General features: G+C 67.2%; 53 protein-coding genes, 1 tRNA gene and 1 pseudogene. 28 read left to right on the top strand and 27 right to left on the bottom strand.

Annotation, left to right across the window (positions count from 1 at the left end):
* A partial coding sequence (locus FJ386_02420) for a transcriptional regulator (protein MBM3875557.1) occupies window positions 1-253 on the bottom strand: 253 nt, incomplete at its 3' end.
* 85 nt (window positions 254-338) lie between these two features.
* On the opposite strand from FJ386_02420, the gene FJ386_02415 reads away from it, so the two are divergent.
* A complete protein-coding gene (locus FJ386_02415) occupies window positions 339-1,205 on the top strand; it encodes a DeoR/GlpR transcriptional regulator (protein ID MBM3875556.1) in 867 nt (288 codons plus the stop codon).
* Between the two features lie 65 nt (window positions 1,206-1,270).
* On the opposite strand, the gene FJ386_02410 is transcribed toward FJ386_02415, so the two are convergent.
* The 4 genes from FJ386_02410 to FJ386_02395 form a co-directional block, all read right to left on the bottom strand.
* Window positions 1,271-2,962 (bottom strand): hypothetical protein, encoded by a 1,692-nt coding sequence (locus tag FJ386_02410; GenBank protein MBM3875555.1) that lies wholly within the window; start codon window positions 2,960-2,962, stop codon window positions 1,271-1,273.
* Window positions 2,959-3,594, bottom strand: coding sequence for an RNA polymerase sigma factor (locus tag FJ386_02405; protein MBM3875554.1), 636 nt, complete (start codon window positions 3,592-3,594; stop codon window positions 2,959-2,961). Before FJ386_02405 ends, FJ386_02410 begins: the two co-directional genes overlap by 4 nt.
* A gap of 168 nt (window positions 3,595-3,762) precedes the next feature.
* Window positions 3,763-4,512: an SMC-Scp complex subunit ScpB gene (gene scpB / locus FJ386_02400; protein MBM3875553.1), complete on the bottom strand. Its 750-nt coding sequence runs from the start codon at window positions 4,510-4,512 to the stop codon at window positions 3,763-3,765.
* Between the two features lies 1 nt (window position 4,513).
* Window positions 4,514-5,341, bottom strand: a complete 828-nt coding sequence (locus tag FJ386_02395) for a chromosome segregation protein ScpA (GenBank protein ID MBM3875552.1) — start codon at window positions 5,339-5,341, stop codon at window positions 4,514-4,516.
* On the opposite strand from FJ386_02395, the gene FJ386_02390 reads away from it, so the two are divergent.
* Genes FJ386_02390 through FJ386_02380 form a run of 3 tightly spaced genes read left to right on the top strand, consistent with a single transcriptional unit; the run spans window position 5,340 to window position 9,253 of the window.
* Entirely contained in the window at window positions 5,340-5,879 is a 540-nt protein-coding gene (locus FJ386_02390) for a VOC family protein (GenBank protein ID MBM3875551.1), read from the top strand. The genes FJ386_02395 and FJ386_02390 overlap by 2 nt on opposite strands.
* On the top strand, window positions 5,876-6,643 hold the full coding sequence (locus FJ386_02385) for an HAD family phosphatase (protein ID MBM3875550.1): 768 nt from the start codon (window positions 5,876-5,878) through the stop codon (window positions 6,641-6,643). Before FJ386_02390 ends, FJ386_02385 begins: the two co-directional genes overlap by 4 nt.
* 57 nt (window positions 6,644-6,700) lie before the next feature.
* Window positions 6,701-9,253, top strand: a complete 2,553-nt coding sequence (locus tag FJ386_02380) for an insulinase family protein (GenBank protein ID MBM3875549.1) — start codon at window positions 6,701-6,703, stop codon at window positions 9,251-9,253.
* 142 nt (window positions 9,254-9,395) lie between these two features.
* Here the strand turns inward: FJ386_02380 and FJ386_02375 are convergent, their stop codons facing one another.
* Window positions 9,396-10,475, bottom strand: a complete 1,080-nt coding sequence (locus tag FJ386_02375; protein MBM3875548.1) for a 3-deoxy-7-phosphoheptulonate synthase — start codon at window positions 10,473-10,475, stop codon at window positions 9,396-9,398.
* A gap of 917 nt (window positions 10,476-11,392) precedes the next feature.
* Between FJ386_02375 and FJ386_02370 the strand changes: the two are divergent.
* The 6 genes and pseudogenes from FJ386_02370 (at window position 11,393) to FJ386_02345 (ending at window position 26,281) form a co-directional block, all read left to right on the top strand.
* Window positions 11,393-11,575 (top strand): annotated as a pseudogene (locus tag FJ386_02370) (hypothetical protein).
* A 46-nt stretch (window positions 11,576-11,621) separates the two neighbouring features.
* Window positions 11,622-16,109, top strand: coding sequence for a hypothetical protein (locus FJ386_02365; protein ID MBM3875547.1), 4,488 nt, complete (start codon window positions 11,622-11,624; stop codon window positions 16,107-16,109).
* Between the two features lie 115 nt (window positions 16,110-16,224).
* Window positions 16,225-16,301: transfer RNA gene (locus FJ386_02360), tRNA-Gly, on the top strand.
* Window positions 16,302-16,551: 250 nt separating this feature from the next.
* Window positions 16,552-19,191, top strand: a complete 2,640-nt coding sequence (locus FJ386_02355) for an azurin (protein MBM3875546.1) — start codon at window positions 16,552-16,554, stop codon at window positions 19,189-19,191.
* Between the two features lie 413 nt (window positions 19,192-19,604).
* Window positions 19,605-24,188, top strand: coding sequence for a hypothetical protein (locus FJ386_02350; GenBank protein MBM3875545.1), 4,584 nt, complete (start codon window positions 19,605-19,607; stop codon window positions 24,186-24,188).
* Between the two features lie 62 nt (window positions 24,189-24,250).
* A complete protein-coding gene (locus tag FJ386_02345; GenBank protein MBM3875544.1) occupies window positions 24,251-26,281 on the top strand; it encodes a hypothetical protein in 2,031 nt (676 codons plus the stop codon).
* Between the two features lie 30 nt (window positions 26,282-26,311).
* Here the strand turns inward: FJ386_02345 and miaA are convergent, their stop codons facing one another.
* The 3 genes from miaA to FJ386_02330 form a co-directional block, all read right to left on the bottom strand.
* Window positions 26,312-27,253, bottom strand: a complete 942-nt coding sequence (gene miaA / locus FJ386_02340) for a tRNA (adenosine(37)-N6)-dimethylallyltransferase MiaA (GenBank protein ID MBM3875543.1) — start codon at window positions 27,251-27,253, stop codon at window positions 26,312-26,314.
* A gap of 32 nt (window positions 27,254-27,285) precedes the next feature.
* Entirely contained in the window at window positions 27,286-27,816 is a 531-nt protein-coding gene (gene lspA / locus FJ386_02335; protein MBM3875542.1) for a signal peptidase II, read from the bottom strand.
* A 75-nt stretch (window positions 27,817-27,891) separates the two neighbouring features.
* Window positions 27,892-29,028 carry a mandelate racemase/muconate lactonizing enzyme family protein gene (locus FJ386_02330; protein MBM3875541.1) on the bottom strand — a complete coding sequence of 379 codons (1,137 nt, stop codon included), beginning with the start codon at window positions 29,026-29,028 and terminating at the stop codon, window positions 27,892-27,894.
* A gap of 122 nt (window positions 29,029-29,150) precedes the next feature.
* On the opposite strand from FJ386_02330, the gene FJ386_02325 reads away from it, so the two are divergent.
* The 11 genes from FJ386_02325 to FJ386_02275 all read left to right on the top strand — a co-directional run bounded on the left by FJ386_02325 (window position 29,151) and on the right by FJ386_02275 (window position 51,109).
* Complete coding sequence (locus FJ386_02325; GenBank protein ID MBM3875540.1) at window positions 29,151-30,818, top strand: type II/IV secretion system protein; 1,668 nt, start codon at window positions 29,151-29,153, stop codon at window positions 30,816-30,818.
* Window positions 30,819-30,822: 4 nt separating this feature from the next.
* Entirely contained in the window at window positions 30,823-32,028 is a 1,206-nt protein-coding gene (locus FJ386_02320; GenBank protein MBM3875539.1) for a type II secretion system F family protein, read from the top strand.
* Between the two features lie 161 nt (window positions 32,029-32,189).
* Window positions 32,190-32,693: a type II secretion system protein GspG gene (gspG, locus tag FJ386_02315; protein ID MBM3875538.1), complete on the top strand. Its 504-nt coding sequence runs from the start codon at window positions 32,190-32,192 to the stop codon at window positions 32,691-32,693.
* A 9-nt stretch (window positions 32,694-32,702) separates the two neighbouring features.
* Window positions 32,703-33,350: a hypothetical protein gene (locus FJ386_02310; GenBank protein ID MBM3875537.1), complete on the top strand. Its 648-nt coding sequence runs from the start codon at window positions 32,703-32,705 to the stop codon at window positions 33,348-33,350.
* Window positions 33,351-33,458: 108 nt separating this feature from the next.
* Complete coding sequence (locus FJ386_02305; GenBank protein MBM3875536.1) at window positions 33,459-33,872, top strand: hypothetical protein; 414 nt, start codon at window positions 33,459-33,461, stop codon at window positions 33,870-33,872.
* Window positions 33,869-34,642 carry a type II secretion system protein gene (locus FJ386_02300; GenBank protein MBM3875535.1) on the top strand — a complete coding sequence of 258 codons (774 nt, stop codon included), beginning with the start codon at window positions 33,869-33,871 and terminating at the stop codon, window positions 34,640-34,642. The genes FJ386_02305 and FJ386_02300 overlap by 4 nt, the downstream gene beginning before the upstream one ends.
* Window positions 34,639-36,051, top strand: a complete 1,413-nt coding sequence (locus FJ386_02295) for a hypothetical protein (GenBank protein MBM3875534.1) — start codon at window positions 34,639-34,641, stop codon at window positions 36,049-36,051. The genes FJ386_02300 and FJ386_02295 overlap by 4 nt, the downstream gene beginning before the upstream one ends.
* Window positions 36,052-36,078: 27 nt before the next feature.
* Complete coding sequence (locus FJ386_02290) at window positions 36,079-37,680, top strand: hypothetical protein (protein MBM3875533.1); 1,602 nt, start codon at window positions 36,079-36,081, stop codon at window positions 37,678-37,680.
* Window positions 37,677-38,678: a hypothetical protein gene (locus tag FJ386_02285; GenBank protein MBM3875532.1), complete on the top strand. Its 1,002-nt coding sequence runs from the start codon at window positions 37,677-37,679 to the stop codon at window positions 38,676-38,678. Before FJ386_02290 ends, FJ386_02285 begins: the two co-directional genes overlap by 4 nt.
* 28 nt (window positions 38,679-38,706) lie before the next feature.
* Window positions 38,707-50,559, top strand: coding sequence for a hypothetical protein (locus FJ386_02280; protein MBM3875531.1), 11,853 nt, complete (start codon window positions 38,707-38,709; stop codon window positions 50,557-50,559).
* 22 nt (window positions 50,560-50,581) lie between these two features.
* A complete protein-coding gene (locus tag FJ386_02275) occupies window positions 50,582-51,109 on the top strand; it encodes a hypothetical protein (protein ID MBM3875530.1) in 528 nt (175 codons plus the stop codon).
* A gap of 12 nt (window positions 51,110-51,121) precedes the next feature.
* On the opposite strand, the gene FJ386_02270 is transcribed toward FJ386_02275, so the two are convergent.
* From FJ386_02270 to FJ386_02255, 4 genes are all read right to left on the bottom strand, one after another.
* The gene (locus FJ386_02270; protein ID MBM3875529.1) at window positions 51,122-52,090 is read right to left on the bottom strand and encodes an AAA family ATPase; all 969 of its coding nucleotides are present in this window, start codon (window positions 52,088-52,090) and stop codon (window positions 51,122-51,124) included.
* A 185-nt stretch (window positions 52,091-52,275) separates the two neighbouring features.
* Complete coding sequence (locus FJ386_02265; protein ID MBM3875528.1) at window positions 52,276-53,247, bottom strand: DUF4159 domain-containing protein; 972 nt, start codon at window positions 53,245-53,247, stop codon at window positions 52,276-52,278.
* Window positions 53,248-53,268: 21 nt separating this feature from the next.
* On the bottom strand, window positions 53,269-54,150 hold the full coding sequence (locus FJ386_02260) for a DUF4159 domain-containing protein (GenBank protein MBM3875527.1): 882 nt from the start codon (window positions 54,148-54,150) through the stop codon (window positions 53,269-53,271).
* Window positions 54,147-57,038, bottom strand: coding sequence for a tetratricopeptide repeat protein (locus FJ386_02255; GenBank protein MBM3875526.1), 2,892 nt, complete (start codon window positions 57,036-57,038; stop codon window positions 54,147-54,149). The genes FJ386_02260 and FJ386_02255 overlap by 4 nt, the downstream gene beginning before the upstream one ends.
* 5 nt (window positions 57,039-57,043) lie before the next feature.
* Between FJ386_02255 and FJ386_02250 the strand changes: the two genes are divergently transcribed.
* Window positions 57,044-58,201 carry an MFS transporter gene (locus tag FJ386_02250; GenBank protein ID MBM3875525.1) on the top strand — a complete coding sequence of 386 codons (1,158 nt, stop codon included), beginning with the start codon at window positions 57,044-57,046 and terminating at the stop codon, window positions 58,199-58,201.
* Between the two features lie 14 nt (window positions 58,202-58,215).
* Here FJ386_02250 and FJ386_02245 read toward each other — a convergent pair whose 3' ends face one another.
* Both FJ386_02245 and FJ386_02240 read right to left on the bottom strand, forming a co-directional pair.
* Complete coding sequence (locus FJ386_02245; protein MBM3875524.1) at window positions 58,216-59,259, bottom strand: Mrp/NBP35 family ATP-binding protein; 1,044 nt, start codon at window positions 59,257-59,259, stop codon at window positions 58,216-58,218.
* 110 nt (window positions 59,260-59,369) lie between these two features.
* Entirely contained in the window at window positions 59,370-60,347 is a 978-nt protein-coding gene (locus tag FJ386_02240) for a ParB/RepB/Spo0J family partition protein (protein MBM3875523.1), read from the bottom strand.
* Between the two features lie 123 nt (window positions 60,348-60,470).
* On the opposite strand from FJ386_02240, the gene FJ386_02235 reads away from it, so the two are divergent.
* On the top strand, window positions 60,471-61,871 hold the full coding sequence (locus tag FJ386_02235; protein MBM3875522.1) for a peptidase: 1,401 nt from the start codon (window positions 60,471-60,473) through the stop codon (window positions 61,869-61,871).
* Between the two features lie 133 nt (window positions 61,872-62,004).
* Entirely contained in the window at window positions 62,005-63,399 is a 1,395-nt protein-coding gene (locus tag FJ386_02230; protein ID MBM3875521.1) for a hypothetical protein, read from the top strand.
* Between the two features lie 147 nt (window positions 63,400-63,546).
* Here the strand turns inward: FJ386_02230 and FJ386_02225 are convergent, their stop codons facing one another.
* Genes FJ386_02225 through FJ386_02215 form a run of 3 tightly spaced genes read right to left on the bottom strand, consistent with a single transcriptional unit; the run spans window position 63,547 to window position 67,672 of the window.
* Window positions 63,547-65,088 (bottom strand): sialate O-acetylesterase, encoded by a 1,542-nt coding sequence (locus FJ386_02225; GenBank protein ID MBM3875520.1) that lies wholly within the window; start codon window positions 65,086-65,088, stop codon window positions 63,547-63,549.
* A 34-nt stretch (window positions 65,089-65,122) separates the two neighbouring features.
* Complete coding sequence (locus FJ386_02220) at window positions 65,123-66,613, bottom strand: sulfatase (protein ID MBM3875519.1); 1,491 nt, start codon at window positions 66,611-66,613, stop codon at window positions 65,123-65,125.
* A 9-nt stretch (window positions 66,614-66,622) separates the two neighbouring features.
* On the bottom strand, window positions 66,623-67,672 hold the full coding sequence (locus FJ386_02215) for a hypothetical protein (protein MBM3875518.1): 1,050 nt from the start codon (window positions 67,670-67,672) through the stop codon (window positions 66,623-66,625).
* A gap of 318 nt (window positions 67,673-67,990) precedes the next feature.
* Here FJ386_02215 and FJ386_02210 point away from each other — a divergent pair, with 318 nt between their 5' ends.
* The 3 genes from FJ386_02210 (at window position 67,991) to FJ386_02200 (ending at window position 70,544) form a co-directional block, all read left to right on the top strand.
* Window positions 67,991-69,421 carry a hypothetical protein gene (locus tag FJ386_02210; protein ID MBM3875517.1) on the top strand — a complete coding sequence of 477 codons (1,431 nt, stop codon included), beginning with the start codon at window positions 67,991-67,993 and terminating at the stop codon, window positions 69,419-69,421.
* Window positions 69,418-69,837 (top strand): DUF1425 domain-containing protein, encoded by a 420-nt coding sequence (locus FJ386_02205; protein ID MBM3875516.1) that lies wholly within the window; start codon window positions 69,418-69,420, stop codon window positions 69,835-69,837. Before FJ386_02210 ends, FJ386_02205 begins: the two co-directional genes overlap by 4 nt.
* A 119-nt stretch (window positions 69,838-69,956) precedes the next feature.
* Complete coding sequence (locus FJ386_02200; protein ID MBM3875515.1) at window positions 69,957-70,544, top strand: penicillin-binding protein activator LpoB; 588 nt, start codon at window positions 69,957-69,959, stop codon at window positions 70,542-70,544.
* A 29-nt stretch (window positions 70,545-70,573) separates the two neighbouring features.
* Here the strand turns inward: FJ386_02200 and FJ386_02195 are convergent, their stop codons facing one another.
* The 7 genes from FJ386_02195 to pheA form a co-directional block, all read right to left on the bottom strand.
* Window positions 70,574-71,026 carry a DUF2203 family protein gene (locus FJ386_02195; protein MBM3875514.1) on the bottom strand — a complete coding sequence of 151 codons (453 nt, stop codon included), beginning with the start codon at window positions 71,024-71,026 and terminating at the stop codon, window positions 70,574-70,576.
* 27 nt (window positions 71,027-71,053) lie between these two features.
* Complete coding sequence (locus FJ386_02190; GenBank protein ID MBM3875513.1) at window positions 71,054-72,793, bottom strand: tetratricopeptide repeat protein; 1,740 nt, start codon at window positions 72,791-72,793, stop codon at window positions 71,054-71,056.
* A 63-nt stretch (window positions 72,794-72,856) separates the two neighbouring features.
* Window positions 72,857-72,958 (bottom strand): AURKAIP1/COX24 domain-containing protein, encoded by a 102-nt coding sequence (locus FJ386_02185; protein MBM3875512.1) that lies wholly within the window; start codon window positions 72,956-72,958, stop codon window positions 72,857-72,859.
* A gap of 19 nt (window positions 72,959-72,977) precedes the next feature.
* Window positions 72,978-73,862, bottom strand: a complete 885-nt coding sequence (locus tag FJ386_02180) for an ATP phosphoribosyltransferase (GenBank protein MBM3875511.1) — start codon at window positions 73,860-73,862, stop codon at window positions 72,978-72,980.
* A gap of 222 nt (window positions 73,863-74,084) precedes the next feature.
* A complete protein-coding gene (locus tag FJ386_02175; protein ID MBM3875510.1) occupies window positions 74,085-77,786 on the bottom strand; it encodes a hypothetical protein in 3,702 nt (1,233 codons plus the stop codon).
* Window positions 77,783-81,175, bottom strand: a complete 3,393-nt coding sequence (locus FJ386_02170) for a hypothetical protein (GenBank protein ID MBM3875509.1) — start codon at window positions 81,173-81,175, stop codon at window positions 77,783-77,785. The genes FJ386_02175 and FJ386_02170 overlap by 4 nt, the downstream gene beginning before the upstream one ends.
* 114 nt (window positions 81,176-81,289) lie before the next feature.
* The gene (pheA, locus tag FJ386_02165) at window positions 81,290-82,351 is read right to left on the bottom strand and encodes a prephenate dehydratase (GenBank protein MBM3875508.1); all 1,062 of its coding nucleotides are present in this window, start codon (window positions 82,349-82,351) and stop codon (window positions 81,290-81,292) included.
* Window positions 82,352-82,458: 107 nt separating this feature from the next.
* On the opposite strand from pheA, the gene FJ386_02160 reads away from it, so the two are divergent.
* The gene (locus FJ386_02160) at window positions 82,459-85,467 is read left to right on the top strand and encodes a hypothetical protein (protein MBM3875507.1); all 3,009 of its coding nucleotides are present in this window, start codon (window positions 82,459-82,461) and stop codon (window positions 85,465-85,467) included.
* Between the two features lie 41 nt (window positions 85,468-85,508).
* Here FJ386_02160 and FJ386_02155 read toward each other — a convergent pair whose 3' ends face one another.
* Together FJ386_02155 and FJ386_02150 are read right to left on the bottom strand one after the other, a co-directional pair.
* A complete protein-coding gene (locus FJ386_02155) occupies window positions 85,509-86,960 on the bottom strand; it encodes an L-lysine 6-transaminase (GenBank protein MBM3875506.1) in 1,452 nt (483 codons plus the stop codon).
* 77 nt (window positions 86,961-87,037) lie between these two features.
* Window positions 87,038-87,424: a hypothetical protein gene (locus tag FJ386_02150; protein MBM3875505.1), complete on the bottom strand. Its 387-nt coding sequence runs from the start codon at window positions 87,422-87,424 to the stop codon at window positions 87,038-87,040.
* Window positions 87,425-87,562 lie beyond the last annotated feature (138 nt).

Raw genomic sequence — 87,562 nt, 5'->3', positions numbered from 1 at the left:
TGACGGTCTCTTTTGCCGCGAACTGGCCGTCCTGATAAAGCCACTTGTGGACTTGGAGTTGGTGGCCCTTGCCAAAAAGGGCTTCCACCGCCTCGGGCGTGAGGTGGCAGTGACGAGCGCTGACATTCACGACGAGGGGGTTAGGAGCGGAAGCCTTGCGCGGGAGCGGCTTACCCAGCCTGCCATAAACGGACTGCCTGACGAGATGCTCGATGACAGCCCGAGGCGGCAACGGTTGAGTGACGACAGCCATTACGAAACCGAGTCTGTCAGTTTTTGAAAAATAGTCAAATGATTTCTTGCAAAATCTTTCAACTTCTATCACTGTGCTTCCATACATGACGGCAGAAGAGCGACAAACTCGTATCGCAGAACACCTTGTGAAGGTGGAGTTCGCCTCGCTTGAGGAGCTTTCCGAGCTCGTGGATGCGTCCGTTTCGACTGTCCGGCGTGATGTGACCTTCCTTGAATCCAAGGGCTCAGTGTGCCGAACTCACGGGGGCGCCCGATTGGTGAACCCGAAGTCGGACGAATACACGTTTAGTGCGCGGGACACGCATCAACTCGCGGAGAAGGAGTCCATCGGAGCAGCTTGCGCCGCCCTGATTTCACCGAACCAAACGGTCATAATTGACGCAGGCACGACATGCTACCATGTGGCTAGACACTTGGAGGCGAAGCGGCCGCAGGTCTTCACCAATTCCCTGCCCGTGGCGAATCTGTTTTCCACGGCGCACAAACTGGAGGTGGTCGTTTCTGGCGGCGTGATCTATCCACGACTCGGCGTCCTGGTCGGCCCGCTGGCGGTGGAGGCGTTTTCGAAGATCCGCGCCGACGTGGCGATCATGAGTTGCGGCGGCGTCACGGCGGCGGGCATCACGAACTCGCACGGGTTGCTCATCGACATCCAGCGCGCCATGATCAACGCCGCCCGACGCGTGATCTTCTGCGTGGACTCCACCAAATTCGGCCGGCAATCCATTTCCAAGCTCTGCGACCTGGATATCATCGACGTCGTCGTCACCGACCCCGCCGCGCCGGAGCCCTTCCTCGAATTGCTGAGGAGCCGCAAAGTCCACGTCGTGGTCGCGCGCGGAGAATCGGTGGAACCAATGCCGGAATTGCCCGCCCCGTCGGCCAAGGAACTGAAAGCGATGCTTGAGGCGCAGGATGATTCAGACGAATTGCCCGTCCACGTTCTGTAATCGGCACGGCTCGCGGGGGGCGTTGAACAGCGTTTTGACTCGGTTGGGCCGGGCGAAACGCGTTTCTACTTTCTGGGTGTCGCGTTGATTTCGATGCGGTCTTTGCCGATGACGGCAGTGCCTTGCACTCGCGTTGCAGCGGGGGTGATGCCCTGCGGGAGGTCCACGACGGTGTTGGTCGGCGAGACGTTGAGGCCGAGCGCCTGAGGCGACGGCCCGCTCGCAGGTGTGAGCGGGGCGAGGCCGCGCGATCCCGGTTGTTGCGCCGGCAAAGCGACGGAACGCGCAGCCGGCGCGGGGTCCGTCAACCGCTGGCGCTGACGTTTGTCGATCGATTCGTTCATATGACTGCCGGGGCTCGTTTGGAGGTTTCGCTCGGCATCGGAGTCCCGGGGTTGCGGAACAAAGACACCCGTGAACACCACCGGCTGATTCAAGGTGCGATTCGTCCCCGCCGCCCGGAAGTAAAACGTCGCGCCGGGCGCGGCTTCCGATGCCTTGAGCTTGGAATCAGCCTCGTTCAGGCGACCGGTTGTGACCGCCGGAAGGTCTCGGACCTGTTTCTGAAGTTCGTCAAGGGTGCGCTTCTTGGCCTCGCCGAGTTCCCGGTCGGACCACTGCACGTCGGTTCCCGTCGCCGGGGTGACAACTCCCCAGTAAGTCGAGCCGTCTGCATCGGTAACGACGACTCGGTTGCCGTCGCTTTCGAGTCGGAAGTTGGTAAGCACGTCCGGCATCGGCGGAGAAAGCAGGTTGCGGCGGAACTTCGCCCGCGTCTCGTCCTGCGAGAATTCCTGTCGCAGCGCCTTGTCGGAGGCGAAGAAACCTCCTATTGCGGTCGTGCCGGCTGCAGGCGTGACCGTCGCAGCCAAGGCATCCTTGCGTACCGCGTTCATCGTGGGTTCGGCCTGTGGTCGAACCCCGGCAGTGGCGGGCTTGCCGGCTTCAACCGCTGGTAAGGCCTGCGATGCTGAGGGTGCGGCCGGAGGCGCGAGGTGCAAACCAGGCTCGGGTGCCGCGCCATCCCGGACCGTCGCAGTCTCAGCCTTCGCCTTCTCCAGCTTCGGCAACTCGGCGGAAGGGGCGCGGTTCAATCGATCCGTCGCCACGGCCACGCCGTTGTCGTTCTTGTCCTTTGCCGGAGCGATGAGTTTCTCGCGGTCGACGCGCCTTGGAGCGCCTTCGCGATAAGCATTGACCACTTCCCTCCCGGCGTTGTCGCGGAGCGGCGCGACTGCAGGCACTGGCTGCGGGGTGCTCCCGCCGGCGGAGAAACGGACTGGTTCGCCTCCCGCGCGCCCCGCGAGTGCGCTGCCCTCGCCGGCACCGGCGCGCTCGGCCGGGCGGTCGCCGAGGAAGTCCGGCGCGGGTCGCGCGGTCGGAGACGTTGCTGTGCTTACCGGCCCGCCGCGCCCGCCCTGGTCATCGCTGTCGGTGGTTGTGGTGCGCCGGTTGTCCTGCTGGATGAAAGTGAGCACGAGCGCGAAGGCCGCGAGCGCGGTGGCGCCGAACGCGAGCCGAGGCCAGAATCGCGGGAGCCAGTTGGGCGGGTGCGGCGTGGTGGCGAAGGGTCTCGCGAAGTTGCGGGTCGCCTCCTCGCTCGAGGCCGCGAGCGGCTGGGCGATGGCGCGCTGCACTTCGGCCTGCAGCATGGCGCGCGTGGCCGGATGCAGTTCCGCGGGCGCGGCTTGGTGCGCCCGGCTTTGGCCGTAGTCGCGCAAGGCCTTTTCGATCGGACGGTCGGGTTCGCGGTTCATTTAAACTGTGGGTTGGACGGGGAAACGGCGGATTTCTCCCGCTTTTGTTTGGCCCGGAGGACGGCTTCCAGTTTGTCGAGGCACTTGCTCAGGCGCGAGCTGACGGTCTTCTCGTTGAGTTGGAGCGACTGGCTGATCTCCTCGTAGCTCAAGTCGGCGAAGTAGCGCAGTTCAATGATTTCCTGGCACGGGCCACCGAGCTCGTCGAGCGCGACGCCGACCAGCGCGATCCACTCGGCCTTGAGCAGCGACGTGTCCGGCGACGGCGCGGGACTCGGCGGATCGAGCGTGAGCCCCGTCTCTGCGTCCTCGGCGTTGAGTGAAAGCGTGAGCTGTCCGCCGCCGCGTTTGGCGGCGCGGATTTTCTCGCGGTAATCCCGCGCCTTGTTCGCGGCGATCCGGAAAATCCACGTCTGCACCGCGCTGCCGCCGTGGAACGTGGCGATGTGCTTGATGACCGAGAGGAACGCCTCCTGGCAGATTTCCTCGACGTCCTCGCGCGAAAAGTCCGGCGCCAACTGCGCGACGAACCGGCCGGCCGCCGCGTAGTGGAGGTCGAAGAGCTCGTCCCACGCGCGCGCCTCGCCACGCCGGCAACGTGCCAGCAGCTCGGCTTCCGCGGAGGAATTCATGAGGCGGCACTGTAGGCGCGGGATGCGAGCTTGGCCAGCCTGTCGTGTGATCTGGGCAGCGGCCCACAAGATTCGATCCGCACGACGCCGAAACAGCGTGAACCGCGTGAACCCTCGACGGTCATTCCAGCGAGGCGTGGCGCCGAAGGAAACGTGCGCCGGCTTCGGTCAAGCCGCCGGGCTTTCGCCGGGACGCGATGCGGTGCCGGCGGGGGCGGGCGGTTCGGAGGGAGCGGTGGGATCGACGCGCGGCGGTTCGGCGGTTTGGCCGGTGACTTCCGCAAGGGAAAGCTGCTCGGGCGGAACGGTCGCGAGTCCGGCATCGGCGGTGAGCAGTTGCCCGGGCTTCTTCACCACGATCTTCCGCAGTTCATCCGCGGCGGGCAGGTCGTCGAGCGCGCGCAATCCAAAATACTGCAGGAACTCCGGCGTGGTGCCGTAGGTGCCGGGACGCCCGGGCACGTCGGCGTGGCCGGTCTGCACGACGAGGTTGCGCTCGATGAGCGTCTGGATGACGCCATCCACGGACACGCCGCGAATCTGCTCCATCTCGGCGCGCGTGAGCGGCTGGCGGTAGGCGATGATGGCGAGCGTCTCGAGCGCGGGCTGCGAAAGGCGCGACGGGCGGTTGCGCGAGCCGAGCAACGCGCGCAGCCACGGCGCGAATTCGGGCTGGCTCACGAACTGCCATGCGCCGGCGACGCACGCGAGCCGGTAGCTGCGTTGCGCGGCCTCGTGGTCGCGCGCGAGTTCCTCGAGCGCCGTCGTGAGCGCCTCTTCCTTCACTTTCTTGAAGGGCCGCGTCTCGGGTTCGTCGGGCAGTTCCGCGGCGCTGGCGAGCAGGTCGCGAAGTTCCTTCGCGCTGAGCGGCTTTTGCGCGGAGAAGAGGATCGCCTCGAGGATGAACTTCAGTTCCATGTCAGTTGGATTGTGGATTGGGGGTGGCGGATTGCAGATCGGCCTCCGCGGCGGGCACGGCCGATGGCGGCGCGGATTCTGCCGTGGAAGCGCCGCCGGATTCCGGTGGCGGCTCGGGCGCGCGTGCGATCTCGATTTCGGTGAAGGGCTCGGGCTGCGAGGCGACGATGTGCCGGAGCCGGATGAGCTCGAGCACGGCGAGGAACGTGACCACAACCTCGGTGCGCGAGGTGGCATCGGCGAAGATCTCGCTGAACTTGACCACGGTCAGTCGGGCGAGGAGCTGGCGCAGCAGCTCGATCTTCTCGCTGACGGTCCACTTGTCCTCGAAGATGTCGCGCACTTCGTGCGCGGCGACGCGCTTGAGGATGACATTGACGGCGTTGAGCAGGTCGAACAGCGACACCTGCGTGCGCGGCGGCGGCACGGCGAGGTCGGGCTTTCCGGGCACGCGCGGATAGATGTCCTCCATCGCGAACTCACGTTCCTGCAGGCGCGTGGCGACGTCCTTGAATTTCTTGTATTCGACGAGCTTGCGGATGAGTTCCCAGCGCGGGTCCTCCTCGTCCTCTTCGCCCTCGGGCGTGACCTGCTGATCCTTGGGCAGCAGCTCGCGGCTTTTGATATACATCAGCGTGGCGGCCATCACGAGGAACTCGCCGGCGATGTCCAGGTCGAGCTCGCGCATCAACTCCACATGTTCAATGAACTGCGTGGCGATGCGCGTGAGGTCCACCTTGTGGATGTCCACCTCCTCCTTCTTGACGAGATAGAGGAGCAGGTCAAGCGGGCCTTCGAACACCTCGAACTGGACTTTGTATTCAGCCATGCGTCGCCCGCGGCGGGGCGCGGAACGCGCGAACCTTGGCCGAGCGTCTGCGCTTTGGCAATGGCGGAGCAGGCGCGCACTTTGCAGTTGCCCCCGCGCGGGGCAGCCCGTTTCATCCCCGCGCATGACCGGACCGGAATTCTCCGCCGAGCACATCGGCCTGCCCGCGCGCGACACCGCGGCCTTGAAGGACTGGTATCTGCGCGTGCTCGGGGCGCGTCTGGTGTTCGACAACGGCCTGTCGCCCGCGGCTTACTTTGTCGAGGTTCCCGGCGGCTTGATCCTCGAAATCTACCCGGCAGCCGCGGCGCTGCCGGACACGTCGAACAACTCGCTCGCAGGCTGGCGGCATCTCGCGCTGCGCGCCGCGAGCATCGAGTCCGCCCGCGCCGCGCTTGAAGCCCGCGGGGTTACGTTCACAGAATCCCCAAAGCCCGCGGGCGGCGGCGGCCGCGTGCTCTTCTTCAAGGACCCGGAGGGAAACCTGCTGCATCTGGTCGAGCGGCCGGCGGGCTCGGTGTTCGACCGACCGCAATGAGCGGGGGGGGCGCGAGACTTTCGATTTCAGTTTTCAATCGGGAATTGGAGCGAGGCTGGCAGCGAATGAACTCCGACAACGGGCAATCGAACATCGGACATTGGAAATCCGATTCCCTGACGGCCGTCATCTTCGACCTGGACGGCGTGATCGTGGACAGCGAGCCCGTGCATGAGCGCGCGTTCCGCGACGTCTTCGCCGCCATTGGCCACGCGGCGACGCACGGCGTGCACTTCCCCGACTACTACGGCAAGTCCGATGTGACCGTGTGGAAGGACTTCGTGGCGCGGCACCGGCCGCCCGAGCCGCTCGATGAATTGGTCGAGCAGAAGCAGCGCCGGTTCTTGGAAATTCTCCGCGAGTCCAAGCCGGTCTTCGACGCGCTGCCCGCGCTCGTCGCATCGCTCGCGGGACGCTTCAAGCTCGCGGTCGCGAGCGGGTCACCGCATGTCGTCATCGACGCGGTGCTCGGGATGGAGGATTTGCGCCGCCGCTTCGGCGCCGTGGTCAGCGCGGACGATGTCGCCCGCGGCAAGCCGGCGCCGGATGTTTTCCTCGAGGCGGCGCGCCGTCTCGGCGTCGCCGCCGCGGCGTGTTGCGTGATCGAGGATTCCGTGGCGGGTGTGCAAGGCGCGCGCGCGGCCGGCATGCAGGTGATCGGCATCACCACGTCGTTTCCCCGGGAAGCGCTCGCCGCCGCGGGCGCGCACCACGTCGTGTCGCGGCACGCGGATGCGGGCGCGCTGCTCGCGCCGGGTGAGTGACAGCCCTTCGTTCTCGCCTCGTTCCGACGCGGCCGCTACGTTCCACCCGCTCCGAACATGAAGCCCGAGTCCATTCCCGCCCTGCCGGCCGGCGTCCACTTTTCGCGCCTCGACAACGGCCTCACCGTGATCATCCGCGAGGACCGCGCGGCGCCGGTCGTCAGCGCGCAGGCGTGGTGCATGACCGGCAGCATCCACGAGGGCCGGTGGCTCGGCGCGGGACTCTCGCACGTGCTCGAGCACATGCTTTTCAAGGGCACCACCACGCGGGGCTCCGGCCGCATTGACCAGGAGGTGCAGGAAGCCGGCGGCTACATGAACGCCTACACGAGCTTCGACCGGACCGTGTATCACATCGAGGCGCCCGCGGCGGGCGCGCGCATCGCCCTGGACATCCTCGCCGACATCATGCAGCACGCCACGCTGCCCGCGGACGAGCTCGCCAAGGAGCAGGATGTCATCCGCCGCGAGATGGACATGAATCAGGACGACCCCGGGCGGCGCGCGGGGCGGCGGCTTTTCGAGACGGCGTATCTCGTGAGCCCGTGCCGGTTCACCGTCATCGGCTACCCGGACATCTTCAACGAACTCAAACGCGACGACATCACCGGCTACTATCACGAGCGTTACGCGCCGAACAATGTGTTCTTCGTCGTCGCTGGCGACATTCGCGCGGACGAGGCGCTCGAACTTCTCCGGCAGGGCTTTGCGAAGACCAAGGCCCGCGCGCTGCCGCCGCTCGCCATCGCGAACGAACCGCCGCAGGCCGCGCCGCGCGAAGTCATCGAGGAAGCGCCCATCGCGCTCGGCCACGTGCATTGCTCGTGGCACATCCCGGAGGCGCGGCACGCGGACGTCCCGGCGCTCGACGTGCTCGCCACGCTGCTCGGCTACGGCCAGAGCTCGCGCCTCTATCAGCAAGTGCGCGAGAAAGCCGGCGTCGTCCATCACGTCGATGCGTGGACGCACAATCCCGGCATGCCCGGCCTCTTCGGGATGAGCGCGATGGTGGATGGCGACAAGTTCGAGCGCGCGCGCGACGCCATCATGGCCGAGCTCGACCGCATGCGGCAGGAACCCGTCCCGCCCGAGGAACTCACGAAGGCCGTGAAGCAGTTCACCGCGGGCAACTTCGCCACGCGCAAGACCGTGCAGGGCCAGGCGCAGGACCTCGGCTCAAACTGGCTCGGCGCGCACGACCTCAACTTCACCGCCCGCCACCTCGCCGCCGTCCGCTGCCTCACACCGTCCGACCTCCAGCGCGTCGCGCGCCGGTATCTCACGCCGGAGTCGCACACGCTTTACGCGCTTCTGCCCAAGGGCGCCGCGCCGCGCACGAGCGTCCTCGTCCAGCCCGCGGCCGCAAAACCCGCGCAGCGCATGGAATTCTCCAGCGGCCTCCGACTGCTGGCGAAGGAGGACCGCCGCCTGCCGTTCGTCGAGTTCCGCCTCGCCTTCAAGGGCGGCGTGCTCGCCGAGTCGGTCCAGACCAACGGCGTGTCGCAACTGCTCTCGCGGCTCCTGCCCAAGGGGACCACGTCGCGCAGCGCCGAGCGCATCGCGCGCGAGGTCGAATCCGTCGGCGGCAGCCTCGACACGTGGAGCAGCCTCAACACCTGCGGCGTGCAGGTGCAGGTGCTGCGCGAGGACTTCGCGCTCGGGCTCGACCTGCTCGCCGACGTCCTGTTGCGGCCGTCGCTTCCCGACGCGGCCATCGAGCGCGAGCGCGACGTGCAGCTCGCGGGCATCCGCGACCAGCGCGACCACATGCTGCAATCCGCCTTCCGCGCGCTGCGCCGCGGCCTGCACGGCGACGCCGGCTACGGGCTCGACCCGCTCGGCACCGAGGCGAGCGTCGCCGCCGTCCAGCGCGACGCCCTCCGCGCCCACCACGCGAAACTCGTCACACCCGACAACACCGTGCTCGCCATCTACGGCGATGCCGACCCCGCGGAGGTTTGCATCGCGGCCGAGAAGACGTTCGCAAGCTGGCTGCGCGGCGAGGCGCGGTTCCATCCGCAGACTTCCTCCGCTGGATTGTCCGGCCCCGGCCGCACCGTGGAGACGCGCGACAAGAAACAGGCCGTGTTCGTCGCGGGCTTTCCGGGCGCGACCGTGAGCGACCCGGACCGCTTCGCGCTCGAACTGGTGCAGGAGGCGTGCAGCGACCTCGGCTCGCGGCTGTTCCTGCGCATCCGCGAGCAACTCGGCCTCGCCTACTACGTCGGCGCGCAAAACCAGCTCGGGCTTGCGCCCGGCACGTTTGCGTTCTACGCCGGCACCGCGCCCGAGCACCTCGCGCGCGTCGAGGAGGAACTGCTCAAGGAAATCGGACAACTCCGCGACGGCGGCCTGACCGCCGACGAACTCAATCGCGCGAAAGCCAAGACCATCGGCCAGCGCGCGCTGTCACGGCAGGATTGCGGCGCGCAGGCGACCGCCGCCGCGCTCGACGAGCTTTACGGGCTGGGCTTCCGCAACTGGGAGACGGAGGACGCGCAGACGGAAGCCGTGACGGTCGAGCAGACACGGGCGGTCGCGCAGAAGTTCTTCGATCCGGCAAAGCGAGTCATCGCGATTGTCGAGCCGGGGCAGACTTCAACCCACTGACCTGCCGGCTTCGACACCTCGCCTCGTCGCCTCAGTCAACCTCGGCGGCTCGACATTCGGAAACGTGGGGCGGCTCGGAAACCCACCGCAGCGCGACCGGAGCCACCGGTTCGAGAACGAGGGTGGCGAAGGAACCGGCGAATCAAGCCACCGCCGGTTCGGGTTGGTCGCGCCGCGCCTTCGCCAGCGCCTCGGCGCCGCCGAGCAGCAGGCGCTCGGTCGTCTCCCAACTGATGCAGGGGTCGGTGATGGAGACGCCATACTTCAGCTCGCGCGCGGGCCGCGGGAAGGGCTGGCTGCCCTCGTGGATGAAGCTTTCGACCATCGCACCGATGAGCGCGGGGCTGCCCTTCAACTTCTGCTCGATGAGGCTTTGCCACACGACTTCCTGGCGCTCGTGCTTCTTGCCGGAGTTCGCGTGGCTGCAATCCACCATCAGCGCGGCGGGAAGTCCCGCGGCCTGGAGCTTGGCCGCGGCGTCGCGGATGGCTTCCTCGTGGAAGTTCGTATGGCCGCGGCCGCCTCGAAGGACGACGTGGCCCCACGGATTGCCGCGCGAGTTGACGATGGCGGTGCAGCCGTCGTTGTCCACGCCGAGGAAGCTGTGCGGGTGCCGGGCGGAGAGCATCGCGTCCATCGCGATTTGCAGCGAGCCGTCGGTGCTGTTTTTGAAACCGACGGGCATCGAAAGGCCGCTCGCCATTTCGCGATGCGTCTGGCTCTCGGTGGTGCGGGCGCCGACCGCGGCCCACGCGACGAAGTCGGCGATGTATTGCGGCACGACCGGGTCGAGGAACTCGGTGGCGGCGGGCATGCCGAGTTCGTTGATCTCGCGCAGAAGCTGGCGCGTGCGTTTGAGGCCGGTGGTCACGTCGCACGAGCCGTCAAGGTGCGGGTCGTTGATGAGCCCCTTCCATCCGATGGTGGTGCGGGGCTTCTCGAAGTAGACGCGCATGAGCACGAACAGCTCGCGCTCGACGTCGCGCTTGAGCCGGAGCAGGCGGCGCGCGTAGTCCAGCGTGGCCGCGGTGTCATGCACGGAGCACGGGCCGACCACGACGAGCAGCCGCGGGTCCTCGCGGGCGAGGATGCGCTTCACACGGTCACGACCCTCCACAACGATGTGATTGGCGGCTTCGGACATCGGGAACAGGTCGCGCACCACCGCGGGCGCGGGCAGCCGCACGATGCTCTCGATGTTCAGGTTGGTCGTCGGCAGCAACATCGTCCGCGCAGCTTAGCGAAGCGCAACAACAGGAAGCAAGCGCGCCGGCGGCGCGCGGCAGGCAGTGTGAAACTGGATTTGCCCGCGGGCGGGCATCCTCTCGGGCGGCGTGCGGTGCGGCGACGCACCGCCGGTGGAACCGGTTCAGGTCCTTCCCCTGAAGAAGGCGGCGAATGCGAATGCCAGTGTCACGAGCGCGCCAACCACAAGCCACGTGGTCGGTGCCGGCTGGCTGTGGGCGGCGGTCGCCTCGTTGCCCGTCAAGATGGTGTCCGCTGAAATCGTCACGGTGACGGGCGCTGACTTTGCAAGTTCGGCGAGTGATGGCAGGTCGGGCAGCGCGTTGGTCTGCGACTTGATGAGCCGGTCCCAGTTCGCCGCGAAGAGCAGGTCGGCGCCGGGATTCTGGTCCTTCACCTGGCACGAGCATTTGCCGATGAGAAACTGCGCGGCCTGGTCAACCGTCTCGCGCCGGATGCCCGCGCCGACGAGCGCATAGAGCGCGCGCCCGCGACCGAACACGGGAAACACGACCGGCTCGCGCACCGCGGCGAGGTCGTGCTCGGTGCCGAGAAGCGACTGGACGAACACGCGCTCGGCGGGGTCGGTGCGCGAGAGGCGCAGCAGCGAAAACTCCAGCCGCAAGCCGTCCGCGGGGAGGGACACGAGGCCGTTGGCGATGTCCTGCGCTTCGAGCTTGGGGAGGTGGAGGTTCGAGCCGAGAAACGCGAGGCGGGATTCGATCAGCCCCGCGGCCGCGGCGTCCTTGTCGCGGTCGCCGCTTTCAAGCAGCAGCCACACGGCGCTCTGGCCGTCGGCGAGGCGGCGGGTGATCTCGCGGCGCGCGGGAGATTCGAGCAGCGGCTTGAGCGTGTCGGCGTCGAGCGGGCCGGAATGCACCGTGGCCGGGACGCGGTTCGCGAGCGGGGCGCGCACGACAAGCCACGGAAGCGCCGTGGCTTCGCGCGAAAGCGAGAGCAGGCCGGGCGTCACGTCGCCGTCGAGGTCCACGGTCTGCACGGAGAGATTGGCGTGGAGTTCGCCGGCGAGTCCGTCCTTGCCGAGGCTGCGTGCGAGGCGGGCGTGCGCCGCGGTGAGCGCGCCGCGGTGGAAGACGATGGCTTGATACGCGTCGGCCTTCCAATGCTCGAGCGCGTAGCGGAACACGGGCACGGAGCAGGCGGCCGCGGGCAGCACGAGGATCAGTGCCATCGCGAGCCCCGCCACCGGGCCGCGGACAGTATGAGCCCCCTGCAATGCCCATCTGGCGCCGGCGTCGTGTCCGGCCTGTGGCCGGACTGTTCGAGGAATCTGACAGGTTCCGCCGAGGCGCCGCCCCGACGCTGCACGTTTTGCAGCGGTCTCAGTATTTGTTTGCCGATTCACGCTTTGGCTGGGACAACGCGGGTTGTAATCCATCGAACCCATCGGTTCAAGCCGCCGTCCAAAACTGCCATGACCACGATCCGCCCCCGCGCGCTGCTGCCCGCCGCGCTCTGCCTCGCCGCCGCCTTCGCGCGGGCCGACTGGCCCACGTATCTGCACGACGGCTCGCGCGTGGGCTACACGGCCGAACCGCTCGCCGCGCCGCTGACGTTGCGCTGGGCGTTCACCTCGCCCACCGCGCCGCAGATGGCGTGGGCGGGCGAGGACGGCAAGCTCTTCGAGGGACTCGAGCTTCGGAACCGCGTCCGTTTCGACGACGCGTTCCACGTTGCCATCGCCGGCGGGCGCGTGTTCTTCGGCTCGTCGGTGGATGGCCGGATGATCTGCCGCAACGTCGCCACGGGCCGCGAAGAATGGGTGTTTTTCACGGACGGCCCGATCCGCCTCGCGCCGATGGTCGCGGACGGGCGCGTGTTCTTCGGCTCGGATGATGGCCACGTGTATTGCCTCGAAGCCGCGACCGGCAAGGTCCTCTGGAAACTTCGCGCCGGCCCGAACGACGAGCGCATCCTCGCGCGCGGCCGGATGATCTCGCGCTGGCCCGTGCGCACGGGCGTGCTTGTGGACGACGGCATCGCCTACTTCGGCGCGGGAGTTTTTCCGCACGAGAATGTCTATCTTTACGCCGTGCAGGCTGCGACGGGGAAGGTCATCTGGAAAAACGACGCGATCAGCCAGGAAGACGCCGGCCGCAACGACCTTTCGCCGCAAGGCTACCTGCTCGCGACGAAGGACACGCTCTTCGTGCCGTCGGGCCGGTCGCTCGCGGCGGCGTTCAAGCGCGCGAACGGCGAGTTCATCAACAAGCCCTCGCCCGGCTGGCGGGCGGACGGACAGATCGGCGGCTCGCAGGCCTTGTTGGTGGACGACCAGATTTACGCCGTCGGCGAACATCAGATCCTCGCGCTCGACCAGGCGAAGGGGAAGTCGGGCTTCGCCTGGTTTCAGGGCCGGCAGATGACGCTCGCCGGCGACATGGGCTACATGGCAAACGGCAAGGAAATCACCGCCGTGGACCGCGTCCGCCACGCCGGGGCCACGCGCGAGCGGCACAAGCTCGAGCTCGCCGCCGCGAAGCTCACGAAGGAACTGCGCACCAACGCCGCCATCGCCGAGCTGAAGGTCGTCGAAAAGGCGCAGGCTGATTTGAAGTCCGCGCAGGACGAAGTAAAGCGCCTCGAAGCCGCGGGCAAGTCGAACTCCGCCGCGCATAAGACAGCCGTCTCCGCCGCGCAGAAGCAGGAGACGTCACTCGCCACGGCCGCGGCGCGTTACGAGGCGAAGCGCGCCGACTATCAGGCCAGGAAGGAACGCTCCGCGACGATGAGCGCGGAAGTCGCGCGCGCGGCGGGCGTCGGCGTCAAATGGCGCTTCCCGTCGCCGCACGAGTCGGCGCTCATCCTCGCCGGCGGCACGCTTGTCGCCGGCGGCACCAACGAAGTCGTCGCGCTCGATGCGGAGTCGGGCCGCGAACTGTGGAAGGCCAGGGTCGAAGGCGATGCGCGCGGGCTCGCGGTGTCCGGCGCGCACCTTGTGGTCAGCACCACGGCGGGCAAAGTGTATTCGTTCGGCGACGCGAGTCTCAAGCTGCCGCCGCAAGTCACAACAAGCCCGCCGGAGCGGGCGCAGCCGTTCAAGCCCGGGGCCGACCCGTTCGCGAAGGACGCGCACACCGCGACTTACGCCGCCGCGGCCGAGGCCATCTTGAAGCAGACAGCCGTCCGGCGGGGCTTCTGCCTCGTGCTCGGCAACGAGCAGGGCCGGCTCGCGCTTGAACTCGCCAGGCGCAGCGATCTGGTCATCTACGCCGTCGAGCCCGACGAGCGCAAGGTGCAGGCGTCGCGCGCGGCGTTGCTCAAGACCGGCCTCTACGGCTCGCGCATCACCGTGGACCGCCTCGACCTCTCGATGATTCCCTACGCGAGCTACTTCGCGAACCTCATCGTCTCAGACAGCCTGCTGCTCACGGGCGAAGTGCCGGGAATTCCCACCGAGGTCGCGCGCAACCTCAAGCCCGTCGGCGGCGCGCTCGTCCTCGGCGTGCCCGACAACGCGCCCGAGGCGGTGAAGGCACAGGCAAAGCAATCCATCCCCGCGTGGCTCGCCGCGACGAAGCTCGCCGACGAAAAGGCCGTGACCGAGACGCAGGGCAACTGGACGCGGCTCGTGCGCGCGGCGCTGCCCGGCGCGGGCGCGTGGTCGCACCAATATGGAAATGCCGCGAACACCTCGAGCAACGACGACGAACGCATCAAGGGCGGCCTGAGCGTGCTGTGGTATGGCGACCCCGGCCCCGGCAAGATGGTCAACCGCCACGCCGGCGCGGTCGGGCCGGTTTCCGTCAACGGCCGGCTCTTCATCCAAGGCGACGAGAGCGTGATGGCTTACGACGCCTACAACGGGCAGTTCCTGTGGGAGACGCAGAACCCCGGCGCGGTGCGCGCCGGGCTCAAGCGCGCTTACGAACCCGGCAACATGGCGGCGACCGACGACAGCCTCTTCATGGTCGTCGAGTCGAGTTGTCTGCATTACGACGCGGCGACGGGAAAGATTCTCCGCACCTACACGATTCCCGGCGCGGACGGCAACACGAACCGCCAGTGGAGCTACATCGCGTGGAAAGACGGCGTGCTCTTCGGCACCGTGACGGACCGCGCCGAACTCGCCGCCGAACGCAAGCGCCGCGGCATCACCGGCTCGGCTGCGACCGACAAGGTCTTCGCCCACGACACCGCGACGGGCAGGCTCCTGTGGACGCACTCGGGCACGAGCGTCTCGCACGTCTCGATGGCGGTCGGCGACGGGAAGATTTTCTTCGTGGACAGCTCGCTCACGCCGGAGCAGCGCGAGGAGTTCCTGCAGCAGGACAAGACCGCGCTCGCGAAGCTCACCGGCGCGGCGCAGAAGCTCGCCGAGGAGCGCCTGAAGAAAGCCGACGTGCGCATGGCTGTCGCCCTCGAGGCGCGCACGGGCAGGCCGCTTTGGGCCAAACCCGTGGATGTGACCGACGCGAGCGAGATCGGCATCGGCGGCGGCAGCCTCTCGATGATTTACCACAACAACCACCTCGTGCTCGGCGGCGCAAACGCCAACGGGCACTACTGGACACAGTTCCTCGCCGGCGAGTTCAAGCGCCGCCGCCTCGTCGTGCTCGATGCGAACAACGGCGAGAAACTCTGGGCCAAGGACGCGAACTACCGGCACCGCCCCGTCGTCATCGAGAACGAAATCGTCGCCGAGCCGTGGGCCTACGACCTCTACACCGGCGCGCCCAAGATGCGCACGCACCCGCTCACCGGCGAGCAGACGCCGTGGATGTTCGCGCGCCCCGGCCACCACTGCGGCGCCATCTCGGCGACGCCCAACATGATGTTTTTCCGCTCCAAGTTCACCGCCTTCTACAACCGCGACAAGGACGAGGGCACCGAGCATTTCGCCGGCCACCGCCTCGGCTGCTGGATCAACACCATCCCCGCCAACGGCCTCGTGATGGTGCCCGAGGCCAGCGCAGGCTGCGTGTGCCTCTTCTCCATCGCGGCGACCATCGTCTTTGAACCGCGCGGCGACCGCTCGCAATGGGGCGTTTACAGCGCGAGCGGCGCGACGCTCCCGGTGCAGCACATGGCGCTGAACCTCGGCGCGCCCGGCGACCGCCGCGACGCCCACGGCAAGCTCTGGCTCGGCTACCCGCGCCCCTCGTCACGCGCGGGCATTGACCTGCCGCTGAACTTGAAGCCGAAGTTCGCGAAGGACGGCGCCTTCTACGCGCTCAATGACAACGCCGTGAAGATCGCGAACACCGGCGCGCCGTGGGTCTTTGCCTCGGGCGCGCGCGGGCTCACACGCGCCGAGGTGCCGCTCATCGCCAAAGACCAGCCCGCCGCCACCTACACCGTGCGGCTCTACTTCGCGGCGCTCGAGGGCGACCAGCCCGGGCAGCGTGTTTGCGACATCAAGCTCCAGGACAAGACCGTGGCGAAGGACTTCGACCTTGTCGCGAAGGCCGGCGGCGCGCAGCGGGCCTTCATGGTGGCGTTCCCGAACATCCCCGTGACGACCGACCTCGTGCTCGAACTCGTCGCGCCCAGGTCCGAAGCCGACCCGGCGCGCCAGCCGCTGTTGAGCGGGCTCGAAGTGCTGCGCACCGACGCGAAGGAAATCACCGGGCGCGTGGCGGCGCGATGAGGCGGCGGCGCTTTCAAGCGACGCGCCGCGATCCCGCGTGGACGCGGCGTTGCGCTCGAAATCGAGGCTTGCATCCACAGGGCATTTGCCTAACTTCACCCGCGCTTCGACGGATGCGAGCGTAGCTCAGCCTGGTAGAGCGTCACGTTGCCAACGTGAATGTCGAGGGTTCAAATCCCTTCGCTCGCTCCAACTTTCCTCGGGCCCATCCCGCTGCTGAAAATCTCCATTGGCATCGCGGCGAAGTCGCTTCAATATCGCCGCCCGTTCCGCGTCCAACAAGCCGCCCGTCGGAAAATCCACCATCATGAATGCCCATCGCCTCCTGCTTGTCGCGTTGCTCGCCGTCACCGGCACGCTGCGCGCCGCGACCCCCGCGCCCTTGATCGAACTCAAGCCCGCCGACCGCATCGCGCTCATCGGCAACGCCACGGCCGACCGCATGCAGCACCACGGCTGGCTCGAGACGCTCATCGCCGCGAAGTTCCCGAAGCACGACCTCGTGTTCCGCAATCTCGCGGCGTCCGGCGACGAGGTTGGCGGCTTCCTCGAGGCCGTCCCCAAGGACGACAAGTCCGCCACGCCCGTCAGCAAGGTCGCGTCCGAGGCCGCCGCCGCGAAGGTCGCCCGGGGCAACAAGGTGCTGCGCAACCGCTCCGACAACTTCGGCTCCAACGACGACTGGCTCAGGCTGGTCAAGGCCGACGTCGTCTTCGCGTTTTTCGGCTTCAACGAATCGTTCGCCGGCGAGGCCGGGCTCGCAAAATTCAAAGCCGAGCTCGACGTGTTCGTGAAGGAGACCAAGGCGAAGAACTACGGCGGCCAAGGCGCCGCCCGGCTCGTGCTGTTCTCCCCGCTCGCGCTGGAAAAGCACCCCGACCCGAACCTCCCCGACCCCGCCGCGCGCAATGCGGTGCTGCAACAATACACCGCGGCCATGGACGAGGTCGCCAAGGCCAACCACGTGCCGATGGTGAACCTCTTCACGATCTCGCAGGCGGCCTACGCGCGCGCCGCGAAGGCGAGGCAGTCGCTGACCTTCAACACCGCTCACCTCACCGAGGCCGGCGACAAGGCCATCGCTCCCGACATCTTTCGCGCGCTGTTCGGACAATCGCCGCCGACCGGCCGGCTCGACAAGCTTCGCGACGCCATCCTCGACAAGAACGCCGAGTGGCACGCGCGCTACCGCACCGTGGACGGCTTCAATGTGTATGGCGGCCGTTCCGCGCTCGCCTTCACGCCGGGCAAGGCGGGCTTCAAGCAAAACGAGCGCAATCCCGAGGCGCCCTACATCTCGAACTACCAGACCATGCAGGACGAGATGAAGCAGCGCGACTTGAAGACCGAGAACCGCGACCGCCGCGTGTGGGCCGTGGCGAAGGGCCTCGACATCAAAGTGGACGATTCAAACCTCCCGCCCGTGCGCATGCTGCCCGCGTCGAACAAGCCCGACATCAAGCCCTTCCTCAGCGGCGAGGACACCATCAAGCACATCACCGTGGCCAAGGGCCTCAAGATCACCCTCGTCGCCGACGAGGTGCGCTTCCCCGACCTCGTGAGCCCGGTGCAGATGGCGTTCGACACCCGGGGCCGCCTCTGGGTCGCGGCATGGCCGAGCTATCCCGAACTTCGCCCCACCGATCGCGTGAAGGACAAGCTGCTCGTGTTCGAACTCGGCGCCGACGGCAAGGCCTCGAAAGTCAGCACCTACCTGGACGGCTTGAATTGCCCGACGGGTTTTCAGTTCCACAAGGACGGCGTCCTCGCCATGCAGGCACCCGACCTGTGGTTCGTGCGCGACACGAACGGCGACGGCAAGGCCGACTGGAAGGAGCGCGTGCTCATGGGCATAGACTCCGCCGACTCGCATCACACCGCCAACTCCATGTGCTACGGCCCCGGCGGCGACACGTTCCTGAGCGACGGCGTCTTCCACCGCACCCAGGTCGAGACGCTCGACGGCCCCGTGCGCAACACCGACGGCGCGATTTTCCGCTACGAGCCGTTCACCCACAAATTCGAGCGCTACGTCCCCTACGGCTTCGCCAACCCGCACGGCCGCGTCTTCGACTATTGGGGCAACGACTTCATCACCGACGCCACTGGCAACGCCAACTACTTCGGCCCCGCGTTCAGCGGCCACATCGATTTCCCCGCGAAGCACGGAAACCTGAAGAAGTTCTGGAACAACCCCTCGCGACCGTGCCCCGGCACGGCCATCCTCTCGTCGCGGCATTTCCCCGACGAGTTCCAGGGAAATTTCCTCAACATCAACGTCATCGGCTTCCAGGGAATCTACCGCGCGAAGTTTTCCGAGGACGGCGCGGGCATCAAGGGCGAATCCCTCGAACACCTCCTCCAAGGTGACAACGCCATGATCCCCAACTTCCGCCCCATCTGCGCCGCCGTCGCGCCCGATGGCTCGCTCTACTTCTGCGACTGGGCCAAGGAACTCATCGGCCACATGCAGCACCACATCCGCGACCCCCACCGCGACAAGACCCACGGCCGCATCTACCGCATCACCGCCGAGGGCCGGCCGCTCCTGCCCGTCGTCAAAATCGACGGCCAGCCCGTCGAGGCGCTGCTCAACGCGCTGAAGACCCCCGAGGACGACGTGCGCACCCGCGCCAAGATCGAACTCAGCAAACACGACACGGCGAAGGTCGTCGCCGCCGTCCGCAAGTGGGCCGACGCCCTCGACAAGTCCGACAAAGAATACGAGCACCACATGATGGAGGCGCTGTGGGTCCACCAATGGCACAACGTGGTGAACGAGCCGCTCCTCAAGCGCATGCTGCGCTCGACCGACCCCCGCGCCCGCGCCGCCGCCACGCGCGTGCTCTGCTACTGGCGCGACCGCGTGACCGACCCGCTCACGCTCCTCGCCGCGCAAGCCGCCGACGCCCACCCGCGCGTCCGCCTCGAGGCCATCCGTGCGTGCAGCTTCTTCAAGACCAGCAAGGCCGCCGAAGTCGCCCTCGGCGCGCTCGAAAAGGAAGCCGACCCCTCCAAGCCCGACTACTACATCAAATACTGCCTCGACGAGACCTTGAAGCAGTTGGAGAAGTTCAAATAAGTCCGCGCCAAGGCGGAATGGCTGTTCGAAGCGCGCCTGACCGGCGCATGCGGGCGCGGGCTTGAAATTGATGCGACGTGTGGCATCGGCGAACCGTTTAGACGCGGTCAGCCCGTGGAACACGGCAAGGATGCCGCATCACCCCTCCCCGGTGTCCGTCAAGCCGAAGCGGGCTCTAGCCCGCGCCCAAGTGTCTACTCAGCCACCCTCTGCCGCCAACGTTGGTTACCTGGTCCGTGCCGTCGTATTGGTAGGTGTCGGTGACGGGGCCGCCGGAGGTGAGCTGTTGGATCCGGTTGGTGCGGCGGTTCATCCCGCGACTGCGGGGTCCAAAATCGGCTTCGACTCGCCGGGGTTTTCGGCATAGTGTCTCGGCGTTGATCGAGTGCCGGAACCCGCACAAACCGTCCGCGATGCGTCGCTTCGCCCCATCTCTCAATTGGACACGGACGCTTGCGGCGCTCGCGGTCGCGATGCTGGCCGCGCGCGCGCCGGCGGAGCAGGTGGTGCTCACGAAGATCATGTATTTCCCGGCGCGCGACCTGCCGGAATACGTGGAGCTGGCGAACATCACGGCGACGCCGATTGACATCTCGAACTGGCGGCTCACCGGGCAGGTGGAGTTCGAGTTTCCGGCGTTCAACCGCACCAACGGGCTCGCCTCGTTCCTCAAGCCCTTCGAGCGAGTGGTGGTGTCGAGCGCGGACCCGGCGGCGGTGCGCGCGGCTTACAAGGTTCCCGCGCACGTGCGCATCTTCGGACCGTGGGTCGGCCGGCTCGGCAAGATCGGCGGCAAGATTACGCTGCGCGACAAGAACGGCCTGTCGCAGTGCTCGGTGAAGTATTCGGACCGCGGCAACTGGCACACGGCCGCCAATGGCACCGGCCACTGCCTGGTGCTTCGCAACTCCGACACCGACATCGACGACTGGCGCAACTGGACCGTCAGCAACCGCCCGAACATCGCGCCGGGAGCGGACCCGTTCGGCTCCACGGAAGTCCCGGTCGCCAATCCGGAGATCGTCTCGCAGCAGTCGGGCACGGTGCTGATGGATTATGAGGACGCGTGGCGTTATTGGGCCGTGAACCGCGCCGTGGACGCGCAGTGGCGCACGACGAACTTCAACGACGCCGCGTGGCCGCAGGGCGTGGGCATGTTCGGCTTCAGCCAGTCGGGCAAGGTGCCGCCGCCCGGCATCCGCACGCGGGTGCAGTTCGGGCTCACCACCTACTACTTCCGGCGCAAGTTTGTCTTCACCAACGACCCGGCGCGGCTGAATTTCGTCATCGACCAGATTGTTGACGACGGCGCGGTGTATTATTTGAACGGGCAGGAGGTCGGGCGGGTGGGATTGCCCGGCGGGAACATCCTGCCCACGACCGCCGCGAACCGCGCCGTGACCGATCCGGCGGAGGAGAAGTCCGTGATCACCATCCCCGGCAGCCGCATCGTGCGCGGCACGAACGTGCTCGCGGTGGAGGTGCACAACCAGGCCGCCAACAGCCCGGACCTGTGCTTCGGCATGCGCATGGTGCTGCCAAACACGACGCAGCTCGCGCAAAGCGCGGTGACGATCAACGAAGTCCACCCCGGCACGTCGGGAAAGGGCTTCGTCGAGTTTTACAACGACGGCAACGTGCCCATCAACCTGCGCGGCCACTATCTCTCGAGCCTCGCGACGCACCTCACCCGCCACCAGATCCCGGGCGACCTCATTGTGCGGCCGAAGGCGTTTGCAACGGTGGACTTCGCGGCGGCGGGACTCGTGCCCGGTCCGCCCGTGACCGTTTACCTCACGGCGCCCGACGGCAAGACCGTGGTGAACGCGGTGCGCGAGTTCATTCCCGAGGGCCGCTCGGTGGGCCGCAAGCCGGCGGGCAGCCCGGCGTGGTTTCAGTTCATGGAGCCCACGCCCGCCGCGCCGAACGTGAGCCAGACCGGTCTCGCGCGGCGGCTGCGGTTGAACGAGATCCAGTTCGACGGCCCGCGCAAGGTGGACTGGATCGAGCTGTTCAACCCGGGCCGCACAAACTTCCCGCTCACGGGGCTGTTCATGTCCTCGAAGCCGGACTTTTCGGACAAAGTGGCCTTGAAGGGCGAGGTGCCGCCGAACGGCGCGCGGGCGTTCGACGCGCCGTTCGCGGTGAAGCAGGAAGAGGTCACCGTGTTCGTGCACGACCGCGAGGGCGTGGTGCTCGATGCGCGCGTGTTCGTCGTCTCCAAGCACGGCGGGAACTGGCAGGTGATGCCCGACGGCGGGCGCGAGTGGTATGTCGGCGAGAAGCCCACAAAGGGCGCGACCAACAATCCCGCGCGCCACACCGACATCGTCATCAACGAGATCATGTTCAAGCCGCCCTCGACGCAGGGGAAGGGCGAGTTCGTGGAACTGTTCAACCGTGGCAAATCCACGGTCAGCCTCTCGGGCTGGTCGCTGCACGGCGGCATCAACTACAAGTTTCCCGAGCGCCAGCGGCTGCGGCCCGGCGAGTTCCTGGTCGTGGCCGCGGACGCCGCGTTCATGCGCGCCGTGCACGGGCCGATCAACGTCATCGGCGACTTCGAGGGCAAGCTCTCGAACGATGGCGACCTGCTCCGGCTCGAGGACGCCGCGGGAAATCTCGCCGACGAGGTGGATTACAAGGCCGGCGGCGAGTGGCCGGAGCTCGCGCGCGGCGGCGGCAGCAGCCTCGAGCTGCGCAATCCGCTCATGGACAACTCGCTCTCGTCCGCATGGGCGCCCAGCAACGAGGCGCAGAAGGCGCAGTTCAAGACCTACACGCACCGCGCGACGTTTCAGGAACTCAACCCGATGGGCGACCCGGCGGACTTTCGCGAGCTCCATCTCTACCTCGCCGCCGCGGGCCACGTGGTGGTGCAGAACGTGCAGCTCCTCAAGAACGGCCAGCCCCCGAATGTGCTGACGAACGCGAACCGGTTCTCGACCAACGGATCGAGCGCCACCGGCTGGCTGTGGCAGGGCAACCACTGGGCGAGCTTCATGACCAACAACGGCCAGCTCCACATCATCTCCGAGGGCCGCGGCGACAATCGCGTCAACCGCGTGGAGATCGACGCGCCGGGGCTGACCAAGGGCGAGCCTTATGAGATTCGGTTCGAGGCCAAGTGGGTCGCCGGGCGCCCGCACCTCATCGCGCACACATGGGATTGGAGCGTGGCGAAGAACTTCCTGATCGAGGTGCCGTCCCAACTCGGCACGCCGGGCAAGCCGAACTCACGCATCCTGCCCACGCCCGCGGCGCAACTCGACGAACTCACGCACTATCCCGCCATCCCGCGCACGAACGAGACGGTCAAGGTGACCGCGCAAGTCCGTTCCGTGCTTCCGCTTCCCAAGGGCGCGGTCACGCTCGCGCACCGGCCGGCCGTGCTCGACGACACCGCGCCATGGCAGTCGAAAGTCATGACCGATGACGGCTCGAACGGGGACGAAGCCGCCGGTGACGGCATTTACACGGCGCTTCTCCCCGAATACAGGGGCGAGGGGCAGATCGTGCAGTTCTACGTCCGTGCCGTCGCGCATGGTGATGCGACGGTCCTCCCGCGGAAGGGCGCCGAGATGCCTGCGATGTTCCTGGTGGACAGCCGTCCGGTGCCGCGCGACCTGCGGGTGCAGCGCTTCGTGATTTCCCCGGCGGACCTCGACCGGCTTTCGCAGGGCAACACGAACAAGCACCTGTTCCGGTTCCCGCGGCTCTCGAACCGCTACCTCAATGCCACGTTCGTCAGCAACGAGCGCGACATCTTTTACAACGCGCGCGTGCATCCGGCCGGGAGTTCCTTCACCCGCGACGTCTCGCTCAACCGCGCGAAGTTCAAACTTCCGATCGACCACACGTTTCGAGGGCGCATGAAGCTCACGTGGGACTCGAACAACCCCAACACACGGCTTGCGAACTACATGCTCTACCTGCTCGGTCATCCCGTCGCGCAGGTCGAGTTTGTCCGGCACGTCATCAACAACGGCAACTTCGAGTTCCGGGAAGACTCCGAGGTGTTCAACAACGATTTCCTGAACCGCATCTTCAAGGACGGCGCGCAGGGCGAGCTCTATCGCACGACCTACATGTTTTACTACAAGGACGACAACACGGGCGGCCCGCAGCGCACCGCGGCGCTGAACACCAATTTCGGCGACGACCCCAACAACTACCGCATCATCTGGAACAAGCGCACCGGCGAGGAGGAGGACAACTTCAACAACCTCCTGCACATGCTCCGCACGGTCGGACAGAACAGGTTCACGGAGGAGGAGATCAACCGCATCTTCGACCTCGAACTCACGCTCAAGAACTGGGCCGTCCGCGGCTACTCGAAGGACAGCGACACGTTCAGCATGGGCACGGCGCACAACTGCTTCTTCTACCGCAAGTCCACCGACGGCCGCTGGATGTGCCTGCTGTGGGACGCGGACTTTGCGTTTGGAGGCTTCGACCCCAAGTCGCAGGAGGGCTTCTGGGGCGGCAACGTGAACAACCTGCTCGACAAGCCCTACATCCGGCGCCTGTTCCACTACTACCTCGTCGAGATTCTCGAGAACTACACGAAGAACTCGCCGCGCATCGAGGCGTGGATGCGCGCGGAGGAGGACTCCAGCTCGGCCTACACCATCGACATGGCCGCCTACCGCCGGTTCTTTGACCTGCGCGAGCAGTTCGCCCTGCAACGCATGGGCGACAACTACAAGGTCAACTTCAAGGTCACTTCCAACAACGGGCAGCCGATGGCCACGGCCTCGGACACCATCACGCTCGAAGGCATCGCGCCCTACGGCATCTTCAAGGTCATCGTGGACGGGCAACCCAAGGCCCGGCTCGAATGGCCCGCCGAGACCCGGTGGCGGCTCTCGAACGTCGCGCTCGCCGCCGGCGAGAACACGCTCGTCGTCCGCGGCGTGGACCAGTGGGGCAGGATCCTTCGCGAGGAACGATTTGTCGTGAAACGCGAGACGCCCGCCGTCACCTCGAACAAGTAGCCGTCCGCGCCGCTGAAATTTGGACTTGGAGCTTCGTCGCATTCCTCTATGAAAGCGGGCGCATGAAACGCCCGCTCCTCCTTTCGCTCCCGCTCGCCGTCGCCGCCGTGCTGCTCGCGGACGGCCCCGCGGACAACCTCGCCGACAAGGTCCGCCCCGTGCCGCCGCCGGGCATCAAGATTCCCGACGCCGCGCGAGCCGAACTCACCGCCGGTGCCGCTGCGCTCGCGAAGGACATCGAGGCGCTCCGCGTCACCCTCAAGTCCAGGCCCGCCCTGCTCGACCTGCTGCCCGACGTGCAGATCTACCACAAGGCCGTCGACTGGGCGCTGCGTTTCGACGAGTTCTACAACTCGAACCAGGTCAACACGGCGCGCAACTTCCTCAAGCAGGGCGGCGAGCGCGCCGCGGCCCTGCGCGACGGCAAGGCGCCGTGGCTCGCGCAGACCGGCCTTGTGGCGCGCGGCTACCAGTCCAGGATCGACGGCTCCGTGCAACCTTACGGGATGGTCGTGCCGCCGGGCTTCGTGCCGGGTGGCGCGCCGCTGCGGATGGACTTTTGGATTCACGGTCGCGGCGAGACACTGAGCGAACTCGCGTTCATGGACGGCGTGCAGAAGAATCCCGGCCAGTTCGTCCCGCCCAACGCCTACGTGCTGCACCTTTACGGCCGCTACTGCTGCGCGAACAAACTCGCCGGCGAAGTGGATCTCTTCGAGGCCCTCGGCCACGCGCGGAAGTATTATCCCGTGGACGACGACCGCATCGTGGTCCGCGGCTTCTCGATGGGCGGCGCCGGATGCTGGCAGTTTGCGGCGCACTTCCCGGGATTCTTCTGCGCGGCGGCGCCCGGCGCGGGCTTCAGCGAGACGCCGGACTTCTTGAAGGTGTTCCAGAACGAGACGCTCCAGCCCGCGTGGTTCGAGAAGAAACTCTGGCACATGTATGACTGCACGGACTACGCGGCCAACTTCTTCAACCTCCCGGTCGTGGCCTACAGCGGCGAGATCGACCTGCAAAAGCAGGCCGCCGACATCATGGAGAAGGCGCTCGCCGCCGAGGGCATCAAGCTCACCCACATCATCGGCCCGAAGACGGCCCACAGCTATCACCCCGCCGCCAAGACGGAAATCAACCGCCGCATCGACGCCATCGCCGCCAAGGGCCGCGACCCGCTGCCGTGGCAGGTGAAGTTCACCACGTGGACGCTCCGCTACAACCAGTCGCATTGGGTCACGATCGACGGCATGGAGGAACACTGGGAACGCGCGCGCGTGGACGCCGACATCGAGCACGACGGATTCAAAGCCGTCACGAAGGGCGTCACCGCGCTCACGCTCACGATTCCGCCGGGCAGGTTTCCGTTCGCCTTGAACAAAAAGGTCACCGTGACGCTCGACGGCGCCAAACTCGCCGCGCCCGCGCCCGAGAGCGACCGTTCTTGGCAGGCAAGCTTCGTGAAGAACGGAAGGAAGTGGGAACAACGCCGCGATTCCGCAGTCCGCAATCCGCCATCCGCCCTTGCAAAGCGCCACGGCCTTCAAGGCCCGGTGGACGACGCGTTCCTCGACAGCTTCCTCATGGTGCTGCCCAGCGGTTCGCCGATGAACGAGACCGTCGGCCGGTGGACCCAGCGCGAGAGCGAGCATGCGATCGACCATTGGCGGAGACAGTATCGCGGCGACGCGCGCGTGAAGCACGATTCTGCAATCACGGACGACGACATCGCACAGCACAACCTCGTGCTGTGGGGCGACCCACAGAGCAACCGGCTCCTCGCGCGCATTGCGGACAAGCTCCCGATCCAGTGGACCGCCGCCGGCGTGCACGCGGGCGCGCAAGTCTTCGACGCCGCACACCACGCGCCCGTGCTCATCCACCCGAACCCGCTCAACCCGAATCGTTACGTCGTGCTCAACAGCGGCTTCACATTCCGCGAATACGATTACCTCAACAACGCGCGGCAGGTGCCCAAGCTTCCGGACTGGGCCGTGGTGGACTTGCGCACGCCGCCGAACTCCCGCTGGCCCGGCGCCATCGCCGCCGCGGATTTCTTCAACGAGAAGTGGGAACTCAAGCCGGCGCGGCGGTGACGCGGCGGCGGCGGCGCCGACGCTCGCGGGTCAGCCGGCGGGACCCGCCGCGGCGAGCACGCGCCCGGCCACCGATTCCGCCGGCTCCGCCTCGCCGACTTCGAGCCACTCGACGTCGAGCTGATTCCGGAACCAGCTCATCTGCCGCCGCGCGAATTGCCACGTCCGCGTTTTCACCATCGCGACGGTCGCCGCGAGGTCTGCGGCGCCGTGCAGATGCTCGACCACTTGCCGGTAGCCGAGCGCCTGCATCGCGGTCCGGTTCTGCGCGAGACCCTTCGCGAGCAGCGACTCGGTTTCAGCCACGAGACCGCGCGCAAACATCGAGTCCACCCGCGCGTGAATCCGGGCGCGAAGGTCCGGCGCCGCGCGCCGCAGGCAAAGCACGGGTATCGGGGACGGATGGGACCAATGCGGCCCGCGCCCGCGACCGATCGCGACGGGCCTGCCTGTCAGCCGGACGACTTCCACCGCGCGCACGACACGGCGCGGATTCTTCCGGTCGATTCGCGCGAACGCCGCGGGGTCGCGCTGCTCCAGTTCGCGCAGGAGTTCCTCGCGTGGGGTCACCTCGAGCTCCGCGCGGAGCGCCGGATCGGGCGCGGGTGCGCCCGCAAGCCCTTCGATCCACGCCTTGAAATACAGCCCGGTCCCGCCGCAGAAGACCGGCACCCGGCCCCGCGAGGTGATTTGAGTTGCGGCTTCGCCCGCAAGCCGGAGGAAGGTCGCGGCGTCGAAGGAGTCCGCCAGGTCCACGACATCCACGAGGTGATGCGGGACCCGCGCCCGCTCGGCCGGCGTGGGCTTGGCCGTGCCGAGGTCGAGCCCGCGATAGACCTGCATGGAGTCCACGGAGATGATTTCGCCGCCGACGCGCTGCGCGATCTCGAGCGCGACGGCGCTCTTGCCCGACGCCGTGGGGCCGGCGATCAGAATCGGCGACGATGAAGGATGGGGGATGGAGGATGGCATCCGGCGCCCGTGGTGCCGCGCGGGTGATTGGCTCAGGACTTCGCCGTGTCTGCGGGTGCCGGGGATTTAGCCGGCGCCGCCGGCTCCGCCTTGCACGAGAGGAGGAAAAGCAGCCCGACGCCGATGCAGATGGCGCTATCCGCGACATTGAACGCGGGGAAGCCGACCTCGCCGCCCCCGCGCCGCTCGACGTAGAAGTAGATGAAGTCCACGACGTGCCGGCGCGATTCCATGAGCCGGTCCGCGAGGTTTCCCACGATGCCACCGAACATGAGTCCGAGGGCGACCTGCCCGAGCGACGTGCGCGTCTCGAAGTGATGGCGAAACAGGAACAGCGCCAGCAGCGCGACGAGCGAAACGATGGCGAGCAGCTCGTTGTTGCCGTGAAAAAGGCTCCACGCCGCGCCGGTGTTGCCCCAGTGGACGAAGCGGAAGAACCCCTCGATGACTTCGCGTTGCTCCGCGTAGCCGAGGTAGCGCAGCACGGCCAGCTTCGTCAACTGGTCGGCCGCGATCACGACTGTGGCGACGAGCGCCATCCGGCGGTCAGGGGTGAGTGTCATCGTGACGGTGCGGTGGTTTAGCGGTCGGCGCGGCGAAGGACAATCACGGAATGAGTGGGGCGCGCGGTCGCACCATCAATCGAGGAGTTTCTCGCCGCGCGTGTAGCGCCTCACGGCGTCGGGGTCGAGCGCGAGCCCGAGCCCGGGCGCGTCGGGAATCGGAAGCATCCCGGACGCGTCGAGTGTCCAGCCACCCGCGGCAATCTCGTCGATGAACGGCGAGCCGGTGAGATATTCCACGAGGTCCGTGCCGGGAAACGCGGAGGCGAGCTGGAGGTCCGCCGCAAGCCCGACCGCCGTGTTCCAACCGTGCGGGATGAATCGAACGCCGTGCTCCTGCGCCATCCACGCGATGCGCCGCTCCTCGCTGATGCCGCCGACTTTTGTGACATCCGGCTGCACGATGTCGAGCGCGCGCCGTTCAAGCCACGGTTGAAAGGACTGCCGCCGCGTGAGCACCTCGCCGCCCGCGATCGGCACGGGGGAATGCTCGCGAAGTGTCGCGTGGTCCTCGATCGCGTCGGGCAGCAGCGCCTCTTCGAACCAGTGCACGTCGTAGTCCCGGAGCATCATGCAAGTCCGCAGCGCCCACTTGTAGCCGTTGGGCCACCAGGCGTCGCTTGCGCCGGCGTCCACCATGAGAAGTGAGTCCGCGCTGACCGCATCGCGCGCGGCGCGCACGATCGCCTCATCGGAAGCAAAACTCCCGCGGCGACCGAAGGGGCCCCATCCAATCTTGAAGGCGCGGAATCCCCGCGCCTTCACTTCGAGCAAGTGGTCGCGGAGCTTCTCCGGCTCATCCATGAGCACGGAGGCGTAGGGCTTGACCCGCTCGCGATGCCGCCCGCCGAGCAACCGCCCGACGGGCTGCCCGGTGGCCTTGCCGAGCAAGTCCCATAACGCGATGTCGATGCCGCTGATCGCGTGTGTGATGGACCCGCCGCGCCCGAGCCAGAAGGTGTTTTGGTGGAGCGTTTCGCTCACGCGCTCGGGTTCGAGCGCGTTCTCGCCGCGCCACAGCGGTTCAACCACCGCGATCGCCGCGCGAACGAGCGCGTCATTCGTGAACACCGAGCCGAGGCCGGTCAAACCTTCGTCCGTGTGCACCGCGACCAGTGTGTGGACGCAGTCCTCGGGCCGAAGCTCGTTGCTCCACCCTCCCTCGGGCGTGGCGCCGCGGAGCCCGGCGCAGCGAATGTCGCGGATCTTCATGCGTGACCGGCGGGAGGGTAGCGCGTGGATGCCCGCCGCGGAAGGCCGAGTTTCTTCGTGACGCCGCGTGGATGATGCGTTGAAGTGCAGCGTCCCATGAATGGCGCGTTGCCCTGGAACCGATGACTCTCGACCGTCTCCTGCTTGACAAAGGCATGCTCTCCGCCGAGCGACTCGCGGAGGCGCAGGCGCTGCAGCAGGCGCAGGGGTTGCGGCTCGACCGCGCCATCGCGCAACTCGGTTGGCTCAGTGAACGGCAACTGCTCGAGGTCATGGCCGAGCAGCTCCGCCTGCCGATGGCCGACCTCGCGGATGTCACCATCGGGCCCGCGACGCTCGCCGCGCTGCCGCTCAAGGTCATCTTCAAGAAGCGCCTGCTCCCGCTCGCGCTCGAGGATGGCCTGCTCCGCGTGGCAACGAGCGACGCGTTCGATTTCCACGCGCTCGACGAGGTGCGGATGATGACCGGGCTGCAAATCCAGCCCGTCCTCGCGCCGCGCGACGACATTGAGAAGCTCATCAAGCTCCACTACGGGCTCGGCGGCGACACGCTCGACGAACTCGCGGGCGGAGACCTGCCCGAGGCCGCCGTCACCGGCGACGCGACCGACGACCTGCTCGAGATGGCGCAGGAGGCGAGCGTCATCAAGCTCGTCAACGAGATCATCCTCGAGGCCGTGAACGAACGGGCGAGCGACATCCACATCGAGCCCTACGAGCACGAGCTGTCCATCCGCTACCGCATTGACGGCGTGCTGCAGGAGGCGTCCGTGCCGCCGCAGATGCACCGCTACCAGGCCGCGATCATCAGCCGCGTGAAGATCATGGCGAACCTGAACATCACCGAGCGCCGCATCCCGCAGGACGGCCGCATCAAGTTCAACGTCGGCCGCCGGCAGGTGGACGTGCGCGTGAGCGTCATCCCGATGCTCTTCGGCGAGGGCGTGGTCATGCGCCTGCTCGACAAGGCCAACGTGCTCTTCACCGTGCAGCAACTCGGCATGGACGACGAGACTTACGCGCGCTTCCGCCTGCTCATCGACCGGCCGCACGGCATCGTGCTCGTCACGGGGCCGACCGGTTCCGGCAAGACCACGACGCTTTACGCCGCGCTCAACGAAATCATCGGGCCCGGCCTCAAGGTGCTCACGATCGAGGACCCGGTGGAATACCACCTGCACGGCGTGAACCAGATCCCCGTGAACGCCGCGGTGGGGATGACCTTCGAGGCTGGCCTGCGCGCGATCCTCCGCCATGACCCGGACGTGGTGATGATCGGGGAAATCCGCGACGTGGAGACGGCCCGCGCGGCCATCCAGGCCTCCCTCACGGGCCATCTCGTGCTCTCGACACTGCACACGAACGACGCGGCCTCCGCCCCAACGCGGCTCATAGACATGGGAGTGGAGCCATATCTCGTCGCGAGCACGTTGACCGGCTCGATGGCGCAGCGGCTGGTGCGGAAGATATGCCCGAAGTGCCGCGCGCCGTATTCGCCGGACGCCGCAACGCTGCCGCGCGACCTGATGCTCGGCGCGGGCGAACAACTCCTGCGCGGCGCGGGCTGCGACCATTGCCGCAAGACGGGCTTCCGCGGGCGCATGGGATTGTTCGAGCTGATGACGGTGAACGAGGAAATCGCCGCGCGCATCCTCGTCCGCGAAACCACGCCGCGCCTCGTGGCGTGCGCGCGGGAATCCGGGCTGCGGCTTCTGCGCGAGGACGGCTGGCAAAAAGTCCGCCGCGGCGAAACCACCGTGGACGAAGTGCTGACCTGCACGGCGCTGTGACGCGATGACCAGGTTCCAATACACGGCAGTCACCGAAGGCGGCGAACGCGTCACGGGCTTTCTCGAGGCCGAGACGGAGGGCGCGGTGCTGCGGCTGCTTGAGGAGAAGCGGTTGTTTCCGGTCACCGTCGCGGGCACCGCGGGCGCGGCGGATGCCTCGACCCGCGCGCGACTGCGCGTCCGCTCGCGCGATGTCGGCATCATGTATGGCCAGCTTGCCGACCTCATCGGTTCAGGCGTGCCGATGCTCCGCGCGCTCGACTCGATGGTGAAATCCACGGTGAATCCCAAGCTCAAGGCCGTGCTCAAGGAAGTCCGCGTGGCCGTCGCGGACGGCAAGACGTTCACCGACGCGCTGCGCCAGTTTCCGGAAGTCTTCCCGCTGCTGCACACCGCGATGGTCCAGGCCGGCGAGCGCGCGGCATTCCTCGAGCAGGTGCTGCGCAGCCTGTCCCACTTCATCGAGCGGCTCGACGAACTGCGCAGCCGCGTGGTCGGCGCGCTGATTTATCCCGCGCTGCTGACGGTGCTCGGCACGGCAGTGATGATCGGCGCGCTGCTGTTCTTCGTGCCCAGGTTCGAGCCTCTGCTCGCCGGCGCGAAGAAGCCGCTGCCCACCGAGATTCTCTTCGGCGCGAGCAAGGTGCTCCGGCATTACTGGTTCGTGCTGCCGCTCGTGCTCGCGGGCGCGGGCGGCGCGCTGTGGTCCGCGATGCAAAACGAGACGAACCGCCTGCGGCTCGAACGGTGGCGGCTGCGGCTGCCCGTCGTCGGCACAGCGCTGCGCATGGTCGCGGTCACGCGCTTCTGCCGCATCCTCGGCACCATGCTCGCGAACGGCGTGCCGATGCTGACCGCGCTCAAGATCAGCAAGGACGCCACCGGCTCGCCGCTGCTCGCCGCGCAAATCGCCGCCGCCGCGGACAGCGTCCGCGATGGCAAGAGCCTCTCCGCGCCGCTCGCGGCCGGCGGACTGATTCCCGAGCAAATTGTCGCGATGATTTCCGTCGCGGAGGAGTCCAACAAACTCGACCAGGTGCTCATCCAGATTGCCGACACCGTCGAGCGGCGCACCGACCGTCAGGTGGATCAAGCCGTCCGCCTGGTCGAGCCGCTCATCCTCTGCGTGGTGGCCGCGGCGATCGGTTTCCTCGCGCTTGGGCTGCTGCTGCCGATCTTCACGCTCGCGAGTTCGCTCGGCCGGAATTGAAGCCGGGCTTCGTATCCACCGCCAGATGCGGGCGCGGACAACGCAAAAATCCCGAATAAGGACTTGGAAAATGTTTGAAGCTGCCCAATGTTTGCACGTCTCACTTATCCAAAAGTGTCACGGAATCCGGCGCCCGGCCGTGTGACAAAATCAACGCGAACATGAAAACCAGTCCGCTTCACTTGCGCGCGACGCGTGCCGCGGGATTCACGTTGCTCGAAATCCTTCTCGTCATCGTCATCATCCTGCTGCTCGCGGGCGCGGTGGTCGTTTTCGTCCTGCCGCAGCAGAAGGGCGCGGAGAAAAACACGACCAAGATTCTCCTCAGTCAGGTCGCCACGGCGCTCGACACCTATCGCCTCAACATCGGCCACTATCCGAGCGAGCAGGAGGGCGGGCTTGAGGCGCTCTCGACCAAGCCCACGTTCGAGAACGAGCGCCTGGGCGAAAAGTGGCAGGGTCCGTATCTCAAGCCCGGCACCACGCTCGACGACCCGTGGGGCAACAAGCTCCGCTATCAACTCGCGGACGCCGCCGCCGGTGACGGCAAGGCCTCCGCACTTCCCTACAAACTTTCCTCGGTTGGTCCCGACGGCCAGCCCGACACCGACGACGACATCGTCCACGGCGCGTCGCCCGCAGGCGCGGCCTCCGCAAATCCATAGCCCGACTGCATGGTTTTCACCCGACACCACACGACACGCGGACACCGGGGCGCGACGCTCCTCGAACTGCTCCTCGCCGCCGCGCTCGTGCTCGGCCTCTCCGGCGCCGTGGTGTTTTGCTTCAACAGCCTCCAGCGCGGCGCGCAACTCGACGAAGGCGCGATGCGCCTGGAGTCGCTGATCCGGTTCGCGCGGGCCCACGCGGCAAACTCGGGCAAGGTGGTTCGTGTGGTTTTTTCACCGGAATCATCCGATGACGGCTCGCCCTCGGGCACGCACGTGAGGGTGCAAGTCCAGTCCGACACCGCGACCTCGGGATCCACGTTCGTCGAAGTCGGCCAGACCCGCGAAGATTCCGAGAGTGTCAACGAACTCGTCAACGTCGTGACCGTCGAGCTTCAAGGTGCTGCGAATCCTGCCGCGGCAGGCCCGCCCGCTGCGCCGTCGCCAGAGGAGTCATCCGACAGCGCGCCCGGCCCGGTTGCGGCACAGATCACATTTTATCCTGACGGCTCCAGCGACTCGGCCGAGATCATCCTCACGTCCCGCGACACGGAGGATTCGCGTCGCGTCTCGCTCAAGCTCACCGGCATCACCGGCGCCACACGGCGCCTGGTGCTGACTGAGGCCGAATCCGCCCAGTCGAAGGCGGAGTAGCCCGGTCGGTAGTCGGCGTTCGGCGGCCGGACCAGGGGAATCACCGGCGGTCCGATGCGAATGCTCACCCGTCATCATTCATGGCGCGCGCGGAATTCCCGCCGTGCTGTGCCCGCGCAGCCGCAGCACCTTCGCGCGGGTGTTCTTCTCGAAGTCGTCCTCGCCCTCGTCCTCTTCGCCGCCGCCGCGGTCATCATCGGCGGCGGGCTCAACGCCTCGGTGAACAGCGCCGCGCGCCTCCGCCTGCAAGCCCACGCGGCCGACCTTGCGGTGACGGTGATGTCCGAATTGCAGATGGGCGTGCGCTTGGTTGAGCAGCCGGGGCCCGAGCCGTTCCCCGCGCCTTTCACCAACTGGACGTGGCAGGTCACATCCACCCGACTCGAGTCCGCGCCCGGCGCGGCGAGCTTCTCCAACGTCGAAGTCGTCATCCGCCACTCGGAATCCGCGCTTGTGCATCGGCTCGCGCAAGTGCTCGATCTCGGCGAAGTGGCGAATCTGCGGGAAGGGCAACCCCGATGAGCGCCCGTAGTGCAATCGCATCGGTTGGAATTGGCGCGCATCGCGCCCGCTTCAGTTCCGCGTTCACGCTACTCGAAATCATCCTCGCTGTCGCCATCGCGACCGGCTTGCTGCTCGTCGTGCTCTACTTCTACCGGCAGTCCGCCGAGCTTCGCGAGCAGGTGATCCGCGAAACCGAGCGCGTTGCGGCCGTGCGGCTCGTGATGGACCGGCTCACGAGCGAGTTGCGCACCGTGCCCGCGAGTTCCTCCGCCACGCTGCCGCTTTATGGCGACCCGGCGATGCTCGAATTTGTCCGCACCGATGTGCCCTCCCGTGCCGCGTGGGCACCTGCTGACCTCGGGCGCGTGTCGAATCCGGAAAGCGACCTGCGCCTCTTGCGTTACTCGGCCGGCGACGGCATTGTCACGTTCGGCCTCAGCCGCGAGGAGGAAGCGCTCGTCGGTCGCCGCGCCGTCACTAATGCGTCGGATGCACTAGGCTTTAATGACGCGACTCCAACGAACGCGCCGGCGGTGCTTACCGAGGATCTCTCCTTCGTGCGCTTCCGCTTTTGGGACGGCCGCGCGTGGCTCGATGTGTGGGCGGAGCCTTCGCCGCCGGTCGCGGTGGAAATCTCGCTTGGCTTCGACCCGCTGCCCGACGACCTCGCGCCCGACGAATATCCGCACGAAGTCTTCCGACGCGTCGTGCACCTGCCCGCGGGCAGCCCGGCCGAAGCCGCCGCAACGCCCTTCGCGACAATTGATCGGAGGGAGCCCGCGCGATGAACTTCGACTGCTCCAACCGCAGGCGCGGATTCGTCCTCATTGCGATTCTTATCGTCGTGATGCTGGCGGCGATGATCGCCATGAGCCTGCTGTTTCGAATGAAGGCCGAAGAAACCGCGACCGCCGCTGGCTCCGGCGCGGAGCAGGCCTGGGCCGCGGCGATGAGCGGCGTGCGCGAGGCGATGCGCGTCGCGGCCACCGGTTCCGAGAATCCCGACGTCTTCGATTCGCCGGACCTGTTTCGCGAACGCCTCGTGTTCGATGACGGTTCCGACCGCTGGCACTTCACGGTCTATTCGCCCGGCGACGACGGCATGACGCTTCGTTACGGGCTCACCGACGAGGCGGGCAAGCTCAACCTCAACCACGCGACAGAGGAAATGCTTGCGCGACTGCCCGGCATGAAGCCGCTGCTCTCGCACGCGCTGCTCGACTTCATTGATGCCGACGACGCACCGCTGCCCGAAGGCGCCGAGCAACCTTACTACGACACGCTCGCGAAGCCCTACGCCGTCCGCAACGGCCCGCTCGACACCGTGGACGAACTGCTGCTCGTGCGCGGCTTCACGCCCGCGCTGCTCTACGGCGAAGCCGCGAATCCGTATCGCAGCGCCGCCACCGACGACGCCCCGCCCGCCGCGGACTTCGGCCCCGCCTCGCCGCTCCGCCCGCTGCTCACCGTCTCATCGTTCGAGCCGAACACCGGAACCGACGGCGCGCCGCGATGGAACTTGAACGACCCCGCCGAGAACTTTCCGACGAACGGCGTGCCGGCCGCGACGCTCGCCTATGTGGCGGCGCTGCGGAGCAACCAGATTCCGGTTGCCTATGCGAGCGACCTGCTCGACGCGAAGCAAGTGGTGCGGACCACCAACGGCGTGGATGTCGAGCTGTCGTCGGGCATCTCAAACGACGGGCTGCCGCTCGCGCTCGACCTGTTCACCACGGTTGCGGACACGGAGCTGGCGGGGCTCATCAACGTGAACACCGCATCCCGCGCCGTGCTCGCGTGCGTGCCCGGCCTCGACGACGCGCTCGCCGACGCCATCGTGTCCGCGCGACAAAGCGTGTCTCCCGACCGGCGGAAGAACCTCGCATGGCTCGTGCAGGAGCATGTGCTCGACGCGGACAAGTTCCGCGCCGTCGCGCCGTATCTTACCTCGCGCGGATTTCAGTTCAGCTTTCGCGTCATCGGCTACGGAGTGCCCTCGGGTCGCCACCGGGTGATCGAGGCGATCGTGGACACCGCCCGCGGCAACCCCACGCTGCTTTACCTGCGCGACGTCACACGCCTCGGCCTGCCGTTCAAGCTGGAACCGGGCGGCGAGCCTTCGGCGGACCTCAAGACCGCGCCGCGAACCCCGCGGAATGCGTCCTTGCACACAACGCCTCCCGGCCCTCAGATATGACCATTCACCGTGGTGACCTCCGGCACGATGCCTGAACCGTCCAGATTCAACGTGATCCCGTTCCCGAAACTCGGCCGGCGCGAGCGCCCGCGCAGGCTTGGCGCGGCCACCGCGCTCGATCTCGACGGCCCGCTCCTTCGCGTCGCGCAGTCCGGCGGCGGCGCCATCACCGACCTCGCGACGAGCCCGCTCGATCTGCCTGCAGGCACCGACCGCTCCGACCCGGCCGCGCTCGGCCGCGCGCTTGCCGCCGCGCTCGACAAGCTCAGGGTCCGTCCCGGCCCAGTCGTTTTCGCTTTGCCGCGGGCGCAAGTGTATCTGCGCACGCTCGCCGTCCCCGTCGTCGCGGACGTCAGCGAACTCGCGTCCATCGTCCACCTCCAACTCGCGCGCGAGCTGCCGTTCCGGATGGACGAAGCGGTGATCGACTTCCAAGTCCTCCGCCAGTTCACGCCCGCGGTGAAACCTTCCGATCCCAAAGCCGCCCTCGAAGCGCCGGCGCCCTCGCCGAAGCTCGAAATCCTCGCGGCTGCGGTGAAGCGCGACGTCGTCGAGTTCCACGAATCGCTGGCAACCGCCGCCGGGCTCAAGCTCGCCGCGCTCGGATGGATCGCTTCCGCCGAGGCGCGATGTCTTGCCGCCTGCTCGGCGGCGGAAGCACCCGCTGCACTCGTCACGCTTCGAGCCGGGGAAGTGGGTGTTGACGTCGTCACCGGCCGCGGCGTGCTGTTCAGCCGCGGGGCGGCCGTGCCGGGGGGCGATTTCGCCGAGGCCGCAACCATCGAAGTCGTGCGAAGCCTGCACAATTTCGGCGGGCTGGCAGGCGGCACCGCGGTTGCGCGCACCGTCGTCGCCGGCGCAACGGGACACGAGACCGCCGTCATCAAGCTGCTCGCGTCGCGGCTCGCCATTCCGTGCGGCGCGCTTGAATTCGCGAAGCTCGGATTGCCCGCGTCCGCGCGCGACTCGGCGGCGGGCGCATCCGCGGCGATCGGCCTCGCGCTCGGCGCGACGGACGACGGCGGATTGGCGTTCGACTTCATCGACCCGAAGCGCCCGGCCGACCGGCGCGACCTGCGGCGCGTGAAGGTTCTCGGCGGCATCGCCGCCGCGGCGGCCCTGTTCATCCTGCTGTTCGCAGTGCGGTCGTCGCTTGTGCAGAAGCGCGAGGCCAACTTGAAGGAAGCGCAGCTCGAACTCGCCGCCGAGGACAAGAAACGCCCCATCTACCGCCGCATGACGCAACAGGCGGCGACCGTGAAGGCGTGGCAGGCCGAGGGTCGCGACTGGCTCGATCACTACGCGTGGCTCAGCGCGGTGCTGCCGCGCAGCGAGGATCTCTACGTGACGTCCCTCGCGGTCGGCGGCGGCGGAAGCATCCGGCTCGCCGTGCAGGCTCGCACCGGCGAGATGCTCGCGCGCCTCGACAAGCAGCTCCGCGCCGCCGGCTACGACGTGAAGCCCCTCGCCATCACGCCCGGCACGGACCGTTTCGGCTACAACTTCCGTTCCACGGTCGAGCTGACCGCACCCGAGAAGCTCAAGCTCGACCTCACGAAGGCGCAACCGGCCGCGCGCCCCGCCGATGACGCGTCGCTCGACGCAGTGAAGAAGGGGGGCTCGAAGTGAACGCGCGCGAACGCACACTCGCCATCGCCGTCGTCGGTCTCGTCGGCGCATTTGCCGTCACCGCCGGCGTGCGCGGGTTTTTCCTCAAACCGCTCCGCGCGCTCGACGGCCGGATCGGCGGCGTGCACGAGAAGCTCGCGAAGCTTCATGCCGAGCGCCGCGATTATTTCACCGCCGAGGATGCGATGAAGCGTGTCGCCGCGCGGTGCTTTTCGGACGACCTCGACCTCGCGAGCGCGCGCTCGGGCGAGATGCTCACGCGCATCATCATCAACAGCGGATTGCGCGAAGCGGACTTCAGCCGCGTTCCCGTCGGCCCGCGCAAGCTTCGGGGCTCCCAGGAAATCGGCTGGAGCATCCGGGGCGAAGGCGGCCTGGCGCAGGTCGTAAACCTCATCTTCCTGGTCCAGAAGTCCACGCCGCTGCACCGGCTCGACAGCCTCGTGGTGTCCGCGGCGGACGTGCCGGGGCGCGTGCGCGTGAGCTTCCGCTATCTCACGCTCGTGCTCGAACCTGCACCCGAGGCGCAGCCGCTGGATCTCGAATCCAAGTTCACCGCCGAAAGCCCCGAACGGCGCGCCTATGCGGCGCTTGTCACGCGCGACATTTTGCGGCCGTATGTGAAGCGGCCGCCGCCGAAGCCCGAGCCCGGGCCGCCGTCGCCGACACCCGCCGGGCCGCCGGGCGCCGAGCCGGGACCGGAGACGTTCCGCGTCGTGTCGCTGTCCGAGTGGATGGGCAAGCCCGAGGTCCACGTGCGCGACCTGTCGAACCAGAAGACGCTGCGCTTCCAGCCCGGCGACCAGCTCGCGGGCGGCCGCATCGTGCTGGTGGATTATCGCCCGTTGCCGATGCCGGGCAACGAGTCGCTCCTCTCAAACAGCCGCGTGATCGTGAAGATCGGCAACGAATTCTGGGCCGTCGAGCGCGGCCAGACGCTTGCCAGCCGATACAAACTCAAGCCCGATCAGATCCCGGGAGAGTTGATGAAGTTGTGACCGAACGAAACCGATTTCGAGAACGCCTATGAAACGCATCCACTGCCTGCTAGTCGCCTTGCTGCTGCCGCTCGCGAGCGCGCCCGCCCAGAACCAGCCCGCGCCAAAGCCCGGCGCCCCACCGGCCAAGTCCGTCACCATCGCGCCGCCGCAGGACGCCTCGCGCAACATCCGCTTTCAGTTCGACGGCATTCCTTACGCCGACGTGCTCGAACGGTTCGCGCAGATGGCCAGCCGCCCGCTCGTCGCGGATGCGATGAAGATCGAGGGCACGCTCACATTCAACGACCCCAAGCCCTACAACTATGCCGAGGCGCTCGACACGCTCAACGTCATCCTTTCGATGAAGTCCATGATGCTCGTCGAGGACGGCAACTACCTGCGGCTCGTCCCGTTCAAGGAACTGCCGCAGCTCCCGCTCCGCATTCTGCGCGGCTCGGAGCGCGCGGCGGACGTGCGTCCCGGCGAGGTCGTCACCGTCGTGCTCGACTTGAAGAGCATGGACGCGAAGGAAATCGCGCAGTCACTCACGAACCTCCTCTCCACCGCGGGCTCAGTCGCGCCGCTCTCACGCGGGCGCGGGCTGATCGTCACGGACCGCATGGCAAACATCCACCGCATCCGCACGCTCATCGCTGCGGTGGATTCGGAGTCCGTGGCGGAACGGCAGATGAAGACCTACACGCTGTTGCACGCGTCAGGCGCGGTCGTCGCCGACCTCATCAACCGCACGTTCGGTGTGGCCACCGCGCCGAAGCGCACCTCCTTCAACACCAACACCAAGGCGCTCGACGTGCTGCCGCCCGACCCGGGCGATTACGTGACCGCGGTGTATGACGACGCGTCGCGCACACTCGTGCTCTTCGGGCCAAACGAACGTCTGCAGCTCGCCGACCAGCTTGTCGCGCGCTTTGAGGACAAGGAAGGCGGCTCCGGCGACGTGCGCATCTACACGCCCCAGTTGATGAAGGCCGAGGAACTCGCCGCGATGATCCGTCAGGCCGTGCCCGGTGTCGCGGGCGAAAAGGAAACCGCGGCCTCCGCCGCCACAAAGGCCCGTGTCATCGCGGACACGGCGACGGGCCGCCTCATTGTCGCGGCGCCGCTCGCGGGGCAGGCGGACCAGATTGAGCAACTCATCAACCGGCTCGACAAACCCGTTCACGGAACCACCCTGCGCCCGCTGCGCGCCGACACCGTGCAGGTCACGAAGGTGTTCCGCACGCGCACCGCCGAGGCGACCAACGTTGCGAACATCTTCCGCGAAGCCTTCACACGCCGCACGCCGTCGGGCGCGGCAGTCCAGACCGCGAACATCACCGTGGAGCCGCGCAGCCAGAGCGTCATCATCACCGGCTCCCCCGCGGACCTCCAGATGGCGACGGACATCCTCACGCAACTCGAGACCGGCAGCAGCACGCCGCGCCCGCAGCAGACGCGCTTCATTGACCTCGGCAGCCCGTCCGAGTCCAAGCGGCTGCTGCCGCTCATCGAGCAGATTTACCGCGGGCAGGCGACCGACGCGCTCACAGGTTCCGTGGCGCACGCGCGCATGCTGCCCGAGCCGGAGACGGGCCGGCTCATCGTCACCGGCAGCGACGAGCACTTGAAGATGATCGAGGGCATCGTGAAGGAGCTGCGCGTGCAGCGCCCCGGCCCGATGCTGCGGCGCCTGCAGATCATCAGCTTCAAGAACGCAAAACTCGACACGGCCTTCACCAGCTTCACCAGCCTCGTCACCGAGCGGATGACGGACAAGCGATTCGAGGAACAGCCCAAGCCGTCGGTGATTCAGGACGCCGCGAACAACCGCGTGCTCGTCACGGCCACGGAGGAACAGTTGCGCGAGATCGAGCAGATCGTCGCCGTGGTGGACGTCGCGCCCGCGCAGCAGCGGCGCGAGATGACCGTCATGCCCGTGCGCTCGAAGTCACCCGCGGAAATCATCACGCTCGCCACGCAGCTCATGGCGCAACTCGGCGAACCCGGCAGCCCGCAGACCGAACCCAAGCTCGTTCCCGACGCGAGCGGCAAGCAGATCATCGTGCTCGCCACCGCGAAGGACATGCCGCGCGTGCGCGAGTTCATCCAGCAGCTCGACGTCGCCACCACGCAGAACATCGCGCGGCAGTTCAAGGCGGTGGACCTGCACAGCCGCACCGCCGCCGAGCTGTCGCCGCTCGTCACACAGCTCTACGCGGAGCAGATCAAGGGATTGAGCGAGCCGCCGGGCGGTGCGGCCACGCTGCTTCCCGACGCGAAAAACAACCGCATCATGGTCAGCGGCGCGGACGCCGAGATCGCGCGCGTCGAGGCGATCATCCGCCAGCTCGACCCGGCCGGCCGCCGGCCCGCGCGCGAGGAGACGCGCGTGGTGCGGCTGAAGGCCGCGCTCGCCGCCGAGCTCGCGACACTCGTCGAGAAGAGCCTCTCCGTGCAGGGCCAGCCGGTGAAGGTGCTCGTGGACGCGCGCAGCAACAGCCTCGTGCTCAGCGGCGACGCCGACGCGGTCGAGGCCGCGTCGAAGATCATCGCGCAGCTCGACACGCCGTCCGACGTGCAACCGCGCGAGATGCGCGTGATGGAACTGAAGCAGGGCGATGCGACCGTCATCGCCGGGCTCGCGATGCCGCTCGTGACCGAGCTGCTCAAGAGCCAGCGCGGCCCCGAGTATTCGCCGTCGGTGAGGATGATCCCCGACGCCGCCGCGAACCGCCTCATCCTCTCCGGCCCGCGCAACGAGCTGCTCGCGCTCAACACCATCATCGAGCAGCTCGACCAGGCGCCCGAGGGCGCGGGCGGCGCGAAGGTCATCAAGCTCAACAACGCCGTCGCGACGAAGATCGTCGGCGTCGTCTCGAACGCGATGCTGCGCTTCGACGCGCGCAACCAGCCCATCCGCCGCGTATCCGTCACCGCCGACGCCGAGTCAAACACGCTCGTCGTCTCCGGGTCGCGCACGGACTTGAAGGACGCCGAGACGATCATCTCGCGCCTCGACAACGAGGGCGTGGACCTGACCGCGTTCGAGAAGCCCCGCCAGTTCAAGCTCATCGAGGTCCGGAGCGCCGACCCCGACGGACTCGCCGCGCTCGCCACGCGCATCTTCACCGCGCAGACGCCCGGCCGCGCCATCACGAACCTCGTCAGCATCAGCGCCGAGCCGAACGGCAAACGGATCATCGTCCTCGCGCCGGACACGCTGCTGCCGCAGATCGAGGCGGTGATCGTCACGCTCGACAGCAAGCCCGACCAGTCGCAGCGCGAGCTCGCCGCGATCGAGTTGAAGAACGCGCGCGCCGCCGACCTGCTTCCCAGCGTCACGCGCATCTACTCCGAGCAGACCGCCGGCCGCGCGGGCAAGGCCGCGAGCCTTTATCCCGACGCGAGCGGCTCGCGCATCATGGTCTTCGGCACGCAGGACCAGGTCGCCGCGGTCCGGCAGATCGTCACATCGCTCGAGGCGCAGCCTCCCGCCGCGCGCGAGGTGAAGGTGTTCGATCTTGGCCGGCTCGCCGAGGCGAACCGCGTGCTGCCGCTGTTGAAGCAGTTGTATCAGGACAAGTTCGCCAGCAACCCGACCGCCGGGGCGGCCGACGCGCAGATGATTTCCGACGGCAAAACCGGCCGCGTCGTCGTGTCCGCGCGGGCGGACCATCTCAAGGTGATCGAGGAACTCATCGCCGGCCTGCAACCCGCCGCGACGACGCCCGCGGCGCGCGAGACGAAGTCCTTCGAGGTCGGCAACGCCGCGGACGTGCAGCGCTTGCAGCCGCTCGTGCAGCAGCTTTACACCGACCAGTGGAAGGAGCGCGGCGAAGGCGACCCGGCCGACGCGCAGATTCTCTCCGACGCCGTGCGCGGCCGGCTCATCGTCACCGGCCGGCCTGAACACTTGAAGCAAATCGAGGCGATCCTCGCGCAACTTGGCGCTGCGAACGCGAAACCGCTTGGCGGCGCGTCGCGCGACACACGCATCTTCGACCTCACCACCGCGAGCGCGGTCGAGCTCGCGGTCACGGTGAAGACGCTTTACACCGAGCAGTCGAAGGCGCGGTTCGGCAACGTCGCGCCCGACACGCTCATCACCGCCGACGCCGGCGGCAACCGGCTCATCGTCGTCGGCGACACGAACGAGCTGGCCGTCATCGAGGGCATCGTCACCAAGCTCGACAAAACCAGCGCGCAGAGCTCGACCGCGCGCGTCTTCCGCATCAAGTCCGCCGACCCCGCGAAGGTCGCGGAGATTCTCACCACCGCGCTCGTGCGTTACGACGCCTTCGGCAAGCCGCAAAAGCGCGCGACCGTCACCGCCGACGCCAAGACGCGCACGCTCGTCGTCACCGGCGACCCAAAGGAACTGCAGGGCATCTCGCTCATCATCGAGCAGCTCGACTCCTCGCTCGCCGAGCAGTCGGAACGCAGGATGAAGGTGCTCACGCTCAAGCAGGGCGCGGTGCGCGACGTGACCGCGAAGCTGCGGCAGCTCTTCGCCGACCGCGTGAAAAGCCAGCCCGACCTCGGCACGAGCGAGCTGCTCCTGCTCGACGACACCGCGAGCAACCAGCTCATCCTCGCCGGCAGCGACGCGCAGTTGAAGGCCGCGGAGCAGATTCTCGCCACGTTGCAGGAGAGCGCGGCCGCTGCGCCCGCGCGCGAGTTGCGCGTGTTCGAGCTCGGACAGCCCGCGGAATTGCGCCGGGTCCTGTCGCTCGCGCAGAACCTCTATCAGGAACGCTGGAAAGACCGCGACGCCTCCGACCCGGCCGACGCGCAGTTCCTCACCGACACGAACAACGCGCGCCTGCTCATCTCCGGACGCCCGGCGCATTTGAAGGAAATCGAGTCCATCATCGCCATGGTGCGGCGGCCCGCGCCGGACCTCGCGACGCTTGAGACGCGCGTGTTCGATCTCGTCGCCGCGCAGGCCGCCGAGCTCACGGTCACCGCGAAGTCGCTATACGACGAACAGCTCAAGTCGCGCCCCGCACCGCCCGTGTCGCCGGCGATGATCCTCGCGGACGTCGCCGCGAACCGGATCGTGCTCTCCGGCGCGAGCAACGAGTTGAACGCCGTCGAGACCATCATCCGGAAACTCGACAAGGCCAACGCCGTCTCGGGCGGCACGCGCATCTTCAAGCTCACCAACGCCGAACCCGAGCAGGTCGCCAGCGTGCTGTCCGCCGCGCTCGCGACAGTCACGCCCGTGGGCCGCACCATCCCGCGCGTCACCGTCGGCGCCGACAACCGCACGCGGCTTCTCACCGTGGTCGGCGAGCCGAGGGACATCGCCGCCGCCGCGAAGATCATCGAGGAGTTTGAGGCGAATTCCACCCATGAGCCGCGGCAGATGCGCGTCTTCGGCCTGTCCGCGGGCCTCGCGGAGAACACGACGCGCAACATCCGCGCGATCGTGCTCGACCAGTTGAAATCACGCGGCTTCGCGACGGACGCCAACGTGATCGTGCTCACCGACGACCGCAACCCGCGGCTGCTCGTCACCGCGACCGACGCGCAGTTGAAGGCCGTCGAGGAGGCGCTCAAGCAGGTGAAGGACGTGCCCGAGATGGGACCACGACAGCTCACCATCATCCCGCTCACGAACATCATCGCCGCGCCCATCCTGCAGGTCGTCACGCAGCTCTTCGCGACGCAGATCACCAACCGCGATTCCGGGCAGCGCCTCGTCGTGAGCGCCTCGCCCGACGACCGCACGCTGCTCGTGGACGGCCCCGGCCACACGCTCACGCGCATTTCGCAACTCGTCCGCACGCTTGACCTGCCGCAGACGAACTCGTCCTCCGTCATCCAGACCGTGCACTTGAAGAAGTCCGAGCCCGTCGCGCTCGCCGAGGCGGTGACCAAGACCATCGCCAGCCGCGAGGCGCAGCCGTTGCTCAAGCGCGTCACCGTCACGCCCGTCTCCGGCGCGAACGCGGTGCTGCTCAACGGCCCGACCGATTCCGTGCAGGAGGTGCTGAAGCTCATCCGCGAACTCGACGGCGAATCGGCCGCGGGCGGCGGCGGTGACATCGAAGTGCGCGTTTACAAACTCAAGACGTCCGACGCGAAGGAAGTCGTTCCGGTCCTCGAGCAGATGATCGAGTCCGTGCTCGACCGGCGCGGCGTGCGGCGCGCGACACCAGCGGATGCCGGCACGACCACGACGAGGCGGGGCCGCGTGAGCATCGCGGTGATGCCGCGCGCGAACAGCCTCATCGTTTCCGCCACGCCCGCGCAGTTCAAGCTGATCGAGCAGTTGCTTCCCACGCTTGACGCCGCGCCCGAGCGCGGCGACCGCGACGTCCACATCGCGTGGCTGAGGAAGGCCAAGGCGGTCGATGTCGCCGACCGGCTCACCGCGGTGTATGCCGACCGTCCGGCGGGCGAGAAGCCGGTCATCGAGGCGGATTATCAGGCCAATTCCATCACCGTCATCGCGAAGGCGGCTGACGTGGCGCAAATTCAGGACCTCATCACGCGCCTCGACGACTCGGGCAAGGACGACAGCATGCAGGTCCGTCTGCGCACGCTCGGCCGCGTCCCCGTCGAGCAGATGGCGCGGATGCTGACGAACATCTACCCGCAGATGCACGCGGGCCAGGTCCGCATCGTGGAGAAACTTGCGCCGCTGCCCGTCGCGCCGAAGGCGGCCCGTCCACCGCAGGGAACGAACACCACGTCGGCCGTCACGAACGCGCCGGGCGAGGTCATCATCGCGGTCGACCGCGACGCCAACGCGCTCATCCTCGCCGGGCCGACCGCGGAACTCGACAACATTGACCGCATCCTGAGCGAGTTGCAGTGGTCGGGGCTCGCGGGCGATGCCGAGCTGCACGTCTTCCCGCTGAAGGAGGCGGACCCGGTCATCGTGGCGCGCACGTTGAACGACCTCTTTCGCTCGGAAACACAGGCGCGTCCCGCGGAGCCGCCACGTCCAGGCGAGGCGCCGCGTCCCGCGGTCGTGCTGCCCGCGCCGAAGATGGTGGTCGTGCCCGAGCCGCGCACGCGGAGCATCATCGTGCGCGCGAAGGCGACGGACTTCCTGCTGATGAAGTCGCTCATCGAGCAGCTCGACGCCGCGGGCTTGAGCGCGCAGCTCGACTTCCGGCTCATCGCGCTCACGAACGCGCCCGCCGAGAAGGTCGCGCCGGCCGTGCAGCAGATGGCCCAGCAGTTGAACCTCGTGCGCCCCGGCGAAGCGCTCACGGTCACGGCGTTCCCGCGGCTCAAGAGCCTGCTCGTGTTCGCGCGCGGGCCGATGATTGACCAGCTCGAGAAACTCATCCGCGCGCTCGACCAGCCGACGGAGCACGGCGAGGCCGAGGTGCGCGTGTTCACCTTGCAGAAGGCCAACGCGCCGCAACTCGCCGCCGTTCTGCAAAGCATGCTGCGGCTCGGCGCGACCAACGATCTCACGCCGGAGGCGCGCGAACTGCAGGAGCAGGTGCGCCGGTTGAAGGTCACGAACACGAACGGCGCGGCGGTCTTGCTCGACCTCACGAAGCCCATCCGCATCATGACCGATCCCGCCGCCGCCGGGCAGAACGGCGGCAACCGGCTGCTGATCTCCTCGACGCCGGACAACCTGCTCGCGCTCGCCGCCGTGGTCGAGATGCTCGACAAGGTCGCGCTCACCGACGCCGCGGAGGTCGCGATCATCCCGCTCCAGCACGCGGATGCCGCGAGCGTTTCGCAGACGCTCACGAGCGTGTTCACGCAGGGCGTGCGGCTTGGCTCCGGTCCCGCGGGCACCGCGCAACCCGACGGCGAGCAGGGCAAGGCGCTCGTCAGCCCGCTCAACGTCGCCGTGGACGCTCGACTCAACACGATGATTCTCAGCGGCCGCCGGGAATCCCTCGTCCTCGCGCGCCGCATCATCACCGATCTGGACAAGCCCACCGGCCGGTTTCTCACGGAAGTCAAACTGTTCCGGCTCAAGCACGCCGCCGCGACGAAACTGCTTCCGCTGTTGCAGGCCGTCTTCGCGGAAGGCGCGCCGGTCGCCGGCTCGGAGGGCATCAGCACGTTCGTCACCCGGCTTCGCACCACGATGGAGAACGGCCGGCCCGTCACGACCGACCAGCCGAAGGCCCGCGCCGCGCTCGTCATGCAGGCCGACGACACGATGAACGTGCTCATCGTCGCCGCGCGCACGGACGCCCTGCCGCTCATCGAGGAGGTCATCAAACAGCTCGACATCCCCGACGCCTCGGGCCTTTCGCGCGTGCGCATCTATCCGCTTCAGCACTCGGACGCGGCGACGGTCCAAAAGATCATCAACGACCTGCACACGGGCGCGCGCGCCGGCAGCGTCCGCAACGAGGACCGGCCGAACATCACCGTGGACGAGCGCAGCAACTCGATGGTCGTCTCCGGCAACGACAAGGCGTTCGCGATGATCGAGGGCCTGCTCCTCCAGCTCGACAAGGCCCTCCCGCTCGAACTGCGCGACATCCGCATCCTTCCGCTCACAAGCGCGGACGCGGTCGAACTCGCGGCCACCATTCAGAAGCTCATGGACGCGCGGATCGCCCGGCAGACCACGCTCGGCCGCGGCCAGGCCGAGTCGCTCCGCGTGCTCATCGTGCCCGAGTCGCGCAGCAACAGCCTGCTCATCGGCGGCGGCAAGGACAGTTTCGACCTCGTGCAATCCCTCGTGCGGCAGCTCGACACCGCCGCGCCCGCGCTGAGCGGCCGCATCCGGCTTGTCCCGCTGCAATTCGCGGACGCGCGCGTGATCTCGACGACGCTTAACAACCTGTTCACGCAACGCTACGCCGCCGCGAAGTCGCCCGACACGCAGCGGGCCAGGCCCGTCATCGTGCCCGACGCGCGCGTGAACGCGCTGCTCATCTCCGCCGCCGTCGTGGATAACGAGATGATTGACGACCTCGTGAAGAAGCTCGACCGCGCGCTCGACAACCCGGCGCTCACGCTGTCGGTCCTTCCGCTCAAGCACAACGACGCGGCGAAGGTCGCAACCACGATGGAGAGCATCTTTGCCGCTCGTCTCAAGGCCCGCGCGCTGCCGGGCGCCGAGCCGTCGGCGTCCGAGCAGGTGAAAATCGAGACCGACGGCCTCAACAACTCGCTCATCGTCTCCGCGAACAAGGAAAACCTCGACCTCATCACCGAGCTGCTCACGCGGCTCGACGTCGAGCCCACCGTCGCCGCTGGAGTCATGGAGACCTTCGTGCTCAAGTTCGCCGACGCGCAGCGCGTCGCGACGATGCTGCGCGGGCTCGTGCAGCAGGGATTGTATCGGCCCGGACGGCCGCTTGTCGGCGGCCCGGCGCCCGCGGGCGGCCGCGACGCGCTCGCCATCGCCGTGGACCCGCGCAGCAACACGCTGTTCGTCTCCGCCAGCCCGGAGCATCTCGCGATCGTGAAGGAGGTCATCACCAGGCTCGACACCCGGGACCTCGCAGACGCGGGCAGCATGAAGATCTACCGCCTCGAACGAGCGCGCGCCGCAAACCTCGCGGCCGTGCTCACGCAGTTCTTCACCGCAAAGCGCGCGGGCGACACCGTCGCGCTCAACGCGCAGGACCGGAGCATACCCGTCGCGGTCATCCCCGACCCGCGCCTCAACGCGCTGCTCGTCACCGGCGGCAAGGAGGCGTTCGACATTCTCGACCGCATCGTGCCACAGCTCGACGCCGAGGACGTGCAGGCGCGGCAGAACTTCCGCGTCTTCCAGCTCAAGCAGGCGACGGCGGTGAAGTTGCAGGACACGCTTGCGAAGCTCTTCGCCAACCGCCCGCCGCGCGTGCGTGGCGAGACGCCCGATCCCATCACGGTCATCGCCGATGCGTGGGTCAACGCGCTCATCGTCGGCGCGGTGGTCGAGGACATGGCAATGGTCGAGTCGCTCGTCAACCGCCTCGACGCCGAGCAGGCGCAGTTTGGCATCACCGTGCAGGTCATCCCGCTGCAGAAGGCCGACGCACGCCGCGTCGCGACCACCGTGCAGGGCCTGTATCGCGAAGGCACGCAAACCACCGGCGCGCTGCCCATCGTTGTCAGTGCGGACGAGCGGGTGAACGCGCTGGTCGTCAGCGCCGGCGAGGCCGATGTGCGGCGCATCCGCGCGGTCGTGGAGAAACTCGACACTGACCAGGTCGCGCGTGTCAGTGAAATCCGCGTGATGCCGTTGAAGTATGCGCGGGCCGAGGCGCTGTCCACCGTGCTGAACGCGGCGCTCAATACGAAGCCCACGCCGCTCACCGAGCAAAACCCGAACGCGCAGTCGGTCCTGCAATTCATCACCCGCACTCTGGACGGCCGGGAGCTGGTGACCGCCGCGCTGAAGGAGGCAGTGCTGATCACACCCGACCCGCGGATGAACTCGCTCATCGTGTCCGGTCCCGTGGATTACATGGGATTGCTCGAACAGGTCATCTCGCGCCTCGACAACAGCTCGCCGCGCGAGGCAAAGATCCGCGTCTTCACGCTCAAGCACGCCAACGCCGCGCAAAGCGCGCAGCTTCTCATGAGCATGTTCCGCATGACGCCCGCGGGCGCGACCGCCGGCGGCAACGTGCGGACGATTCAATACACGCTGGTGAAACCCGATGGATCAGGCGCGTCCGAGGGCGCGTCGGCCATCCTCGGCTCCGAGGAGCAGGGCGCGCTCAACGTGAGCGTGGACCCGCGCACAAACAGCCTGCTCGTCGGCGGCACGGACCACTACATCGCGCTCGTCGCGCAGGTGATCGAGACACTCGACACGGGCGAGGCGATTGACCGCAAGACGGAGCTGCACCGGTTGAAGAATTCGCAGGCGCTCGATGTCGCGACTTCGATCCGCGCCTTCCTCGACCAGGAACGCCAGCGCGTGACACAAATCCTCGGGCCCGACGCCGTGGCAAACGCCTCGCGCCTGCTCGACCGCGAGGTCTCGATTGTCGCGGAGACGAACAGCAACACGATCCTGCTGTCCGCGAGCCCGCGGTTCTTCGACCACGTGCGAAACCTCGTGGAGGAGCTCGATCGTTCCCAACCGCAGGTGCTGATCCAGGTGCTGCTCGCCGAGGTCGCGCTCGACAACACGAAAGACCTCGGCATCTCGTGGAATTACAACAAGGGCATCGGCGGCGGCCGCACGATCGGCACCGGCACGGACTTCGCCGGCGTCCCACCCGCGCTGCTGACCACGTTCGGCGGCTACTCGGGTCTGCTCACCGGGCGCGACCTGAACTTCCTCGTGAAGGCGATGGAGGACGACGGGCGCCTCGAAGTCTTGAGCCGCCCGCAAGTGCTCACGGCGGACAACCGGCCCGCAACGATCAACATCGGCCAGCGCGTGCCGCTCATCACGGACAGCCGCGTGACCGAGCGCGGCGACACCATCAACTCCTTCCGTTACGAAAACGTCGGCGTGAATCTGCAGGTCACGCCGCGCATCGCGCCGGACGGCTTCGTGAAGCTCGAGGTCGGCACGACAAACAGCTCGCTCAGCAGCACGTCGGTCGAGATCAACCAGAACGCCACGGTGCCGATCATCAATGAGCGCCGCGCGAGCACCACCGTGAGCGTGCCCGACGGGCAGACCGTCGTCATCGGCGGGCTCATCAGCAGCAGCGACGACATCCGCAGGAAGAAAGTGCCGCTGCTCGGCGACATTCCGTATCTCGGCGCGGTCTTCCGCAGCTCGAAAAAGAAGACCGAACGGCGCGAGTTGCTCATCATGCTCACGCCGCAGGTGCTCGGTGGCGCCGACGACGAGGCGGCGCGCTCCGCGCTCGATGGCTCGATCCGGCGGCAACTCGACCGCTCCACGATCAAGGAAATGAAGAAGCCGGACGCCTTGCAAAAGGGGCTGCTTGATCCGCTCTTCCCTGCGCCGAAGCAGGACAAGCCGGAGACGAAGCCGTGAGCGGTCACCCGGCGCACGGCGAATGAACCTACGTCACGAGATCCTCCTGCGATTGTCACAACTGCTGAGTGTGACGTGCGGCCTGTTCGTTTGCGCGTTTCTGTGCGCGTGGCTGGCGGGTTGCGCGACGGGCGGTGGCGCCCGTTCCGGCGAGAGCCTCGCGCTGCACCTGCTGCACTCGCCCGCGGCGATCAACCTCGACGATGACCCGGGGCCCGATGGGTTTGCGTTGAGGGTCTTCGCGACCACGGCGCGAAGTTCGAAGGGGTCGGTCCTGCCGGCGGGCGATTTGGAAATCCTGATGTTCGACGGCGCAATCCGGGAGGGTGCCCCGCTGCCGTCCAAGCCGCGCAAGCTGTGGACGTTCTCCGCGGCGGACCTCCGGGCGCACCAATCCCAATCCACGCTTGGCACGGCCTACGAGTTCCTCCTGCGTTGGGGCGCGGACAAACCCGCGGGCGGGCGCATCACACTCCTCGCCCGCCACCGCGACCGCCAGAACCGCCTCACGCACTCCACGACCAGCATCCTCGCCGTCGCGCAGCCGTGATCCCGCGGACCTTTAACCACCGGCCGGTGGCTGGACGGTTTCGAGCAGCTTGTGGATCACGGCTTCGACGTTCACGCCTTCCGCTTCCGCCCGGTAGTTGATCAGGACGCGGTGACGAAGCACAGGGTGCGCGAGCGCCCGGATGTCCTCGATGGTCGCGTGGGCGCGGCCCTGCAGGAGCGCGCGGGCCTTCGCTCCGAGCACGAGGAACTGACCCGAGCGAGTGCCGGCGCCCCAGCTGACCCACTCATTCACGAACGCAGGCGAGCCGGCCTGTTTGGGACGCGACGCGGCGGCGAGCTTCACGGCGTAGCGAACGACATCGAGAGCGATCGGGACTTTCCGCACGATGTCGTGGAAGCGCAGCACGTCCGCGCCGTAGAAGAGCGCCTCGATTTTCGGCGTGGCGCGCGAGGTGGTCTCGGCGACGACGGCGACTTCGTCGGCTTCAGGCAGGTAGTCCATCACCACGTTGAACATGAAGCGGTCGAGCTGCGCCTCGGGCAGCGGATAGGTGCCTTCCATCTCGATGGGGTTCTGCGTGGCGAGGACGAAGAACGGCTCCTCGAGCGCGTGCCGCACGCCCGCGGCGGTGACCTGATGTTCCTGCATCGCCTCGAGCAGCGCGGCCTGCGTCTTGGGTGGCGTGCGGTTGATTTCGTCCGCGAGGATCATGTTCGCGAAGATCGGCCCGCGCACGAACACCATCCGCCGCCCCGGTCCATCGGCGCTTTCCTCGAGAATTTCCGTGCCGGTGATGTCCGCGGGCATGAGGTCGGGCGTGAACTGGATGCGCTGGAAACGCAGGTGAAAAATCTGCGCGATGGATTTGACGAGGAGCGTCTTGGCGAGCCCCGGTGCGCCGGTGATGAGGCAGTGTCCGCCGGAGAGCAGCGCGAGCAGGATCTGCTCGATGACCTCGCGCTGGCCGATGATGACCTTTGCGAGCTCGGCTTCGATTTTCGCCCGGCCGGCGAGCAGTTGCTCGACGGTCTCCCGCTCGGTGGGCGCGGGAAGCGGCGGCGGCGACTGGGTCGCCGGCTGCGTGGCTGCGGTGTCCGCGGGCTGCGCCGCCGGCGTGGCGTTTCCTTGGATGACGGGGGGCGTTTCCACTTCAGTGTCCTTGGGTTGGTGCGGTGATTTGGGGATTGGCGTCGGGTCGGAGTCTAGTGCGTCATCAGGTAGAACACGATGTTCATCCCGAAGGGATACGCGACCTTTTCCGAAAACTTCGTGAAATAGACGGAGTCCTCCCCCTCGCGTTCCCAGCCGTCGCTCACGTCGCTGTTGTGGATGACGAAGACCATGATGCGGCCCTTGTCGTCGTGCCATGCGCGCACGTGCATGGTGTCTGAGCCCTCGCCGCGGTCGCGGAGTTGCAGCGGCGAGTTGGGATTGGCCGGGTCGTGATGCGGGTTCCAAAACTGAATCGTCGGCACCTGAAACCCCTGCATCGGCCCGCGCATCGGGAAGATGAAATGAAACACCGGGTGGTCCGTGCCGAGTTCCGTCCACCGGCGGCCGGGCAGCACGCGCTGCATCTGGGCGGCGAAGCCGTCCCACTCGGGCTGGCTCCAGAAATCGTTCACGAACAGCGCGCCGCCGTTCAGCAGATAATTTCGCAGCGCGAGCACCTCGTCGTCGCGCAGCACCATGTAGCCGGGATGCTCCAGGTAGATCATCGGCTGCGTGCGCAGTTCAGGGTCGGTCAACTTCATGACGCGCGCGTCCGGATCCGTCTTTGCGGATGTCAGCTGCTGCAGTCGATACGAGAGGTTCAAGTCGGCGTCCGGATAATCCACCCACCAGCCGAGGCGGCGGCCGAAGTTCCGCCCGAGGCCGAAGCCGGAACGGTTCGGATCGATCTTGAAAATGATGCGCGTGAAGGTGAACACGTCCTTCGCGAAGGCGGGCTCGTTGGTCCAGTTCGGCGTGCCGGTGCTGTGCGACATGGTCTCGCGCGCCGTGCGGACGGTGTCCTCATTGATCCAGCCGCTGCCCTCGCTCCACACGTAGTTGCCGGGGCGGTCGTCGGTCGGCGGGCCGCGAAAGCCGCCGCGCTGCTGGAACTGCGCGACGCAAACGCCCGTCCCAAGGAGCGCCGCCGCGACGAGCATGGCTTGAATTCGCGCGTTCATGCAGTGACGAATCAACACGGCTCAGTGCGTCATCACGTAAAACAGCAGGTTGATGCCGAGCGGGTAGGCCTTCTTCTCGGAGAACTCCTTGAAGTAATACTCGCTCTCGCCTTCGCGCTCCCACCCGTCGCCGTTGTCCGTGTTGTGGGCGATGAAGGCCATCGGGCGCCCCTTGTCATCGAAGATGGCCTTGAAGTGGACGTTCCGGTTGTCACCGTCGTGGTATTGCTCCCAAGTGATGCCCGTCCACTGGCTTTCGTGGCCGGTGCGAATGTTGGGCACCTGCATCTGGTTCTTCGTGAGTTTCAGGTCGAAGACGGCGTGGAAGATCGGGTGATCCATGTCGAGTTCGACGAACTCGCGCTCGGGAAAGACCCGCTTCATCTCGTTGAGCACGTTCATCAGCGCCGAGTCGCCCCAAAAATCGTCGAACATCGCGAAGCCGCCGTTGAGCAGGTATTTCCGGAATGCGACGACTTCCTCGTCCGTGAAACGCAGCGCGCCCGGCTCGACGAAGTAGAGCCACGGATACTTGTGGAGGTCCGAATCCGACAGTTCCACGATCCGCCCGTCGGGATCCACCTTCATCGAGGTCATCTGCTGCACGCGCCACGAGAGATTCAAATCGCTGTCGGGAATGTCCACCGCCCAGCCGCCGCCGCGACTGAATCGGTAGCCGCCGTAGCCGCTGCCGTAGCGCACGCGCGCGAAGGTCCATGCGTCCTTCTCGAACGCGACGTCGTTCGTCCACATCGGTGTGCCGGTGCTGCCCGACTCCAACTCGCGCGCCGTGCGGATGCCGTCGTAGCCGCTGCGACTGCCGCGGCCCCCGAAGCGCTGCGCGAGCGCGGCTCCCGTGACGAGGGCGACCGCGAGCCCAAGGATGAGTCGACGATGGTTCATGGCTTTGGTTCCGTCTTGGACGCCGACGGCTGCGGGTTTGTTGCAGAGCCTGTGATCTCGAGAAGGAGCTTGTGCGCGTCGCGGAACCGCGGCGCCTCCTCGAGCGCCTGCAACACGTGGCGGCGCGCGAGCGGGTTGCCGGTCTGGTGCATCAGTTTGCCGAGCCGGAAGTGAATCTCTGCCGGGTCGGGCGGGTCGAGCGCGAGCACCTTCTGCCACGCGTCGATCGCATGGACGGGTTTCCCGAGTTCCTCATGGGCGCGCGCAACGTGCCGCCACGGCAGCGGGGTGAGCGGGTTGACGCCGAGGTGCCGTTGCGCGTTCGCCTCGACGGACCGCCAGTCCTTCGCGTCGGCGGCCAGTTCCATCAGCCGCTGGAACGCTTCGAGCGCGTCGGCATCAATCGCCGCGAGTTTCGCGAGCACGTCGCGCTCCTCCTTCGCCTCGCCGAGCGCGCGATGGACGCCGGCGAGCATCGTGTAGGCGTTGTCGGCGCCGCGGTGGCCGGGGTATTCGGCGATGAGCTTTTGCAACGGCGCTTTCGCGTCGGCGAACTTTTTCTCCCCGATGAGGCGGCGGGCGTTGAGCGTGAGCGCATAGAAATTCTTCGGGTTGCGGGCGGCCCATTCGAGCGGATCGAGCCTCTCAACCGCCACGGCCACGGGTTCGGGTATGGGCCGCGGCCGGGGGCCGCCGGCGCGGGGCGGTTCGCCGATGCCTTGCGGGCGCTCGAAATCGAGCCCCGGCGCGAGCCTCTCCGCCGCGTCCTTCGCGAAGGCTGCAAAATCCTTCTCCAACTTTTCCATCGGGAGGGTGTGACGCGCGAGAACGGCGTTGATCTCGTCGCCCTTGGCAAGGTCGGCGAGGACTTTCTTGATCGCACCGAGCCCGAACCGTTGCACGAGGAACTCGACGACGAGCGAGGATTCGTAGTAGGCGAACTGAAGGTGGAGGTCGCTCTTGGGTGCGAGGAATGCGGCGCTCAGGTCACCGATGGGCGTGAGGTCCTTGCCGAGAATCATCTCGCGGTAGCGGGGATTCATGTGCTGGCCCCACGCGGGGCTCGCCTGCCGCTCTTCGTAGACGGAAATGCCCTCGCTCAGCCAGCGCGGCATCTTGTTCTTCGTGAGGCTGAGCGTGACGACGTGACAGAACTCGTGCCACAGCACAGCTTCCCAACTTGTCGGGTGCGCCGCCTGCGACGCCGGGCTGTTGGCGGTGATGACGCAGCCGAAGCATACGCCGAGGAATCCCGCGCCGCCGGGCATGCCAAACGTGCGCACGGCGAAGTCCTTCTGCTCCGGGAAAATCTCGACGATGGTGGGCTTGTCGAGCGTGCATGAATACTTCGCGGTCAGGTTGGAGCGCGCGCGTTCAAGGAGCGCAAGCGCGCGTTGGCCGTAGAGGGGCGCCTCCTTCTCGCCCATTCGCAGAATGAAGTGCGCGTTGGTGAGCGTGGTGAACCTGGCCATCGCGTCCTTGAGCGTGACGAGGTTGTAGGCGGCCACGTCGTAGCCGTCGTCCTTGAAGACTTCATCCGCGAGCTGCCAGCCCTTGTCTTCCTCGCCGAGCCGGAGCAGGTCCGTGGCGAGCTGGCTGCGGGCGGGGAGAAAGCTCCGGTCGAACCGCAACGCGCGCCGCTGCGCCGCCGCGCCCTCGGCGAAGCGGTATTTCTGCGAGAGCTTCGCGCCGAGGATATGGTCCACGGCGGGATTGTTGGTCCAGTGTTTGAGCGCCTCGTCGCGCGATTGCTTCTCGGCGGCAGAGTCGTTGCGGAGGTGCGCAAGGACGGCGCGGTAGGCGTGGGCCTCCGGATGCGCCGGGTTCACCGCGAGCGCGCGTTTGAGGAGCTTCTCGGCCTCCTCGTATTCCTCGGCATCCACGAGATGATCGGTCAGCAGGAGGAGGCTCGGGATGTGATTGGTGTTGGCTTCGAGCGCCTTGTCGATGCCGGCCATCATCCGGGCACGATCCCCGCTGGCGAAGGACTTCGCGTGCCCGCAGAGCATGTCGGCGTCCGCCGGGAATTTCTTCAACCCCTCGGCGAACGACTGGGCGGCGAGCGCGTAGTCGTGCTTTTCCAACGCAAGTTCGCCGCTGGCGAGGTAGGCGTCGCGCTTGTCGGGGTCGCTCTTCTTCGCGGGGTCGAGGAGTCTTTCGAGCACGAGCTTGGGGTCGGCGCCCATGAGCAGCGCGGCGCGGGCAAGCGCGGCCATGTTCGCGGCGTCGCGGAAGGACCATGGCCGCTGGCTGGCCTGCTGGTTGATTTCCGTGAGCATGTCGCGCGCGCGCTCGGGTTGCTGGTTGAAGAGCGCCAGCTCGCGCCCGACGAGCCGGAGCCGGATGCTCGCGGACATCGGCCAGCGGGTCATGACGTTGGTGAGGGTGTTGAAGGCGGCCGCATACTGCCCGACGGCGGCGCGCGATTGGACGAGCAGCAGGTGCCATTCCTCGCTGAGTTCCTCGGCCTTCGCGCCGGCCTCGGCGGCCTGGATGGCCTCCCGATACTGGCCGGTGAGGAAGAGCTTCCGGGCTTCGTCGAGATCGGGCGCGGCGAACGTGCTCGACGCGACGGCGAAGACAAGCGCCAGCCGCCCGAAGCCGTCCCGCCAGAAGCGCCGGGCGAATCCGTGGCAAGTCCGGGGTGGGCTGGGCATGACAGGAGATGGGATGACGCGTGGGCTGATTTGTTTCGAGCGTAGGCACGAAGCGGTGAATTGCAATGCCGGAGCGGCAGTTCCCGGGACTCCGTTGCCCGGACGCGACCGCGCCAAAGCTTTTGCTTCCCTCGCACCCTTCACTTCCGCTACAAGTGCCCCGCTCCCAACGCGCACGCACACCCGGACGAATCGCCGGCACGAACCACCACGCGCCCTTACCGAACGCATCCGCCATGATCGAGGTCAAGGTCATCTGTCCCTGTGGCACGAAGTTCAAGTTCGACACCGAGCCGGTGGACGGCCGGATGGCAGCACCGGTCACTTGTCCACGCTGCAACGAAAACCGAACGGACCTCGCCAACCTGGACATCGCAACGAAGCTCGCCGCGCTCGCCGCAGCGGCACCTCCCCATTCTCCATCCCACGTTGCGCCGAGGGCGCCGCCCGCCGTCACGCCGGTTGCGCCCGTCGCTCCCAAGCCCGGCCCCGTGCGGGTCGGCGCCGTGCCGTCAGGTTCCAAGCCCGTGCTTCCGCCCGCGAAGCCCGCCGCACCGGCGCCACCGCGCCCGCCGGCAGTTCCCGCCGCGGCTTCGAGAGCACCCGCGCCGCCGGCACCGGGACAGCCCGGCCTGCCAGTCGGAAACAAGGCGCCCGTGGCGAAGGCCGACCCGGAAGGCGCGCCTCCCTTGCCTCGGCCCGTGTCGCCGGGCGCGGCGCCGGTTGCGAAGGTCGACGACTCCGGCGAGGGAAAGGCGACGGCTGCGTCCGGCTCGAAGAAGCCGAGCTTCGCGCTCGCGGGTGTCGGGGCGCTCCTCGGCGCGCTCCTCGGCATGGCGATTTGGGTCGCCGTGATCATCTTCACGGGCATCCGTTCGGGCTACGTGGCTTTGCTTGTCGGAGTGACGGCGGGCTTCGGAGCGAAGTTGCTCGGGCGCGGGACGAGCACGGGCTTCGGTGTGGTGGCGGCGCTCTGCGCGCTGCTCGGCATCGTCGGCGGAAGTGCCGTCGCACTCACCGCGGACTTCGCCGCCGCCGTCACCGGGGCGGTGGAGTCAGCCTACGAGGCGCGCGTGGAACTCGCGAAGAATGTCGCCCAGGCGAAGAACGATGACGAGTTGCGAAAAGCCGCCGTGCGCGAACTCGCCGCCGACCGGACGGATCCAAAGACCATCAGCGACGCGGACCTTCAGAAATTCAAGTCCGAGGAGGTGCCGCGGCTCAAGGCGCTGGCAGAAGGGAAATCGTTGAAGTCCGAGGTCGAGGCCCAACTTGCGGCCGAAATTGTGTCCGGCTTCGACTACGGCGAGGTGATCAAACGGTTCTTCAGCATCTTCGCGATCATCTCCTGGATCATCGCTCTCGGCGCGGCGTTTCGCATCGCCTCGGGCTGACGCCCCCAAGCCCCTCACTCCAGTTCCGACTGCAGCGCCTTCGCGATCGCGTGGAACGCCTGTCCCGCCGGTCCCTTCGGAGTGCTGACCACCGCGGGAACGCCGCTGTCGCCGCCCTCGCGGATTTCCACGAAGATCGGCACTTCGCCCAGGAACGTGAAGCCCTGCCGCGCCGACTCCGACTTGCCGCCGCCGTGGCCGAAGATGTCCACGCGCGAGCCGTCGGGCGCGGTGAAGTAGCTCATGTTTTCCACGATGCCGAGAATGGGCACGTTGACCTTCTGAAACATGGCGATGCCCTTTCGCACGACGCCGAGCGAAGCCTCCTGCGGTGTGGTGACGATGACGCCGCCGTCGAGCGGCACAGTCTGGCAGAGCGAGAGCTGCGCGTCCCCCGTGCCGGGCGGAAGATCGACGAGCAGGATGTCGAGGCGGCCCCACTCGACCTGCGTGATGAACTGCTGGATGGTTTTCTGGATCATTGGCCCGCGCCAGATCACCGGCTGGTCGCCATCGAGCAGGAAGCCCATGCTCATGAGTTTCACGCCGTGGTTCATCGGCGGCACGAGTTTTTCATCCTCGCTCACGAACGGCCGCTGCCGCACGCCCATCATCAGCGGGATGCTCGGGCCGTAGATGTCGCAGTCGAGCAAGCCCACTTCGAGGCCGAGTTGCGCGAGCGCGCAGGCGAGGTTCACCGAGCAGGTGGATTTGCCGACGCCGCCCTTGCCGCTCGCGACCGCGACGATGCGACCGATGCCCGGCAGGCGTCGCGCGGGTTGCGGTGCGCCCGCGGCCGGCGCGCCCGGCGCGGGTTGCGGTTGCTTCACCTCCACGAACACGTGCTCGACGCCGGGCAACGCGCGGAGAACCTGCTCGCAGCCGGACTTGAGCGCGCGCCCGGCCTCGACGTTGGGTGAGGTCAGTTCAAGCCGGACGTTCACCGCGCCGGCGCCGGCGGCGACGTGTTTCACGAGCCCGAACGAGACGATGTCGCGCGAGTAGCCGGGATATCTCACGGCTTTGAGCGCTTCGAGGATGGATTCCTGCGTCACCATGCGGCGGGAATGTCGTGAGTCCCTGCGTGGAAGTCGAACGAAATCAGGACGGCCGGGCCTCCCCATGGAATCGTGACCTCAGGCGCCGGCGGTCAAGGTCCGCGGCGCGGTCAATCCACCTTCACACCCGCGACTTCGAGCACGCGCTGCAACTCGTCGTCGCTGTAAAACTTGATCTCCACCGCGCCCTTGCCCTTGCGGTAGCGGAGCCAGACTTTCGTGCCGAAGCGTTGCGCGAGCCGGTGCTCAAGGTCCACCACATGGATGTCGCGCGCGACGGGCTTCGCGCCCTTGTCCGCGCCACGCGTGGTGATGCTCGCGGTGGGTTCGAGCAGCTTGGCCACGAGTTCCTCGGTCTGGCGCACGTTCAAGCCGTCCTTGAGCACACGATCCACGGCGAGCAATTGCTCGGCTGGACTCGGCAGACCGAGGATGACCTTCGCGTGGCCGACCGACAACAGGCCGTTGCGGACGTGCGACTGGACTTCGCCGGGAAGCCGGAGCAGTCGCAACGCGTTCGTGACCGCCACGCGGCTCTTGCCAACCTGCGTCGAGACGCTTTCCTGCGTGAGCTGGAACTGCGAGATGAGCTGCGCGTATCCCTGCGCCTCCTCGATCGGGTTGAGGTTCTCGCGCTGGAGGTTTTCGATGAGCGCCATCTCGAGCACCTTGCGGTCGTCGGCTTCGCGCACGATCGCCGGCACGTCCGCGAGGCCGAGCGATTGCGCCGCCCGCCACCGCCGCTCGCCCGCGATGAGTTCAAACCCGCCGCCGCGCGCGCGGACAATCAGCGGCTGCAGGATGCCCTGCTCGCGGATGGAGTCCGCGAGTTCCTTGATCGAGTCGGGCGCGAAGTCCTTGCGCGGCTGGAGCGGGCACGGCCGGAGATTCGCGAGCGGGATGAGTTCGACGCGCTCGCGGCCGTCCGGCGCGGTCGCGGGCGGAGCGGGAACCGCGGCTTGGGATTCCGCCGCCGCGCGCGGGAGTTCGGGTTGAACCGGCGGCGGCGTCGGGACGACCGGTCGGTTGGAAGGCGCGGCTCCGCCAAGCAGCGCGCCGAGGCCGCGGCCGAGGGCACTTTTCGTCATGGACCGAGAGTGAAGAACACGGTCCGGGAAGTCTAGCGTTGACTGCTCACGGGGATCGAAGCGTGGTCGTTCTTCCCCTTGCCTCGCCGCCGCGCTCACGCGACAGTGTGGGAACGCTCCGCCATGAACCGCATCGTCGGCCTCGAAACGGAATACGGCTGCCTTACCGCAGACCTCGCCGGCCCGCCCGGCGCCATCGGCCGCGTGCGCAACTGGGTCTTCGACAAGCATCGCTACGGACTGGCCGACCTCCATCAGCGCGACTGGGATGAACCCGCGGGCAACGGCGGCTTCCTCTTCAACGGCGGCCGCTGCTACGTGGACATGGGCCACCTCGAATACTGCACTCCCGAATGCCTCTCGCTGCTCGATGTGCTCCGTTACGATGCCGCGGGCGACGCCATCCTCTGCGAGTGCTTGCGCGCGCTGAAACTCGCCGACTCCGTGAGCTTCATCCGCAACAACGTGGACCACTACTCGGGCGCGACCTTCGGGTGCCACGAGAATTATCTCGTCCGCCGCACGGTGCCGCTGACGGAGGTGAACATCCAGTCGCTGCTGTCGTTCCTCACATTGCGCGTGCTCTTCGCGGGCGCGGGCCGTGTCGGCGCGTCGCTCAGCGCCGAGTCGCGCGGCGAAATCGTCCGCACCGGCACCGACAGCCCGTTTCAAATCAGCCAGCGCGCGGACTACATCAACAACGACCTGTTCGAGTGGGTGCAGTTCAACCGCGCCATCATCAACACCCGCGATGAACCGCTCGCCGACGCCCGAAAATACCGCCGGCTCCACCTCCTTCACGGCGACACGAGCATGCTCCCGACCACGCTCCTGCTCAAGGTCGGCACCACCGCGCTCATGCTTGACCTGCTCGAACTCGATCACATGCCGCGCATCGCGCTCGCCGACGCCGTGATGTCCTTCCGCGCGCTCTCGCACCAACCCGACGGCCCGTGGCAGGTGCCGATGGCCGATGGCCGCTGCCAGCACGCGGTCGAGCTGCTCCAGCGATTTCATCAACAGGCCAAGTCCGAGTTCCGCGGTCGCGACGACGAAACCGACACGCTGCTGTTGATCTGGGGCGATGTGCTGAAGGACCTGGAGAACGATCCGATGCGGCTTGTCGGCCGCGTGGACTGGATCACCAAGCGCTTTCTCTTCCAGCAATTCATCGACCGTGAGGGCCTCGACTGGGGCGACCCGTGGTTGCGGTCTCAAGACCTCGAGTTTCACCACACCGACGCGCGTCGCAGCCTCGGGCACGCGCTCGCCGCGACGCCTGCGGCGTGGCAACTGACCGATGCCGACGTGCTCGAGGCGACGCACCAGCCGCCCGCCAACACACGCGCCCACGCCCGCTCGCGCCTCATGCACCTGCTCCGGCACCAGACCTTCCGCTACTTTGTGGACTGGGAGGTGATCGACGCCGAGGGCTTCAACTCGCTCAACCTCCTGAATCCGTTCGACCCGCAGCCTGACGAAGGCGAGCAGTGGGTCCGCCAACTGCGCGGCCTCGTGCCGTGAGCGGACGAACGGAAGTTTCACGTTCGTCGTCCTCGTCCTCGTGTTTCGCAGGTTGAACGGGCATCGAGGACGAGGCCGGCGGACACCAAGAAACCCCTTGCCCGTTCCCGCGCCCCAACACGAAACTCGTCCCATGCTCCCGCGCGCACTGCTCCGCATCGCTGCTCTTCTCGCACTCCTCGTCCCTCCCCTCGGCTTGCTCGCCGCCGAACCTCCGTGGAAGGCCGGCGTCGCCTCCGCGGACATCACGCCCACCCGACCGCAGTGGATGGCCGGCTACGGCGGACGCGACCGTCCGGCGGAGGGCACACAACACCCGCTCTTCATCAAGGTGCTCGCGATCGAGGACGCCTCGGGCCGTCGCGGCATCATCCTGTCGAGCGACCTGCTCGGCGTGCCGCAGAGCATTTACAACAACACCTGCGCCGCGTTGAAGCAGCGCTTCGGGCTCGACCGCGCGCAAGTCATGCTCCACGCGTCGCACTCGCACTGCACGCCCGTCCTCCGCGGCGCCCTCTACGACGCGTATCCGATCCAGGAGGAACACAAGGCCGCCATCAACGCCTACTCCGACCAGCTCGAGGCGAAGATCGTCGAGGCCGCCGGCAAGGCGCTTGCCAGTCTCGCGCCGGCGCGGCTCTCGGCGGGACAGGGCGTCACGCGCTTCGCGGTGAACCGCCGCAACAATCCCGAGGCGCAGGTGCCGAAGCTCATCGAGGAAAACGCGCTCAAGGGCCCGGTGGACCACAGCGTGCCCGTGCTCGCCGTCACCGGCACGAACGGCGCGCTCATGGCCGTCGTGTTCGGCTACGCGTGCCACAACACGACGCTGAGCTTCTACCACTGGTGCGGCGACTACGCGGGCTTCGCGCAACTCGCGCTGGAGCGCAGCCACCCCGGTGCGGCGGCGATGTTCTTCAGCGGATGCGGCGCAGACCAAAACCCGCTGCCGCGCCGCGCGGTCTTCCAGGCCGAACGCTACGGGCAGATGCTCGCCGCCGCCGTCGAGGAGACGCTGCTGCAGCCGATGAAGCCGCTCGCGCCGAAGCTCGCGACGGCGCTCGAACTTGCGACGCTGAATCTCGGCGACGCGCCGACGCTCGACGAACTCGAGAAGCTCACCGGCGGCAAGCCCGCCTCGAACAACCGATGGGCCGCCCGCCTGCTCGCGGACTTGAAAGCCGGCAAGCAGTTCGCGCGCACGTATCCGTATCCGGTGCAGGCGTGGTCCCTCGGCGGGCAACTTTGGATCACGCTCGGCGGCGAGGTGGTGGTGGATTATTCGCTGCGCTTCAAGCGCGAGTTCGGCGCCGACACGTGGGTCGCGGGCTACTGCAACGATGTGATGGCCTACATCCCGTCCGCGCGCGTGCTGGCCGAGGACAAGCCGCCTCGCGCGCCGGGTCGCAGCGGTTACGAGGGCAACACCTCCATGTATGTCTATGGCATGCCCGCGCACCGGTGGGCGGACGACGTGGAGAACCTCATCGCCGCCGCCGCGCAACGCGTCGTGAAGCAGGTGCGCTGAGAGGGCGAATCCACGCCTTTGAACAGGGAGCGCGTGGCGTCCCGCCGAAACCATGCTCGCGCAACCGGACTGACCGGTTGCGGTGCCGTGGTGTTGCCCAAACCTGTCGGCGGGACGCCGACGGGTGCGACCGGGACGGTCGCGCTCCTATTTCCAATCGTCCGTGCGGAAGGGAGAGGCGGGAAGGCCGGCGCCGTTGTAGAGGTTGCACGTCGGCCAGTTCTCCCACGCGTAGCGCACGGCCTGCGGCTGCTTCACGCCGGGAGCCGACACGATCACCTTGTCGCCGACGATCTTCGCGGTGGCGGGCACGAATGTCCTGTCCTCGCCGGCGATTGTGAAGCCCTTCAACTCGCCGCCCTTTGCGACAAGTCCGCCGTTCGTGTGCTTGAAGCTGAGCGTCACATCGCCACCGCGCACTTCGTGTCCCGCCGGCAGCGGGCCGCTCGCGGCGATGTCCTTCTTCCCGTAAACATCCGCGAGCGCCCACATCGCGAGACGCCTGCCGACGTCCTGCTTGTTCTTCGGGTGGATGTCCTTCTCCTCGCCGATGTCGATCGTGATGGCCATGCCGGTCTTCGGCAGCGCGAGCGTCTTGAGCATCGCCTCGCGCACCGCGGGCCAGTCGCGACCGGGCCCGCCGAAATTCGGGAGCTGCACCCACGCGAACGGGAATTCCTGCGCCCATCGCGCGCGCCAGTCGGTCACGAGCAACGAAAGCTGCGCGTGGTAGAACGGCGCCTTCTCCGGCATCGAGTTCGCCTCGCCCTGATACCAAAGCGCGCCGCGGATGGCGAAGGGCACGAGCGGCGCGATCTTGCCGTTGAAAAGTCCGCCCACGTTGCCGCGGCGTTCGGCGACCGCGGCCGGGTCCTGCGGGCGCTTCGGCGCGGGCTTGCCCTCGGCCCTGGCTTTCTTCGCGTCGTCCTGCCACTTGGCGAGGTCTTTCTCAAACTTCGCCTTCGCCTGCGCGGGGTCGGCGGCTTTCTTCGCATTGCGGGCGGACTCGAAGAAGCCCTTCAACTCCGGCGCGGCCGTTTGTGCGCCGGGCGCAATCCACGACTCGATCGGCGTGCCGCCGACGGATGAATTGATGAGGCCGACCGGGACATCGAGCGCGCGGTGCAACTCGCGTCCGAAGAAATAGGCCGTGGCTGAAAACGTGCCGACCGTGTCGGGCGCGCAGACGACCCACTCGCCGCGCGGCGCCGTCTGCTCGGTCGCGGACGCCGCGCTGCGCTCGGTGAACATTCGAATGCGCGGGAAAGTCGCCGCGGCTTGTTCGGAGCCGAAGTCCTTCGCGCGATTCACGGTCATGGCCATGTTCGACTGGCCGGAGCCGAGCCACACTTCGCCCGCCAGCACGTCCTTGACCGTGAGCGTGTTCCTGCCTTTCACGGTGAGCGTGAGCGCGTCGCCGGACGCCAGCGGGTCGAGCTTCACCATCCATTGGCCCTGCGCGTCGGCGGTGGCGGACTTGGTTTGGCCCGCGATCGTGACGGTGATTTGCTCGCCCGGGTCAGCCCAGCCCCACACGGGAGCGGCGACTCCGCGTTGCAGCACCAGGTGATCGGAAAACAGCGCGGGGAGTTTCACATCGGCGCGGACGGGAGTGACGCTGAAAGTCGCGATGGCGGCGAGAATCACGGCGCGAGAGCGCAGGGAGAGCATCGGGGCAGTGCCGTTCATGGGCGATGTGGGTTGGGGTGGGTGGATGGCGAAGTCACTGCGCGGCCTCGAAGCCTTCGCGGACTTTGCCGTCGTGGCCGATGAGGGGTTGTGGATTCTGCACGCGGCCGGAGGGGCGCACGCCGGGACCGGTGCCGTCACGGCCGAGGTCGGAGTCCATCTTCTCGACGAACGTCATCAGTCGTTTCACGACCTCGGGATTCGTGTCGGAGACGTCCGTGGTCTCGCCGATGTCGGCGGTGAGGTTGTAAAGGCGCGGGACTTTGGGCGGCGCGGCTTGTTTGTCGGCGTCCTTCTTTGCGTTGGCTTTCTTCGCGGCGCCCGCGCCCTGACCGGGCACGATGAGTTGGAGCTTCCACGGGCCGGAGCGCACGGCTTGAAGCTGGTTGCCGGCGAAGTAGAAAAAAGCGTCGCGCGAGGATTCCTTCGCGCTGCCGCTGAGCACGGGCCAGAGGTCCACACCGTCGAGCTTGCGGTCGGCGGGAACGGCCCCGCCGGCGAGTTTCACGACGGTCGGCAGCACGTCCATCATGCTGGCGATGGCGTCGCTGCTCGTGCCGGGTGGAATCCGTCCCGGCCACCACGCGATGGTCGGCTCGCGCATGCCGCCTTCCCATGTGCTCGCCTTGAAGCCGCGCAGCGGCGCGTTCGACCCGCGCGCGGTGCCGCCGTTGTCGGAGGTGAAGAGCACGAGCGTTTTCGCGCCGAGTCCGAGTTCGCGGACGGTGTCCACGACCTGCCCGACGCTCCAGTCCACCTCGGCAACCCAGTCGCCGTAGAGTCCGTGGCCTGACTTGCCCTGAAACGCCTTGCCGGGATAAAGCGGGAAGTGCACCGCGGTGTGCGGCAGGTAGAGGAAGAACGGCTTGTCCTTGCTGGCCTTGATGAACTTCACCGCCTCATCCGTGTAACGCGCGACGAGCGTGGTCTGGTCCTCGGCGAGCACGCGCTGGATGACCTTTTCGCCGCGCAACAGCGGCAGCGGGGGCTGGCCGGCGCCTTTCGGATTCGCGGGCAACGGGTCGCCGAGGTTGCTTTTCACGCCATCCGCGGCGGGGCCCATGTCATTCGAGTAGGGCAGGCCGAAGTAATGGTCGAAGCCGTGCCGCGTCGGCAGGAACTCCGGCTGGTCGCCGAGGTGCCACTTGCCCACGATGGCCGTCGTGTAGCCGCGCAACTTGAGCAACTCGGCCACGGTGAGTTCGCTCGCGTTGATGCCCGTCGCGCCCGCGGGGAACAGCACCGCGGGCACGCCGACGCGTTTCGGGTAGCAGCCCGTCATGAGCGACGAGCGCGACGGCGAGCACACGGGCGCGCCGTAGAAGCTCGTGAGCTTCATCCCTTCGGCGGCGAGGCGCTTGAGGTTTGGCGTGGGGTGGAGCTTGGAGCCGAACGGCTCGATGTCCGCGTAGCCGAGGTCGTCGATGTTGATGACGATGACATTGGGTTTCGGGACATCCGCAGCCCGCGTCATCGCGGCCAGCGGGACAGCAAGGAACAGCGCACAAGTGAGGCGGCGGATCATCGCGGGCGGCTATTTCTTGGGCTCGTCCGCCTTTTTCGGGTCTGCCTTCTTGGCGGCCTTCTTCGCGTCCGCCTTGGCCGCCGGTCCACCTTTCTCGGCGGGCAGCACGGTGACTTTGGGCGTGGGCGAAGATGTGCCGGCGAATTCATTGTAGCTCTTGTGGATGTAGTCCGCGCCGGGCATGGAGCCCTCGGCCAGGAGGAAGCGGTAACGGAGCGTGAGCGTGCCGCCGTTCTCGATCTTCGCCACGGGGAACGCGCCGAAGCGGCCGTAGTCGCGATAGGCCGACCAGCGCGTGCCTTTCGGATTCGCCGGGTGGCTCATCTCCACGACGCTGAACGTGCGGCCCGCGAGCTTGAATTGCTCTCCCACCCACGCGTAGTCGGTGTCCTTGTGCGGCGCGGCGTCGGCCTGCGAATAGGTGTAGATGGGCGAGCGCTCGACTTCCTCGGCGGGCCGGAAGTGGATGCCCGCGTGCTCGGGGTCGCCATCGAGCACCACGTCGCCGTTGGGTGCGCGGAGCCTGGACGTGAAATCCAGCACGGCATACGCGGGCGCCTCGGCCCGGCGCAACCGGAACGTGCGCTCCTCGTCGATGGCCAGCTTGCCCGTGTTGTCCTTCCAATGGACGTTGGACGTGAACTCCGCCTCCGCGGGCCCGCCCTTCTGCGACGTGAACTTCTGGTGAACCTGCGCGCCCTTGGGCATGTGCCAGAGGTCATGCACCGCGCCGCCGAACGTGACCTTGTTCCACCCGATGAAGATGCCGCGATGATGCGTGAACGTGCCGCCGGCGCCCTTGGTCAGCATGAGTTCGCCGGAAACGTCGAACACGTGCAGGTAGGGCTTGTAGGTGGCGAGGCGCGTGTCGGGCGAGGTCTCGTCGAAGGCATACATGAACCGCAGCATCGTGCGGTTGCCGTGCAGCACATCGAGATGCTTGCCGGGCGTGTCCCTGAACGAGAATCCGTCGGTCTTCTGCGCGCGGGCGGGCAGGGCGGACAGCGCGAGGACGATGAAGGTTGCGGTGAGTGCGGCCAACGTTCGGTTCGTATTCATGACGCGGGGCGGAGTGTCGCGGTTCAGACGCGCTCTGGCGAGCCTGAGTTACTCGCCGGCAGCCACGGCGGCTCCTGAGATCGAAGGCAGAAACACCGGGACGATCTCCTGCTCGCAGTCGCGGGTTACTCGGGATTGGTGCGCGCGGACGCGACGGTGTTCTGGATGGCGTGGTTGATTCCAGTCGTCCACGTGGCCGTGCTGTCCGGGAACAACATCGAGTGGATGGGCGGCCGCGGTGGCCGGCGGTCTGGCGGCTCCGTTGTTCCGCCAGGTCACTCCTTCTGAACGAAACCCCGCCGCCGCCCGTCCAAGCCCGTGACTGACGTGACCGCATCGCATCCACCTTCCGCCGCGCGGTTGTTCTCCCTGCTCGCACTCACCGTCGCGCTTGCGTCGGGTGCCGGCTGCACGACTTACCGTGATCAGGCGCAATCCGCGACGATGCAGTGGCAGGCGGGGAATTTCCAGGGCGCGGCGCAGGAGTTCACGCGCGGCTCGAACAAGCAGCGCGATGCGATCATCTGGCGGCTCGAACAGGGCGCGGCGTTGCGCGCGTCGTGGCGGTATCTGGAGAGCAACGCCGCATTCGACGCGGCCGAGGCGCGCATCGAGCAGTTCGACGCCGGCCCGCGCGTGCACCTCGGCTCCGAGGCTGCGGCGCTCATCAGCAATCTCGCCAACCTCCCCTATGAGGGCCGCGGTTATGACCGCGTGATGCTCAACACTTACAAGGCGCTCAATCACCTCCAACTCGGCGAACCAGACAAGGCACGCGTCGAGTTCAACCGCGTCCTCAAGCGGCAGGAGGAGTCGCGCGCCTTGAAGGAGCGGCGCATCCAGCGCGCGGAGTCCGAACTCGCATCGCTCCAGCCGCCCGTGCGCGACGCCGTGCGGCAGGCGCGCGAGCATCCGCAACTCCGGACCGCGCTCGGCGGCGAGGGCGCGTTCCCCGGCCGGTTCAAGGCCGAGGGGCTCTATGTGAATCCGTTTGCGACGTGGGCTTACGGGCTGTTTCATCTCGCGCACGCGGGAGACGGCGCGGACCTCGAGCGCGCGCACAAGGCGTTCGAGCAGGCGCTCGCGGCTGCGCCCGAGAAGCGTTTCGTGAAGGCCGACCTCGACCTGGTGAAGTCCCGCATGGCCGGCCAGCCGATGCCCGCGATGACGTGGGTGGTCTTCGAAACGGGCCGCGCGCCGATGCGCGACGAGGTGAAGGTCGAGGTGCCGCTGTTCGTCACGCGACTTTCCTACATCGGCATGGCGTTTCCGAAGCTGGTTTTCCTCGAGAACTTCGCGTCGTCGCTCACCGTCACCGCGGGCGGCGTCACCGAGACCACCGGCGTGGTCGCGGACCTCGACGCCATCGTCGCGCGCGATTTCCAGGACGAACTGCCGGCGATCGTGACCAAGACACTCGTTTCCGCGGCGTTGAAGGCGACCGCGACATACACAATCAACACCGAGGCGGAGCATCGGGGCGACTTCACGGCGTTCATCGCCAAGCTCGGCACGGCGCTCACGCAGATGGCCATCAATGTCGCCGACACGCGGACGTGGACAACACTGCCCAAACAGGTGCAGATTGCCCGCGTGCCGACGCCGCCCGACCGCAAGCTCGCGCTTTACGCGCCGGCATCCGGCCAGCGCGCGGACGTGACGGTCGGCGGAGGCCGCGTCAACATCGTCTTCGTCAAATCCATCACCCCGAACACGCCGATGCTTGTCTCGCACGCGACCCTTCCATGAACGCCACGACTCCCCTGCTCGCCGCATTCGCCGTGCTCGTGCTCGCGGGCTGCCGCAGCACCGGCGTCAACACCGTCGAGCGCGCGCAGACCGTCGGCGAGCGCCACCTCGTCTCCGACAAACGGGTCATCACGGATCGCAGCCTCAACCGCGCGGTGCGGATCATCGGTTTGTCCGAGGGCGCGACACCGGACGGCTTCATCAAGGTGCAGGTCGAGGTGCACAACACCGGCCCGTGGAAGAAGAGCTTCAGCTACAAAGTGGAGTGGTTCGATGCGAACGGGGTGCTCGTGGACACGCCGGCCAGCACGTCGATCACCCGGCAGATTGAGGGCGGCGAAGCGCTCTTCCTGACCGCGGTCGCGCCGAACGCCACCGCGAAGGATTTTCGATTCAAGTTCATGGAAACGCCGTGACCTGGAGCGTGGTGCGCGGGGCGTGAAGAGGCGGACCGCGTTCGGTTCTTCACGCGCCACGCGCCACGCGCCACGCAGAATTACAAACCAGAAACCCGAAACTCGAAACCATCCCAACCATGAAATCTCCCCTCCTGCTCACTACCGCCGTGGCCGTGCTGCTCGTGGCTTGCGCCACCGGCAAAGTCTCGCGCATCGAGCCGACCGGCGAGCGCGCGGTCACCACCGCGGGCGGCATTGACATCAAGGACTGGCTCACGGCGTCCGAGGCGATGATCCAGTCGCTGCTGAGCTCCGGTCGCATCGTGACGCCACCCGACTCGGCGGCGGTCATGGCCATCAGCCGCATCGCGAACAACACGACGCAGCAGGTGGACACCGACCTGCTCGTGAAGAACATCCGCATCGCGCTGAACAAGAGCGGGAAGATCGTCACCACCACGACCGTCGGCCTCGGCGGCACGGCCGAGGACCCGCTCGCGAAGGAGCTGGCCGCCAAGCGCGCCGCCGCCGGCGGGCCGAACCGCGTCCCCGACCCGAGCTACACGCTGTCCGGAAAGATCCTCGAAAACCGGCAGCAACAGGGCAACGCGAAGACGACCTCCTATGTCTTCCAACTGTCGCTCACGGATGTGAACGGCATCGCGGTCTGGGAGGATCAGAAAATCATCTCGAAGTATTCGAAGCGGACGTTCCTCGGACTGTGAGTTGCGCCTGACGGCGCGGCCGCCGGCCGTTACTCCAGCCGCGTGCGGCCGGCGTAGCCCGATTCGAGGTCGTGCCAGAACTCGATGTCTTCCTCGCCTTCCTCCCAGCACAGGAAGACTTCCTTGCCGCCGACGATGCCCGGGAAGTCCACCAGGCCGCGGTCGAGGTCCTTCACCTCGATTTCCCGGGAATGAAACTCGCGCAGGATGTCGCGCAAGTCAGCCAAGGCGCGGACCCAGCGATTGGCCAGGTCACCGCCCACGTCGGCCCCGCCGCGGAGCAATCCCCCGACGCGGTCTTCGAGCCGCAGGTAGTCCTCGCGCGCCTTCCGCGCCTTCACGAGCCACTGGCTGACCTTCGGGAGAAGTTCCCGCGCCTCGGCGATGGTGTAGTGATGCTTGAATCGGAAGGGCACGGAGCGTGAAGGTGTGGAGTGCGTCGTCGGCGGCTGGAAACGGCCCGGTGTGCTCGCTCCACGCAGGAGCGTTCCCGCGTCTCACGGATCACTTCACTGCTTTCCCGGGTCGGCAAGCTTCTTCTTGATGTCGGCGTTGTCGGGTTCGATGGAGAGGGCCTTGGTCCAGTGCTCGCGGGCCTTGGCGGGTTGGTTGAGCGCGAGATACACGTCGCCGATATGGTCGAAGATCGTGGCGTCGGGTTCCTTCAAGTGCTGCGCGGACTTGATCAGCCAGTCGAGGGCTTCCTTGTGCTTGCCGAGCTTGAAGAGCACCCAGCCGAGGCTGTCGAGGAAGGCGGCGTTTTCGGGTTCCTGCTTCACCGCCTGCTCGATCATCACCCTGGCGCGGTCGAGGTTCACGCCGCGTTCGGCCCACATGTAGCCGAGGTAGTTGAGTGCCTCGGCGAAGTCGGGTTGCAGCTTGAGGCTCATCTCGAAGTAGCGCTCGGCTTCGGAGATGTTCTTGTTGCGCTCGTGCGCGGCCCCGAGCTGGAAGTAGAACGCATGCGTGAGGCGCGCCGGTTCGTCTTTCGTTGCGATCGCCTCGGCCTTCGTGAGGTGCGTGGCGGATTTCGCGTAGTCCTTCAGCCGGCTGTGCGCCAGTCCGCTGTAGAATTCGAGGATGAAACTCTCCGGAAACCGCGTCCGCGCGCGCGCGAGCACCTCCAGGACTTCCTTCGTCTTGTCCTGTGCGAAGCGCACGGAAACCAACTCCCAGTAGGCCTGCTCCATCGTCGGGTCGAGCCGGAGCGCCTGCTCGAAGAGTCCCGCCGCCTTGTCGTAGTCTTTCTGCTCGTGCGCGATGGCGCCGAGGAAGAAGTGCGCCTGCGGATTGTTGGGAGCCTGGCGCAGCACACCTTCGAGCTGCTCGGTGGCCGCCTTGTGGTCGTTGCCGCGCAGGTAGAGGTCGATGAGCCGCTCGCGCAATGCGGGCTGGTTGGGGAAGCGCTTCAGCAAGCCGGAGTAGAGGTCCGCCGCCTTGGAGAATTCCCCCGCGAGCCGGTAGTTTTCCGCGAGCCGCTGGATGGTCGCGGGCGACGTGGGCTGAAGCTTCACGGCGTCCTCCACCACCGAGAGAATCCGCGGCTTGACGACGTCGATCTTCGCCGCGTTCGCGCGGAGCCATGTGCCGTAAAGGTCCGCGACGTCGGTGAGCGGCCCGAGGCCGTTCGCGATCTTCGCCGCCTCGTCGATTACCTTCAGCGCATCCTGCGGGCGGTTCGCCTGCAGGTGAACCTGGGCGGCGGTCTGCCAGCCCTGGAAGTGCTTCGGGTCTTTCTTGATCGCGATGCGGCTCGCGGCGAGCGCCTCGTCGAGCTGGCCGGCTTGCGCGAGCGCGACGCCGAGCATCGCGTCAATCGCGGCGCTGGCCGTGGGCTGCCGGGCCGCCCGGCGCAGGAGCGCGAGCACCTTGTCGGATGATGGCTCGTTGCGCTTGCGGATGAGCTGGCGGGCGACGTCGAGCACGAGTTCCTCGTTTGCCGGGTCGCTGATGGCCGCGAGCATGAACTCCTCGAGCGCGGCGTCCGGCTTCTTCTGGAGCTCGAAGCTCACGCCGGCCGCGTAGTGTGCGAGCGCCTGCGCGCGTTGTTCAATCTGCTCCGCGATGGAAGGCCCGGCGGTTGCCGGTGCGGGTGCAGGCTTCGCCTTTGCCGCCTGCCTGGCGGCAGGCATCGCCGCACCGGAAGCCCCGGAAGAATCCGCCGGTCCCGGCGAGGCGCACCCGCACCAAAGCGCGAGCGCGCACGCAAGCGCGGTGCAGGTCGATTGGATGGGCCGCCGCATGGGCATGGGAATCCCGGCCTGGCGCCCTCGCGGGAGCCGGGCCGGCGTGGCGCGGCAGGAGGCTTGCGCCTACTTCTGCCAGGTGCGCTTCTTGTGACGATGCTGGCGGAGCTTCTTCCGCCGCTTGTGTTTGTTGATCTTCGCCTTGCGGCGTTTCTTCAGTGAACCCATAGCGTTTTTTGAACGGCGCTCAATATACTACCTTGTTCAGAGGATACTCAATGATTCCTTCCGCGCCCGCCGCCTTGAGCTGCGGGATGAGTTCGCGCACGACCCGCTCGTCGATGATCGTCTCGACGGCGACCCAGCCGGGCTGGCTCAACTGCGAGATGGTCGGGTTGCGCAGCGCGGGCAGGCTCGCGAGCAGCGCGGCGAGGTTCTTCTGCGCGATGTTCATCTTCAGCCCGACCTTCGACTCGGCCTCGAGCGCGCCGCGCAGCAGCAGCGCGAGCGTCTCGACCTTGCGCCGCTTCCACGCGTCTTTCCACGATTCGTGGTTGGCGATGAGCCGCGGCGTGGAGGTCAGCAGCGTGTCCACGATGCGCAGGTTGTTCGCGCGAAGCGACGACCCGGTCTCCGTGACCTCGACGATGGCGTCCACAAGCTCGTGCGCCTTCACCTCGGTCGCGCCCCACGAGAACTCGACCTCGGCCTTGACCTTGTGCTTGCGCAGATAGCTGCGCGTGAGCCGCACGACCTCGGTGGCGATGCGCTTGCCTTGGAGATCCTTCACGGACTTGACCGGCGAATTCTCCGGGACGCACAGCACCCACTTCGTCGGCTTGCGGCTGACCTTGCTGAAGATGAACTCGCCGACCTCATGGACCTTGGAGCCGTTTTCGACGATCCAGTCGTGCCCGGTGATGCCCGCGTCGAGGTAGCCGTGCTCGACGTATCGGCTGATTTCCTGCGCGCGAATCAGGCGGACTTGCAGCTCCTCGTCGTCCACGTAGGGGATGTAGGAGCGTCCGCTGGCGTGGATGTTGAATCCGGCCTTGGCGAACTTCTCGAGTGTGGCGTCCTGCAGGCTGCCCTTGGGCAGGCCGAGGCGGAGGACGGGCTTCTTGCTGCTCATCGTTGTAGTGCGTGTCGCGCTTCGCGCACGGTCGGGAACACGTCCGGGCGGACGCTTTCACGCGCGTCACCGGGTTGATTTGCCAGCGACGGCGAGGCAACGCCAACTTTTTCTTTCCGATTTCATGCCAGATTCGCCCGGCCGGGCGTGGAATCGGCTCTTGCTCGCGGAAGCCTCGTCTGTCCGGAAGGGAATTGGAACGGCCTGAATCGAGATCACGGCCTACGCGGAAACCGTGTCCCCGCTGTGGAAGAAGTGAAGCCACTTCGCCGTGACCGGCTTGCCAAAGGTGCGTTCCAGCGCCAGCGCGTAGAGGCCGGGTTGCGAGGAGTGCTCGCGGACTTTGGCCATCAACCCGCCTGGATCGAACCGGTCGGTCTTGAAATCCAGCAACCACAACTCGCCCTCGAGCACCACGAGCAAGTCCACCTTGCCCTGCACGACCATGAACTCGTCCGCTGCGAGCGCAGACTTCGGCGCGAGCGCTGGAAACCGCGCGAGGTCAGCGGGCGAGAGCCGGGCCGTGAACTCCAGTTCGCGCCGCACGTGTTTACGATGCACGAGAATCCTGCGGCCCACTTCTGAACTCCAAAAAGCCGCCAGCGCCGCGAAGTCGAGCGCTCCGGCCTGCGCGTCCGTCAGCGCGCCGTCCGCCACCAACCGCGCCGCCTCCGTCCGCAACCCCGCCTCGCTGTCCGTGCGCCCAAGGTCGACGCGCTGCTGGAACAAGTGATGCGCCGTCCCGCGTTCCGCCGCGGACAGCTTGTCAGGTCCCTTTCCCTCCGCATCCGCACTGAACACTGAACGCTGAACACTGAATCCTCCTGCCCCCGGCCATTCCCTCGCCTCTTCGACCTCCATCGCGCGCCTGCGCAGCGCCGACACGCTCGTCTTCGCCGGCTCGCGCGCCGCTCCGTCGAAGTCGTAGGTCCATTCCAGCCTGCCCCGAAGCGCGGCGCACTGCCCGGCATCCGGTTCAATCCCGGCGGTGGATTCACTCGCCGGTCTGCTCGCTGCCACGGCGGCGGTCGCGCCGGCCGACAGGCTCGCGTCGTCATGCCACGCCCACGAGAGCAGCGGGGTCTCGCCGCGCGGATTCCCGAGTCCATCCGCCGCGGTCGCGTGGCGGCGCAGCCAGAGCAGCACCCAGGCGAGCGGATTTCGCGCCTTGAGCAACTCGCGCTCGCCCACGAAGGGCGAGGGTTCGTGTGTGCGCAATCCGGCGAGCTGGTCGGCCCTCAACCGCGGCAGCGTGCCCGTGAGCACGAGCCGGTCGCGCGCGCGAGTGAACGCCACGTAGAGCAGGCGCAATTCTTCGCCGAACCCCTCCCGCTCGGCGCAGGCGTTCGCGAGCCACCACGCCGTGCTTGGGTAGCGGCCCTCGGTGTGCGGCGGCGTCACCTTCGGACACACGCCGAGCGCCGCATCGAGCAGCACGTCGCGCCGCGCGGAGTCCATGTTGAACAGCTTGCCGAGGTCCGCGACCACAACCACCGGGAACTCCAGCCCCTTGCTCTGGTGGATGCTCATCAGCCGCACGGCGTCGGTGGCCGAGGGCGCCGCGGGTTCGCGCTGGATTTCCTCGTCCTCCTGATCGCGCACGAATCGCAGGAAGCGGAACACGCCCTGCCGCTGCCACGGGTCGAACTGCCGCGCGAGATCGAGCAACCGTCTCATGTTCGCGACGCGTTCGGGGCCCCGCTCGCCGGCGAGCGTGAGCGCCTCAAAGTGCGTCTCGGCCAGCGCCGCCTCGAGGCAATCCGTGAGCGACGCGTGGCGGAGCATCTCGCGCCACGCCGTGACGCGCGCTGTGAACCACCGGCACTTGGACTGCGCTGACTGCCGCGTGACGCGTGGTGCGTGGTGCGTGGGCGCCGGAACGCCCGCGGGAGCCGTCGTCCCAACCGAACACTTCTTCACCGCGTCCCACAGCGACTCATGCCGCCGCCCCGCGCGCACCTCGACCAGTTCCTCCAGCGACATCGCGACCAGCGGCGAGCGCAGCACTGCGAGCAGCGGGATGTCCTGATGCGGGTTGTCGAGCACGCGCAGCAGCGACACGAGATCCACGACCTCCTGCGCGTCCCAAAACCCGCCGCGCTCGGCGAGCAGCGGCACGCCCGCGGCGTGGAACTCCTGCGCGAACGTTTCGACCTTGCCGGCCGGCGCGCGCAGCAGCACCGCCATGTCGCGCCATTCCACGTTGCGGAACCCGCCTCCGGATTTGCCCCAGACTTGCAGGCGGCCCTCGTGAAGCTCGCGGAGCCGCCGCGCCACGAGACGCGCCTCGCGTTGCGTCGCCGGCAGGTCCGCAAGCTCCGCGACTGATTCATCCGCATCATCGCCGTCGCCGCTGTCGAGCTGGTTCGGCAACACGTGCAACTCCACGCGCGCTGCGGCGTCGGATTTGATCGAAAGCCCCGCGCGGCTGCCCGGCAGCGCGAACTTCAGCTCCGCATCCGAATCGTAGTCCACGCCGCCGACACTCTTGCGCAGCAGCGGCGAGAAGAACGCGTTGACGAAGTGCAGCAGCGCCTCATGGCTGCGGAAGTTGTCCGAAAGCGGGATGCGCTGGCCGGGCGCGCCGGCGGGTTTCCACGCCTCCCCGTAGTCGGCGAAGATTTTGGGCTCGGCGCGCCGGAACCGGTAAATGCTCTGCTTCACGTCGCCGACGAGAAAGCGGTTCGCGTCCGCGCCGTCGCGGCTGAGCGCGCGGAGGATGGCGTCCTGCGCGGCGTTGATGTCCTGGCACTCGTCCACGAACACGTGATCGAGCCGCTCGCGCCAGCGCCGCGCGGTCGCGGTCGGCTCGCCGCGTTCGTCGAGGAGCAGTTTGAGCGAAAGCTGTTCGAGGTCTGCGAAGTCCACGCCCCCAAGCTCGCGCTTGGCGCGGGTGTAGTTCGCGGTGAACTCTTGCGCCAATCGCACCAGCGTTACCATGTGCGGGCGGGTCCACGACCAGTCCTGGTCGAGGGCGGTTTGCCCGTGGTGCGGTTCGTCTCCCGTCGCGGCGCGACCGGCCGCACTCGCGGTGAGAGGCTCGGCAAGTTCGCGCAGCAGCGCGGCGTCGTCGAAGAACTTGTCGATGGGGCCGCGCACTTTGCCCTTCACCCTGTGCCACCCGTTTTCGTTTGCGTCCACGGCTCCGATCTCGCGCAGACACGACAGCGACTCGTCAGACGTCGGCCCGGCCGGAAGTCGCCGCAGCACCTCCGCCGCGGCTTTCACGTTCGGGTTCTCCGAAAGCGGATCGACCGCATCGCGCCAGCGATTGCGCCACACGGCGACGGCTTTCACGAAACACGCGCGCCAGTCATCCGGCTGTTCCCGGCTGAACGACGCGGCTTGCGCGTCGAGCCACTGCTGCGGGTGAGGGAGCGTCTGCGTGAAGCGATGCAAATCGCGCACGAGCTCGCGGACCGGTTCGTCGGAGCCGCAGCCGAGTCGGCGCACGAGCGCGTGCACGGCTTGCGAGGCGGCTTCGCGGGACGCGTAGTGCCGGTCGAGGAGTTCGTCGAGCGTTTCGTGCGCGAGCGGGCGCGTGTGCTCGTCGTCGAGCACGCGCACGTCGGGGTCGAGTTGCAGTTCGTGAAAGTGCTCGCGGATGAGCCGGAGGCAGAATCCATGCAGCGTCGAGATGTGCGCGGTTTCGAGCAGCGCCAGTTGTCGCGCCGCGCGCTCGCCGTCGGTGGCGGCGCCAGACTTCTTCTCAAGCGCTTCGCGCAATCGCTGCCGCATTTCGGCGGCCGCGGCCTCGGTGAAGGTCGCCATCAGGATGCGGTCGAGCGACGCGTCCTCGTCGAGCACGAGGCGGATGCACCGCTCGACCAGCGTGCTGGTCTTGCCCGTGCCCGCGCCGGCGGAGACGAGCACGTTGCCGCGCGCGGCGATGGCGCGCTGTTGGGATGAGGTGGGTTCGCTCATCGCTTCTTCGTGGGTGGGGCGGCGGGCGGTTGCGGCGGCGCGGCGAGCGCACGATACGGCTGCAGCCACGGGTCGAATCGGCAGGCGGGCTTGAACTTGCACCAGTCGCACGCCGTCTCCGTGACCGTCCGATACGGGCTGACTCGAAATTCTCCGGCGAAGATGCTGTTGCCGAATGAGGCGAGTTTCGCGCGCACGTGGTCGAGTTGCGCGCGAAAGTCCGTCGAAAGGATGGCGTCGTTGCCGCGTCTGCTGAGGCTCCCATCCTTGTTGTAGCTGAAGCGGAACTGCTCGCCCTTCGTTGCGCCGGGCCGCGTGTCGAACTTCCTCACGAGCGTCTCGTCGAAGCGCCCCGTGTGCTGGAAGCCGCCCATCTCCACGCCGATGCCCGCGACGGTCGCCGCCCGTGATGCGGACTTGCCGCGCTCCACGCGCAGCGGCACGTAGAACACACCCGCGGGCCGGACCTGATCCCCGCCGAACGGGTTGGAACCGCCCGATTCCGCGAGCGTCACAAGATACGCGAGGAGCTGGATTTCGAGCCCGTTGAACACTCGCACCGCGTCGAGCTTGCGGGCCGACGACTTGTAATCGAGCACGGCCGCCCATGTGACCTTCGCGTCGCTGTCCACGCAAACGTCCACGCGGTCCACCTTGCCGGTGAGCTTCAAGCACCGCCCGCCGTCGAGCTCGAGTTTGAGTGCCGGCAGGTCTTTCGTGTCGCCAAACTCCACTTCAGCAGCGGCGGGATTGAAATCATTCTGCCGCGCCCACTGGACGAGCACGCGGATGAGGCGCTGAAGTTGCGCGACCTTGAGCTGGCCGATGAACCCGGCGGTGGCGTCCTGCGTGAAGAGCGAGCCCTGAAATTCCGCGAGCAGGGTCGTGGCGATGCGGCCCATCTCGGCGGCGGCATCGTCTGCGGCCCAATCGCGCCACTGCTTCCCGCTCGCGACGGTCGCCCTGTGGAAGCGTTCCATCGCCTCGTGCATGAAGGAGCCGAGCCGCGTCGGGTCGACGACGAGTTCGTCGCGCTCCTTCGCCCGCAAGCCGCGGGACGCGAGAAAGCGGAACGGGCATGCGGCGTAGTCTTCGAGCGCGCTGACGGAGGTGAGCAGTTCGCGGCCGAACAGGCGCTCGATGGCGTCCGAGGAGAGCGACTCGGCGGCGCAGGCGCGCCGTTGCGCGGACTTGGCGAGCGGATCGTGGAAGCAGCCGAGATCGGCGAGCGAGAGCAGCGCGGGAGGCGCTGCGCAGGCTCCGGGCCCGGCATCCAGCGCGGCGACGAGCGGCGCGACGACTTCGCTCGGATGAACCGCGTCCGGCCACGCGGGCTCGGGAGCTTGCTGGACTGTGACCGACGGCAGCACGCGCGAGACGTGCGCCAGCAGTGGGGACGGGTTGAGTTCCTTGCCATTCGCGTCGCGCCGGGCGCAGGTGAGCCGAAGGCGTTCAGCCGGGCGCGTGAACGCGATGTAGCCGAGGTAACGCTCATGGCCGTGGCGCGGGCGCGGGCTGAGCGAGAGGCGGCCGTCCAGCTTGTCGAGTTCATCGCGCTCGGACTCGGTGAGCAGCGGGCTCGCGCCGGGGGGCGAAGGAAACTGCCCTTCGTTGAGGCCGAGCACGACGACGAGCTTGAGGTCGGGATTGCGCGCGCGGTCCACGGCGCCGACGAGCACCTGATCGAGCGTCGGCGGCACGACGCCGATGGTCAGCCCGCCGAGCCCGGCCTCGAGAATAGGCAGCCAGTCACGCAGCGGTCGGGCGCTCGCGGCACCGGCGAAGGCGAGTTCGAGATTTGAGAGCCAGGACTGGAGCTGACGCCAGACGGTCAGGTGAATTGCCGATTGCTGATGGCCGAGTGCCGACCGGGGCGGGGCGGCCTGCCACAGCTCGAGTTTCTCGACGACGTTCAGTTGTTTCCACAAATCTCGCAGCGACGCCGCGACTTGGGAGCCGGTCGGGGAACCGGCGAGCGCGTCGCGCAGTGTGACGAACGGGGGCGTGAGGCGTTGACGGCATTCTTCGCCGAAACTGTGTTGCGGGTCGGTCGCTTCGCCGGGCAGTGGAGACAGCCACTTGTCGCCCTGCCAGCCGCGCGCGAGGGCAAGTGTTTCGAGGCGGTCCACGCCGTTGTCGTCCGCGATGGCGAGGCCGGTCTTGAGCGCCGCAAACCAATCCTCGTGACGCCAGCCGAAGGCGGCGGTGCGCAGCGCGGCGCGCGTGAGTTCGGCGAGCGGGTGGTGCGACGCGGATTCGCGGCGGTCGAGAAAATGCGGGATGCCGTAGCGCGTGAAGACGCGGCTGATCACGGCGTGATGGGAATCGAGCGAGCGCGCCAGCACCGCGCAGTCGCGGTAGCGTCCGCCGCGCTGGACGTGCTGGAGGATTTCGCGCGCGGCGAGCGACGCCTCCGCTTCGGGGTCGGCGCAAGCGACGGCGCGGATGGAATCAGCCGCGTCCGGCGCGCGGCCGGGGGCGGGCCGGAGCCAGTGTTCCTCGAGGTGCGCGAGCGCGGCGCATCGTTTGAAACGGCCGCACGCAGGGTCGCGAGCGAGCACGAGAGTGCGGACCGCGCAGTGCGGTTCAGCCGCGAGCCGTTCGCGGCAGCGGATCACCGTGCGGCCGACGATGGACCACGTGGAAAGCCAGTCGGGGTCGTCGCGCGGGTCGTCCGCGATGCAGAAGGCGAGCGTGGCGCGTTCGCAGAATGGCGCGAGCGCGGCGAGGAGGTCGAGTTCCTGCGGCGCCATCTCGGCGAAGCCGTCGAGCCACAGGCGCGGAATGCGGAATGGCGGTTCTGGGGCGGCTTTTCGGAGGGCGACGGTGGCGAGGTCGAGGAGCGAGTCGGCGTCGTGGAGACGCGCGTGATCGAGCCAGCCGCGATAGGCTCGAAGCAGCGTGGCGAGGTCGGCGAGTTTCGCGCCGAGAGTCGGCGGGCACTTCGCACCGAGTGTGCGGAGGTCTTCGGGCGCGAGCTGGTGCCGCTGGAGTTCGCGAAGCAGCGCGCTGAGCTGCCGCGCGAAGCCGGGCAGTCGCGCGGTGGCGCGGAAGAGATTCAGGTCCCCGTGGCGTTGGGCGAGGATGGCGCGCAGGACCATGAGCCGGCCTTCCTCGTCGATCAGCGGCGGTTGCGGCCGGCCGAGTTGGTCGAGCGCCCACTCGGCGAGTCGCTCGAAGGAAAGGATGTGCAGTCGGGTGAAGCCGGCGGGCGCGCCGGGAGCGGCGGGGTCGAGCACCTGGCGCTCGAGTTGAAATGTGGCCTGCTTGGGGGCGAGGAAAACCAGCGGCGGGCCGTCCGGAGCGGCGTGGAGCGCGGTGCGAACCTCCACGAGGCAGCGGTGCGTCTTGCCGCTGCCGGCGGGGCCGAGGAGGAACGTGGCGTCCACGACCGCATCGTTGCGAAGTGGGGCGGCGTCGTGAAGCGATTTATCGGGAAATAGTCTCCGGGGTGGGACGGCGGTTGGCTGGGAGGGAGTGCGTCGCGCGAATGGGGAGTCCGTTCAGCCGGCGTTTGGATAGGAGCCGAGCACTTTCACGAAGCTGCAGTGTTCGCCGAGCAAGGCGAGCGTCTTGGCGAGCTTGCGGTCGCTGGCATGACCGTCGCAGTCCACGAAGAAGAAATACTCCCACGCCTTCCGCTTGCTCGGGCGGCTTTCGATCTTGGTCATGTTGATTCGGAAGCGGCGGAACGGCGCGAGTGCGCGGTGCAGCGCACCGACCTGGTCGGCAATGCTGAACATCACGCTGGTGCGGTCGCGTCCGGTGGCCGGGCCGCACCTGCGGCCGAGCACGAGGAAGCGCGTGGCGTTGGCGGCATTGTCCTGGATGTCGTGCTCGAGGACGGGAAGGCCGTATTTCTCCGCGGCGAGCAGGCCGGCGATGGCGCCGCTGCGCCGGCCGGCGCGGGCGAGTTCGGCGGATCGGGCGTTCGAGGACGTCTCGATGAGCTCGGCGTGCGGGAAACTCTTGTGCACCCACGAGCGGCACTGCGCGAGCGTCTGCGGATGGACGAAGAGCTTCTTGATGTCGCGGCGCGACGTGCGGCTCACGAGGCAGTGTGAGATGGGCAGGACGATTTGCGCGACGATCTTGAGGTCGCTGTCCACAAACATGTCGAGCGTGTGCGTGACGACGCCCTCGGTGGAATTCTCGACGGGCACCACGCCGTAATCGGCGCGGCCCTTGGCGACTTCGCTGAAGACGTCGGCGATGGTTTTCTGCGCGATGTAACCAAGGCTCGAGCCGAAGCGCTGGATGGCGGCCTGGTGCGTGAACGTCGCCTCCGGGCCGAGGTAGGCGATGTGCATGGATTTCTCGAGCGCGAGCGCGCCGGACATGACTTCGCGATAAATGGCGCGGAGCGAGTCGTTCGTGATCGGCCCCTTGTTCAAGCGGGCGACGCGCTGCAAGACCTGTCGCTCGCGATGCGGCGCGTAGATTTCTTCGCCCGCCCTGCGCTTGGCTTCGCCGATTTCGAGCACGTGCCGGGTGCGGTCATTGAGCAGACCGACAATCTTGAGGTCGAGCGAGTCAATGGCCTTGCGATGCTCCGGAATGGTCATGGGCGCGAGCATGGCAGATCGGGTGTTGGAAGGGTAGCTGAACTGCAGGACGCGGCGGATGCCTACATTCAACTTGTCGGAGCAGGGGCCTTGTGTATGGTCGGCTTGTGCCGACCCTGAGGAAACAGGACCCGAACGTTTCCCCCCAACGCCGCGCCGCCGAGGCCACGATGGCCCGACTCAAGCAGACACTTGAGACGGAAGCCGGCCGCGGCTACGTGACGATCGACCATTTCCTGAACGTCCGCGGCAACCCGTCGGCGCAGGGCGAAGGCGGTGTGGTCATGCCGAGCACCGACCCGGGCACGGGCTTTTACAACGTCGGTGAGATTGTGGCCATGGGGGGCATGGGCGCGATCATCCGCGCCACGGACCGCAATCTTGAGCGGACGGTGGCGATGAAGATCATGCTCAACAGCGCCAACGCGTCCGAGACGAGCATCGTCCACTTCATCGCCGAGGCGAAGATCACCGGCCAGCTTGAGCATCCGAACATCGTGCCGCTGCACGACATGGGTGTGGCGGCCGACGGCACGATCTACTACACGATGAAGCTCATCGAGGGGACGACCCTCCGTGAGATCCTGCAGGAGATTCGCGCGGGCAACCGGGAGATGGCGATGCGCTATCCACTCGACCGGTTGCTGGAGATTTTCCAGAAGGTCTGCGACGGCATGTCTTACGCGCACTCGCGACGCGTGGTGCACCGCGACCTCAAGCCCGACAACATCATGGTCGGCGCGTTCGGCGAGGTGCTCATCCTCGACTGGGGCATCGCGAAGGTGCTCACAGGCGCACCCGCGACCGACGAGTCCGGCGGCCCGGTGCAGGAAGGCATCGGTGACATGCCCGAAGCGCCCGCGGGCCAGTTCGCGACGATGGAGGGTCAGGTCAAGGGCACGCCAAACTACATGGCGCCCGAGCAAGCCGAAGGCCGCATCAGCGCCATCGACGAGCGCACCGACATCTACGCGATGGGCGGAATCCTTTACACCATCCTCACGCTCTACCCGCCCATCGTCGGCACGACCGTGCAGGAAATCCTGGCCAAGGTCACGTCCGGCGACATCACGGCGCCGACGGTCTTCAACCAGACGCAGACCGGCGGCAAGGCCAAGGCGAAGGCCGGCAAGCCCGAGCCGCCGTTGCCGTTGCTCGACCTCATCCATCTGCCTGACAAGAAAATCCCGCCGGCTCTTTCCGCCGTGGCGATGAAGGCCATGTCGCTGGACATGGACCAGCGCTACCAGGACCTGAATGAGTTTCAGGGCGAGATCCGGCGTTACCTCGGAGGCTTCGCGACGAGCGCCGAGGACGCGGGCGCGTTCACGCAGATGAAGCTCGCGCTTGGGCGCTACAAGAAGGAAATCGCGATCTCGGCGGTATTCCTCATCCTTGCTGCATTGATCGGCGTCTACGCGGTCGGGCGGGTCATCCTTTTCAGCAAGGAAGCCGAAAAAGCCAAGAACGAGGCCGTGGCCAAACTTGACGAATTGCGGGCCACGGCGCCGACATTCCTCGCGGCGGCCAAAGCTTCCATCGAGGACTTCGCCCTGACCAATGCCCTCGACAAGATTGAGACCGCACTCAAGTTCAATCCGACCAACGCGGAGTTTCACCTCGTCAAAGGGCACATCCACCAATCGCTGCTTCAGATGTCCGAAGCACACGACGCCTATCAAAAGGCCCGCGAACTTGCGAAGAAGAGAAACCCGACGCTCGCCGACCTTGCGGAGAAGAACCGTGCCTTGAGCAGCACCCTTCGCGGCAAGAAACTCGCCGAGTCGGACTTCCGGATGCTCTACAACGAACTGCTCGCACAGAAGCGCCTGCGCGAAGCCAACGAGATGAACAAGCGCGCCGGCAAGATGGACGAGGCGGGCTTCGAGTCGTTGAAAGCGCAAATCACAAGATCGGGGTTGAAAGGCGAGTGGCTCTCGCGCGACGTCAACGGCAATCTCGAACTCAATGCCGGCGGCGCCAACACCACCGACATCGCCGGCATCCGGGGGATTCAGTTCACGACCATCAATCTCGCGAACTGCCGCAATCTGGACAACATCGGCCCGATTGACATCACCAAGCTCGAATCCCTCGACCTCTCCGGCACCAAAGTCACCGACCTTTCGCCCCTGCGCGGCGCCACCAAGCTCGTCACGCTCAACCTCTCCGGCACGACCGTCGCCGACCTGCTGCCGCTGGACAAGATTCCGCTCTCCGACCTGAACCTGAGCAACTGCCCCGCGGTGGTTGACATCAGCAAGCTCAAGGACGCAAAGCTCACGCGGCTCAATCTCTCCCGCACGCAGGTCAAGGAACTCTCGTCGCTCAAAGGCCACCCAATCGCGTGGCTCAATCTCGAGCGGTCCAAGGTGCAACAGAACGAACTCGACCAACTCAAGGGCAACGACAAGCTCACGACGCTCTTCGCCGCCGACACGGGCGTTCGGAGCATTGAGGGGCTCGCGGATGCGCCGCTTGAAATTGTGGATTTGAGGGGCACGCTCGTGAGCGACCTGAATCCGCTCAAGGGGAAGTCCATTCACACGCTGCTTCTGGAACGCTGCCGCAGCTTGAAAGAACTCAAGCCGCTCGAAGGCATGCGTTCGCTCCGGCTTCTCAGCCTCGGCAACACCGACGTGCAGGACATCAGCGCGCTGCGGGGATTGCCCCTCTCGACGCTCCGGCTCGCGAACACCCGGGTGACAGACCTGAGCCCGCTCGTCGGCATGCCGCTCGACCAGGAACTGGACCTTTCCTTCACGGCGATTGCCGACATCAACCCGCTCCGTGGCATTCCGGCGCAGACGCTGCTCCTCCACAGGACACGCGTTGCAAATCTCGATCCACTCAGCGGGCTCGCCGTGAAGACGCTGCGCCTGGACGAGTGCGACTTGATCGTGAGCCTCCTGCCCCTCGGGCAATGCACCGCGCTGGAGCGGCTCTCGCTTCCCTCAAAGCTGAGCGACAAGCCCGACATCATCCTTGCCGTGAACCAACTGCCAAATCTCAGGTCCCTCAGCTACACCGTGCCCGGCGATGACTGGGCGCGAGCCAGCACGCGCGACGCCTTCTGGAAGGAATACGACCTCCGATACCCCGGGAAGCGGCGGTAGTTGCAGGTTCAACCAGACGGCGGGTTCCCCACCTGCCCGGACTACGCGGCTTTCGGGAATTCGCTTCGATGCGCCGCGACGCGCAACGGCGGGTTCGTCACATTCGGACGCGCGGGCGAACGTGTGCGCTGGCATTGCTCGCGAATCAACACGAGCGCGCGGTTCACCGCCTCGGTGCGGATGTCCAGCGCCGGCCTGAATCTCAACGTCCGTTCACCCGACCGAAGCGCGAGCGCTCCCAACTCGTGCAGCCCGGTCCAGAAGGCGTCGCGCGTCGCGCGGTCCGGCAGGTCGAACGCCAGCATCAAACCGCGCCCGCGCGGCGCGCTCACGAACTCAAACTCCGACGCGACCGCCTGCAGGCCCAGTAGGAACTCCTCGCCGCGCACGGCCGCGTTCTCGACGAGGCGTTCCTCCTCGATGATGCGCAGGCAATGGGTCGAGCGCACCATGTCGGCAAGGTTGCCGCCCCACGTCGAGTTGATGCGTCCGGGCAGGCGGAACACGTTGTCGCGGACCTCGTCGAGCCGCGGGCCGGCCATCACGCCGCAGACCTGCACCTTCTTGCCGAACGCCAGCAGGTCGGGCACCACACCGAAATGCCCGCAGCACCACGTCTTCCCCGTGAGCCCGAGCCCGCACTGCACCTCGTCGAAGATCAGCAGCGCTTCCTGCTCGTCGCAAATCTGCCGCAGCAGCCGCAGGAACTCGGGCCGGAAATGGTTGTCGCCGCCCTCGCCCTGAATGGGCTCGATGAGCATCGCGGCGATCTCGTGCGGCCGGCGCTTGAACGCCTCGCGAATCTCCGCCTCGGCGCGCAACTCGGCGATGATGGCCGCACCCGTTCGCCTCGGTTCGGGAAGCGAGAAGTCCACGCGCGGCGCCGTGATGCGCGGCCAGTTGAACTTGGCGAAGTGCTGCACCTTCAGCGGGTCGGTGTTCGTCACGCTCAGTGTGTAGCCGCTCCGGCCGTGGAATGCGTTCGTGAAGTGGAGTATCTCCGTGCCACGCGCGCCGCGCCCCGCCGCGAGGTTTTTCCTTGTCTTCCAATCCATCGCGGCCTTCATCGCGTTTTCGACCGCGACCGCGCCGCCCTCGATGAAGAAATAGCGCTCGAGCGGCGGCAGTCCCGCGACGCGGCTGAACGTGCGGACGAACTCCGCGAACGGGACGGAGCAGACATCGGAGTTCGCGACCTTCGTCCTCGCCGCCGCGAGCAGCTCGTGGCGCACGTCGGCGCGGTCGAAACGCGGATGGTTGAAGCCGACGGGCATGGAGCCGTAGAAACCGTAGAGGTCGAGCAACCGGCGCCCGGTCACTGCGTCCACGAGTTCACTGCCGCGGCTGCGCTCGAGGTCCACGACGATGCGGAGTCCGTCCAACAGCACGTGCTTCCTCAGTTCGCGGACGACCTCGGCGGGGGAAATGGAAGCCGCGGCTGGCCGTTCCGCAGGGGCGGCATCCGGAGCGGACTGGTCCGAAGCCCTGTTCATCCTGCGCCCAACGTAGCACACAACGTGCGCGTGGCAAAACGCGGTCGGCCTGGCGGAGCAGCCTGTCCGGTGCTGCGCTACTCAAGCGCCGGTTCGTAGTTCTCCTGCGGGCGCGCGGTGAGGTTGTTCTTCATCATGATGCGGGCGCAGGCGTTGAAGCGAAGCAAGGCGTCGTCGTTGCCTGCGGGGCGGAGGGCTTCGGCCTTCTCGTAGTGCTGCATTGCCTTGGTGATGAGGTCGTGGGCGTTGAAGCCGGAGCCGGGCGCGCCATGGGCGAGCTGCGCCTTCGCCTTGCGTTCGCCGATGAGTCCCGAGTAGTAGGCCTGCTCGTAGCCGTCAGCCAGCTTCTTGACGATCTGTTCCGCTTGCGTGCCGCTCACGGCGAAGCCGCGCCCGTAGCGGTCGGTGAGCGCAAGCAGCAGCGTCACGAGCGCGCGCTGGTTGTCGGGTTCCACGCCGGGCACGTCGAGGCAGATGCTCTCGGCCTCGCAGGCTCGTTGAGCAGCCGGTAGCGCATCGCCTTCTCAAGCGCGGCGGGAATTCCGTCCTTGGAGAGCCGCTTGAGCTGAGGCATGGCGGTGCGGGTCGGGGCTAACCCTTTG

It is taken from the genome of Verrucomicrobiota bacterium (assembly GCA_016871675.1).
In the GTDB taxonomy this organism is placed as follows: Bacteria; Verrucomicrobiota; Verrucomicrobiia; order Limisphaerales; family VHCN01; genus VHCN01.
Note: the sequence above shows the minus strand (reverse complement) of the source record. Positions and strands in the feature narration are given on the sequence as shown.

What these genes read in the sequence shown, in the direction of transcription:
- FJ386_02350 (MBM3875545.1), top strand. Translation starts at nt 19,605, where the DNA reads ATGCGTCGCTTCGCCCCATCTCTCAATTGGACACGGACGCTTGCGGCG.
- FJ386_02405 (MBM3875554.1), bottom strand. Translation starts at nt 3,594, where the DNA reads ATGAATTCCTCCGCGGAAGCCGAGCTGCTGGCACGTTGCCGGCGTGGC.
- FJ386_02155 (MBM3875506.1), bottom strand. Translation starts at nt 86,960, where the DNA reads ATGAACAGGGCTTCGGACCAGTCCGCTCCGGATGCCGCCCCTGCGGAA.
- FJ386_02300 (MBM3875535.1), top strand. Translation starts at nt 33,869, where the DNA reads ATGAGCGCCCGTAGTGCAATCGCATCGGTTGGAATTGGCGCGCATCGC.
- miaA (MBM3875543.1), bottom strand. Translation starts at nt 27,253, where the DNA reads ATGCCATCCTCCATCCCCCATCCTTCATCGTCGCCGATTCTGATCGCC.
- FJ386_02310 (MBM3875537.1), top strand. Translation starts at nt 32,703, where the DNA reads ATGGTTTTCACCCGACACCACACGACACGCGGACACCGGGGCGCGACG.
- FJ386_02180 (MBM3875511.1), bottom strand. Translation starts at nt 73,862, where the DNA reads ATGAGCAGCAAGAAGCCCGTCCTCCGCCTCGGCCTGCCCAAGGGCAGC.
- FJ386_02215 (MBM3875518.1), bottom strand. Translation starts at nt 67,672, where the DNA reads ATGAATACGAACCGAACGTTGGCCGCACTCACCGCAACCTTCATCGTC.
- scpB (MBM3875553.1), bottom strand. Translation starts at nt 4,512, where the DNA reads ATGGAACTGAAGTTCATCCTCGAGGCGATCCTCTTCTCCGCGCAAAAG.
- pheA (MBM3875508.1), bottom strand. Translation starts at nt 82,351, where the DNA reads ATGACCATTCCGGAGCATCGCAAGGCCATTGACTCGCTCGACCTCAAG.
- FJ386_02245 (MBM3875524.1), bottom strand. Translation starts at nt 59,259, where the DNA reads ATGGTGACGCAGGAATCCATCCTCGAAGCGCTCAAAGCCGTGAGATAT.
- FJ386_02250 (MBM3875525.1), top strand. Translation starts at nt 57,044, where the DNA reads ATGATCGAGGTCAAGGTCATCTGTCCCTGTGGCACGAAGTTCAAGTTC.
- FJ386_02330 (MBM3875541.1), bottom strand. Translation starts at nt 29,028, where the DNA reads ATGAAGATCCGCGACATTCGCTGCGCCGGGCTCCGCGGCGCCACGCCC.
- FJ386_02290 (MBM3875533.1), top strand. Translation starts at nt 36,079, where the DNA reads ATGCCTGAACCGTCCAGATTCAACGTGATCCCGTTCCCGAAACTCGGC.
- FJ386_02280 (MBM3875531.1), top strand. Translation starts at nt 38,707, where the DNA reads ATGAAACGCATCCACTGCCTGCTAGTCGCCTTGCTGCTGCCGCTCGCG.
- FJ386_02395 (MBM3875552.1), bottom strand. Translation starts at nt 5,341, where the DNA reads ATGGCTGAATACAAAGTCCAGTTCGAGGTGTTCGAAGGCCCGCTTGAC.
- FJ386_02225 (MBM3875520.1), bottom strand. Translation starts at nt 65,088, where the DNA reads ATGAACGGCACTGCCCCGATGCTCTCCCTGCGCTCTCGCGCCGTGATT.
- FJ386_02185 (MBM3875512.1), bottom strand. Translation starts at nt 72,958, where the DNA reads ATGGGTTCACTGAAGAAACGCCGCAAGGCGAAGATCAACAAACACAAG.
- FJ386_02385 (MBM3875550.1), top strand. Translation starts at nt 5,876, where the DNA reads ATGAGCGGGGGGGGCGCGAGACTTTCGATTTCAGTTTTCAATCGGGAA.
- FJ386_02175 (MBM3875510.1), bottom strand. Translation starts at nt 77,786, where the DNA reads ATGAGCGAACCCACCTCATCCCAACAGCGCGCCATCGCCGCGCGCGGC.
- FJ386_02205 (MBM3875516.1), top strand. Translation starts at nt 69,418, where the DNA reads ATGAACGCCACGACTCCCCTGCTCGCCGCATTCGCCGTGCTCGTGCTC.
- FJ386_02275 (MBM3875530.1), top strand. Translation starts at nt 50,582, where the DNA reads ATGAACCTACGTCACGAGATCCTCCTGCGATTGTCACAACTGCTGAGT.
- FJ386_02380 (MBM3875549.1), top strand. Translation starts at nt 6,701, where the DNA reads ATGAAGCCCGAGTCCATTCCCGCCCTGCCGGCCGGCGTCCACTTTTCG.
- gspG (MBM3875538.1), top strand. Translation starts at nt 32,190, where the DNA reads ATGAAAACCAGTCCGCTTCACTTGCGCGCGACGCGTGCCGCGGGATTC.
- FJ386_02355 (MBM3875546.1), top strand. Translation starts at nt 16,552, where the DNA reads ATGCAGCACCACGGCTGGCTCGAGACGCTCATCGCCGCGAAGTTCCCG.
- FJ386_02320 (MBM3875539.1), top strand. Translation starts at nt 30,823, where the DNA reads ATGACCAGGTTCCAATACACGGCAGTCACCGAAGGCGGCGAACGCGTC.
- FJ386_02260 (MBM3875527.1), bottom strand. Translation starts at nt 54,150, where the DNA reads ATGAACCATCGTCGACTCATCCTTGGGCTCGCGGTCGCCCTCGTCACG.
- FJ386_02325 (MBM3875540.1), top strand. Translation starts at nt 29,151, where the DNA reads ATGACTCTCGACCGTCTCCTGCTTGACAAAGGCATGCTCTCCGCCGAG.
- FJ386_02265 (MBM3875528.1), bottom strand. Translation starts at nt 53,247, where the DNA reads ATGAACGCGCGAATTCAAGCCATGCTCGTCGCGGCGGCGCTCCTTGGG.
- lspA (MBM3875542.1), bottom strand. Translation starts at nt 27,816, where the DNA reads ATGACACTCACCCCTGACCGCCGGATGGCGCTCGTCGCCACAGTCGTG.
- FJ386_02230 (MBM3875521.1), top strand. Translation starts at nt 62,005, where the DNA reads ATGCTCCCGCGCGCACTGCTCCGCATCGCTGCTCTTCTCGCACTCCTC.
- FJ386_02410 (MBM3875555.1), bottom strand. Translation starts at nt 2,962, where the DNA reads ATGAACCGCGAACCCGACCGTCCGATCGAAAAGGCCTTGCGCGACTAC.
- FJ386_02235 (MBM3875522.1), top strand. Translation starts at nt 60,471, where the DNA reads ATGAACCGCATCGTCGGCCTCGAAACGGAATACGGCTGCCTTACCGCA.
- FJ386_02240 (MBM3875523.1), bottom strand. Translation starts at nt 60,347, where the DNA reads ATGACGAAAAGTGCCCTCGGCCGCGGCCTCGGCGCGCTGCTTGGCGGA.
- FJ386_02220 (MBM3875519.1), bottom strand. Translation starts at nt 66,613, where the DNA reads ATGATCCGCCGCCTCACTTGTGCGCTGTTCCTTGCTGTCCCGCTGGCC.
- FJ386_02345 (MBM3875544.1), top strand. Translation starts at nt 24,251, where the DNA reads ATGAAACGCCCGCTCCTCCTTTCGCTCCCGCTCGCCGTCGCCGCCGTG.
- FJ386_02295 (MBM3875534.1), top strand. Translation starts at nt 34,639, where the DNA reads ATGAACTTCGACTGCTCCAACCGCAGGCGCGGATTCGTCCTCATTGCG.
- FJ386_02365 (MBM3875547.1), top strand. Translation starts at nt 11,622, where the DNA reads ATGCTCGAGCGCGTAGCGGAACACGGGCACGGAGCAGGCGGCCGCGGG.
- FJ386_02255 (MBM3875526.1), bottom strand. Translation starts at nt 57,038, where the DNA reads ATGCGTTCGGTAAGGGCGCGTGGTGGTTCGTGCCGGCGATTCGTCCGG.
- FJ386_02415 (MBM3875556.1), top strand. Translation starts at nt 339, where the DNA reads ATGACGGCAGAAGAGCGACAAACTCGTATCGCAGAACACCTTGTGAAG.
- FJ386_02190 (MBM3875513.1), bottom strand. Translation starts at nt 72,793, where the DNA reads ATGCCCATGCGGCGGCCCATCCAATCGACCTGCACCGCGCTTGCGTGC.
- FJ386_02390 (MBM3875551.1), top strand. Translation starts at nt 5,340, where the DNA reads ATGCGTCGCCCGCGGCGGGGCGCGGAACGCGCGAACCTTGGCCGAGCG.
- FJ386_02200 (MBM3875515.1), top strand. Translation starts at nt 69,957, where the DNA reads ATGAAATCTCCCCTCCTGCTCACTACCGCCGTGGCCGTGCTGCTCGTG.